This is a genomic window from Pseudoalteromonas sp. GB56 (assembly GCF_054923835.1).
On sequence record NZ_JBPCHK010000001.1, the window covers coordinates 1,563,966 to 1,679,308 of the forward strand.

The 115,343-nt window shown below is 44.7% G+C and carries 94 protein-coding genes, 7 tRNA genes, 1 other RNA gene and 3 pseudogenes (2 of these 105 cut by a window edge); 68 read left to right on the plus strand and 37 right to left on the minus strand.

Annotated features, from left to right (window positions below; genetic code table 11):
• Together ACH19P_RS07465 and ACH19P_RS07470 are read right to left on the minus strand one after the other, a co-directional pair.
• Positions 1-2,584, minus strand: the 5' portion of a protein-coding gene (locus ACH19P_RS07465) for an efflux RND transporter permease subunit (RefSeq protein WP_462157923.1). The gene continues 590 nt to the left of window position 1, outside the view; 2,584 of the gene's 3,174 nt are visible here — the first part of the coding sequence; its start codon is at positions 2,582-2,584; the stop codon falls past the left edge of the window.
• A gap of 2 nt (positions 2,585-2,586) precedes the next feature.
• On the minus strand, positions 2,587-3,759 hold the full coding sequence (locus ACH19P_RS07470) for an efflux RND transporter periplasmic adaptor subunit (protein ID WP_462157924.1): 1,173 nt from the start codon (positions 3,757-3,759) through the stop codon (positions 2,587-2,589).
• Positions 3,760-3,887: 128 nt separating this feature from the next.
• Here ACH19P_RS07470 and ACH19P_RS07475 point away from each other — a divergent pair, with 128 nt between their 5' ends.
• Positions 3,888-4,136 (plus strand): YkgJ family cysteine cluster protein, encoded by a 249-nt coding sequence (locus ACH19P_RS07475; protein ID WP_462157925.1) that lies wholly within the window; start codon positions 3,888-3,890, stop codon positions 4,134-4,136.
• A 35-nt stretch (positions 4,137-4,171) separates the two neighbouring features.
• Here ACH19P_RS07475 and ACH19P_RS07480 read toward each other — a convergent pair whose 3' ends face one another.
• A complete protein-coding gene (locus ACH19P_RS07480) occupies positions 4,172-4,720 on the minus strand; it encodes a DUF4136 domain-containing protein (RefSeq protein WP_462157927.1) in 549 nt (182 codons plus the stop codon).
• A 356-nt stretch (positions 4,721-5,076) separates the two neighbouring features.
• Here ACH19P_RS07480 and ACH19P_RS07485 point away from each other — a divergent pair, with 356 nt between their 5' ends.
• The 3 genes from ACH19P_RS07485 (at position 5,077) to ACH19P_RS07495 (ending at position 7,558) form a co-directional block, all read left to right on the plus strand.
• Entirely contained in the window at positions 5,077-5,286 is a 210-nt protein-coding gene (locus tag ACH19P_RS07485; RefSeq protein WP_462157929.1) for a cold-shock protein, read from the plus strand.
• Between the two features lie 185 nt (positions 5,287-5,471).
• Positions 5,472-5,777: an H-NS family histone-like protein gene (locus ACH19P_RS07490; protein ID WP_347392809.1), complete on the plus strand. Its 306-nt coding sequence runs from the start codon at positions 5,472-5,474 to the stop codon at positions 5,775-5,777.
• A gap of 44 nt (positions 5,778-5,821) precedes the next feature.
• Complete coding sequence (locus ACH19P_RS07495; protein ID WP_462157930.1) at positions 5,822-7,558, plus strand: DEAD/DEAH box helicase; 1,737 nt, start codon at positions 5,822-5,824, stop codon at positions 7,556-7,558.
• 78 nt (positions 7,559-7,636) lie between these two features.
• Here the strand turns inward: ACH19P_RS07495 and ACH19P_RS07500 are convergent, their stop codons facing one another.
• On the minus strand, positions 7,637-7,975 hold the full coding sequence (locus ACH19P_RS07500; protein ID WP_462157932.1) for a ribonuclease E inhibitor RraB: 339 nt from the start codon (positions 7,973-7,975) through the stop codon (positions 7,637-7,639).
• 208 nt (positions 7,976-8,183) lie between these two features.
• On the opposite strand from ACH19P_RS07500, the gene ACH19P_RS07505 reads away from it, so the two are divergent.
• From ACH19P_RS07505 to ACH19P_RS07520, 4 genes are all read left to right on the plus strand, one after another.
• Complete coding sequence (locus ACH19P_RS07505) at positions 8,184-9,941, plus strand: autotransporter assembly complex protein TamA (protein WP_462157934.1); 1,758 nt, start codon at positions 8,184-8,186, stop codon at positions 9,939-9,941.
• Positions 9,938-10,765, plus strand: a complete 828-nt coding sequence (locus tag ACH19P_RS07510; RefSeq protein WP_462157935.1) for a hypothetical protein — start codon at positions 9,938-9,940, stop codon at positions 10,763-10,765. Before ACH19P_RS07505 ends, ACH19P_RS07510 begins: the two co-directional genes overlap by 4 nt.
• A complete protein-coding gene (locus tag ACH19P_RS07515; RefSeq protein WP_462157937.1) occupies positions 10,755-13,631 on the plus strand; it encodes a translocation/assembly module TamB domain-containing protein in 2,877 nt (958 codons plus the stop codon). The genes ACH19P_RS07510 and ACH19P_RS07515 overlap by 11 nt, the downstream gene beginning before the upstream one ends.
• A gap of 66 nt (positions 13,632-13,697) precedes the next feature.
• Positions 13,698-14,561: a peptidylprolyl isomerase gene (locus ACH19P_RS07520; protein WP_462157939.1), complete on the plus strand. Its 864-nt coding sequence runs from the start codon at positions 13,698-13,700 to the stop codon at positions 14,559-14,561.
• On the opposite strand, the gene queF is transcribed toward ACH19P_RS07520, so the two are convergent.
• Positions 14,548-15,396 carry an NADPH-dependent 7-cyano-7-deazaguanine reductase QueF gene (gene queF / locus ACH19P_RS07525; protein ID WP_462157941.1) on the minus strand — a complete coding sequence of 283 codons (849 nt, stop codon included), beginning with the start codon at positions 15,394-15,396 and terminating at the stop codon, positions 14,548-14,550. The genes ACH19P_RS07520 and queF overlap by 14 nt on opposite strands.
• Before the next feature lie 56 nt (positions 15,397-15,452).
• On the opposite strand from queF, the gene syd reads away from it, so the two are divergent.
• Positions 15,453-15,995 carry a SecY-interacting protein gene (gene syd, locus ACH19P_RS07530; protein ID WP_462157943.1) on the plus strand — a complete coding sequence of 181 codons (543 nt, stop codon included), beginning with the start codon at positions 15,453-15,455 and terminating at the stop codon, positions 15,993-15,995.
• 81 nt (positions 15,996-16,076) lie between these two features.
• Here the strand turns inward: syd and ACH19P_RS07535 are convergent, their stop codons facing one another.
• The 3 genes from ACH19P_RS07535 to ACH19P_RS07545 form a co-directional block, all read right to left on the minus strand.
• Positions 16,077-16,850, minus strand: a complete 774-nt coding sequence (locus tag ACH19P_RS07535; RefSeq protein WP_462157945.1) for a Zn-ribbon-containing protein — start codon at positions 16,848-16,850, stop codon at positions 16,077-16,079.
• A 2-nt stretch (positions 16,851-16,852) separates the two neighbouring features.
• Positions 16,853-17,119 (minus strand): hypothetical protein, encoded by a 267-nt coding sequence (locus tag ACH19P_RS07540; protein ID WP_462157947.1) that lies wholly within the window; start codon positions 17,117-17,119, stop codon positions 16,853-16,855.
• Between the two features lie 243 nt (positions 17,120-17,362).
• Positions 17,363-17,593: a DUF2789 domain-containing protein gene (locus ACH19P_RS07545; protein ID WP_462157949.1), complete on the minus strand. Its 231-nt coding sequence runs from the start codon at positions 17,591-17,593 to the stop codon at positions 17,363-17,365.
• 69 nt (positions 17,594-17,662) lie between these two features.
• Here ACH19P_RS07545 and ACH19P_RS07550 point away from each other — a divergent pair, with 69 nt between their 5' ends.
• Complete coding sequence (locus tag ACH19P_RS07550; RefSeq protein ID WP_462157951.1) at positions 17,663-18,325, plus strand: GNAT family N-acetyltransferase; 663 nt, start codon at positions 17,663-17,665, stop codon at positions 18,323-18,325.
• Positions 18,326-18,851: 526 nt separating this feature from the next.
• Here the strand turns inward: ACH19P_RS07550 and ACH19P_RS07555 are convergent.
• Together ACH19P_RS07555 and ACH19P_RS07560 are read right to left on the minus strand one after the other, a co-directional pair.
• Positions 18,852-19,151, minus strand: a complete 300-nt coding sequence (locus tag ACH19P_RS07555; protein ID WP_462157953.1) for a DUF3301 domain-containing protein — start codon at positions 19,149-19,151, stop codon at positions 18,852-18,854.
• On the minus strand, positions 19,151-20,182 hold the full coding sequence (locus tag ACH19P_RS07560) for a DUF3549 family protein (RefSeq protein WP_462157955.1): 1,032 nt from the start codon (positions 20,180-20,182) through the stop codon (positions 19,151-19,153). The genes ACH19P_RS07555 and ACH19P_RS07560 overlap by 1 nt, the downstream gene beginning before the upstream one ends.
• A gap of 102 nt (positions 20,183-20,284) precedes the next feature.
• Here ACH19P_RS07560 and ACH19P_RS07565 point away from each other — a divergent pair, with 102 nt between their 5' ends.
• From ACH19P_RS07565 to ACH19P_RS07575, 3 genes are read left to right on the plus strand one after another with little or no spacing between them, the layout of a single operon-like run.
• Complete coding sequence (locus tag ACH19P_RS07565; RefSeq protein ID WP_462157957.1) at positions 20,285-20,596, plus strand: YqcC family protein; 312 nt, start codon at positions 20,285-20,287, stop codon at positions 20,594-20,596.
• A complete protein-coding gene (gene truC, locus ACH19P_RS07570) occupies positions 20,593-21,387 on the plus strand; it encodes a tRNA pseudouridine(65) synthase TruC (protein WP_462157959.1) in 795 nt (264 codons plus the stop codon). Before ACH19P_RS07565 ends, truC begins: the two co-directional genes overlap by 4 nt.
• Complete coding sequence (locus tag ACH19P_RS07575; RefSeq protein WP_462157961.1) at positions 21,387-21,830, plus strand: flavodoxin; 444 nt, start codon at positions 21,387-21,389, stop codon at positions 21,828-21,830. The genes truC and ACH19P_RS07575 overlap by 1 nt, the downstream gene beginning before the upstream one ends.
• A gap of 54 nt (positions 21,831-21,884) precedes the next feature.
• On the opposite strand, the gene ACH19P_RS07580 is transcribed toward ACH19P_RS07575, so the two are convergent.
• Positions 21,885-23,447, minus strand: a complete 1,563-nt coding sequence (locus ACH19P_RS07580) for a lytic transglycosylase (RefSeq protein ID WP_462157963.1) — start codon at positions 23,445-23,447, stop codon at positions 21,885-21,887.
• Positions 23,448-23,526: 79 nt separating this feature from the next.
• On the minus strand, positions 23,527-24,291 hold the full coding sequence (gloB, locus tag ACH19P_RS07585; RefSeq protein WP_462157965.1) for a hydroxyacylglutathione hydrolase: 765 nt from the start codon (positions 24,289-24,291) through the stop codon (positions 23,527-23,529).
• A 51-nt stretch (positions 24,292-24,342) separates the two neighbouring features.
• Between gloB and ACH19P_RS07590 the strand changes: the two genes are divergently transcribed.
• Complete coding sequence (locus tag ACH19P_RS07590) at positions 24,343-25,092, plus strand: class I SAM-dependent methyltransferase (protein ID WP_462157967.1); 750 nt, start codon at positions 24,343-24,345, stop codon at positions 25,090-25,092.
• Here ACH19P_RS07590 and ACH19P_RS07595 read toward each other — a convergent pair whose 3' ends face one another.
• Both ACH19P_RS07595 and rnhA read right to left on the minus strand, forming a co-directional pair.
• Entirely contained in the window at positions 25,093-25,890 is a 798-nt protein-coding gene (locus ACH19P_RS07595; protein WP_462157969.1) for an MBL fold metallo-hydrolase, read from the minus strand.
• Between the two features lie 100 nt (positions 25,891-25,990).
• Positions 25,991-26,455 carry a ribonuclease HI gene (rnhA, locus tag ACH19P_RS07600; RefSeq protein WP_462157971.1) on the minus strand — a complete coding sequence of 155 codons (465 nt, stop codon included), beginning with the start codon at positions 26,453-26,455 and terminating at the stop codon, positions 25,991-25,993.
• A 66-nt stretch (positions 26,456-26,521) separates the two neighbouring features.
• Between rnhA and dnaQ the strand changes: the two genes are divergently transcribed.
• The 9 genes from dnaQ to ACH19P_RS07645 all read left to right on the plus strand — a co-directional run bounded on the left by dnaQ (position 26,522) and on the right by ACH19P_RS07645 (position 29,442).
• On the plus strand, positions 26,522-27,238 hold the full coding sequence (gene dnaQ, locus ACH19P_RS07605; RefSeq protein WP_462157973.1) for a DNA polymerase III subunit epsilon: 717 nt from the start codon (positions 26,522-26,524) through the stop codon (positions 27,236-27,238).
• A 30-nt stretch (positions 27,239-27,268) separates the two neighbouring features.
• Entirely contained in the window at positions 27,269-28,621 is a 1,353-nt protein-coding gene (locus tag ACH19P_RS07610; protein ID WP_462157975.1) for a TIGR03503 family protein, read from the plus strand.
• Positions 28,622-28,721: 100 nt separating this feature from the next.
• Positions 28,722-28,798: transfer RNA gene (locus ACH19P_RS07615), tRNA-Asp, on the plus strand.
• Between the two features lie 24 nt (positions 28,799-28,822).
• Positions 28,823-28,899 (plus strand) — tRNA-Asp (locus ACH19P_RS07620).
• 26 nt (positions 28,900-28,925) lie between these two features.
• Positions 28,926-29,002 (plus strand) — tRNA-Asp (locus tag ACH19P_RS07625).
• A gap of 30 nt (positions 29,003-29,032) precedes the next feature.
• Positions 29,033-29,109 (plus strand) — tRNA-Asp (locus ACH19P_RS07630).
• Between the two features lie 39 nt (positions 29,110-29,148).
• Positions 29,149-29,225, plus strand: a tRNA-Asp gene (locus tag ACH19P_RS07635).
• Between the two features lie 35 nt (positions 29,226-29,260).
• Positions 29,261-29,337, plus strand: a tRNA-Asp gene (locus tag ACH19P_RS07640).
• Positions 29,338-29,365: 28 nt separating this feature from the next.
• Positions 29,366-29,442, plus strand: a tRNA-Asp gene (locus ACH19P_RS07645).
• A gap of 141 nt (positions 29,443-29,583) precedes the next feature.
• Here ACH19P_RS07645 and ACH19P_RS07650 read toward each other — a convergent pair.
• A complete protein-coding gene (locus ACH19P_RS07650; RefSeq protein WP_462157977.1) occupies positions 29,584-31,515 on the minus strand; it encodes a S9 family peptidase in 1,932 nt (643 codons plus the stop codon).
• A gap of 170 nt (positions 31,516-31,685) precedes the next feature.
• On the minus strand, positions 31,686-34,142 hold the full coding sequence (gene fadE, locus ACH19P_RS07655; protein WP_462157979.1) for an acyl-CoA dehydrogenase FadE: 2,457 nt from the start codon (positions 34,140-34,142) through the stop codon (positions 31,686-31,688).
• Between the two features lie 149 nt (positions 34,143-34,291).
• Here fadE and ACH19P_RS07660 point away from each other — a divergent pair, with 149 nt between their 5' ends.
• From ACH19P_RS07660 to ACH19P_RS07675, 4 genes are all read left to right on the plus strand, one after another.
• A complete protein-coding gene (locus tag ACH19P_RS07660) occupies positions 34,292-35,056 on the plus strand; it encodes a class II glutamine amidotransferase (protein ID WP_462157981.1) in 765 nt (254 codons plus the stop codon).
• 120 nt (positions 35,057-35,176) lie between these two features.
• Positions 35,177-37,417: a TonB-dependent receptor gene (locus ACH19P_RS07665; RefSeq protein ID WP_462157983.1), complete on the plus strand. Its 2,241-nt coding sequence runs from the start codon at positions 35,177-35,179 to the stop codon at positions 37,415-37,417.
• Between the two features lie 107 nt (positions 37,418-37,524).
• A complete protein-coding gene (locus tag ACH19P_RS07670) occupies positions 37,525-39,642 on the plus strand; it encodes a 7TM diverse intracellular signaling domain-containing protein (RefSeq protein ID WP_462157985.1) in 2,118 nt (705 codons plus the stop codon).
• Positions 39,623-40,126, plus strand: coding sequence for a response regulator (locus tag ACH19P_RS07675; protein ID WP_462157987.1), 504 nt, complete (start codon positions 39,623-39,625; stop codon positions 40,124-40,126). Before ACH19P_RS07670 ends, ACH19P_RS07675 begins: the two co-directional genes overlap by 20 nt.
• Here the strand turns inward: ACH19P_RS07675 and rsmS are convergent.
• The 6 genes and pseudogenes from rsmS to dinG all read right to left on the minus strand — a co-directional run bounded on the left by rsmS (position 40,123) and on the right by dinG (position 44,968).
• A complete protein-coding gene (gene rsmS, locus ACH19P_RS07680; protein WP_462157989.1) occupies positions 40,123-40,287 on the minus strand; it encodes a pleiotropic regulatory protein RsmS in 165 nt (54 codons plus the stop codon). The genes ACH19P_RS07675 and rsmS overlap by 4 nt on opposite strands.
• Positions 40,259-40,549 (minus strand): late competence development ComFB family protein, encoded by a 291-nt coding sequence (locus ACH19P_RS07685; protein ID WP_462157991.1) that lies wholly within the window; start codon positions 40,547-40,549, stop codon positions 40,259-40,261. Before ACH19P_RS07685 ends, rsmS begins: the two co-directional genes overlap by 29 nt.
• 53 nt (positions 40,550-40,602) lie before the next feature.
• The gene (locus ACH19P_RS07690) at positions 40,603-41,514 is read right to left on the minus strand and encodes a histone deacetylase family protein (RefSeq protein ID WP_462157993.1); all 912 of its coding nucleotides are present in this window, start codon (positions 41,512-41,514) and stop codon (positions 40,603-40,605) included.
• Positions 41,511-42,119, minus strand: coding sequence for a primosomal replication protein (locus tag ACH19P_RS07695; protein ID WP_462157995.1), 609 nt, complete (start codon positions 42,117-42,119; stop codon positions 41,511-41,513). The genes ACH19P_RS07690 and ACH19P_RS07695 overlap by 4 nt, the downstream gene beginning before the upstream one ends.
• Positions 42,119-42,895: a TSUP family transporter gene (locus tag ACH19P_RS07700; protein ID WP_462157997.1), complete on the minus strand. Its 777-nt coding sequence runs from the start codon at positions 42,893-42,895 to the stop codon at positions 42,119-42,121. The genes ACH19P_RS07695 and ACH19P_RS07700 overlap by 1 nt, the downstream gene beginning before the upstream one ends.
• Positions 42,895-44,968: pseudogene (dinG, locus tag ACH19P_RS07705) on the minus strand (ATP-dependent DNA helicase DinG). The gene ACH19P_RS07700 and the pseudogene dinG overlap by 1 nt, the downstream one beginning before the upstream one ends.
• A gap of 153 nt (positions 44,969-45,121) precedes the next feature.
• Between dinG and ACH19P_RS07710 the strand changes: the two are divergent.
• The 3 genes from ACH19P_RS07710 (at position 45,122) to ACH19P_RS07720 (ending at position 52,270) form a co-directional block, all read left to right on the plus strand.
• Entirely contained in the window at positions 45,122-47,425 is a 2,304-nt protein-coding gene (locus ACH19P_RS07710; RefSeq protein ID WP_462157999.1) for a DNA polymerase II, read from the plus strand.
• 269 nt (positions 47,426-47,694) lie between these two features.
• Positions 47,695-50,547, plus strand: a complete 2,853-nt coding sequence (locus ACH19P_RS07715) for a TonB-dependent receptor domain-containing protein (protein WP_462158001.1) — start codon at positions 47,695-47,697, stop codon at positions 50,545-50,547.
• A gap of 67 nt (positions 50,548-50,614) precedes the next feature.
• Positions 50,615-52,270 carry a tetratricopeptide repeat-containing sulfotransferase family protein gene (locus tag ACH19P_RS07720; protein WP_462158003.1) on the plus strand — a complete coding sequence of 552 codons (1,656 nt, stop codon included), beginning with the start codon at positions 50,615-50,617 and terminating at the stop codon, positions 52,268-52,270.
• Here ACH19P_RS07720 and ACH19P_RS07725 read toward each other — a convergent pair.
• Positions 52,254-54,044 (minus strand): putative 2OG-Fe(II) oxygenase, encoded by a 1,791-nt coding sequence (locus tag ACH19P_RS07725; protein WP_462158005.1) that lies wholly within the window; start codon positions 54,042-54,044, stop codon positions 52,254-52,256. The two genes, ACH19P_RS07720 and ACH19P_RS07725, sit on opposite strands and share 17 nt — an antisense overlap.
• Before the next feature lie 139 nt (positions 54,045-54,183).
• Positions 54,184-55,380 (minus strand): DUF547 domain-containing protein, encoded by a 1,197-nt coding sequence (locus ACH19P_RS07730; RefSeq protein ID WP_462158007.1) that lies wholly within the window; start codon positions 55,378-55,380, stop codon positions 54,184-54,186.
• 579 nt (positions 55,381-55,959) lie between these two features.
• Here ACH19P_RS07730 and ACH19P_RS07735 point away from each other — a divergent pair.
• The 7 genes from ACH19P_RS07735 (at position 55,960) to ACH19P_RS07765 (ending at position 61,991) form a co-directional block, all read left to right on the plus strand.
• Positions 55,960-56,730: a DUF3450 domain-containing protein gene (locus ACH19P_RS07735; RefSeq protein WP_462158009.1), complete on the plus strand. Its 771-nt coding sequence runs from the start codon at positions 55,960-55,962 to the stop codon at positions 56,728-56,730.
• A 6-nt stretch (positions 56,731-56,736) separates the two neighbouring features.
• A complete protein-coding gene (locus ACH19P_RS07740) occupies positions 56,737-58,101 on the plus strand; it encodes a MotA/TolQ/ExbB proton channel family protein (protein ID WP_462158011.1) in 1,365 nt (454 codons plus the stop codon).
• Positions 58,101-58,625 carry a MotA/TolQ/ExbB proton channel family protein gene (locus ACH19P_RS07745; RefSeq protein WP_347390844.1) on the plus strand — a complete coding sequence of 175 codons (525 nt, stop codon included), beginning with the start codon at positions 58,101-58,103 and terminating at the stop codon, positions 58,623-58,625. Before ACH19P_RS07740 ends, ACH19P_RS07745 begins: the two co-directional genes overlap by 1 nt.
• Positions 58,626-58,639: 14 nt before the next feature.
• Entirely contained in the window at positions 58,640-59,041 is a 402-nt protein-coding gene (locus ACH19P_RS07750; RefSeq protein WP_347390843.1) for an ExbD/TolR family protein, read from the plus strand.
• On the plus strand, positions 59,041-59,658 hold the full coding sequence (locus ACH19P_RS07755; RefSeq protein ID WP_462158014.1) for an energy transducer TonB: 618 nt from the start codon (positions 59,041-59,043) through the stop codon (positions 59,656-59,658). Before ACH19P_RS07750 ends, ACH19P_RS07755 begins: the two co-directional genes overlap by 1 nt.
• Positions 59,659-59,670: 12 nt before the next feature.
• A complete protein-coding gene (locus ACH19P_RS07760) occupies positions 59,671-60,936 on the plus strand; it encodes a tetratricopeptide repeat protein (RefSeq protein ID WP_462158016.1) in 1,266 nt (421 codons plus the stop codon).
• A gap of 71 nt (positions 60,937-61,007) precedes the next feature.
• Entirely contained in the window at positions 61,008-61,991 is a 984-nt protein-coding gene (locus ACH19P_RS07765; protein WP_462158018.1) for a hypothetical protein, read from the plus strand.
• Here the strand turns inward: ACH19P_RS07765 and ACH19P_RS07770 are convergent.
• Positions 61,972-62,334 (minus strand): TraR/DksA C4-type zinc finger protein, encoded by a 363-nt coding sequence (locus ACH19P_RS07770; protein WP_462158020.1) that lies wholly within the window; start codon positions 62,332-62,334, stop codon positions 61,972-61,974. The genes ACH19P_RS07765 and ACH19P_RS07770 overlap by 20 nt on opposite strands.
• 105 nt (positions 62,335-62,439) lie before the next feature.
• Positions 62,440-63,402 (minus strand): tRNA-dihydrouridine synthase, encoded by a 963-nt coding sequence (locus ACH19P_RS07775; RefSeq protein WP_462158022.1) that lies wholly within the window; start codon positions 63,400-63,402, stop codon positions 62,440-62,442.
• 187 nt (positions 63,403-63,589) lie between these two features.
• Between ACH19P_RS07775 and ACH19P_RS07780 the strand changes: the two genes are divergently transcribed.
• The 4 genes from ACH19P_RS07780 to ACH19P_RS07795 all read left to right on the plus strand — a co-directional run bounded on the left by ACH19P_RS07780 (position 63,590) and on the right by ACH19P_RS07795 (position 65,885).
• Entirely contained in the window at positions 63,590-64,045 is a 456-nt protein-coding gene (locus tag ACH19P_RS07780; RefSeq protein ID WP_462158024.1) for an HvfA family oxazolone/thioamide-modified RiPP metallophore, read from the plus strand.
• 66 nt (positions 64,046-64,111) lie between these two features.
• Positions 64,112-64,957, plus strand: coding sequence for an HvfB family MNIO-type RiPP peptide maturase (locus tag ACH19P_RS07785; RefSeq protein ID WP_462158026.1), 846 nt, complete (start codon positions 64,112-64,114; stop codon positions 64,955-64,957).
• Positions 64,958-64,959: 2 nt separating this feature from the next.
• The gene (locus ACH19P_RS07790; protein WP_462158028.1) at positions 64,960-65,703 is read left to right on the plus strand and encodes an HvfC family RiPP maturation protein; all 744 of its coding nucleotides are present in this window, start codon (positions 64,960-64,962) and stop codon (positions 65,701-65,703) included.
• 56 nt (positions 65,704-65,759) lie between these two features.
• Positions 65,760-65,885: a hypothetical protein gene (locus tag ACH19P_RS07795; protein WP_347390834.1), complete on the plus strand. Its 126-nt coding sequence runs from the start codon at positions 65,760-65,762 to the stop codon at positions 65,883-65,885.
• A gap of 54 nt (positions 65,886-65,939) precedes the next feature.
• Here the strand turns inward: ACH19P_RS07795 and ACH19P_RS07800 are convergent, their stop codons facing one another.
• From ACH19P_RS07800 to map, 4 genes are all read right to left on the minus strand, one after another.
• Positions 65,940-66,989 carry a S66 peptidase family protein gene (locus ACH19P_RS07800; protein ID WP_462158030.1) on the minus strand — a complete coding sequence of 350 codons (1,050 nt, stop codon included), beginning with the start codon at positions 66,987-66,989 and terminating at the stop codon, positions 65,940-65,942.
• A 138-nt stretch (positions 66,990-67,127) separates the two neighbouring features.
• The gene (gene dapD / locus ACH19P_RS07805) at positions 67,128-67,952 is read right to left on the minus strand and encodes a 2,3,4,5-tetrahydropyridine-2,6-dicarboxylate N-succinyltransferase (protein WP_462158032.1); all 825 of its coding nucleotides are present in this window, start codon (positions 67,950-67,952) and stop codon (positions 67,128-67,130) included.
• 22 nt (positions 67,953-67,974) lie between these two features.
• Positions 67,975-70,605, minus strand: a complete 2,631-nt coding sequence (glnD, locus tag ACH19P_RS07810) for a [protein-PII] uridylyltransferase (protein ID WP_462158034.1) — start codon at positions 70,603-70,605, stop codon at positions 67,975-67,977.
• A gap of 18 nt (positions 70,606-70,623) precedes the next feature.
• Positions 70,624-71,424: a type I methionyl aminopeptidase gene (gene map / locus ACH19P_RS07815; RefSeq protein WP_462159326.1), complete on the minus strand. Its 801-nt coding sequence runs from the start codon at positions 71,422-71,424 to the stop codon at positions 70,624-70,626.
• Positions 71,425-71,700: 276 nt separating this feature from the next.
• Here map and rpsB point away from each other — a divergent pair, with 276 nt between their 5' ends.
• The 13 genes and pseudogenes from rpsB to lpxA all read left to right on the plus strand — a co-directional run bounded on the left by rpsB (position 71,701) and on the right by lpxA (position 84,700).
• Positions 71,701-72,429 carry a 30S ribosomal protein S2 gene (gene rpsB, locus ACH19P_RS07820; RefSeq protein ID WP_462158036.1) on the plus strand — a complete coding sequence of 243 codons (729 nt, stop codon included), beginning with the start codon at positions 71,701-71,703 and terminating at the stop codon, positions 72,427-72,429.
• A 111-nt stretch (positions 72,430-72,540) separates the two neighbouring features.
• Complete coding sequence (tsf, locus tag ACH19P_RS07825) at positions 72,541-73,392, plus strand: translation elongation factor Ts (RefSeq protein WP_462158038.1); 852 nt, start codon at positions 72,541-72,543, stop codon at positions 73,390-73,392.
• A gap of 214 nt (positions 73,393-73,606) precedes the next feature.
• Complete coding sequence (gene pyrH / locus ACH19P_RS07830; RefSeq protein WP_462158040.1) at positions 73,607-74,353, plus strand: UMP kinase; 747 nt, start codon at positions 73,607-73,609, stop codon at positions 74,351-74,353.
• Positions 74,354-74,366: 13 nt separating this feature from the next.
• Positions 74,367-74,925 (plus strand): annotated as a pseudogene (gene frr, locus ACH19P_RS07835) (ribosome recycling factor).
• A 100-nt stretch (positions 74,926-75,025) separates the two neighbouring features.
• Positions 75,026-75,793: a polyprenyl diphosphate synthase gene (gene uppS / locus ACH19P_RS07840; RefSeq protein ID WP_462158042.1), complete on the plus strand. Its 768-nt coding sequence runs from the start codon at positions 75,026-75,028 to the stop codon at positions 75,791-75,793.
• A gap of 16 nt (positions 75,794-75,809) precedes the next feature.
• Positions 75,810-76,679: a phosphatidate cytidylyltransferase gene (locus ACH19P_RS07845; protein WP_462158044.1), complete on the plus strand. Its 870-nt coding sequence runs from the start codon at positions 75,810-75,812 to the stop codon at positions 76,677-76,679.
• Positions 76,676-77,875, plus strand: coding sequence for a 1-deoxy-D-xylulose-5-phosphate reductoisomerase (gene ispC, locus ACH19P_RS07850; RefSeq protein ID WP_462158046.1), 1,200 nt, complete (start codon positions 76,676-76,678; stop codon positions 77,873-77,875). Before ACH19P_RS07845 ends, ispC begins: the two co-directional genes overlap by 4 nt.
• On the plus strand, positions 77,875-79,227 hold the full coding sequence (gene rseP, locus ACH19P_RS07855) for a sigma E protease regulator RseP (RefSeq protein WP_462158048.1): 1,353 nt from the start codon (positions 77,875-77,877) through the stop codon (positions 79,225-79,227). Before ispC ends, rseP begins: the two co-directional genes overlap by 1 nt.
• Before the next feature lie 201 nt (positions 79,228-79,428).
• Entirely contained in the window at positions 79,429-81,900 is a 2,472-nt protein-coding gene (gene bamA / locus ACH19P_RS07860; RefSeq protein WP_462158050.1) for an outer membrane protein assembly factor BamA, read from the plus strand.
• Positions 81,901-81,910: 10 nt separating this feature from the next.
• The gene (locus tag ACH19P_RS07865; protein WP_462158052.1) at positions 81,911-82,429 is read left to right on the plus strand and encodes an OmpH/Skp family outer membrane protein; all 519 of its coding nucleotides are present in this window, start codon (positions 81,911-81,913) and stop codon (positions 82,427-82,429) included.
• Between the two features lie 2 nt (positions 82,430-82,431).
• Complete coding sequence (gene lpxD, locus ACH19P_RS07870; RefSeq protein WP_462158054.1) at positions 82,432-83,454, plus strand: UDP-3-O-(3-hydroxymyristoyl)glucosamine N-acyltransferase; 1,023 nt, start codon at positions 82,432-82,434, stop codon at positions 83,452-83,454.
• A gap of 20 nt (positions 83,455-83,474) precedes the next feature.
• Positions 83,475-83,927: a 3-hydroxyacyl-ACP dehydratase FabZ gene (fabZ, locus tag ACH19P_RS07875; protein WP_347390818.1), complete on the plus strand. Its 453-nt coding sequence runs from the start codon at positions 83,475-83,477 to the stop codon at positions 83,925-83,927.
• Positions 83,928-83,929: 2 nt separating this feature from the next.
• Positions 83,930-84,700, plus strand: a complete 771-nt coding sequence (lpxA, locus tag ACH19P_RS07880) for an acyl-ACP--UDP-N-acetylglucosamine O-acyltransferase (RefSeq protein WP_462158056.1) — start codon at positions 83,930-83,932, stop codon at positions 84,698-84,700.
• A 123-nt stretch (positions 84,701-84,823) separates the two neighbouring features.
• Here the strand turns inward: lpxA and cydC are convergent, their stop codons facing one another.
• The 5 genes and pseudogenes from cydC to ACH19P_RS07905 all read right to left on the minus strand — a co-directional run bounded on the left by cydC (position 84,824) and on the right by ACH19P_RS07905 (position 91,149).
• Positions 84,824-86,542 carry a thiol reductant ABC exporter subunit CydC gene (gene cydC, locus ACH19P_RS07885; protein WP_462158059.1) on the minus strand — a complete coding sequence of 573 codons (1,719 nt, stop codon included), beginning with the start codon at positions 86,540-86,542 and terminating at the stop codon, positions 84,824-84,826.
• Positions 86,535-88,301, minus strand: a complete 1,767-nt coding sequence (gene cydD, locus ACH19P_RS07890; RefSeq protein ID WP_462158061.1) for a thiol reductant ABC exporter subunit CydD — start codon at positions 88,299-88,301, stop codon at positions 86,535-86,537. The genes cydC and cydD overlap by 8 nt, the downstream gene beginning before the upstream one ends.
• Before the next feature lie 4 nt (positions 88,302-88,305).
• Complete coding sequence (cydX, locus tag ACH19P_RS07895) at positions 88,306-88,431, minus strand: cytochrome bd-I oxidase subunit CydX (protein ID WP_462158063.1); 126 nt, start codon at positions 88,429-88,431, stop codon at positions 88,306-88,308.
• Positions 88,432-88,440: 9 nt separating this feature from the next.
• The gene (gene cydB, locus ACH19P_RS07900) at positions 88,441-89,580 is read right to left on the minus strand and encodes a cytochrome d ubiquinol oxidase subunit II (protein WP_462158064.1); all 1,140 of its coding nucleotides are present in this window, start codon (positions 89,578-89,580) and stop codon (positions 88,441-88,443) included.
• Positions 89,577-91,149, minus strand: a pseudogene (locus ACH19P_RS07905) (cytochrome ubiquinol oxidase subunit I). Before ACH19P_RS07905 ends, cydB begins: the two are co-directional and overlap by 4 nt.
• A 274-nt stretch (positions 91,150-91,423) precedes the next feature.
• On the opposite strand from ACH19P_RS07905, the gene lpxB reads away from it, so the two are divergent.
• The 5 genes from lpxB to tilS are packed head-to-tail and all read left to right on the plus strand — an operon-like array spanning position 91,424 to position 99,002.
• Positions 91,424-92,581: a lipid-A-disaccharide synthase gene (gene lpxB / locus ACH19P_RS07910; RefSeq protein ID WP_462158065.1), complete on the plus strand. Its 1,158-nt coding sequence runs from the start codon at positions 91,424-91,426 to the stop codon at positions 92,579-92,581.
• The gene (gene rnhB, locus ACH19P_RS07915; protein WP_462158066.1) at positions 92,571-93,167 is read left to right on the plus strand and encodes a ribonuclease HII; all 597 of its coding nucleotides are present in this window, start codon (positions 92,571-92,573) and stop codon (positions 93,165-93,167) included. Before lpxB ends, rnhB begins: the two co-directional genes overlap by 11 nt.
• On the plus strand, positions 93,167-96,658 hold the full coding sequence (gene dnaE / locus ACH19P_RS07920; RefSeq protein WP_462158067.1) for a DNA polymerase III subunit alpha: 3,492 nt from the start codon (positions 93,167-93,169) through the stop codon (positions 96,656-96,658). The genes rnhB and dnaE overlap by 1 nt, the downstream gene beginning before the upstream one ends.
• 16 nt (positions 96,659-96,674) lie before the next feature.
• The gene (gene accA / locus ACH19P_RS07925; RefSeq protein ID WP_462158068.1) at positions 96,675-97,631 is read left to right on the plus strand and encodes an acetyl-CoA carboxylase carboxyl transferase subunit alpha; all 957 of its coding nucleotides are present in this window, start codon (positions 96,675-96,677) and stop codon (positions 97,629-97,631) included.
• Positions 97,632-97,676: 45 nt separating this feature from the next.
• Entirely contained in the window at positions 97,677-99,002 is a 1,326-nt protein-coding gene (gene tilS, locus ACH19P_RS07930) for a tRNA lysidine(34) synthetase TilS (protein WP_462158069.1), read from the plus strand.
• Between the two features lie 244 nt (positions 99,003-99,246).
• Here tilS and ACH19P_RS07935 read toward each other — a convergent pair whose 3' ends face one another.
• Complete coding sequence (locus tag ACH19P_RS07935) at positions 99,247-100,221, minus strand: GGDEF domain-containing protein (protein WP_462159327.1); 975 nt, start codon at positions 100,219-100,221, stop codon at positions 99,247-99,249.
• A 142-nt stretch (positions 100,222-100,363) separates the two neighbouring features.
• Here ACH19P_RS07935 and ACH19P_RS07940 point away from each other — a divergent pair, with 142 nt between their 5' ends.
• Both ACH19P_RS07940 and ACH19P_RS07945 read left to right on the plus strand, forming a co-directional pair.
• The gene (locus tag ACH19P_RS07940) at positions 100,364-102,337 is read left to right on the plus strand and encodes a monovalent cation:proton antiporter-2 (CPA2) family protein (protein ID WP_462158070.1); all 1,974 of its coding nucleotides are present in this window, start codon (positions 100,364-100,366) and stop codon (positions 102,335-102,337) included.
• Positions 102,338-102,685: 348 nt separating this feature from the next.
• Entirely contained in the window at positions 102,686-104,239 is a 1,554-nt protein-coding gene (locus tag ACH19P_RS07945) for an arylsulfatase (protein WP_462158071.1), read from the plus strand.
• 112 nt (positions 104,240-104,351) lie between these two features.
• Here ACH19P_RS07945 and ACH19P_RS07950 read toward each other — a convergent pair whose 3' ends face one another.
• Entirely contained in the window at positions 104,352-105,491 is a 1,140-nt protein-coding gene (locus ACH19P_RS07950; RefSeq protein ID WP_462158072.1) for a patatin-like phospholipase family protein, read from the minus strand.
• A gap of 145 nt (positions 105,492-105,636) precedes the next feature.
• Here ACH19P_RS07950 and ACH19P_RS07955 point away from each other — a divergent pair, with 145 nt between their 5' ends.
• The 7 genes from ACH19P_RS07955 to ACH19P_RS07985 form a co-directional block, all read left to right on the plus strand.
• Positions 105,637-106,494 carry a DUF3014 domain-containing protein gene (locus ACH19P_RS07955; RefSeq protein WP_462158073.1) on the plus strand — a complete coding sequence of 286 codons (858 nt, stop codon included), beginning with the start codon at positions 105,637-105,639 and terminating at the stop codon, positions 106,492-106,494.
• 172 nt (positions 106,495-106,666) lie between these two features.
• An RNA gene (gene ffs / locus ACH19P_RS07960) (signal recognition particle sRNA small type) lies at positions 106,667-106,763 on the plus strand.
• A 239-nt stretch (positions 106,764-107,002) separates the two neighbouring features.
• Positions 107,003-107,923 (plus strand): GGDEF domain-containing response regulator, encoded by a 921-nt coding sequence (locus ACH19P_RS07965; RefSeq protein WP_462158074.1) that lies wholly within the window; start codon positions 107,003-107,005, stop codon positions 107,921-107,923.
• Positions 107,924-108,058: 135 nt separating this feature from the next.
• Positions 108,059-109,327 (plus strand): ABC transporter substrate-binding protein, encoded by a 1,269-nt coding sequence (locus tag ACH19P_RS07970; RefSeq protein WP_462158075.1) that lies wholly within the window; start codon positions 108,059-108,061, stop codon positions 109,325-109,327.
• A gap of 3 nt (positions 109,328-109,330) precedes the next feature.
• Positions 109,331-111,607, plus strand: coding sequence for a hybrid sensor histidine kinase/response regulator (locus tag ACH19P_RS07975; protein ID WP_462158076.1), 2,277 nt, complete (start codon positions 109,331-109,333; stop codon positions 111,605-111,607).
• A 45-nt stretch (positions 111,608-111,652) separates the two neighbouring features.
• A complete protein-coding gene (locus ACH19P_RS07980) occupies positions 111,653-115,123 on the plus strand; it encodes an ATP-binding protein (protein WP_462158077.1) in 3,471 nt (1,156 codons plus the stop codon).
• Between the two features lie 127 nt (positions 115,124-115,250).
• Positions 115,251-115,343, plus strand: the 5' portion of a protein-coding gene (locus tag ACH19P_RS07985; RefSeq protein ID WP_462158078.1) for an energy transducer TonB. 543 nt of this gene lie beyond the right edge of the window; 93 of the gene's 636 nt are visible here — the first part of the coding sequence; its start codon is at positions 115,251-115,253; the stop codon falls past the right edge of the window.

A 115,343-nucleotide genomic window follows, 5' to 3' on the forward strand; every position in this document is an offset into this window, starting at 1 on the left:
CTTGCACGCGACCTGCAACATTACTTTGTACGCCAGGATAGTTTTTCAATAGCGATGGAAGATATTCATCGCGAATCTCTTTCGCTACTTCAAATGGTTGTGCTTGATTAGTATCCACCGCAGCCCATACATTGACTGTGCGCTTGGAGTTTTCGCGGCGAATGCGGTTAACGCCATCGACTAGGCTCACCGTGGCAATTTCTGCCAGTGGCACTTCAGCTCCGGCAGGCGTAATGATACGCACATCGTTGATTTCGCTTATAGAGTTACGCTCATTGATTGGGTAACGAATCATTACTTTTAGCTCTTCACCGTCACGAAGGATTCGCTGTGCTTCAAGACCGTAAAAGCTGAAGTTTACCTGTGAAGCGACATCAGCCAATGTTAAGCCCATGCTGTAAGCAATAGGTTTTAAATCCAGCTGTACTTCATCAGTCGCGCTTTGCATTGAATCGTTGACATCGCCAACACCTTTCATTGTAGCGAGTTTCTCTTTTAACTTGCCCGCTACTTCTTTGAGTTCTGAAGCATTGTTACCTTCTAAGCGGAAACTGATATCGCCGTCGTCACGACCACCACCATTCATGATGCTGTCGTTAATCGTCATAGATTTCAACCCAGGCAGTGGTGGCATATTATCGCGCCAAAGAGCACTTAATGCGAACGTATCGATAGGGCGTAGGTGCGGTTCAACTAACACCATCATTAAGCGAGCGTTAGTACGACCCTGCATGTTTAAGGAGATATCCTTCACCATTGGCATGCCATATTGCTGCTCAATGACCTTTTCAACATCCATGACCACTTGTTCGATTTTCTTCGCAGTTTCTAAGGTTGCTTGCTCTGAAGAGGCAAGGTTCATTTCTATGCGGATACTCGGAAAATCATGAGGGATTTTGGGGTTAGCAATAAACTTAATTAAACCACCTGCAAACAGGCCAGCACTAACGATTAAAATTCCCAAGAAGCCCACAATAACGGTGTAACGGTAATGAATACAACGGATCACCGCAGGGCGATAGATAGACTCAATAAAATACTTTAAGCCAGCGTCAAACTTGTTGCGCATTTTATGTAATGGGTTACGAGGGTTGGGCGGTGTATCTTTCATCGCTGCTAGGTGAGCCGGCAAAATCAGCTTAGACTCAACCAATGAGAACAGTAGACACAATATAATTACGCCGCCAATGGCTTTGGAAAACGCAGCACCAGGGCCCGTAGCCAGCATCTGTGGCAAAAATGCAGCAACAGTTGTAAGTACGCCAAAGGTGGCCGGTATTGCAACGCGTTTCACGCCGCGAACAACGTTATCAAGGCTGTGCCCATGCTTCTCAATTTCTGCGTGCGCTGATTCGCCGACGACGATGGCATCATCAACAACAATCCCTAGAACAAGAATGAATGCGAATAAGGAAGCAAGGTTTATGGTGATGTCTAAAAAGCCCAGTGGCATCATTAAAAATGCGCCAAGGAAAGAAACTGGCAGGCCCATCATGACCCAAAATGCCAAGCGGATTCTTAGGAACATCGCCAACATTAGCATCACCAAAATACCACCCCAAAGCATATTCTCGATCATCATATCGAGGCGGCCTTCAAGGTAGTATGTGATATCAATCATAGGTGCGAGTGTGACACCTTGAGGTAGCTCTGTTTTTTTGCGTTCTAAATAGCCATCAATAATGTCTGCAACATGCGTTACATCTTGGTCTTTTGATGCGCGAACTTCAAAAATGAGCGAGTTTTTACCATTGTACTTGGAATATTGCAGACCTTCTTCGAAACCATCATTGATGGTGGCGACATCGCCAAGAAAAACTTGTGCGCCATCTTCAAGGGTTAGTAGGGGAAGGCGTTCAAATTCATCACCGCGATAGGCTTGTTTTTCAACACGCATGGAGATGTAGCCGTTATCTGAACGGATTTGGCCCGCTGACATATTCGCTGAGAAGTTACGTACTGCGCTAGCTATGTCACGAAACGTTAGACCATATTCGCGCAGTTTATCAGGGCTGACTTCGATACTGATTTCATAGTCTAGGCCAGAGTTGAACTCGACAAGGTTAACATTAGGCAAAGCGCGCATTTCGTCATGTAGCTTATTACCTAATTCTTTGAGTTCGTAATTACTCATATCCCCGTAAAGGGCGAGGATCATCACTTCTTGGGTGAATTTTTCGCGACGGATATTAGGTCGTTCCATTTCCGCAGGGAAGCTCGATATCGAGTCGATTTGCATTTTGACTTCATCAAGCACTTCTTGTGCGTCATAGCTTTCTTCAACTTCAATCCAGCTTTGCGAAAAACTTCTGTTAGAGTAGGTAATCAGGCGTTTTAAGCCCTCTAGACCTTGAAGAGATTCCTCAATCTTAATTGTGATCCCTTCTTCTACCTCTTGTGGCGCAGCCCCTGGGTATACGGCTTGGACACTAATCCAATTACTTTCAAATTGGGGAAATGCCTGTTTGCGAATAGACATCGCACTGAGGATACCGCCAACGATGATAATGATCATCAGCAGGTTTGCCGCAACGGGGTTGCGAGCAAACCAGGCGATTAGGCCTTTTTCTCTTACTTGAGTCATGGTTAATCCTCCTTAAGCGCCAGTTGCGTCATAGGAGTTTGTGCTGGGTCGTCATCAAGACGCAGCTGCATACCTTGGGTAGGATAATCAAGTGCAGAAGTAATAATCTGTTGACCGTCATCAAGACCATGGGTCACGTAAGACATGCCATCTTGCTCACGAATAACTTCTAGGGAACTGAATGTCAGTTTGATTTCATCGTCAATTAGCGCAATGCGATCGTCGCGAATAAGATAGCTCGGCACGATGGCGGCATTAATAACATGTTTTCCTGTAATTGCTGCGTTGGTGTAAGCGCCAAAGCGTAAAGGTTCACTCTGCTCATATGGGGCATCAACATAGGCAACAAGGTAAGTCATACGCGAACGTTTATCGACCACACCTTCATTGCGTACAATTTTACCCTGCCATGTGCGCATCTTGCCCGCTACCTCACTGGTTAACGCCACATCTGCGCCGATACCGCCGTCGAGAAGATACTGGAGATCATGGTTAGCGACAGGTAATCGGACTTTTGCAATGCTGGTCGCATCAATTTGGCCAAGCATATTGCCCGGATTTACAACGCTTCCTAAACTCACTTTTTTGGCGGTTACGAGTGCATCATAAGGTGCTTTGATATAGGTGCGTTCTAAATTTCTATTCGCTCTTTTTACTTGTGCTTGTGCCGCTTTGAAGTTGGCTAGCTTTTCAGCAAGTTGTGGTTTACGCAAATAAAGTTCTGACGGAATAACTGCGTTGGCGTTGTCTTTGATACGCTGCCATTCTGTTTTTGCTACATGTGCTTGGGCTTGTTCAATCTCTAAGGCAGATTGTGCTTGGGCGAGACCCGCCTGAGCTTCAATGAGCGCCGCTTCATAATCATTCGGATCAATACGAATCAGTACATCACCTTCTTTAACAAAGCCACCTTTGACGAATTGTTCGGAAATCGAGACGACTTGTCCAGACACTTGAGCCACAAGTTCAGTTTGTTCTTGTGCCATGACTTCACCGTATGAATTTACTTTCATAGTGACATCAGTAAGTCTGACAGGTGTTACCTCAACAAGAGGAGCTACCGTTTCTTGTTCTTTTTGCTCTGGTGGTTTCTTCATTGCGCTAAAGGCTACAAAAAGCCCTCCAGCTATAACCAGTACACCTATTGGTAGAAATATTTGTTTTTTGCTAGCCACAACGTAGCTCCCTGTATATATCGATGACAGCCTAATAGTAGCGACTATGATGTTTACAGGTATGTGCAACATGTAACAAAGAATGTATTGTGTTAAAATGCCTCTCTTTTTTGATTTGGGGTGGAATTATGGATTGTCGTCTTGGTTGTGGTGCATGCTGCATTGCGCCTAGTATTTCCAGCGCTATTCCAGGTATGCCCAATGGCAAAAAAGCGGGAGAGCGTTGTATTCAGTTAGACACAAATAATTTGTGTAAATTATTTGGAAAGCCTTCTAGACCGGCTGTTTGTGCTCAATTTAGTGCCACAGAGGACGTGTGTGGATTTAATAATGCGCAAGCGATGTGGCGTATAACGCAACTAGAGGCTCTTACTTAAGTATTGTCTTAAGAGCCTCAACGTAACTAAATAATTTATTGTTTAGCTTGTGGTGGATAATGGCTCAGAATTTCAGCAACTGATTCACGAATGACCACTTCACGTTCTGTTGGCGATTGGTTTTTCTTTAAGCGGCCTTCTTTGGCTGCACGCCAAACAAGTTGATTCGACTCTTTATCAATAACGTCCAGTACGAGAGTGCCCACTTCGTATTCGCGTGTTGTTGTTTGTACGTTGTAACCAATGCCCCAGTAATCCCAACGAGCACTGTAGCCAGTAGAAAAGGTGTCTACGTCGACTTTCGTTTCAACTGACGCATGGTAGTTAATAAGTACATCCGCTTGTGCGGCATCAACCAATTGCATCCCTTTGGCTGCAAGCTCATCATTTACCGCCTGTTGTACACGGCGTTCCATTAGTTCACTTATCTGATAGTTTGCCGTTCCTTTTGTCAGACTGGCGTTAGGGAACCAAGCGAAGGTCTTATATTCTGAGAAGTTGACCGATTTATCGTAATCAAAATCTGGGGTTGAGCTGCAGGCGCTCAACAACATTAACATGCCTGCTGCAAGTAACTTTTTCATCGATTGCTCCTTAATGTGTAAGTGATAGCAAGTTTCTTGTGCTGTCAATAACATATCACAGTTCCTCTAATTAGACAGACTAGTTCCTTTATCCACGCTGAAAAAGTTATTTGGTCTGCTCAGTTGCTTAGAGAAAAATAATTTAAAGCTAATTCTCATTTTCTATGTTAGTCTAGGATTGCTTTGAGTTAATGCGTTTAATGTGACGGTTTTGTGCGGCTTACGCTGTATGTGTGACTATTTTGCCAGTGTGCCATTAGTCCTGTACCTGACCCTTGCGGCAGCGACACTGGCTCAGGGAGGATAGTGCCTAGTAATAGGCGAATGGTAAAATTGACTTACAGGAACAATTTAGTATGTCAGATCAAGTAAACGGTAAAGTAAAGTTTTTCAATGAATCAAAAGGCTTTGGCTTTATCGAGCAAGAAAATGGCCCAGACGTATTCGTACATTTCAGCGCGATCAATGGTTCAGGCTTCCGCACTCTAAGCGAAGGCCAACAGGTTTCTTTCGGCATCAAACAAGGCCAGAAAGGACCAGAAGCGGAAAACGTAACTCCGGTTTAATTCCTTATTCATTCTCTTTAAGAGTGAATACGAGTGGAGCTGTTCAGGCTTCACTCTTTCCTTCCCAAAATTTCTTCAATTTATTATTCTTTTTGTAAATGATTGTATAAAACAATTATTTTGATATATCCGCTAACATCATTTATTATTTTATCTCCACATTCGATATTATATAAGAGATCCCAGTGAGAGAAATCAGAGCATTTGCCAAATCGGCAACTATTAATGAGTTAGAAAAAGCAATTAATATTCTGAACACTGCGCTCGATAATCAGCAACAGCAAGAAAAAGCGAAACAGGAAGTTCTCGATCTGATGAAGGAAAAAGGGCTCAGTGTGGATGATATTGTTGATGTAAAACAAGATAAACGTACAAAGGTTGAGCCTAAGTACCGTAGAGAATTCCAAGGTAAAGTTGTGGAATGGTCTGGCCGTGGTAAACGCCCAAAAGCGTTTCAAGATGTGGACCTCACAAAATTCCTTGCTAAGTAATTAAATGGTCCAGAAATGGACCATTATTTTTTTGGGTGTCAGTAGTGTATACACTCAGAGACTATCAACAACAAGCCGTCGACAATACTCTCGCACACTTTCGCAATAGCCAGCGCTCCGCAGTGATTGTGTTACCGACAGGTGCGGGCAAAAGCTTGGTTATTGCAGAACTTGCACGCCTAGCACGATTCCCTATTTTAGTATTGACTCATGTAAAAGAGCTGGTTGAGCAAAATGCTGAAAAGTTCAAAAATATGGGACTTAGGCCAGGAATATATTCCGCAGGCTTAAATGAAAAAAACCTCTCAGAGCAAGTCACCTTTGCCAGTATTCAATCGCTTGCGCGCAATATAGATGGGCTAAATCGGGTATATTCTTTGATTATTATTGATGAATGTCACCGAGTGAGTAATGACAAAGACAGTCAATATGCTCAAGTAATAAGCCAACTGCAAAAAAATAATCCCGCTCTCAAAGTGTTGGGATTAACCGCGACGCCTTACAGACTCAACACTGGTTGGGTGTATCACAAACATTACCATGGGTACGTACGAGGCCAAGCAGAGTCACCGTTTAGCGACTGTATCTTCGAGCTACCTTTGCGTTACCTGATAAATAAGGGGTTTTTAACTCCCCCGAAGATGATTGACGCAGCAGTGGAGCATTACGACTTTTCTTCCTTACTAGGTGGGACTGGGCGACCAACTGAAGGGGATTTAAACACTCTACTTAGTAGCTCAACTCGTGCAACGAAAGCGATTATCGAAGATGTGATTCACCACTCTAAGACTCGCAAGGGAGTAATGATCTTCGCTGCTACGGTGGCGCATGCACACGAAATTTACTCATATCTACCACGCGAAGAAGCACGCGTTATAATCGGCGATACCGCTTCAACACAACGTGATAAAATCATTACAGATTTTAAACACAAAGCATTTAAATATCTGGTGAATGTTTCTGTTTTAACAACTGGATTTGATGCACCCCATGTCGATTTTATTGCCATATTACGCCCGACTGAATCAGTGAGTCTGTACCAACAAATTGTGGGTAGGGGTCTGCGCCTTGATGAAGGAAAAAAAGAATGTTTGGTCGTCGACTACGCAGGGAATGGCTTTGATTTACACCACCCAGAGGTGGGCACTAAACGCCCAGATCCTAACAGTGAGCCGGTACAAGTTGAATGTCCTGGATGTGGTTTTGCCAATTTATTTTGGGGTAAAAAAGACGCGCAAGGACAGGTCATTGAACACTATGGCAGACGATGCCAAGGGTTATTGGAAGATGATCAACAAAGCCAGCAGTGTGACTTTCGTTTTAAATTCAAAGAATGCCCAAGCTGTTTTGAAGAAAATGATATCGCTGCGCGACAGTGTCATCACTGTCACATTCAGCTAGTGGACCCAGATGATAAGCTACGTAAAGCCCTTAATTTAAAAGAAGCCCTGGTATTGAGGTGCAGCGGTCTTAGTTGTGATACAACTTCAACAGGGAAACTCAAAATTACCTACCATGATGAAGATGGTGCGAGTGTTGACGAGATCTTTGATTTAGGGAATCCGAAAGTCAATGCGGTGTTTAACAAAATCTATAGTAAGCGTCATACAGTGGCTGAAATAAAACACTGGCAGAGTGTCGAACAAGTCATTGCACATCAGCATCAACTTAATTGGCCTGACTTCGTGATAGCTAAAAAGTCAAAAAAGTATGGTTGGCAAGTGAGCGATAAGCTGTTCGATTATCAAGGTAGCTACAGAAAAGCCAATACAGAATATTGAATATCGTAATGGGTGCAAAGTAACACTGTGGGAAGGTGAGACACATTGGATTGTCTCACCGAGAAATCTGAAATACGTTCAGTCTTGGGCGTTGTCGTCTAAAATTCCCCAGCCGTCACCATAACCATTGTGTTTATCAGCAAGGCTTTCTAAATAGGCTTCCATGTTTCCTATTAATTCATATTCAGGCACCATGCTTAAGCTGGCCTTCACTTCGAATACGCCGGTGTCTGGACACACAGTTAATTCGGTGTGTGGAGACACTTCTGCGCCAGTGAGTGCAGTCATATATGATTGAGCATGCGCTTCTTGTTCAAAAAGTAAAAAGAAATCAACGGTATGAATAGCCGTTAAGTCCACCCCTTGGGCGTGCATTTCTTGCAGTATTTGACCGGTTTCGTCATCAGGGAATTGCATGGATTATCTCTTATATTCACGTATACGTGGATTGTCTAATATCTTGATACAAATAAAAAGTCACACAGTTGAAAAATTTCTTTCAGATTGATGTTTGGGTACGCTCTAGGGTGATAAACTTACTTAAAATAATGCGTGTTTTTGGAAATTATCAGGGAGAGTTATTGTCAGATATGGGCATTCATAAAGTGATAAGGAAATTTGTAAGTTGTCTTTAACTTCTTCGTTTAGCATTGCTCTTGCCTTGTTCATCTATTCAAGCTCGGTTGTTGCGGCGTGGACGAGCACGACTGCCAATAATCAACAACCTCGCACCATTTCTGGTTATACAATCCAAGGGGTTGATGGCGACCTCGAGAAAAATGTTGGCATATATTTAAATCAGCTAACGGGCGAGCAACCTTCCAGACAATTAAAGCGCTATGCAACAGACCAAGTGCTATTGAGTCTTAGAGCACTCGGTTATTATCATGCCCAAGCCGATTTACACCTTGAAGACAACACACAAACCCCGCGCGTGGTTGCGAAAATTAACGCTGGAAAGCCTATACGGATTAATTCCATTCGTTATTCGCTTATCGGCCCTGGAGAGAGTGATGCGCAGCTTGCAGGTGTGATTGAACAATTACCTTTGAAGCAAGGCGATGTGCTCAATCATGGGAAATATGAGAAAGCGAAAAGTAAGCTGGAATCGCAACTGCTTGAAATGGGCTATTTCGATAGTAAGTGGACGCAGTCACAGTTATCTGTAAATCGTTCTAGTTATAGCGCAGATATAGTGATGGCGCTGGAAACGGGATTACGCTACAAGTTTGGTCCCTTAAACATCGCCTCTGACACCTCAGCGTCAAATTACATACATTCTTTATCTCACTTCAAAACAGGTGAGTTGTATAGCGCTACAAAGGTGTCTGAATTTAACTTAGCCCTGTCACAAACACCGTATTTTGCAAGTGTCCGTGTTTATGCTGATATTGCTCATAGAGACAACCAAGAAGTTCCCATTCGTGTAGAAGTACTTCACAAACCGACCAATAGCTATGAAGTTGGTGGAGGCTTTTCAACTGATTTGGGCCCGAAAGTTCGATTTAAATGGTCGCGACCATGGATCGGTAAGGATGGCCATTACTTAGAAAGCAACTTTAATATTTCTGAGCCGCAACAAGATATTAGTATGTCTTACACCGTCCCTGTAGACGACCCCATCGATGATATTTGGCGTTTTAGTGTCGGTTACAAGCTCGAAGACAATATCGACACTGAAATCTACACTAAAACGCTAACCGGCCTTTTACAGCGCCAGTGGAAAGTGGGTGATGATTGGATTCGCACTGTGTTTTTGCGTCGAGAATTCGAAGAGTTTCGTATTGGCGACGCAGAACAAAAAACTAAAATGTTGCTACCAGGAATAAGCTTTGCGAGGCAATATTCAAAAGGGGGGACGACACCCTATTGGGGCAAGCAATGGCTAATTAGTGCGGAAGTCGGCTCAGAGGCTGTCGCCTCTTCTACCAATATTTTAAGGGTGCAAATGCAGTACGCTTGGCTTGATACCTTTTTTGACAAGCATATGCTCTATAGTCGAATAAACCTCGGTGCAATGTATGTTGATAATATTAATGAAGTACCTGTTACGTTGCGTTTTTATGCCGGTGGTGACCAAAGCGTGCGTGGTTACAAATATGAATCAATTTCACCCGAAGTAGAGGGGTTGAAGATTGGTGGCAAATATTTGGTTGCTGGAACACTCGAATATAACTATCAATTTGCGAGTAAGTGGCGGTCAGCTTTGTTCGTCGATGCGGGTACAGCTACGAACGATTTTTCTGAAGATATATCTGTGGGCGCAGGCTTCGGTGTGCGTTATCTGACCCCTGTTGGCCCGGTGCGCTTAGATCATGCATGGGCACTATCAACACCAGGAAACACCACTAGATTGAGTATTACAGTGGGGCCCGAAATATGAAAAAAGCCCTACTAACTGCTCTAAAAGTCCTTCTAGGCCTCACCTTAACCCTGTCAGTTGTGGTGAGTGTGCTGCTCTTTACGGCACCGGGAAATAAAGCGATAGCGGCGTTAGCCAACAAGTTTGTCGATGGCTTAGAAATTACACTCCCACAAGGGCGTTTTTTCAATAATGATCCATTTAATATTCGTTTTAACAGCCCTATGGTTGAATTCGAGGCTCAGGCCTTGCAGCTCGACTATACTTTTTTTGGCTGTCATGGCATTTGTTTTGACAATCTAGCGGCACAACAAATAGGCCTTGTAGTTCTTGCGCTCCCCCCCAAAGAACAGCATAAACAGCTCCCTGATTCCCCAGAAAAACAGCCATTATCGTTACCTAAAGTGCGCATACAGCAGATCTCAATTGCTGAGATTAACACTGAAGTAGTTGGCAATAAGGTACGTGCAGCGCAACTGCAAGGTTCGGTGAATACAGAAGCTCAGAATATTGATGTAGATAAACTATCTATTGCGTCTGTCTCTGCGCAGTTGGTACAAAAACCAAAAGAGAATAAGGCGTTTGAGTCGTTACCTGTGTTGCCTTCAATCGATTTAAATTTAGGATTAAATGTACGTGCTCCTGAGATTCTAATTTCTGAAATTGATGTGTTGCGAGGGCAACAAAAGCAGACTTTAGAAGGTCTTCAGTTAGCATTGTCTTTAGTTGATAACGTTGTAAACATCGAAAATCTTAATCTTGAATATCACCTTCCGAACAGTGAACAGACCGCTAAGCTTGATACGCGAGCACATGTTGCATTAACGGGTGACAATGATTCTTGAACTTGATGCAGTAATCCAGGTATTGGGAGAGCAAATCACGCTGCAACTTGACGGCAGTTTGAGTTCACTCCAATTCAATGTGCTCAATGTAGGGCAATTCACAGGGGAGCTCAGCGGTGCAGTGCAATTGCGCACCCCAAATTGGCCATTTACGTTGGAAGTTCAGCAAAAACAGTGGCAATGGCAGGTAAACAATCGCACCATGACGTTGTCGAATATGTTGTTTAACGCCTCAGGGGACACGCAAGCTTATGAGCTAAAACTCCGGGCACAATCGCAATTAGGCGCTTACCCACAGGTTGATAGCTCGCTTACCGCGACAGGGAATTTGCACCAAATCAACATCACACCAGCGGCTATTCAAGCGCGAGATAGCAGTGCGCAAATAACGGCAGAAATCAATTGGCAAGATGGCGTTAATGCGAATTTTGATGCGCAACTTGAACAATTACACAGTGAATATTTTACCGACAAACTGTCGAGTGACTTGTCTGGAAACATAACTGGCTCTTTTAACCTTGATTCCCAAAAGCAATGGGGGCTGCGAATTACCCCTTCACATGTCGAGGGCACACTTGATGGCGTGGAGTTAGCTTTTGCCGCCGATCTCAACATAGATAGCACGTTCACAACGCAAATTAATGAATTGCTGATAAAGCAAGGCCTCAACACCGTTAGTGTCGTAGGGCAGGTTGATGACAACTGGCAACTTGATGGTTCTGTTAACTTAAACAACGCGTCCCCGCTCATAGGGGGGATCACAGCACAAGGTGAAGCTCGTTTTACTGTGCGCGGCGACAAAAATGCGCCAAAACTTAACTTAGATGCGCAGTTAAATGATTTAACAACTCAATCAGCAACATTAGCGACAGCTATCTTTACGCTCCAAGGGCAGTATGGCGACAACCTCGAATATGATCTTGCTGCCCAACTTTCAGGCTTAGAGGCTAAGGGGCAATATTTTAAAGAGGTCGCTGTGCAGTCTTTTGGCTCACATGAAGTACAGCAAACTTCAGCGAAGTTAGTGTCTGAACTCGGCGCTCTGGAAACGGCGATGGTCAGTGAAGTGTCACCAGACAGAAAACATATCACATTACGTGTTGAACAACTTGATGTTGATATTCAAGAGCAAGAGATTGCGCTGGCTAATGCAACCACTTTTACACTTGATATTGCTAAACAGGTTCTGGGTTTTGAGCAAACGTGCCTGCTAGGCGAATCGATAGATTTTTGTGTCGCACCAAGTAAAGTGAGTAAAGACTCAGGGGAAATCAACGCTCAGTTGAATCATCTGTACCTTGATGCTTTTTCTCCGTTGATAAAGGCGCCCATGAAGGTGAGAGGCTCAGCAGAGGGTCACACCAAAGTGAGTTGGCAACAGGGTAATAAACTGAATATCGATATTGCTATCAATACCAATGAGCTTGAAGCAAGCTTAATTCAGGGTCAAAACCAATTACGCTACCCGATTGAAGAACTTTCTCTCAAGGTGCTGAGTGATGCAAATTTAGCAAATGCAAAAGTGGTCATGCGTTCATCAACATTGGGCAATATAGATGCCGATATTCAAGTTGATGATGTCCTAAGCGCTCAAGCCATTAAGGGCCAGATTACTATTTCGGATGTTGAGCTTGCAAAGTACGGAAATTTGGCGCCACAACTTAAAGTCCTGCAAGGTGATATTCAAGCGGATATTAAGGTTACTGGCAACGTACAGCAACCAAATATTTCAGGAACGCTATCAGCGAAGCAACTGTCCTTAGAAGGTGAAGCAATACCAGTTTCTCTGGCTAATAGTAGTATGTTAGCGACTCTGGATGGTGATCGGATTAGCCTTGATGGTAACTTGTTCACACCTGAAGGAGGCGAGCTGCTAATCGATGGCTCAGGCGTGTGGTTAGGCGCTAACCCTAACCTTGAAATAGCCATTAAAGGTGAGAAGTTTACGGTGGTGCCACAGCAATCTGTCTCTGTTGCATTTTCGCCGGATGTTCGTATTGCACTCGACACGAAAAAAGTGGTTATCGATGGTGAAGTAGAGGTGCCTTATGCACGTATTAAAATTAAAGAACTTCCAAAAGGTGCTGTAAAAGTCAGTGCAGATGAAGTTATTGTTGATGCTCCTGTGCGTGAAGCTAAAGTGCCTTTTGATTATGAAGCGAAAATAAACGTCAAAGTTACGGACGATGTTTATATTGACTCATTTGGTCTGCGCTCTCATGTTCAGGGTGACTTGATCATTTCAGCAAGTAATGAAAGTCATCCTCTTGCTGTGGGAGAATTAAAACTCGTCGATGGTAAATATCGCGCATTTGGCCAGGATTTACTTATTCGTACCGGGCAAGTGGGCTTTAGCGGTATTCTTACCAAGCCCCATTTAAATATTCGTGCGATCCGAAATCCAGATAACACAGCCAATGGCGTTATCGCGGGAATTGAGTTGACAGGAAGTGTTGAGCAGCCTGAATTGCATGTATTCTCAGAGCCCGCGATGGATAGATCTGAAGCGCTTTCGTATGTACTCAATGGCCAACCCTTGAGTGATGGCGACGGTAACAGTGATGCACTTCTTACGCAAATACTGCTCGCGCAAGGAATGAATCGCTCTGAAGGGATGGTTTCTAAGGTGGGTGAGGCGTTTGGATTGAGCGATGTTGCTCTGAATTCAAGTGGCAGTGGTGATGATACCAAAGTCGAGATTTCTGGCTACATTGCGCCCGGTATTCAAGTAAAATATAGTGTTGGAGTATTCGAATCGTTTAGTGAAATAGCTGTTCGCTATCAAGTCATGCAGAAGCTCTACATTGAAGCAACGAGCGGGCTGTATCAAACACTTGATGTGTTGTATCGCTTTGATGTCGATTAGCATTCTTAAGCAGAGAATTGTCGGCCTTTGGCAAGAAATAACTATAACAATAAGAGAAATAACAACATGGTAAGAAAATCTATTGCGTTTGCACTTGCTAGTTTTATGACGTTCGCTCATGCCACAGATAGCAAAGTTGTGGCTTTATCTCCAACACAAATTATTGACTCCGCACCAGCACAAGACTGGCGTATTGTAGAACCTGAAAATCTGTTAGTTTTGAGCTTACCAACGGGACACGTTTTATTAGAAATGAATACCCGCCTGACACCCAAGCATCATCAAAGATTGACCGAACTTACACAGAAGCATTTTTACAAAGACTTAAGTATGTATCGCTTTGTTGAAGGGTTTGTCGCACAAGGTGGTGCGGGAGAAGAAGAAACGCAGGTGCCGACTCTAAAGCAAGAGTTTGTTAAGCAAACAGATAAGCGTTTACCGCTGGATATCGTCGTTAATGAAAATGATGGATACGCTGCGCGTAGCGGCTTTTTAGACGGTTTTGCAGTTGCCCAAAATGAGCAAGGAACTCAAACATGGCAAACACATTGTATTGGTGCACTCGGGATGGCTCGGGGCAATGAAATAGACAGTGGCACAAGTGAGTTTTACGTTGTCATCGGCCATGCGCCCCGCTATCTCGATCGTAACATTACAGTATTTGGTCGTGTCCTTGAAGGGATGGAACATCTGCAGCGTCTCCAACGTCCGCATTCATCAGCCACACCGTTTAACAAAATCGACGACATGGTATTGGCAAGTCAGTTACCCGAAGAACAACAACCGAAGGTGAAGGTCATGCGCACAGACTCTGAGAGTTTTGCCGCACTCGTTGAAGCGCGAAAAAACCGTCCAGAGTCTTGGTTCGTAGCAACACCAAATTACATCGATACCTGCGCGATGCAAGTCCCTACAATTATTGGCGATTAATACGCACGTTGAAAGAAATGTGTTTTTTATGCGTTGAGCGGAAAGGATTGATATCTAAACCGCCTCTGCGCGTATAACGAGCGTAGACATCCAATTCTTGTGGCTTTGCCACTGCCATTATGTCGCTAAAAATGCGTTCAACGCATTGTTCATGAAATTCGTTGTGAGAGCGAAATGAAACTAAATAGCGCAACATCGACTCATGATCGATTTGAGGCCCTTTGTAGCGAATTACCACGCTCGCCCAATCTGGTTGGGATGTGATTAAACAGTTTGATTTGAGCAAGTGGCTGAATAGCGTCTCTTCAATAATATCTGGACTACCACTCATTTGCAGTAACTCGGGTTGTAAGTCGTAGTCTGTGACTTCTATGTCCTGCTCATCCAAGCAAATGCCTGGCAAAGGCGTGGCTGCAAATAGGGCAACATCATCGGCACCATAAATTCTGACTTCCACATCCGCTTGTACGGCGGCACTTAAATCGCGAGTAAGAATTTCACGTACAGACTCCATACTCTCAAAGCGTGTTTGGTTAAAGCTATTGAGATACAGCTTAAACGATTTTGACTCAATAATGCTGGGGCTTTGACATGGAAATAGAAACTCAGCCACTGCGACTTGAGGTTTTCCCTTGTTGTTAAGCCATGACAACTCATAGCCAGTCCACAAATCTTCACCTTTAAAAGGGAGGTGCTGTTCATCGATACCCAAATCATCACGGTTTAGTTTTCGCGCAATGGGATACAGCAAGCTGGCGTCGTAGTTGTCTTTGTATTCGGTTGTTTTACCGAGCAAGCTGGCCTTTAACTCGGGGGCGTTACGGTAGTCTGTCATGATGCATAAAATCTAGTTACAATAGCGGCATTATAACTAATTTCCTCAGGGCATGCATGAGTGTAAAGGCACAACTTCAAGACGCACTAGTCGCTTACATCGACCAGAATCAGGCGCAGTTTGGCACCAATCCAATGGCTTACATCGATCCAGAATCGCCGAGTCCAGCGGCCATTGCGGGTACTGAAATCGATGAACAAGTACAGTGGCAGCTATATGAGCGTAGCGACAACGCAACATTAACTGACTTGGCTAAAGCGCTAGAAGTTAACTTTCCTGAGCAGCTACAGGAATTATTTTGCTCCTTTTACAGCGGCAACCTAGCTGCCAACGTAGATGGTCACTCAATCGAATTGTTATTGCCATGGAATGAAGAGGATTTTGTTCGATTGCAGCAAAACATAACCGGTCATGTATTAATGAAACGTCGATTGAAGCAACAAGACACGGTATTTATTGGCCTCACAGATCAAGATGACTTACTGCTCAGTGTACGATTGAGCGATGGCGCAGTGTGTTTGGAATATGTTGGCAAAGAAACCCACCATGTGCTTGCAGCGAGCATCTCTGAACTGTTTGATATTTTGAAAGTGCATTAAAAATAGTGACCACGGTCAGTCACAGTTAAATACTAGGTCACTATCGAAAACATCAGGCTATGCCTGATGTTTTCTGAACCCTTATTGATGATCCCATGAGATATTTGACACCAACTCACACGCATCACATTTGAAATCGAATAGCCCAAACCAAGGCTCATCGAGTAACCAATCTCCGCCACAGCTCGGACAAGGGCGCAGTTTCTCCTGAGCCAAGCTCTCACCGCCGACGCGGTATAAATAATAATAAACAGGTTTTTTGGTAAGAAAGCGAATGCGTTTGCTTAAATCTAAACCCCTTCTAGTCAGTGAGCTGTCGAGCAGACACAATTCATCCAGCGCAGCAAACTCAGCTTTGGTAGCGCCATTAATTTGCAATTGATCGCAGGCTTGCCAATCTTCTTGCCACTTGATGAGCGTTTTATAATCACCATTAGCAATTGCAGGGATTTTATACAGTGGGACAGGGAGGAAGTCGTCACCGCAGTATAAAGGGCTGCAAGTGTGCAAATAGGTCGTATACAAGATATAGCTACTCGGTTCATGACAGTTATCGGCACTGTTAGCATGAATATCTTGCCCGATTATTTTGACTTTGGGCGCTAACAACCCAGCCTCATTCAGTTTATTAATCGCAAACTTTACAAAGGGGCTGTGGTTTAGTGGATGAAGTGAATCTTCTTCGGGGCACATAATGCGGGTAAGGAAGTACCCGTCTTTGAGCACCGTAGGAAACTCGTCGCCGATTATTTGACCGTTGGCTCGCAAAGCGACAACCATTTGGTTAATGGCTTGCTCAGCGGTGTCTAATTGGGTGTCTTGGTAACAATCAATGATTAAATCGGCTACAAACATTCTTAATTCTTGGCTTCGAGTAAAGCCAATAGTTTATCAAGTTTTTCTTCAATGCGATCGAGTTGTGAAGACTTTTGTTCAATGGCAACGTGTGCAGGCTCTGCAACCATGTGTTTGAAAGCTTCAGGATTGGTTTTGTATTGACTAACAGCAGCAATAATCATTGGCATTGGCACCGGTTCGCTGAGCATCGCTTTTGTTAATGCAACAGTGGGAGTTTTATTTTGAGCCAAAAGAGCTTTAATTGCTTCAAACACCACAGGGTTCATTTTGCTAGGTCCTCTTAGAGAAAAATCGACGCATTATAAAGATGAGCTCGCGATAGAGCGAGCGGAAAATCGAACTTGGAGGCTAAGTTCGAGTGCGCACATTTTATATGGATTTAGATGAACCTAAACTGTCCTTAGATTGAGTTTGATGCATATGCACGAGAACGTCTCAAGGCAAGGTTCGCCTTGATTGTTACGAAACGGAATTTAATTTGGACCTGAAGTTGATTAGAGAACAGCGAGTTAGTGCCTGAGCTGTGCATCTAAAATATCAATTAACTCAGACCAGTCAGCATCTTCTGAGAGTGACTCTTGAATAAAATGCTTCTGTGACTCAGTCCAAAAAGGAGCGTCAGCGAGTTGCACTGAAGCGCTGAGTTTGTGATTACTTACAAATTGCTCTATCTGATTGTCATTATTAGGTAAACCCAACTGTGCGAATAGGGTATTCAAGGTGTGCTTAGAGGTATCCATAACGCTTCTCAATTTTGCTGATAACAACTATGGTTAAATATAGAACAACAACGATAACAAGGAAATACTATGTCTTTAGCTGTTGATTACAGTGTGAAATACCTCACCCCAGAAGACCTCAATGTTGCAGCTAGCCTCATCTACCAAGCTTATCATGATGATCCCTTGATGCAGGAGTTACTAAAAGCAGACAAAGATTCACAACAACAATATGAAAAGAAACTCAGGGCTTTGATTCGTGAAGAACTACATACCTTTTGGCAAGCAAAGCAACCTTTGATAGGGCTATTTGAGGGGGATTCCTTGCAAGCGATTGCCTGTGTATTTTCCTCCGATGCGTCGATGCAGGCACAGCGGTATTGGCATTGGCGCTTGAAGTTGATGATGAGCGCAGGCTATCTAACAACTCAACAATTGATTGACAAAGAACAAACTATACGAAATGCGTTGCAAACTATGGGTCACTATTTATTTGTGGCGTTTATTGCCGTGTCGCCGCATCACCAACGTCGCGGATTAGGGCATTATTTATTAAACAGTTTAGATACGTTGGTTAATGAGGACAATGAAGCATCCGGAATAGCGGTTTTCGTTACACAAACGACTCATCAAGACTTCTTTGCGAGCCATGGATTTGAAGTACTGCAAAGCCTGCAATTCAGCAAAGTGAGTGGTGAACTCCTGTTCAAACACCGGCCTGTGGCTAATGTACAGAAAATAGGGAAGGGGTAATTGGGAAATTTACTTGTGAGATATATCGCACATTGATGTGAGGTAATGTAGTAATTTTCTCGCGAAAAAGTGACGTGAAACTCCTAAGTTGTTGTATTTAAATTATTTATTTTTATTACACCATTATTACACCAAAAAAGATTGAGATTTCATAGCTGCAAACACGTCTAGATTCCCTAATATATTAGGTGTCAGGAAGACAATGATGCAGGAAGCACATCGCTAGGGAACGGAAGAAGGCGACAACAGCAAGGCAATGCTGGAATAGGAATGGAATAGACGGTAATGGCATACCGTTAAAGGATTGGAGCATAGGAAGTGCAGGGAAGGCTCGGAGCCTAGGAATAGCCAAGGTGGCAAGAGGACACTTCAGGATGAAGCAGGACTAAATGCAAGGAACGCTGTCGGTTAACTAGGGTAATCGAACCAGGATGGTATAAGGGAAGACGTTAAGTCAGCGATTACGGATATCGCACAGGGATGGAATAGATTAGGGCGTGACTTGGTCACGCCTTAGTTTTATCCGCTACATTCTATGAGGTGGAATGTCTTTGCTATGCAATCGCTCATTATCCATGTGTAGTTGGCCTTTATATAGGCTTTCACCATCACTCGAAAACTCAAACTGGTAGGTGCTCCTTATACCCAGCTTACCATTTCGTAAGATACCTATTCGCCATGTTAGGCAAGCAACACTTACCAATTGCACACCCAATTGCTCGCACTGATATTGAGCATGAATCTGCGCCTTTTCTGCAAGTTTTCGACGATACCAAAATAAGCTGATCACACCTGCAACCAGCATTAACATCCACAAAGTAGCCACTACGAGAACAAACTCCCAATTGCACGCGAAAGATGCTCAGAACGCTCTTCGCTTCGTAACATAGCTAAAACATGTGGGCGAAGTGTATCGATTGCAACTAAATCGGCAAATATACTTGCAAAAATTGGCTGCTCACTCATTACACGAGCACTCTTTTCCATGAAGGTAGCTAGGCGTTCTGGTGCTTGTAAATGCTGCCAAAGGCGCCCAGCAATTACTTGGCAAATATCGGCATCAACAGCCAATGGTGAGGCGAGTACGTCATCGACAGCGTGAGCACCAATACCAACTGCAGAGGTAAAACTAATCGCTCTGAGATGATCAATCAGAGAGGTTTTATCTGTTTGCGCGATACTGTTTTTGACCGCTAACGCCAACTTTTCAGCGACTGCTGTGCTCACTTGAGTATTCTCTAGCTGAGCAGCCAGTGGTTGACGGACTTCATTGGGTAAATTGTCCCAAGCACACAGCAACAACGCTTCATTATCTGCGTGTTCAAGACGCGCAGCGAAGTCAGCTAAGCCCTGCACTGCAATACTTTGCCATTGATGCCAGCCTAATTTGCCGCTCATGTATAGTTGCGTATGCTCATAGTACTGAGACGCGCTTTGGTGCAATTCGACTTTTATCTGCGCATTAAATGCCGCCCTTTTGTTGGCATTGGGAGTGAATACATAGGGGTTATTATCAAGTTTGCTCTGTTCTTCTTCATTACCCAATAACTGGGTACCAATCGCTTCTAAAACCATATTGGCAAAATGATCGCGACTCGCTGCGACCAATTTACTTTGCTCATCAAGTGGCAATTTCAAGAACCATACATAGGGTTCGGCTGAAGCCTTGGAATCCCAGAACTGAATTGCTAAGAGCGCGTGTTGTGCCAAAGGATAGGGGTATGCGCGTGTGGTCGATTCGATATCAGCGAATGTGGCTTTGTCAATTTTCTGAACGCGACGACCAATGTCATAGACGCGCCAAGTGGTGCCAGCTGCATCAAGTAGCTCTGCTAATGTTGCAATATTTGCAGTCATGCACTGCTCCTTAAAATAAAATTCCGCAAATTATAGGCATATTGCGCTCTCAACCCAAGGGAAATGGTATTATGCGGGTAGGAAAATTACATCATCACCGATATGTACAAGAACATAATTACATTACTCAATGAGCTGGAATTACAGTTAAAAGCGAATCAACTATGGCAGCAAGAGCCTATTGACCCAGGGTTATTGCATTCACAACAGCCCTTTTGTATCGATACATTGCAATTTGAACAGTGGTTACAATTCGTTTTTATCGTGAAAATGAATGAACTGATAAAGTACAAGCAGTCATTACCGACTAAAATTGCTCTGGCACCCATGGCAGAAGTGACATGGAAAGGAAGTTATGATGACGTCCAAAGGGTTTTGCTTTCAATAGATAAGCTGCTTGGAGAGGACTCATGACACACATCGAAGTGGGCGCTCCTGCACCGGAGGCTCAGTACCCTGAGTTGGAGATTTTGTATCGTGATGAGTATTTTATTGCCATTAACAAGCCTTCAGGGTTATTAGTTCATCGTTCATTTTTGGATAAGCATGAAACCCAATTCGCTGTGCAAATGCTCAGAGATCAAATTGGTCAGCATGTCTTTCCATTACATCGGTTGGACAGACCGACATCGGGTGTGTTGTTATTTGCGCTGAGCAGCGATGCAGCTCGTGATGCTGGGTCTCTCTTTAGTGACAATAAAATCAGCAAACGCTATCTTGCATTAACTCGCGGTTTTGCTCCTGAGCAGCAATTAATCGACAAGCCATTAAAAGAAAAGCACGATAAAATAGCGGATAAGTTTGCCGATAACAATAAACCGCCGCAAGAAGCACAAACTGAGGTTCGCTGCCGATTCCAAGCCAGCTTACCTATCGCCGTTGGAAAGTTTCCGAGCGTTCGTTATTCGTTAGTGGAGTGTTGGCCAAAGACGGGAAGAAAGCATCAAATCAGGCGCCACCTCAATGGTATTAATCACCCCATTCTCAACGATGTTAACCATGGTGATAATACTCAGAACCATTTCTTTGCCGAACATTTCAATTGTAATCGGTTAATGCTGTTTGCATCGGATGTGTACTTTATGCATCCTTATAGCAACGAAACTATTCATATCCATGCTTCTTTGGGTCCGCAGGCGTTAAGTATTTTTGAAGCGCTTGGTTGGCCGAATAAGGAAAGCGATTATTTTGCTAAGGAAGATTAATGCCGACAATAAGTATTTTTTATGGCAGCGTTTATGGCGCAGCAGAACGCCTTGCTGAAACAGTATGCGAGAAGCTAACTGATTTGGGTCACAGTGCAAAGCTTATTGACAACCCTCAAGTTGAAGATGTTGCAACCGCGGAACAAATACTTGTGATCACCTCTACAACAGGCCAAGGCGATCTTCCCGACAACCTCTTGCCGTTCTTTCTCGGTTTACAAAACCAATTCCCTTTGTTAACTGGGAAGTCATGCGCAGTGATAGCGATGGGTGACAGTAGCTACGGCGATACGTTTTGTGGGGCGGGTAAGCAATTTGAAGAGCTGTTAATCGAGCTGCAGGGGCACATTGTCCAACCCCGACTGGACATTGACGCTATGGTTGATTTTGATCCCGAGCCAATAGCACTGCCTTGGATTGAAAAGCTTGCCCAGAAACTTTAAACAAGCATTAAAAAAGCGCTCTCTGGAGCGCTTTTTTGTGTTTGAGCTGGCTGATTATCCGCGCTTTACGTCAACAATCAGTTTTAATTTCTGCCCTGGTTGCAAATACTTTTTGCTGTCCAGTTTGTTCCATTTACGAATATCACTCACTTTTAGACCAAACTGTGATGCAATGCGCGACAAAGAATCCCCTTTTCTTACTTTGTAAGTAATAGTTCTGTTGACATTTTGCACCACATTATTGGTGGCTGCTTGGCGAATTTTAAGCTTCTGACCTAATCGTAACACATTGTTTTCTTTTAGGTTATTCCATGCTTTGAGTTGTGCTACGGTAACGTCATATTCTCTGCTCAAATCCCAAAGTGTATCGCCTGATTTTACAATGTGACTGCGTGTGACGCTGGTTTTGTCATTGATTGCCAAGCGAACTCTATCAGGTAGATGAGAGGCCGCTTTATCAGACAGTGGCACCATTAAGTTTTGGCCCACTCGAATAGTGTTAGACTCAAGCGTGTTTAACCGTTTAATTGCATCAATGCTGGTATTATATTTGTTTGCAATGACAGACAGACTGTCACCCGATTGCACCTGGTATTCTTGCCATCGCAGACGATCTTTTAGTTGTGCACTTGCAAGACGTTGTTCAAAGCGCTCTACACTGTCCAGTGGTAATAACAAATGATGCGGGCCATCTGGCGCACTCGCCCAGCGATTAAACGCTGGGTTGAGACGGTATAACTCAGCCAATGAAATGCCAGCCATCTCAGCTGCCAGTTCCAAGTCTATTTGAGAGCCGGCATCGACACGCTCAATTACTTGCGCATTCACGATTTTGTTCCACTTTACACCAAATTCGTCGTGGCGTTTTAGCAGGTCGGCCAGAGCCAAAAGCTTTGGAACATAGGCCGTGGTTTCTTTGGGTAAGTCCAACGACCAAAAATCTGTCGGTAAGTGTTTCGAGCGGTTTTTCTTGATTGCACGCATTACTCGGCCTTCACCGGAATTGTATGCGGCAATTGCATTTAGCCAATCACCATCGAGGGTTTTATGTAGGTAAGACAAGTAGTCTAACGCTGCTCGTGTTGACTCGCTGATATCTCGACGGCCGTCATACCACCAGTTTTGCTGCAAACCAAAGCGCTTTCCCGTTTGCGGCATAAATTGCCAAATACCACTGGCGCTACGATGTGAATAACCATAAGGGTCAAAGGCACTTTCAACGATAGGCAGAAGGGCTATCTCTATTGGGATTTGCCTTTTTTCTACTTCCTCAACAATGTAGTAAAGATATGGCTCCGCGCGTTGTGAAATACGATCTAAGTAAGCTTGGTGACGCGCATAATAATTGCGCTCAGTCACTACCGGACGATTTTGTGGAATTTTGATTGATAGTTGATAACGAATGCGATCCCAAACATCATCAAATACCGGAATCTCATCTGTTTCAATCAAGACCTGCTCATCAGCTAAAAGGTCTAATGTCAGCGCATCATTTATTTCTTGCGGGCTCGCACTGTTGAGCACTAGCTCATTTGTTTGCTCAGTGGTGTTAGTTGTTGTTTGACAACCACTTAGAAGCACACAAAAAAGCGCAGCTAGGCAACTAAACTTGTTCATGAACCGTTAATCTTTAAAAAAACTGCGCGCATACTAGCAAAAATTTATTAGCTTCTACAATTTTTGCTCAATTTTGTTGCTAAAAATCGTCTTTCCACTTCCTTAAAGCGGCAAATTTTGATTCTGGGTCTTCGCTGCTTGGTCGCTGATGCGCTGGGAAACTTTGGATTGAAATCTCTTCGGGGCGCAAAAAAGGATTAATACGATTTTCGAGTCCGATTGTACTGGGAAGTGTGATTAGGCCTTGGTCTCTCAAGTCATCGACTTTTTTAGAATAAGCTTGAACATCATCGTTATTTTGCTGGCAGGCACTGGCGAAGCGCATATTGGCCTGAGTGTACTCATGTGTGCAGTAAACTAAAGTGCTTTCATCCAATGCACTGAGCTTTTGCAGTGAGTGCCACATTTGAGCCGGTGTGCCTTCAAATAGTCTCCCGCAGCCACCGCTAAACAATGTATCGCCGCAAAAAATAAAACCTTCGCCAATGTAGCAAATATGGTCCAATGTATGTCCTGGTGTTTCTAGGACTGCAAAGTCGTAACCAATGACCTTGATTGAGTCGCCTTCATTGAGTGCTGAATCAATACCTTCAAATGGGCTGTTTTGGGGCCCATAGACCGTGATATCTGGGAATTGTTGTTTTAACTGAGCCACACCCGTCGTGTGGTCCCAATGATGATGCGTAATCAAAATACCATCGAGGGTTTTGTTGTTCTCTTTTAAATACGCTAGGACAGGTTCTGCCTGCCCAGGGTCAACAACCACAACGCGATTGTCATCTTTGCAGCACAGTGCCCATATGTAATTATCTGAATATGCTTTGATAGGCTCTACTTGCGCCATAGTTAATTGCTCTATATCGTAATCATATGACTAGTATAACGGGCTAATTGTGTGAAACCAGCACTGAGCTTACAAAGACATCCACCTCCGCACATGTGGTCACAATTCCCACACGGTGAGTATTTGCAAAGCGATATTGAGCGCAAGTTACAACCATGGTTGGAGCGCATGTTCGGTTATCACATGCTTAAGATAGGTGACTTAAGTGTGCAGCTGGATACGTCGGCAAGTCCCATTAAGCATCAAGTCGGAGTGGCTCCTGATACCCCTTTGGCAGGGGTGATAGCCGAGGTTGATGAGCTGCCGTTTTATGAAGGTAGTGTCGATGCGTGCATATTAAGCTTGTGTCTGGAATATAACAGCGATCCGCATCACATTTTACGAGAAGCACATCGTACTCTCATTGCCGGCGGTTATATCGTCATCACTGGATTTAATCCATTTAGTTTTTGCGGATTAGCTAGCCTCATACCTTTTAGTCGACAGAAATTACCTTGGAGTGGGCGCTTCTTTACACCCTCACGGGTAAAAGATTGGCTTGATTTGCTCGGATTCGAGCTTCTTGCAGACGAACGTTTTGTATATGCCTCTTTGGCGAGAGGGGCACGATTATCGCGGTTTGCTCGTTGGCGTAGCTTTTGTAAACATTACCTTAAGCCCATGGGCAGCGTGTATATGCTGGTGGCACGCAAACGAGTGACACCGCTTACGCCAATTAAACCCAAGTGGCACGCAAGACCCAGTTTCAAACCAGCTATAAAAGGCGTTGAAGTGAGTCGGCGCCAACAAAGGAGGCGTTAGTTATTCAACTAACGCACCTTGAAGATTAAATGGCACAGCGACATCCATTAATCTAGGTTTGCCAAGCGTTGCATCGCGTTGAAGGCGTAACTCAACGAAGTCGGACGGAGCTTGCTGAAGATGCACATTTTCTTCTTTTTGTTCAGCAATTGTGCTGTGGAAATCCAGTGCCCGACCATTCGGTTGATAATCGTGGCACACCCACACTTTCGTGTGCTCAGGAAGTGATAGAAGACGAGTAATGGACTCGTATAGCTCTTGCGCACTGCCGTTAGGGAAATCACAGCGGGCACTGCCTGAGTCAGGCATAAAAAGCGTGTCGCCGATAAATACATTACCTTCACAGTACAAGCTAATGCCGTCAGGTGTATGGCCAGGGGTTGCAATGACTTTGATTTGATACTCGCCTAGTGGCAAATATTCACCATCTTTCACAAGTACATCAAATTGTGAGCCATCGGTTGCGCAATCTAAATTGTAAATGGGTTTTAACGTTGTTTGCACGTTGACGACATGTTCACTGACTACTGATTTGGCCAATGTTTTACTGCGCAGGTAGGTGCAAGCACTTAAATGATCGGCATGGACATGTGTTTCAATAAGCCAGCGTAAATTTAATTGATGCTTTTCTAAGTAAGCGAGCAGAATATTGGCACTGGGGTAGGTAATTGCACTGCTTTGAGTGTCGTAGTCAGCTACGCTGTCGATGATTGCTGCTTCTTTGCTAAGTTCGCAAAATAAGATGTAACTGAGGGTGTTACTGGCATCGTGATAAAAAGGAATGACCTTGAGTGACATAGTTATTCCAAGTTTGTTATATTTTATAGCTAAACGTTATATATCAATAGCGGCGACGAGTAAAGCTACGTTGGCTGTCCATCCGTAGCCTTTTGTATCGCTAACCTTCATAGCCCACATCAGGGAGAAGGTTGTTTGACATAGCTGCTTCACGAGCCAAATCGTCAACGATTTCATTTTCATCATGGCCACTGTGGCCTTTCACCCAACGCCATTGCATCGTGTGTGGTTGACACGCAGTGTCGAGACGTTGCCAAAGGTCGACATTTTTAACCGGTTGTTTGTTAGCCGTGCGCCAATTTCGTTTCTTCCAGTTTGCAATCCAACTTTCAATGCCTTGCTTTACGTACTGGCTGTCGGTGGTAATGGTCACGTTGCAAGGGCGTTTGAGAGACTCAAGGGCAACTATTGCAGCAAGCAACTCCATACGATTATTGGTAGTTCTTTGGTATCCCTGACTCAATGTCTTTTGATGCTCACCATAGCGTAAGAGTATGCCATAGCCACCTGGCCCCGGATTACCTAAACATGAGCCATCGGTATAAATTTCTACGCTTTTTTGCACGCTTTACCTTGTTATTATGTACAATGAACCAAGCAGCAAAGATAGCAAATATGAGCGTAAACTGATATGGCGCAACGACAAATAGTACTGGATACAGAAACCACAGGTATTAACCCCAAAGAAGGGCACCGCATCATCGAAATTGGTTGTGTGGAGTTGGTAAATCGTCGTTTAACGGGCAATAACTTTCATGTTTACATCAATCCGCAGCGTGATATCGAAGACGAAGCCATTGACGTTCACGGTATTACCACTGAATTTCTAAAAGATAAGCCTCTGTACCATCAAGTAGCAGATGAATTTCTAGAGTACATTCGTGGCGCAGAGCTTATTATCCATAACGCACCGTTTGACGTGGGCTTTATGGATCACGAATTTGCCAAGCTCAATCGGGGTATGCCAAAGACTGAGGATGTTTGTCAGGTCCTTGACACACTCGCGATGGCCCGAAATATGCACCCCGGTCAAAAGAATAGCCTAGATGCATTGTGCCGCCGATACGATATAGATAATTCCAAGCGTACACTGCACGGCGCACTGCTGGATTCCGAGATCCTAGCAGATGTTTATTTGGCAATGACCGGAGGTCAGAAAAAGCTGAATTTAGCGCAAAACTCGGATCAGCAAGACAATGCTAATAAAGGTGGCATTATTCGTTTGTCGAATAACAGACCCCCATTAAATGTTATCAGTGCCAGTAATGAAGAACTGGCTGCTCATGAACAGCGCCTCGACTTGGTAGAAAAAGAGGGCGGGAGCTGCTTGTGGCGCGGCGAACAATAAAAACGAACTAATGAGAGCGGAATAGAACGTATGAGAAGCATCATCGGAATCTTTGCAGTTATCTTCTTATTTGTCTCGCCAGCGATGGCCAGCGAACAAGAAAAATTGACGATATTGGAAGATAACAACGAAATTCCATTGCTTGATAACCGCTTTCGTATTGACCACGATATCGACAAAATCACCTTGTTATTTTTCCGCAGACAAGGTTCCCCCGCGGTCGTGCTAGTGCGCCCCGATGGCAGTAAGGTGTACGCCACTCAAGCGCTTAAAGACGATAAGTTACAATGGCACGATGAACTTAGTTACGACCTGATTGTAATGGAAACGCCGATGCCCGGGCCTTGGCAAGTGGTAGGGCAAATATTGCCCGAAAGTAAAATTATGGTGATTGGGGATATCAGTCTCGAGGTCGACACATTACCAGCGATGTTATTTCGCGGTGAAATTATCAAACTAACAGGGCGTGTGCTGAATGACGGCCAAGAAGTGAAAATAGGGCATTTTCGCGAAGTAATTAACATGCAAGTCGACTTTGTGAGCACTAATAACAACGATTACACGAACTTCGGTGCAGGTACAGAGCACGTGGCTGATTTCAAAGATGATGGTCGAGGTTTCGATGAGCGCCCCGGAGATGCCATATTTACGGGCGAATTTCGTTTGGACTTTGCTTCAGGTGAATGGCGACCAGAGATTTCTCTCACGACGCCACTTATTCAACGCAAAGTTGTACAAGAGCCTGTTGTCGTAAAGGACCCTCCCTTGACATTTGAGGTGATTGAGGGGGCAAAAGATGAAAGCCATGAATTAGTAATCTCATTTGATCCAAGCTTAATTGACCCGAGTAGTGCACTCCTTCAAGGTCGTATCTTTTACCCTAATAATGATGAACAAGCGTTTTCTTTGCCTGCACAAGAGGGCGTACAACGTATATTAAAAGTTAGTAATTATGATTGGGGCCATTATTCTGTGGAAATGGACGTATTTGGGACCAATGCTAATGGCCGTGAGTTTATGGCGAGCATGCCCACATACGATTTTTCCATCGCTCGTCCGATAGAAAAAGTCGTTGAGTTGCCCGCAGGCCCTTCACCTGAAGAGCTGGTGCAAATGCAGGAGGAAGCCGAAAAGGCAAATGCGATGAGTGCGGGGCTATTTTACACATTGGTGGCAATCGGAAACGTGTTAATTTTGCTCATCGGCTGGGGACTGATCCGAGTTTTGGTTTTGAAGAAACCATTGCTTGGGAAGTTTAATTTACTGTTTTGGCGGAAAAAACAACAATCGGAAAATGACGCATCTGAAGTAAACTTGGATGGAAACGGGTCAAAAAATGGCAAATCAGGTGAAATTTTAAACCTTTCGATGTCAGATGACTAAAAAAGGCCTAAAATTTCAAAAAAACTGTTGACTCACCAAGGGGTGATTCGTATCATTCACGCCGCTGTCAGGGCACAGGCCTTGATAGTTTGGATAACGCGGAGTGGTAGTTCAGTTGGTTAGAATACCGGCCTGTCACGCCGGGGGTCGCGGGTTCGAGTCCCGTCCACTCCGCCAATTATCCCAGTTTGCTTACTCTGTGGAGTGGTAGTTCAGTTGGTTAGAATACCGGCCTGTCACGCCGGGGGTCGCGGGTTCGAGTCCCGTCCACTCCGCCAGTCAAGCAAACACAATATTCCGTCGCGGAGTGGTAGTTCAGTTGGTTAGAATACCGGCCTGTCACGCCGGGGGTCGCGGGTTCGAGTCCCGTCCACTCCGCCATTCGGAATAATTAGAGAATATAAATACTGCGGAGTGGTAGTTCAGTTGGTTAGAATACCGGCCTGTCACGCCGGGGGTCGCGGGTTCGAGTCCCGTCCACTCCGCCATTTTTATCTTCTTTAGTACATGTAATTCAGCGCTTTTGCGGAGTGGTAGTTCAGTTGGTTAGAATACCGGCCTGTCACGCCGGGGGTCGCGGGTTCGAGTCCCGTCCACTCCGCCAATTAGCCTGAAATCGTGTACACACATCATTACTGCGGAGTGGTAGTTCAGTTGGTTAGAATACCGGCCTGTCACGCCGGGGGTCGCGGGTTCGAGTCCCGTCCACTCCGCCATTTAATGATGTACAATGCATACCACTGCGGAGTGGTAGTTCAGTTGGTTAGAATACCGGCCTGTCACGCCGGGGGTCGCGGGTTCGAGTCCCGTCCACTCCGCCATTTCAAAGCCTTTCAGGCACACTTTATCCTCAAATGATTTACTCAAAGCCTTCATCAGAAGACCTTGTCGCATCTCTTTCTCAGTAATTGTCTGGGCGGGAAAGTAGGCAGCTGGCGCGTTACACCAGCCACCTAAGACGTTTACTCTGTGCCTTTGAGGTACTTATCTAGGAATGATACATAGGCATCAGATGCCGTAATGCGATTAGCGCGTTTCGAAAAGCCATGACCTTCGTCGTCAAATAATACATATTCGACAGGTACACCATTGGCTTTCACCGCCGCTACGAGTTCGTCACTTTCAACTTGTAACACGCGAGGATCATTTGCTCCTTGCACAACGAGCAATGGCTTAGTGATGTTTTTTGCATGGAACAGTGGTGATATACGACGGTGACGTTCTTCATCTGTTGCCGGGTCGCCCATTTCATCATATAGCGATTTTTTAAAGCTTTCCCACCACGGCGGAATCGACGTCAGAGTACGCACCCAGTTTGTAACACCAAAGATATTAATACCTACTTCAAACTCTTCAGGTTCAAACGCAAGCGCTGCTGCGGTCATATAACCGCCGTAGCTGCCCCCCATGATGCCAATTTTGTCTGCATCGACCCAATCAAGCGTTTGCAGATGTTTTTTGCCATAGACGATATCTTGCAAGTCATCTTCACCGTGTTTCTTATCATCTAGGTGGAAGAAGGTTTTACCGTAGCCAGAGCTCCCACGGTTATTAACAGCAAAAATAGCGTAGCCGTGATTCACTAGATGTTGTTGCATAGCACTGTAACCGGTGCGGCTTTGCCCACCTGGGCCACCGTGCACCCAAATAAGGGCAGGGACCTTGTTGGCTGCAGATGCTTGTTTTGGTTTGTACAAAACACCCGGGATGGTTAAACCGTCGAAACTCTTGAAGCGAACGATTTGGCTTTCAACTAAGTCGTTTTCATCGATTTCTTTGCTCAAGCTATTGGTCAGGCGTTTTGCCTTGTCAGAACCAATTTCCCAAACGTAGAGGTTGCGAGGGCTCGTGTCTGAGCTCAGATAAAAGGACATATTCTTTTCATCTTTACTAAATTCAACGCCACTTAATGTTCCGTTAGGCACATTACTTGGTAGTGATATTTGCTCGTTCGTTGTCGTATCGACAATGGACACTTTAGTGCTCGCGTCAGCATTGATGCCACTGACTTGATAGCGACCTGATTCTGAGAAGCGCAAGAAACTAATATCCCAGTCATCGGCTAATGCCAGTGAGTGTTCCCCACTTTCAAGGTCGTAGCGCCATAGTTGGCGGAATTCGCCTTTGGCATCTGTGGCATAGTAGAGCGATTTACCATCCACACTGAAATTCCAGGCATTGTACTGCGCGGGTTCTTCATGACGGCTCAAAATAGTCGGTTTGGCAATGCGCTTTAAGGTATCAAGTAAATAAAAGTCGCTGTCACGGTTACTGTGTGTTTTATTCAGTGCGACGAAGCGTCCATCAGGGCTGATTGCACCAACATTGAAGCCGAGTTCATTTTTGTAGACCAACTTTTTGGTAAACGTTTTGCTGTCATATTTGTACAAATCCATAAACTTAGGATCGCGCTCGTTGGTCAGCACGAAAAGGGTATTGCCATCTTTACTGAAGCCAGCAAAGCTTGCACGCGTTTTTTCTCCTGGCGTCAGATCCGTAATTGTCCCATCAGAATCACGAACAAATAGGTGATACAGCTCGTTACCACCATTATCGCGAGTGAATAAGATTCTATCGTCATTAGGGAAGTAGCCGACACTGTATGTGCTGTCTTGTGATTGCGTTAACTGTGCGCGCTCACCTGTTTTCGGGTTTACTTCGAAAAGATTATAAATACCCGTCTCATCACTGCTGATAAGGAGTTTGGAACCGTTTTTGTTGAAACTGCTGCCAGTTAAACTCACTGTGTCAAAGAAGGTCTCAGCACTGTAGGTTTGTAGGGTGTTTTGTACTTGAGCTACAGAGGTACTTTGCGAATCGCCACTTGATTGACAAGCGCTGAGTGACAGAGCAACTGCGATTGCAAGAGCGCTCGCAGTGAGTGACTTGTGCATAATTCTCATCCTTAAAGTTGTTATTATTTCGAATACAGTGTTTGCCGGAAGTTGTTTTAATGCAAGTATTTAGATTGTTATTGCAGTTCCTAAATTGTTAGCAAATTTATACAGGCAATAAAAAAGCCGGCATAGGCGCCGGCTTTGGTATATCTCAAAGTAACGATTAATTAAGCTGCGTTGGCTTTTTTGCTGGGACGTTTACGCGCCGCTTTGCCTGCCAACAAATCTGCCGGGTCGAAGTCATCTACATTGATTACGTCAAGACGCTGCTGCTCTACATCACGTAAGCGTTGCGCTTCATCTTCTGTTAGGACGCCGGCTTCTAAACCCTGGTCGGCAATTTTATCAAGCTGCATGAATGCCAGCTTCTTGCCCGTCGCGCGACACACTTTGTCAAACAAAGGCTCCACAGCCAAGATATCGCGCAAGGCTTTTTCTTGGTTGCCCAGAAGGCTATAAGGACCTTCAGTGAGATAGATGTTTTGCGATAAACGCTCACGTGTCTCGTTTGGTGTTTGCAATAACTGAGCAATAACATGTTCTTGTTTGTCAGTTGGTTTGCGCACAGGACGGCCCCACGGGAATAGGACAATCTTCAATAGCCCACGTAGGAACACTGATGGCATGTTGTTGATTAAGTCTGCTAGAGCACGCTGACAGCGATACAGGTATTCCTGGCACGCCCAACGAACCAATGGCAAGTCTTCTTTTTTACGACCGTCATCGTTATAGCGTTTTAACGTTGCGGAGACTAAGTATAAGTAGCTTAGCATGTCACCTAATCGTGCAGAGATGCGTTCTTTACGCTTAAGTGAACCACCGAAGACTGCCATACAAATATCCGACATCAGCGCGAGTGACGCACTGAAACGCGCAGCGTCTCGATAAAACTCTGCGGTCTCATCTTTGAATGGAACCGATGTAAAGCGTGCACCGGTTAGCGCTAACCATTTAGTTCGGACAAGATTCGAAATGGTGTAGCCAATGTGACCCATAAGCGCATTATCGAACACATCCAAGGCTTCAGCCTTATCTTCAATCGTACAGGCATTGAGTTCGGTCAGCACAAACGGGTGACAACGAATGGCACCTTGACCGTAGATGATCATGTTACGAGTAAGGATGTTTGCACCTTCTACCGTGATTGCGATAGGGGCGCCTTGATAGCCGCGACCCAAATAGTTGTTCGGGCCTAAGCAAATACCTTTACCACCATGAACATCCATCGCATGCATGGTTGATTCGCGCATTTGTTCGGTCAGGTGATACTTCAAAATGGCAGATACCACAGATGGCTTCTCACCCATATCTACCGCACCGGTAGACATTGAAACTGCAGCGTCACTGGCGTACGCGTAACCACCGAGTTTAGCCATCGCTTCTTCAACGCCTTCCATCTTACCAATAGGAAGACGGAATTGGCGACGAATTCGGCTGTATGAACCAGTTGCCAGCGCCAATGATTTGATGCCGCCCGTAGAGTTTGACGGTAGGGTGATAGCACGACCTACAGACAAACATTCAACAAGCATGCGCCAGCCTTGTCCGGCCATTTTCGGACCACCAATGATGTAATCAAGCGGTACGAAAACATCTTTACCTTTTGTAGGACCATTTTGGAAAGGCACATTTAATGGGAAGTGGCGACGGCCAATTTCCACGCCTTCCATGTCGGTTGGGATCAGCGCACAGGTAATGCCTAATTCTTTCTCATCACCCAGTAATCCATCCGGGTCTTGTAGCTTAAACGCAAGTCCAAGTACCGTAGCAACAGGTGCCAGCGTAATGTAACGCTTGTTCCATGTTAAGCGGATACCGGTGATTTCTTCGCCGTTGAATGTGCCTTTACACACCACACCATAATCTGGAATCGCACTGGCGTCAGAGCCCGCTTCTGGTGAAGTGAGGGCAAAGCATGGAATTTCTTCACCACGCGCTAAGCGAGGAAGGTAATGGTCTTTTTGCTCTTTGGTGCCATAGTGTTGCAATAACTCACCCGGCCCTAATGAGTTAGGTACACCGACGATAGATGAAAGCAAGGTCGATTTACTTGTCAGTTTTTGCAGCACACAAGATTGTGCATAGGCCGAAAACTCTAAACCACCGAATTCTTTTTTGATGATCATGGCAAAGAATTTATTGTCTTTTAGGTATTGCCATACATCTTGTGGTAAATCGGTAAGCTCGTGAGTGGCTTCCCAGTCGTTAAGCATGGCGCAGACTTCTTCAACGGGACCGTCAAGAAACGCTTGCTCTTCAGCACTGAGTTTAGGTGCCGGAAACTGGTGAAGCTTTTTCCAGTTAGGGTTACCGCAGAATAAATCGGCTTCCCACCATGTAGTGCCCGCATCTATGGCTGACTTTTCTGTGTCAGACATGGTCGGGGTCACTTTTTTGAATGCTTTAAACAGCGGTTGGGTGATATATTGTTGGCGCAGTGTCGAAACAGACAAAGGCACAGCAATAATTAAAAACAACACCCAGCTTATAAAGCCAAATGCGCCAGCAAAGGTGCCAATCACCATGGTTGCTACCGCAAGACCTAAACAGGTATTGTAACTAGCTCGGTTGTAACTGGCGTACGACAGTACAACGATGAGCGCGAGTAAAAACAGAAGTGTCATAATCTTATTCCTTGTTAGAGGTCTGACCACTAGTGTGTAGATTAGCGTTACTCTTTTGGGGTTGCAAGCCCTTAACCTTAATTATAGGGTGCGAAATAAAGGTCTGTTTACCTTTGGAATTTATTTTTTAATGTGGTTTAGGAGTCTCTGTGTGTGAACTGCTTGGCATGTCGGCCAATGTCCCCACTGATATTTGTTTTAGTTTTACTGGATTGTTAGAGCGTGGAGGCAATACAGGCCCTCATCGCGATGGTTGGGGAATTACCTTTTACGAAGGTAAAGGTTGCCGCTCATTTAAAGACCCTTTGCCCAGTTGTGAGTCGGAAATAGCCAAACTGGTTAAAGCGTATCCAATAAAGAGTAAGTCGGTTATTAGTCATATTCGTCAGGCTAATCGCGGTAAAACGTGTTTGGAAAACACCCATCCATTCACAAGAGAGTTATGGGGCCGTGAGATCACCTACGCTCACAATGGTCAGTTATCGAACTACAAAGATATAAAGCCCAATTACTATCAGCCCGTTGGTAGCACAGATAGTGAACTGGCATTTTGTTGGTTGTTAGATAAAATCCGTGAAAAATACCCAAGTAAGCCGAATAATATGGCCGTCGTTTTTCGCTACGCGGCAAAGTTAGCACATCAGTTGCGAGAAAAGGGCGTGTTTAACATGCTACTAACAGACGGTGTGTACGTGCTTGCATATTGCACCAACAATTTACACTGGATAACTCGCCGTGCGCCTTTTGGAAAAGCAACGCTGATTGATGCTGACATGGTGATTAACTTCCAAGAAGAAACGACACCCAACGATATAGTCACGGTAATAGCAACTCGTCCACTTACTAACGACGAACGATGGAATAAAATGCAGCCAGGTGAATTCGCCCTATTTAAACTTGGTGAAAAATTGTAAAAATACCTTAGAATGCATTCCCACTAGAGAAAATTGTTAAACCACAACGAGTTTCACTGTGCTTAGCGCTTAATGCTCTATACTTTATAACAACAATAATACAGGGGTGGGCTCATCGACATGAGTCAAAGATTGCCATTAAACGTTGCAGTTTTCGTTGCGCTGGGTGCTTATTCGGTGCAAGGTTTTGCAAAAACGCAAAAAGATGACTTAGAAATCATTGAGGTGTATGCGCAAAAAAGGCCGCAAGCGGCCCACGACGTAGGCATTGCAGTGAGCGTCGTATCCAATGAGCAAATTGAAAATAGCAATATTAAAGACACGACCGATCTGGCGCGCTTTTCTGCAAACGTAAAAATGTCTAAAAACGCCGCTGAGGGAACACCTCCGGCCATTAACATTCGTGGCGTTGGTTTATTAGACTATAACACTGCTAATACATCTCCTGTCGCAGTGTATATCGATGGTGTAGCAAGTGGGTCAGCTAATCATCAAGTAGCTAACCTCTATGATATTGAACAAGTTGAGATATTAAAAGGTCCACAAGGGACCTTGTTCGGGCGCAATAGTACCGGCGGCGCAATATTAATTCGCAGTAAAAGACCCCAATTCGAAGACTCTGGTTCTTTGAGTGCGACGCTGGGGTCAGACCAATGGCGTGGCCTAGAGTTTATTGGTAACAAGCAACTTACTGATTCCCAAGCACTGCGTATCGCAGTGAAACATCAAAAATATGATTACACCACATACAATCTGAACGATGACTACCCTGAGGCTGGCCTTGAGCAAAACGATTTTCGTGTCAGTTACCTCGGTGAATGGGACACCTTACAGTGGTATGTGAAGGGTCAGTACTCGCATTGGAACGGTTTGAGCCAACCTGTCGGGAATATTGGCGTCATCGATCCCAGCACCGGTGGTATGTGTACACCAGCCCAAGTTAATGCGGGTGATTGCACGGATGCGTTTGGCTTCAAAGCTCAATCAGATGATTTTTGGGCTGTGGAAGTCAATAACAATAATGAACACAACACTGAAAGTTACAATTTCAATAGTACGCTGGCATGGGACCTGAACGAGTCGAATACGCTTATTTGGGTGTTAGGAGGCGCAGACCTCAAACGCGATCACGGCTTTAATTGTGACGGCTCACCATCCCAGCTATGTGAAGGTAATCTAGGGCTAGATACTCAGTCTTGGAGTAATGAGATTCGTTGGCAACATGAAACTGAGCAAATGTTCACGACTGTTGGTGTGTATCAATTCTCAGAGCGTATTGAGCAACTGAATTATAATGATTTATTGCGCGACCTTCGCGGCATTTTGCCAGCGACAGTTACGGCACAATTTTTTTATGACAATGAAATAGATACGGATGCACTAGCAATATTCGCCCATAGCCAGTGGCAGTTAAGTGAAAGTTGGGCTGTGTTGGGGGGTCTTCGCTATGGTGATGAAGAATTTGATTACAAAACTCGCTCTACATTGAACGTCCCCATCCCACAAGCCCCTTCAGAGGGAATCAATGTTCCTTATTATGATTTAACAGGCGGTGAGTCAGATACTTCGTTATCCGCTAGCTTTGGTATCAATTATACGCCCTCAGATGACACTTTAATTTATTATCGATACGCTGATGGCAACAAGAGCGGTGGTTATAACGGTGGGTTCTTGACCAGCGAAGAACAAGCTCGAAACGCGAGTTATGGGCCTGAGCAATTAAAAGCGCATGAAATTGGCGCAAAAGTAATTGTGCCAAAGTTGAAATTAAACCTCGAAGCCGCGGTATTCCATTATCAGTATGACGATCAGCAAGTCTTTATGAACCAACCTGCTGAAGATCCCCAACAACCGCCATTGCAATTGCTGGAAAATGTGGCGAGTTCAGAGATCTCAGGTGTGGAATTCTCCTTGGACTTACGCCCTTCTGAGGCATGGCAAGCTCAGCTTGGTATTGGTTATATACCAAACGCTGAATTTGATGAATACACCGATCCTTTGGGCAACACATTAACCGACAATCGACTCCCATTTACGTCGAAATGGAACGTCAGCGGTTCATTGAGTTATTTAGTTAGCATGGAGCAATCACAGCTTCAGGCGGGTATCGCGTTCGATTACCAATCTGATTATTATTTCGACCAAAATCAAAATCCTATCGCGAAACAAAGTGACTATACTTTGTGGGATACGTATGTTGTGTACGGTAGCGGCCCATGGCAGACAAGAGCGTGGGCAAACAATGTGTTTGATACTCAATACAGCAATTTGAAATTCGATTTGACTCAATTTCTAGGGATGCTCGAAGATTTTAAAGGAGAGGGTCGACGTTTTGGTGTTGATGTAACTTATTCTTTTTAAACGACTGAGCGGTTTGCATTACAGTGATTTGGAATACCATAAAAACAAAAATACTGAGTCATCTGTTCCTTGTCTTCCTGTGCCTGAACAGTGTCCATACATATGCATTGACCACACTGACGGACGACACTGAATCTATTACTATCCAAGAGCATCAGGGCTTTTACCAAGCCCTGCAAAACACTCGTTTCCCAGACGATAGAGAAGACTTAGACCGTTGGTTGAAAAGTTTAGACAAAAAAGACAAACCCTCTTTATTCGGCGGTCGTTTTTTTACTTACTTCGAAGTTGAAAATAGTAGCGCGACCGAACAGTGGGTTTATTCACCCTACAATATTGTTGCTTCAAATATTGTTACACAGGTGTATTCCAGTGACGGTATTGCGCGCTTTGACGGAGGCGAGCAATCCCCCTCCAAATATCCGTTTCACTATGGTCACGCCATCAAGTTACCCGCAAATGAAAAAGTGCTTATCGTTAGCCTTTTTGTAAGCGATGCCTTTTATACGCCACCCAAACTCAAGCTTGTTGAGGCCTCCGTATTTGATCAGCAAGTTATCTGGGATAATCTCATTATCACTCTGTGTTTTGGTGTTGGCTTAGTACTTGGTCTTTATAATCTGTTGATATATTTAGGATCAAAGGACAGAACTCATTTGTACTATGCCGTGTTCACGGTATGTTGGCTGTTTGCCTGGAGTCACTTTTTCCACATCCCAAGTCAGTTGTTCCACGCTGATTTGTACACTTGGCATTGGATGGGCTTTATTCTGATTCCGCTGACCAACACCTTGTTCTATGTTCATCTTTTGCGTTTATACGAGACTCATCCTAGATTCGCTAATTTCGCGATAACATACTCTTGGTTAGCGTTGATTGGCATCCCGCTAAGTATGGTTTCTCCTGGCGCGGGATTTATTTGGGCAACCATTTCCACAGGGATCGCACTGTGCTTAGGTGTCTATATTGGTGTGACGCGTCTGATCCAAGGTTTTAAGCCAGCCCGTTATTTTGTTCTCGCTTATTTAGCGATGGCCTTGCCTAACATGGTGGGTAATTTAACTAATTTGGGATTGTTTCCAACGGTAGAAGTGAACCTATACAAATACGGTTTGATAGGGATGGCGCTTGATGCCATGTTGTTAGCGTTTGCCCTTGCAGATAAGTTTCGTTTGGTTAACAAAGCCAATGTTGAGCTCACAAAAAACCTTGAAAACAAAGTACAGGAGCGCACCAAAGAGCTAGAAGTTTTGGCCAATGAACTCAGAGACGCCAGCGAAGCTAAAAGCCGTTTCCTTGCTAACATGAGCCATGAAATTCGCACCCCAATGACATCAATCATCGGATACGCTGATGGGTTGATGTTAGGCGACATTAAACCCAATGAGTATCTTCAGGCTAACCGTATTATCGCGCAAAATGCTCGACATGTTTTAGGATTGATCAATGATATCTTAGATATGTCAAAAATTGAGGCGAATCGATTAGAAGTGGATAAGAGCCCAATTAAGTTGTTCTCAATTATTAGTCAGGTGGAGTCGCTCTTAGGTAAACAAATTCGTGACAAAGGTTTACAGTTTAACCTTAATTACCACTTCCCCTTGCCAGAAATCATTATCACCGATGCCAATCGCTTACGGCAAATATTACTGAACTTAACTGCTAATGCGCTTAAGTTTACAACTGTTGGGCGCATTACAATTGATGTTCGTGTTCACAACGAGCGTTTAAAAATAGATGTAAAAGATACGGGTATTGGAATGAGTGTGGACGAGCAAGAGCAGTTGTTTGAAGCCTTTTATCAAGCCGACTCAACTATTTCTCGCAAGTACGGTGGCACGGGGTTAGGTCTTAATATCTCGAAGACGCTAGCACAAAAGCTTGGTGGCACAATTACAGTTAAAAGCGCAATTGGCCATGGCACTATGTTCACGGTGGATTTAGCCCTTGATGTGCCGGAGGAAACAAAGTGGGTCGACAGTTATAAAAATGCATTTGAACCACAGCAAGAGCCTCCTGCACCTGTATTAGACAACTCATTGAATGGCAATGTGTTACTTGCCGAAGATCATCCAGATAATGCTGTATTGCTAACACGTATTCTTGAGCGCATGGGGCTCCATGTCACTGTGGTTGAAAATGGCCAAGAGGCTGTCTCTCAGGCTTTAAGTCAAGAATTTGATTCTGATTTTGATGGATATTCAAATGCCGATTATGGATGGTGAGCAGGCCTTGTCTTTTATTCAATCGATAGGCTGCGTGACTCCAGTGATTGCGCTCACAGCGAATACTATGAGTCATGAAGTTGAGCGCTATAAGAAGCTGGGATTTTGCGATCACTTAAGTAAACCAATAGATAGACAACAGTTTTGCGCAAAGATAGCGCACTACCTATCATTGCCACCACAATTTGACATAGACCTTCCAGCGGCTGACATGAATGCATTAAAAGAGCAGTATATTAAAGGGCTGGAGCCACAGCGTATAAAAATGCAGAACCAGTTACAGTATGGAGATGCTGAAGGAATAAGAAAATCAATTCATGCGATTAAAGGTAGTGCCTCTATGTTCGGTTGCGATACCTTGCAACAGCTTGCTAATAAGGCGGATCAGGCAGTCAAAGTGGGCGATGATGAACAAACGAAACGATTGGGAGAAGAGATGATTGAACACATGCTTTCACTTTCGCAACAATGTGATGTGCCCTAATTAACAGACTCAATTCGATTCAACAAATCTCGCTTCACAATTTCGATAGCGCTTAAGGCGATGCGAGGATCTATTTCATGCTGTTCTAACAGCATAATCAGATCCACAGCGAGCTGTACTTCCTGTGGCGCCTTATCTAGGGGTCTGTCTGTATTCTGCATCGGTACCTCGTTGTGCAATTAAACTTCTTGCTACCTCAATCGCTGCCGCCGCTTTGCTTTGCATTTGCTCAGCCTCGTTGATCGATAAGTAAAATGCCATATCTACATCTGAACGGATATATCTTGGCGGTAATTGATTCAGCGCTGTGCAACATAAATCAGCCAATAGATTGCTATCATACATCTGGTGTAACTGCTGGCGGATGACTTCTTCTGTTACAAGCTTTTCGTAATAGTTGTGAACATCATCAAAGAGTGACATAAGATTTGATTACCTACGCTTTTATCTACTTAATTATCATAGTTCACAGGGAGTTACTTTTCACCGTAGCATTGATAAGCTGCTCGCAGAAGTTGCCAATGAGCTTCAACTACGCCATTGACGTCGCGTTGGTAGCCACCACCTAGCACGCACGTTAATGGTATACCACAATTCAGGGCGGTGCTTATCACCATTTTATCACGGGCTAGCACGCCATCTAAGGTGAGGGACAGAACCCCCAATTCATCTTTATCCACGATGTCTGCACCTGCATTATAAATGATGATATCAGGACTGTGTAACCGCAGAACGAAGCTCAGCGCTTGCTCGAGTGTGTCCATATAATGTCTATCGTCACACGCTTTTTCTAGAGCAAAGTCGTAATCCGAGTGTTGTTTCAGACGCGGAAAGTTTTGCTCAGCGTGCAAAGACAAGGTGATAATCTCACTATCTTGAGCCAAAATTGCAGCGCTGCCATCCCCTTGATGTACATCTAAATCCACTATCAATACTGAGTCAACAAGCTGTTTATCTACTAACCAACGAGCGGCAACAGCAGCGTCATTAAATATGCAGTAGCCACTGCCATGGTCGGCAAACGCATGGTGATAGCCTCCACCGAGATTGATTGCAAAACCTGAGTTAAGAGCCTCTTTTGCAGCGCCTAGGGTATTGCCCACAGATTGCATAGTGCGCTCTACGAGAGCTTGACTGTGAGGAAAGCCAATTCGCTTTTGTGCTTTGCTCGATAAACCGCCATTGATGAATTGGTGTACATAGGTTTGTTCATGAGCCAAACACACTTGCTCTATCGTTGCAGGCGGTGCACAACAGATTTCCATTACCTTACTGATCTCGGTGTTGTTGCTAATCTTGTTATAGAGACGTTGGTATTTGCTAATAGGAAAGCGATGATGCGCGGGGAGCGCTAACTGGGAGTATATAGGGTGATAGAAAAGCTTCATCGGCCGTGATGTTTCTGTGCAAACTCTATGCGCTCTTCAACTGCGCCTATGGCTTTACGACAGCGTCCCAAACGTGCATGCAATGCTAAAATTTCTTTGTTCAGCATTGCAGCTTGCTCAGCATTGGCTTTATCTAGCAGTTGTTTACGCTCGTTAATCATTAATTCTAAGCGGCGCTCAAATTCATGATTTTGCGCCAGCTCTTGGTACAACTCGTTAGTCGGTTTGATGATTTGTTGCACGGCCCTTTGATACTTCTTCGCGCGTACGGTTGGCACGTTCTCTTTTTGCCATACAGGCGTCGCTTTTAGCACTTTAACAATGGCTTCGATTTGTTCACTCAGGTGAGTAACTGCGAACGCGAATTGATGCCTAGCACCCTGAAGCTTACTATTAGACAGGCGAGTCAATTGCTGCTGCGCTTCATCAACATAATCGACAAGCTGCATGCTTTTGGTCGTAAAAACAGAGCGTTCGAATAGCGAGTGTTGAGCTTGCATGTAGCGGTTTTTGGCAAACCATTTGGCTTTGTCGAATTGTTCGGCATCAGCGCGCAACCGCGTTAGCTGTTGCTGTAATTTCGCTAAAGCGCGCTCACCATTCATTATAAGTACGCCTCATATATGAGCTTTAAAGCAAGCACGATTACCACGGTATTAAATACTGGACGAATCACTTTTGAGCCAAAGCGAATGGCTGAATGTGCACCTAGCCAGGCGCCCAACATCAAAAATACGCCCATCGTGATACCCAATAGGAAATTTACATGTCCTAACGCGACGAAAGTAATCAGTGAAATAAAGTTACTGACGAAGTTCATCGATCGGGCCAAACCGCAATTCAACAGCAAGTTCATTTTGTATAACACGCTGTTCGATGCTGTCCAAAACGTTCCAGTGCCTGGTCCGGCAACGCCATCAAAAAAGCCTAATCCTAACCCCTGAAGCCATTGTTTTAGTCGCAGATTAGGAGTTAGTTTGGGTAATTTATCGCTTTGCTCGGGACTGAGTTTGCCAAATAAAGAGTAAATGGCGACGGCGATGATCACTACGGGTATAAGTTTGTTCAGAAATTCAATACTTAGCTTATCGACGATAAGCGTGCCGATCGCAGCGCCTATTGCCGTGGCGATAATAGACCCAGCCCAAAACTTAGGGTCAAACAGGCGTTTGCGATAGTACGTTACACTGGCCGTTAGCGAGCCAAAACTGGCAGCTAGTTTGTTAGTGCCAAGCGTCAGATGAGGGGGCAAGCCAGCGGTTAGTAGGGCTGGCACGGTCAACATGCCACCGCCACCGGCGATGGCGTCGATGAACCCGGCTGCAAGTGCAACAGCACATAAAATTGCCCACGTTGAAGGGTCGATGGCTAATTCAAACATTAGTAGTCAATTTGTCTTTTAAAAGGGGGCAAGGTATCAAGCATCGCTTTACCATAACGTTTCGTGACTAAACGTCTATCGTATATAGTAATACGACCACTGTCGCGTTCTTTGCGCAGCAGTCTACCACAGCTTTGCACTAATTTCTTCGCTGCATCTGGCACTGTAATCGACAAGAAAGGGTTTCCACCTTTGCTTTGCACAAACTCAGCCTGGGCTTCTTCAATAGGTGATGTTGGCACGGCGAACGGAATTTTAGCTGATCACGAGATTTGTTAAATAATCCCCTGGCAGATCGAGCCCTTCAGAAAGACTTTGGGTACCGAATAGAATGCTTCCTTGACCGTCATCAACGCGCCGTTTGTGTCTGCGTATCAGTGTCTCTCGGGAAATTTCACCTTGAATGAGCAAATCCCAACCACGAGCACGTAAGCGCTCAGCAACGTGCTGCATTTGCCAATACGAGGCAAACAGCACGAGGTTCGCTTTGGATTTGTCTAAACAGTCAGGGAGTGCTTTCACTAGGAAGTCACTAAAGGCTTTGTCTGTTGGTTCACATTCTGTTTTAGGGATATGTAACACAGCTTGATTTGGATAATCGAATGGAGAGGGGACTTTGATAAACTTCACGCCCTCTTCACCACGCAGTCCACTTTCATGAGCAAAATGCTCAAACGAGCCAAGAGCCGTCAATGTGGCTGAACATAAAACGGCGCCCGCACATTCACGCCATAATTTATCTTTTAAATAGAAGCCTACTTCAATGGGGCAATCACTCAGTAGATAGTCATGGTGGTTTTTGTAATCCATGCGTTTAATCCATCGAGCGTGAGGAACACTTTCTGTGTTGCGACTGTAACTTGACCAAAGCTTATGCAACGTTTCTAGACGTGCAATGTATTGCCCACTTTCCGCAAGGATGGGATCAGCAATAAAGGGTTTCACATCACCATCGTTCACATCACTGCTTAGCGCCTCGTGCATTTTATTCAAGGTTCTTAACGCTGTTTTGGCAGCCTCACTGATATCTTTCGCTTGTACTGTGAGTTGCTCGGGTAATAAGCCATGAGAAAATCGATACGTGTGGTCTTCACTGTATTGGTAATCCGCGCCATCGAGCATGGTTAATACCGCTTTGTGTCCACGAGTAATGTCGTCAAGTGAGTCATTGAGCTTAAATTGACTTCCGGAAGCACTGGCGCTGAAGATAGCTTGTGCCATTTTACCACTGAATTTTAACAACTTTTCCAACCAGTCTTGGGTGCCTTTAATGGTGGCTGCAGCGGATGAAAAGTCGCGGGTAATGTGAGCGAGATGGTGTGCTTCGTCAATCACATAAATGCAGTTGTCAGGCTCTGGCAAAATAACGCCACCGCCAAGTTCTAAATCAGCGAGGAGCAAACTGTGGTTGGCGACCAACACGTCCATTTGCGCAATTTTCTGGCGTGCCAAGTGAAAAGGACATGTTTGGTGAGCCTTCATCTGACGTTGACAGGAATGCTTATCACAGGCGATGAGATGCCACACTCGATCGGGAATGACATCCGCCCAAGAATCTCTATCGCCATGCCACTTTTTCTCGCTGTAAGCTAGATGCAATTGTTTTAGGCACTTTTGTTCCATGTCGCTAAGCGGAGAGGTCAGGGTAGGCATTAGCGCCATTTGTTGTTGGTCACCATTGACGGCATTTTCTAGTTTGTGGGCGCAAATATAGCGCCCCCTACCTTTTACCAAGTCATAACTGAATGTTAGTCCGCTGTGCTCGGCAAAAAAGGGCAACTCTTTGTGCAGTAGCTGCTCTTGCAAGGCGACTGTCGCAGTAGATATAACCAGTTTTTTATTGGCTTTGAGAGCGATTGGTAGCGCTCCTAAACAATAGGCGAGTGACTTCCCCGTGCCCGTGCCAGCTTCGATTACGCAAATTCGTTGCTTTTTGTGATATTCACCACTGAGCGTTTTTGCTATTTCTGCAACGAGGTAATTTTGACTCGAGCGGGGGGTGTAATCATCTAAGCTTTTAGCAATCCGCTGGTGGGCATTACGAATAGTCTTTTTTAACGGATCTGAAAGCATTTAATTACTTATGTATAAATTTACAGTGCCTTCATTTTAGGGGCTCATAGAGCAAGACTCAAGCGCTTATCATCACCTGAGTTCAAACTCAGCTGTAATTATCATTTAGCTTAGGTAAACTGGCAGCATTAACTCATTTTTAGTGATTGTTTCGTGTCAGTAACCGCCGGATTTATTTTGTCTATGCACACTCAGCAGCGTCGCGAAGGCATTTGCTTTGTAACTTGGCTGGCGACTGACAATGGGCCTTTAAAAGTGGTATCTGACACGCAAAAAGGCGTGTTCTTCGTACCCCAATCACAGATTGGCCATGCCAATTCTCTATTAGAGCGAAATACCCTCGATGCCGACTCCCGAGCGCTGTCTTTAAAAACATTCGCAGACGAAAGTGTCACCGCACTGTATTTTAGCAGGCTGCACGACTATTACAGTGCGCGCGAACTGCTCAAAGAAGAGGGGATCCGTTTGTATGAAGACGACATCAGAATGCAAGAACAGTACTTGATGGAGCGCTTTATCAGAGGAGGCGTGTGGACAAAGGGCATTAGCGTAGATGAGAACACGCTCATCAAAGGACAGTTCAAGGCGAATGATAGTTACACGCCTGACCTATCTGTGTTGTCGTTAGACATAGAATGCAGTGGTGAGGGGATTTTATTCAGTGTTGCGTTGGCAAGTGATGACCTAAACAAAGTAATCATGATTGGTAGTCCAACACACCCATCAGAGCCATGGCTAGAATATGTTGAAGATGAAGCCACACTGCTGCAAAGACTGTGTTTTTTAATCACCCAATACGATCCTGACCTAATCATCGGCTGGAATGTAGTCGATTTTGATTTTCAACTCCTTTGTTACCGTGCGCAGCAATTAAACGTGCCCCTTAATTTGGGTCGACAACATGAAGCCGTAACTTGGCGCGGTAGCAAAATAAATAAGCTGCTGGTGCCGGGAAGGGCGGTGCTCGATGGTATAGATATGCTTAAAAATGCCACCTATCATTTTTCGAGCTACAGTTTGGATAATGTCGCTCAGGAAGTGTTAGGGGAAAAGAAACTCATTGATAATGAGGACAAACTCGCCAAAATCGAACAGATGTTTGTGCAAGACAAAGAGCGTTTGGCACACTACAACCTCAAAGATACGCAATTAGTTTTGGCTATCTTTAAAAAACTAGAGTTGGTTGAGTTTGCAATTGCAAGAACGAAGCTAACGGGCTTACCGCTTGAAAGGCTAGGTGGTTCGGTCGCTGCCTTTACCAACTTGTACTTACCGCATCTGCATCGTAGTGGCTATGTTGCGCCGAATATGGCTGAGCATGGGTTAAGCTTTGATAGCCCAGGGGGGTACGTAATGGATTCAACTCCTGGTCTTTATGACAACGTCGCTGTGCTGGATTTTAAAAGCCTATATCCGAGTATCATTCGCACCTTTTGTATCGATCCCCTCGGGCTGATTTTAGGCCTCGCAGACACTGATAACAGCATCGAAGGATTTAATGGTGCGTATTTTTACCGAACAGGGCACCATTTGCCGCAGCTTGTAGGAGATTTAGCTTTGGCACGTCAACAAGCTAAAGATGTTGGCGATCACCATCTACAACAGGCTATAAAAATTATCATGAATAGCTTGTATGGCGTGCTGGGCTCAAAAGGATGTCGTTTCTATGACCCCCGACTGTCTAGCTCCATAACGCTACGCGGTCACCAAATTATGCAAACCACGAAAAAGTGGTTAGAGGAAATGGGGGCGACAGTGATTTACGGAGATACGGATTCAACGTTTGTGGCACTGCCCAATGAATTAGATGAACAACAAAGCCATGAATTGGCGTCGCAATTAGTCTCAGCAGTCAATAGAAAATGGCAACAATTGATACGCGACGAATATGGTGTGCAAAGTTACTTAGAACTGGAATATGAGAGTTTGTATCGGCCGTTCTTAATGCCTAAAGCACGGCACAAAGATATTGGCAGTAAAAAGCGCTACGCTGGCTTATTGGTTCAAGCTGGGCATAAATTGGTATTTAAAGGGATGGAATCAGTACGTTCTGATTGGACAGAAATAGCGCGAGATTTTCAAAATCAATTATTTATGGCGCTTTTTACACAGCAGAATCTTGATGATGTGGTGCATAAGTTTGTTAACGAATTACAAAATTTAACTTATGTTAACCGTGTTGTTTATCGAAAAAGACTTGGCAAAAATCCTGATCAATACATCAAAACGATCCCGCCCCATGTGAAAGCGGCTTTGAAATCGTCCAAAAAATTAACCCGGGGAGATTGGGTCGACTACGTCATTACCCTCAAAGGCCCAGAACTGGTGCCTACTGACACACCTCTTGACCTAGAACATTATCTTGAAAAGCAACTTACACCCATTGTCGATGACTTAAGAGGCGTAGGTATTTCTATCGAACTCAATGCCACTCACGGGCAGTTTTCACTGATTTAACAAAAATATTGCGTTATTGGCGACAATTGCTCATTTGTGTACCCAAGATCGGGTAAATCGTTGTTTTTAAACGCTTAAAAGCACTAGTAAATATAATTTTTATGTATTTTGTGTTTGTTTTTGTGCTTTCAATGTTAATTTGCTGTTGACCATTATTTCTCAAATTGTTTAGTATCTTCCGTAGAGACGTATTTTGTTACGTTTTGAATAAAGTTGTTCACAACAAAAAAATAATTAGTCACATTCCAAAGTGACCCAGGGAGAATCCAATGTTAAACAGCAAAATCGCAAAATCAGTGCGCTTAGCACTTGCTTTTGGCGCTGCTTCTACAGCCGGTATTTCAGCAAATGCTATGGCTGCTGAAGAAGGTGCAGATGAAGTAGAACGTATCGAAGTTACTGGTTCACGTATCAAGCGTACAGACCTTGAAACTGCAAGCCCAGTACAAATCACTACTCAAGCAGACATCGAAGTTGCGGGTTTCACTCGCGTAGAAGACATGATGAACAGCTTGCCACAGATTGAAGCATCAAACACTGCGTTCCAAGCAAACGGCGCAACTGGTACCGCTACCCTTGACCTTCGTGGTATGGGTCCACAGCGTACACTTGTTCTTGTTAACGGTCGTCGTGTACAAGCAGGTGGTATCTACACTCAATCTGCTGATATTAACCAAATCCCAGCGGCACTAGTTCAACGTGTTGAAGTACTAACAGGTGGTGGTTCATCTACTTACGGTGCTGACGCGGTAGCGGGTGTTGTTAACTTTGTAATGGACGACAAATTTGAAGGTTTCGAAGTAGATCTTGGCGTGACTGCATTCCAGCACGACAATGATAATGGTTACATGCAAGACCTTATGGACCAAAAAGGCTTTGACTACGCAGATGGTAGCTCAGGCTTCGACGGTTCATCTTTTGACTTCAGTGCTACACTAGGTGGCTCTTTCGACGGTGGTAAAGGTCACGCTGTAGGTTATGTAACTTACAACCGTCAGAACGAACTTCGTCAAGAATCTCGTGACTACTCAGGCTGTGCACTGAACGGTGCTGGTACGTCATGTGGTGGTTCTGCGAATGCTATCATCCCTAACTTCTTCATCGCGCCAATCGGTGCTGACGGTTACGATTACGACCAAGAAGTATTCTGGTCACTTCAGCCAGATGGTTCTTTCGTAGATTACGATGGTAGTAACATCTACAACTACGCGCCTATCAACCACTTCATGCGTCCTGATGAGCGTCACACATTCGGTTTCTTCGCTGATTATGAAATCAACGATCATTTCCGTCCTTATGCAGAAGCTATGTACATGCGTGACCGTACTACTGGTCAGATCGCTGAATCTGGTACGTTCTTCGACCAAATGTACATCCTTCCGCTAACAAGCGACCTATTCTCTGATACACAACGTCAACAGTTCATGGATGAGTTTGGTATCACTATGGACGACAGCATCGGTGCTTACGTTGGTAAACGTAACGTTGAAGGTGGTCCACGTGCTGCGAACCTTGAGCACAGCTCATTCCGTATGGTTCTTGGTACAGAAGGTGAGCTAACAGATACTTGGACTTACGATGCGTGGATGCAGTACGGTTCAACTTCTTCATCTGATGCATACATCAATGACTTCTTCGGTCCTCGTATCACAACAGCACTTTCTGCAAACGGCGAAAGCTGTGCTGACACAGCAGGCTGTATCCCTTACGAAGTATTTACTCCAGGTGGTGTAACTGCTGAAGCGGCTGCTGAACTTACTGGTACAGCAATCCTTACGGGTATTACTGAACAGTTCATCATCGGTGGTTTCGTAACTGGTGAGCTTGGCTTTGGTCTTCCTTCGTCAGACTTCCCACTAGCAGCTGTATTCGGTGCTGAATACCGTGAAGAAACATTCAGCCGTACTGCGGATGAAGTTTACGCTCAAGGTCTTCTACTTGGCCAAGGTGGTCCAACTAAGAGCCTTAACGGTGAGTACGACGTAACTGAACTATACACTGAAATCAGCGTTCCACTAGTTGAAGACGTAGCGTTTGCTGAGAGCATGACTCTTGACCTAGGTTACCGTTGGTCTGATTACAGCACTTCAGGTTCAGAGCCTACTTACAAAGCAGCGCTTGACTGGAATGTAACATCTGATTGGAAACTACGTACAAGCTACAACCGTGCAGTTCGTGCTGCGAACAACGGCGAGCTATTCGCTGCACAAAGCGAAGGCCTATGGGGTGGTATCGATCCATGTGCTACAGCATCTCCTGAACTTTCAGCGTCAGCATGTGCTAACACAGGTGTATCAAGCTCACAGTACGGTAACATCGGCGCGAGCCCAGCTGACCAATACAATGCACTTTACGGTGGTAACCCAGACCTAAGCCCAGAGATCGCAGATACAATGACTCTTGGTGTTGTTGCTAACCCGTTTGACGGTTTCAACTTCTCAGTGGATTACTGGGATATCGAACTTGAGCAAGCTATCGGTAACATCGACCCAGAAGTTATCGTTCGTCAGTGTGCTACTACTGGCCGTGCTGAGTTCTGTAACCTAGTTAACCGTACACCTGGTAACGGTAGTCTTTGGGTTGGTACTGGTCGCGTAACTGCAACTGACATCAACTTAGGTCAACTACACTGGGAAGGTGTGGACGTAAGTGCTAACTACAACGTTGATGTACTTGGCGGTTCACTATCTACTAACTTCATCGGTACTTACATGATGACTAAAGAAACAACTGATATCCCAGGTGTTTCTGACCCTTACGATTGTATCGATACACTAGAGAACGGCTGTTTCGCACAACCTGAGTGGCGTCATGTTATGACTATGAACTACGACACAGGTAGCTTCTGGCGTGCGACTCTTAAATGGCGTTACTACGGTTCAGTAGGTGAGAAGAATGAAGGCCCAGTTGCTACAACTGGTATCAGTTCTCAAAGCTACTTGGATCTTAAAGGTAAGTTCACAATCAACGATTACACATCAGTGCTAATCGGTGTGAACAACATCCTAGATAAAGAGCCACCACTAGTTGGCGGTGCTATCTCTACTAACGCTAACGCGGTAGCTGGTTTCTACGACACTCTTGGTCGTTACTTCCACGCTAACGTTACGTTCAAATTCTAAGATTATTTAGAGTAGAATAAAGCGAGCTCCGGCTCGCTTTTTTTATGGCTTGAATATAAGGGTGGATATGCCAAGTACAGAAAAAATTCAAAGGTTATTGAAAGAACATGACTGGCAAACAGCTCAACACTTAGCAGATGCACTTGTTGAACAGGGACATGTACACATCGTCGCCCCCACTTTCGTTAGGGCTGCTATGGCGAATAGAGATGAAGCAGCGCTTATCAAATATTTGGATATGTGGTTACAGCAGCAACCCGATGCAATGGATGCGGTCGAATTAAGAGTGAAAATTCACTTACATAAACGGGAAACTGAATTAGCTGCACTGTGCTATGAAAGGGCGGCTCGTCAGCATGAAGTACATGCGGACCTGTGGTTTAACGCTGCATATTATATGAAACAAGCTGGCAAGTACGAACAAGCGCTCAGCTTCTACCAAGCAGCGCTAGATGCCAATGTCAGTGACGCCCATCAAGTATATTTGAATATGGCCGTGATCGTGAGCGACTATTTTGCGAACGATAAATTGGCGCAACATTATCTTGAGCAAGCACTCACCCTCAAACCCAATTTTAGTGATGCATGGTACAACGTGGGTAATCTGGCTGAACAACACGCACATGCAGAGCGAGCCCGTGAAGCGTTCTTAAATGCATATAAGTACGACCCCCACTATTTTTCAGCACTGGCTAGGTTAGCTGATTTGAAAACTTTCACAGATGAGAGTGACCCTGATATCAGTGCAATTCGAGAGGGGATTAATCACCCACGAGCATCTGCTCAAGATAAATGTTTCTTGCTCTATGGATTGGGAAAAGTGCTTAATGATTGTAAGCATTACGAAGATGCTTGGCAGGCATATGTTGAGGCAAATAGAATTAATCGCAACAACCAGAAGCCCTATAGAAGGCAAGAGCATGAGGAATTCGTGCAACGGATCATTAATTCTTTCCCTGACGCAAAAAATCAACCACTCCGTGACACAGAAGGCCCTGAACTGATTTTTATTTGCGGCATGTTCCGTTCAGGCTCTACGCTCGTCGAACAAGTACTAGGATCACTCGCTGCGATTAAAAATGGAGGCGAAATTGAGCATTTACATCGCGTGTTGACCCTGCAGCCTCAATTCTTTCCACAACAGGTTCAGAACCTATCGGCCTCAGCATTAGAGAAAATAAGAGATGCTTACTTGAAGGAAGTTAATGATGCATTTCCAAATGCATTGAAACTGACTGATAAAAGACCGGAAAACTATCTTTATGTTGGTTTAATCAAACAGTTGTTCCCTAATGCCAAATTTATTTGGACACAGCGTAACCCATTCGACAATGCATTATCCGCCTATTTTCAATATCTCGGACAGGGTATGAGTTATGCGACTGACTTGGACGATACTTTGCATTACTACGAGCAAATGCAGAAATTGAAGTTACATTGGCAACGTCTATTCCCCGAGTCGATTTTCACATTAAATTACGATCAGTTTGTCAGTGAACCAAAGAGGGTAGCAGGGGATTTGTTGTCATTTTTGGAGCTTGATTGGAATGATGATGTTTTGAATTTTCATACTCGCCGTAATTCAGTGAAAACAGCGAGCGTTTGGCAGGTGAGAAAGCCATTATACCAAAGCTCTTCTGGACGCAGTCGTCACTATGTAGACGCTATTCGTGCAAGCTCGCTGTACCCTGATTTTTGTAATCAATTTAACTTAAAGGGCTGATATCACAGGGCAAGGTCATTCGTGTGCCCTCGGCAGAAAAAGGGTACGTTCCATGCCACATGTAACTTGGAAATAAGACGATTTGCCCCGCTTTGGGGCAGATGGCACGAGCGACCTCTTCTCTATCACCCAATTCAAGGCAGGTTTCACCAAATTTTACCCATCCTTGACGCTGTGGATCGTCTGTGCGGATTGTTGGCGGGACACTTAAATACGTTGGCCCAGATAACCAACCTTGTGAGTGGATATGATTGGTGTGGAATCCTTTGTTGGCAAGGTTCACAGACCAACTTCCCGCAATTTTAAAGCGATGAGTGTTGTGACGACATAATGGGTGTTTATCGTCCTTGGGTAAGCTGGCTAAATATTGTGTAATGACCTGTTCCAGAGACGTACGATAAGCTTGAATAACTGGATTTTGTAAAAACAACAAGTGCCCTTCGCTTTGGCTGCCGCCTTGGACACTTTGGTCCAGAGGTTGCTCTTGTCCGGGCTTGTGATAGTGACTAATGGTTTGTTTCAGCATGCCGACAAAATGTTCTCTATCATCGAAATGTTCAGGAACAGGTAATTCGAAGCTTTGTATGTATTTATCATAATCATTCAGCCATACATGTCGCTCATCGCCGCCAAGACGCCAGCAGATGCCTAGATAGGCCCATATTTCTTGATTGTCTGGAAAATACTTTAGCAAAGGCAGTAATCGGTTTTGAGCCGATTGGTATTCGTGATGCTGAATTTCATGATTGGCGATATCTATTTGAAATCGCGGATTATTAGGCTCTAGTGTCGCAGCTTGTTGTAAAAGAGAAATACTTTGCTCGAGGTTCCCTATTCGCTTGTTAATAACGCCTGAAAGGTGAATAAATTGAGCATCTTTTGGAAAATGGCGACGAGCCCAATGTACAGATTCCAATGCAAGTTCATATTGACTGGCCACAAGCAGCTGAGCAATGCGTGATCGCTCCAATACTGGGTGAGGAGGGTGAGCGTCTCTGGTTTGGTCAAAACTAGTGAGGAATTCGTTCTTGCGTCCTTGTAGCCAACGCAATTTACCTAAACATTCATGTGCTGGCACATAGTAAGGCGCCAGTCCTAGGCAGCGTTCAAGATACTCTTCTGTTTGCTCATAATTGCCCAAGTCGTAGTGTGTACAACCAATGACAAAATTTAATTCTGGAAGTTGCTTACCTTGGGGATAAAGCAATAAAAACTCGCTTAGTGCTTCTTCTTGTCTACCCAGTTCTCTCAATAAACAAGCATGTTGATACTGTAGGTGAAAATCTCCCTTTTTAAGCGACATTGACCGTTCTAGTTCACCCAGAGCCAAATCGGGACGCGCTTGTTGACGATAAATACTTGTCAATTGTGAATGGAAGGACAGAGCATCCAGACCTAAAATTTTTGCATCATTAAGACATTGCAGTGCATCCGTACAACGCTTCAAGCCTGTGAGTACTTTTGATTTCAACAAACTGACCTGTGGGTGACGAATGTCTAGTTGGTTTAGTGTGGTTAACGCTTCGTTGAACTGACTATTTTGCAAGTACAATTGACTTAATTGAACTGCTAACTCCGCGTGACGGGTGTATTGTTCGAGTGCTTGAGATAAGATTTCAATCGCTTTATCTCGTTGTTGTAACGCAGCGTGACAAAGACCTTGGATAAGCCAAGTCCCCACTGGCTTGGGTGTTTGCGCATTACGTGAGATATAGTCAAGACACTGTGCATACTTTCGATGCTGAAATAATGTTTGGAGAGTAGGCGCCGTCACAATAAGAATATTTATTAGAATATCAGGCTGTCATGATATCACTTTCACTAGCAATTATTAAATGCTTGCAACAGTCTATTTACTTTTGATTTAAAGGCTGGTGTCACTGCACCAGCCTGAGATTTAGAACTAGAGATAATTAATTATTAGATTCGTCAGACTTTGCTGGTAAATCACTAATTTCAACGGTTCCCGAACTTTCTTTTCTCGACATATTCAGCTTTTGAACGAGTTCTAGTTGTTCAGCTGTAAAGCGACCAAAATTCACGGTGCGACTCGCAATTTGATCTGACAGTGAGCTCAAATTTGTTGCGCCAATACCACTACCAGAGCCCTCGTCACCCACTGGTTTACTCGAGTTGCTCACCACGGAATCAAGCATAGCTGCGCTGTTAGTTGCTGAACCTGCGCCGTAAGTGCGTGCAGTACCGTAAATATCAGTGATACTCCAATTTTCAATGTCTGTGTTTATGCGTTTAGCCAGTTTGACGTCAGATTTAATGTCTGGCTTTGCATAGGCGATTAAATGTTTCTTAAGGTCATTATCAAAATCATTGAACAGTGCTTTAGACTGTTCATAGAAGCGAGACACTTCAAGCGTATTTTTCTTAGCAGGTACGACGCCTCGATTTGAATTAACGAACTCTTCTGCGCGATGTTCTAATTGGTGATAGACTCTATCACCAGTATAGGGCTCAGGGTTCAAACCTGGACTGCCTATATTTCCTTGATAGAATCCGTACATGACAATTGGCTTATCGCCAAATTTTTTGTATACGATGTTGTGTTGGATGTCATTTAGCGAGAGCGCATTGCCAGCAACATTAAGGAATTTTTCATCTAAAATAGAGTTCTTCCCAGTAAGCTCATCTTCCATGTCGTGAATGGGGTATTCAGCGATAAGCTTTTCCAACAATGCAACATTGTAGAGATTGAGCCAATAAGCAAGCTGTTCTTGAATTTTTAATTCACTCAGTAAAATTTCGGAGGGCACTTGTTCAAGGCTGATGCGAATATCATGAAACGCATCTTTAACAGTCGATTTCTTTAACTCTTCGAACATAAAGCGGTTTGCTTCAAATGCTGTGTCTTTGTTTTTGCTTGAGCGCATTCTAGTACCTATGGTACTGCTGCTTTTCACACTGCTTCTATCTGACATGCCTACATCTAATACTGTGGCATTTAATAATGCATCTAAATCATCATAAGAAATGGTGATTTGAGAATTCCAAGTGAAGCCTTGAAATGCTTCAGGCAATTCCTTTTCATCTGCTTGCGTAACGGCTGGGCTGAGTAATGACCCAATAACCAGTAGATATGCGAGTGATTTCTGCATAGGTGATCCCTTATTACTTATTTTTTATATACCTGTTGAAATTTTATACCAATCCATGGTGAACACCTACTCGAGGTAAGACTTTAGTGAGTGATACCAATGTCTTGGAATTATTTTGCTAACGCAATTTTACTACCTTGGATGATTTTTGTGCATATTGCAACATTAATAAAGGCTATAAGATGTTGTTAATAGAAAAGTAGGATAATTAAGTCTAAAGAATATGACTCACGACGTGGAGTTCAAAGCTAGCATTAAGTCATTTCTTGGCCTTAGATTACTGTGACAACAGAAAAAAAATAAACATTTTTTATGACAGTTAAATTAACTTTTCATTTCCAAAATTTCCTAAGAGCGAGCTATTTTGGTCTATAAGAAGTGGTTTGATGTTAATTTTTTGTTTATATAGAGGAAATAAGACGAATACTGGAAAAATTGCGATGAACATCAAGTTGACAGCACTTGAACCTTTTAGCATTATTGGCAAGTTGGTATCACTAGAAAGATACCTAGATTTAGCTCATCTCGGTGAGTTAATTTAAAATTCAAAAAGTAACATTACTTAATTGGTTGGGAACTATGTCTGTTAAAATCAGAAAGAGTCTTGTAGCTTCTGCGTTGGTTGGCGCAGCTGCACTTGCAAGCAACAATGTGATGGCAGATCCTTTGAACGACTTGCACAAAGCTGGTGCAACAATTCAAACGGCTGCTGTTAAGTCTCAAACTAAAATCGATAACATCTACGGTCAAACACAAGAGCTAGTCGCTGACTACCGCTCAACTGTAGATGAAACCGAAATCATGAAGGTCTATAACGACCACGTTCAGCGCCTTGTTGACGACCAGAACTCACAAATCGAGTCTCTAGAGCGTCAGATCGCTGGTATCGATAAAACTAAACAAAACGTTGTGCCTTTGATGTATCGCATGATCGATACGCTTGAGCAATTCATCAAAGCGGACGTTCCGTTTGATACAGACGAGCGCATTGAGCGCGTAGCTAAGCTACGTGAAATCATGACTAACGCTTCTGTAACGACTTCTGAAAAGTTCCGTCAGGTTCTTGAAGCTTACATGGTAGAGAAAGACTACAGCACGACTATGGTTGCTAACACTGGCACCCTAAACATTGATGGTCGTGATATTTCTGTAGATTTCGCGCGTCTTGGTCGTATTGCCTATGTTGCGCAATCTTTCGATCAGAAGAATGCTTGGGTGTGGAACAACACTACTAAGCAATGGGAAGCTTTAGGCGATGAGTTCTTGAAGCCTATTAAAGAGACAATCCGTATGGCGCGTAAGCAAGCGGCTCCGGATCTTGTTAAACTACCAATCTTCGGCGCGGAGTAATCGATAATGAAGAAACTATTTAAAGGTTTTGCTGTTGCAGCAGTACTATCTGTTTCTGCCGGTGCTGCGCTAAACGCTCACGCAAACACACAAGTTCTAGACCAGATCCTAGAGCAAGTGAAAAAAGAGCGTATTTCTGAAGGCCAGCTAAACAAAAAACGTGAGCAAGAGTTCCTAGCAGCTCGCGCTGACCAGCAAGCTCTTCTTAACACTGCAAAGCGTGAGCTTGCAGCTGAGAAAGCACGTGGCGACCGTCTTCAAAAAGAATACGCTCAAAACGAAATCACGTTAGCTGAGAAAGAAACTGCGCTTGAAAACGCAAAAGGTACCCTAGGTGAAATGTTCGGTGTTGTACGTCGTGCAGCGCAAGAAACGATTGGTTCAATCGAAGCTTCACTAGTAAGTGCTGAAAAACCAGGACGTGCTGAAATTCTTCGTTCACTAGCGGCAGCTAAAGAGCTTCCAACTACTCGTGAACTAGAAGAGCTTTGGATCGCTCTACAAACTGAAATGACTGAATCTGCGAAGATCTCTTCTTTCGACGCAGAAGTTTCAGAGCTAGACGGTTCAACTTCAACTAAGAAAGTAACTCGTGTTGGTAACTTCAACCTTATCACTGACGATGGTTACCTAATCTACTCAGGCGACACGCAGTCAATCCAGCCTCTAGGTCGTCAACCAGATGGTTACGTACTAGATACGGCTAACGCACTAATCAACACATCAGCTGATGCATACACAGGCTTCTACGTTGACCCAACTCGTGGTTCAATCCTTCGCCTAAACACGCAGAAAGCGACTGTTGAAGAGCGTTTCCACCAAGGTGGTGAAGTAGGTTACATCATCGCAATCCTACTAGTTGTTGGTTTCCTAATCGCGTTCGTTCGCCTAGTAGACCTAACAATCACTGCTGGTAAGATTAAGAGCCAACTTAAGAACACAAGTGCACCTTCTGAAAGTAACCCACTTGGTCGTATTCTTAAAGTTTACCATGACAACAAAAACCAAGACGTTGAGAACCTTGAGCTTAAGCTTGACGAAGCAATTCTTCGTGAAACGCCGCGCATTGAAATGGGTATCAACATCATCAAGATCTTGGCTGCTATTGCACCACTACTAGGTCTACTTGGTACAGTTGTTGGTATGATCAATACCTTCCAGCAAATCACGCTATTCGGTACAGGTGATCCGAAGATCATGGCTGGTTCAATCTCAATGGCTCTTGTAACTACTGCTCTAGGTCTAATCGCGGCACTTCCGCTAATCCTAGTTCACGCTGTTGTTGCGGGTAAAAGTAAATCAATCATCCACATTCTTGATGAGCAAAGCTCTGGTATCATTGCTGCTCACGCGGAGAAGGAGAAAGCCTAATGCTAGTCCTGATGGAGATTTGGGAATCTATCAGGGATTTTGTTGGCACAGGCGGCCAGGTTTTATACGTGGTCGCGATAGCACTCTTCCTCATGTGGGTTTTAATGATTGAGCGCTATTGGTTCCTACTTGCTGAATTTCCGAAAATGAAAAAGGGAATTGTAGCTAGGTGGGACGCCCGCCAAGACACTACGTCTTGGTACGCACACAGAATCCGCGATGCATGGATTTCTGAAGCGTCTGAAAAATTAGATGAGCGCATGTTGTTGATTAAGACATTGGTAGCGGTATGTCCATTGATTGGTCTACTAGGTACTGTAACGGGTATGATCGCGGTTTTCGAAACCATGGCTACTCAAGGTACTGGTAACCCTCGCTTAATGGCATCAGGTATTTCAATGGCAACAATCCCAACAATGGCTGGAATGGTTGCGGCACTATCGGGTGTATTCTTTAGTACGCGTCTTGAAGCACGTGCAAAAATGGCTAAAGAAAAGCTCATTGATAGCTTGCCTCATCACTAGAGAGAGATTTGAATATGGCACGTAAACAGCGTTTTCGTGAACAAGAAGAAGCAGCGGTCGATATGACGCCGATGCTAGACATCGTATTCATCATGCTTATCTTCTTTATCGTAACTACATCGTTCGTTAAAGAAGCAGGTATTGATGTAAATAAACCAGAAGCAGCTCAAGCGACTAAACAGAAGAATGCAAATATCTTCATCGCTATTCGCTCTAATGGTGAAATTTGGATGGATAAGCGTCAGGTAGATGCCGAGCGTGTAGCTGCAAACATCGAACGTCTATTAGCAGAGCAACCAACTGAAGTCGTTATTATCCAAGCGGATAAAGAAGCGAAGCACGGTGTAGTTGTGAAGGTAATGGACCAAATTAAAGCTGCAGGTATCGATAAGATATCTATCGCTGGAGAAAAGTAATGATTCGTTTTCTGTTTTCACTGATTGCAGGTGGGGCAGTTACTTTCGGCTTATTCTTTTTCATGGCGTATCTAATCTCCGGAGGAGATGGACGCGCCGCTGACGAGAAAGAGAAGATCGTTGTCGAAATTATGACGAATCCACCTGAATCCAAGGTGCAGGAGCGGAAGCGTGTACCGCCGCCGCCTCCACCACCGCCAAAGCAGCCGCCAAAGCCGCAGCCGCCACAGCCTGATACCAGCAATGCTGATCCAGGCGCATTAGGCTTTAACATGCCAAGTGTAAACGTAGGTGGTTCTGCAGGTGGGTTAAGTGGCCCAGGTGCATTTGGTCGAGACGGTGATGCTACACCTCTTGTTCGAATTGAACCTAAATACCCAGTGCAAGCAGCACGTGATGGTAAGGAAGGTTGGGTACAACTTTCATTCACTATCAATGAGCTGGGTGGTGTAGAAGACGTTGAGGTAATCGATGCAGAACCTAAACGTATCTTCGACCGCGAAGCTAAGCGCGCACTATTAAAGTGGAAGTACAAGCCTAAAGTTGTTGATGGCAAGCCAATGAAACAGCCTGGCATCACAGTTCAGCTTGACTTTAAACTGAACCAAGACCAGTAAGGAGAGTGTAGGATGAAAAATCTATCGAAAGTAACTGCACTCGCTTTGCTAATCTCTATCTCAGGAGCTGCTGTTAGCACGTCAGCTGTAGCTGCTCCGAACTATGAAGAGATTGAAAAGCGCAAAAACGCCAAAACGAAAGTAATGGGCGAGCGCGTCGGTAAAAAAGTGGTTAAAGCGTTTGAGCTTTATGAAACTGAAGATGTCGACGGCGCAATTGCAATCCTGAAAGAGCTTGAGCCTTCTGATAAGTTCGATAAAGCGACAGTAGACCGTTACCTTGGTCAGCTGTACGCACAAAAGGACAACTATCAGCTAGCTATCAAGTACATTCAAGATGCAATCAAACCTGATGTACTGAACTTTGGTGACCAAGAGCAAGCTATGAAGCTTATCGGCGACTTATTGGCTAACACCAAAAAGTACAAAGAAGCGAAGCAAGCATACATTGATTGGATGGACTTCACTGGTGAAGAAGATGCAACTGTGTATACACGTATTGCGCAAGCAAACTACGAGCTTGGTCAGTTTAAAGACGTTATTCAACCAGCGGAACGCGCGATTGAGATCAATGCTAAAGGCGAACCTAAAAAGGCTCCTTTCTCATTACTTATGGGTGCATACTACGAAACGAAAGATTTCAAAAACGTAGTAAAAGTTGGCGAACGTATGGTTAAAAGTTGGCCTGAAGACAAAAAGTCTTGGACTAACCTAGGTCGTTTCTATATGCAGGTAGAAGACTATCAAAAAGGTCTTACTATCATGGATATCGCATACGACAGTGGCTTCTTAGAGTCTGAAACAGACTTCAAAGTACTTGCCCAGCTATATTCATTCGTTGGCATTCCGTACAAAGCTGGTTTCCACATGGAAAAAGCGTTGAATGACGGTAAAGTTGAACGTACAAAGCAAAATGTAACCGCGGTGGCGAGCTACTATCATAATGCGAAAAACATTAAGACAGCGGCTAAGTACTACGAAGAAGCAGCAAGTTTTGATAACGATGCAGAGCTTTTCCGTAAGGCTGGTTCACTACGCTTACAAGAGCAACAATTCGATAAAGCAATTGCTCTATTGAATAAATCGTTGGACTTGGGTTCGGATAAAAAAGGTCAGATTTACTCTGATTTAGCCGAAGCATACCTTCAGCAAGAAAAGTATAAGCAAGCTTATGCAGCTATTACTAAAGCAGCTGAAGATCCAAGCACACGTAAGTTTGCTACTAGCTGGAAAACGTTTATCAAAGATAAAGCTCAGCGCAATGGCGTAAGTCTTTAATCTTTTGATCGAATATAAAAAGCCCCTATATGGGGCTTTTTTTATAGTTTATGAAATTTGTAGGACACGGCATGTCTTTGCGCATATTGAGTATTTTGTTATTTTTTCTACTAGTGTCTTGCTCAAATGAGCCCCAATTAAATGCCGAGCAAGCACTCATACAATTGAAGAGCCTGAATAGTAAATTAGGCGGCAATTTCACAGATGAAACAGCTCCATGGCCTTATACAGAAGACTACTTAAAGGCCCGACACACACTATATTCAGGCATTCAAGCCAAGACGTTGAGTGATGCACAAGTGAGTACTTATGACTATTTACGTACCGAAGAGCGCTTTGTCAGACGCTATCAACCTTGGCCTCTTTTTCTAGATATTGCTGAGCAGAATAACCAGTTGCAAGGTTCGGAAATTCAGGACGAACTAGCCTTATGGTTTCACTATGTACTGGCAAAAATGCAAGAAGGCGAGCAGAGTAAGATTTATGTGAACCAAGTTGAGTTACAGCACATGCAATCACAGCTTGATGCATTGAAGGGTATCAGCTCTACCGAGTCTTTATCCAAAGCCATTGAAAAATTGCAGTATTACTTAGAGCAATATACTCCTCGCAATCAACTGGGGTTGTCTCAGTTACCCAATGGGAAAGACTGGTTCCAAGTCAAACTTAACTACTATAGCAACCAAGTTCACTCGCCTATCCAGTGGATGACTGCAGTGCAAAAAAAGCTTGATGCCAGAGGTGAGTTAATATTAGAAACGCTACCAGAGCCGGATTGGTCCTCGTTGGAGAGTGATTTAGATTGGCGTCAAAACTTCCTAGATATTAAGTCTTGGGCAAAGTCAGTAACACTGTCACAAGCGCAAGTGCACATGGCCTTGGTATGGATGGAAGTTGATTTAGGTGTTCATTATCAGATGTGGGACCAAGAATTTGTGATAACCGCTTTGGCGCAACGAGGGGTTACGCCACAAGTGGCTGAGGAGTTATTAGCTCAGGTATTATGTTTTCCTGGCAAGAGTTTTGTCTACGCTTCTAATGTTCTCGAACTTTAAGTTGCGACTCACATTTCTTACAGCGTTGGGCGGTTACATCGCGTTCTAGGAGCTCTTCTTCTATGGGCTCCTCACAATCGCTACAATAGCCAAACAGTCCTAAATCAAATTGGCATTGGGCTGCTTCTAACCTTTCGAGCTTATCGACCAGCTCTTTGTATGAGGGACCTGCTTTCTCTCTCAAATAAGCCACCCAGTCATCTTCTGGGTGGTCATTAAGTTGGGTGTATAAATCGTTGTCATGACTGACAGACGAATAACGAAGACGATTTAATAGCTCTTCCCGCACCTGTGCCAATAAAACAACGACCTGTTCTTCCAAATCGAGCGTTTCTGTACTCATGCCACAATCCAATTCAAACTCAAGGGAATATAATTGTGGTCAGTTTAGGGTGATATTGATATGACTATGATCAACTAAACGCTAAAAATCTGGAAACTAGGGTGATCAGTTGGTGTGCTCTGCATGACGTTTAAGCACAGCAAGGACTTCGTCTTTGTCATGGAGTCTGCGAATGTCTTCAAAAAGGTCATGCGCTTGTTCATAATTACGTTTCAAATAACCTAACCATTGCTTGGTGCGATTTGCAAAATAGCGCTTAGACATGAGTTCGTCATCGTGCATGGAAGAGTGAACAATATGATATAGGATGTCGTACCATGTTAACTTAGTGTGGTGTTCATTCGCGTCGTTGGCCTTAATCCATGCAGCAAGATCAGGCATAGCGAGTGCTCCACGGCCGAGCATGATATCAGTACATTGGCTTTGCTTACGTGCGTTTTCAGCATCGTGTAAATCCCAAATTTCACCATTGGCGACGATCTGGATATCTTCATTTTTAACTACTAGAGGCGCAATTTTATGCCAATAGGCTGGCGGGCGATAGCCGTCGCGCTTAGTTCGAGCGTGAATCGCAATACCATTCGCTTTTGCTTGAACCACAGCGTCAAAGATCTCTTCGCTGTTTGAACAATCATCAAATCCTAATCTAATCTTTGCTGTGACAATATGCTCGTCAGCAACGGCTTCTCTAACAGTTTTAACGATTTGATAGATTTGCTCTGGCTCTTTAAGCAGAACAGCACCACCTTTGCTTTTATTTACGGTCTTGGCAGGGCATCCGAAGTTTAAATCGATGCCGTGAGAGCCCAACTCAACGGCTTTTATCGCGTTTTCCGCTAGATACTGTGGATGTTGTCCTAACAATTGGATTCTCACGGGAGTCCCAGCGCGTGTATAGCCATTGTTATGAAGTTCTGGGCAATAACGCATAAACACTCTTCTAGGGAGTTTTTGCTCCACAACACGCACAAATTCCGTGACGCACAGATCGAAGCCGCCAATGTCAGTGAGTAGTTGGCGCATCTTAAAGTCAACGACACCTTCCATGGGAGCTAATATTAATTTCATATTCGACCTATACAAATTTCAGGGCGGCGTATTCTACCGCGAACCAAGCTATTGATAAAATAACAATCTCGCGTCATATTTAACTAGGTGATCTTTTTACAGAAAAATTTTAAAAAACGTGAAAGGATTTAAATACAGACAGGGTCTACTTGTTTTGAAAGCTACTAACACAGAGAGAGCAAGAAACATGAATACATTGAAGAAGAATTCTATCGCACTTACGTTGGGTGCTGTTGTTGCAACTGGTGCGTCGTTGACTGTAACTGATGCGCAAGCAAACCCATTCGAAATGCAAGCCATGGCGGCAGGTTACCAACTAGACGCGGGTGAAGGCAAATGCGGTGAAGGTAAGTGTGGCGAAGCTAAAAAGGCTGAAAAAGAAGGTAAATGCGGCGAAGGTAAGTGCGGCGAAGCTAAAAAGGCTGAAAAAGAAGGCAAGTGCGGCGAAGGTAAGTGCGGTGAAGCCAAAGGCAAAAAAGAAGGTAAGTGCGGCGAAGGTAAATGCGGCGAAGCCAAAGGTAAAAAAGAAGGTAAGTGCGGCGAAGGTAAATGTGGTGAAGCCAAAGCCAAAAAAGGTGAAAAAGAAGGCAAGTGCGGCGAGTCTAAAGGTAAAGAAGGCAAGTGTGGTAGTCACGGCGCATAATCGCACGGCTATTACAACTGATCGCAAGCCGCTTTATGCGGCTTGTATTACTTTAGGAGCGGCAGTATGAATCTAGGTTTACCTAGCTCAGCACAAGTGGGTTTAGGCCTGCGTAGGGAAATGTTGAGTGATATGTTGGAGCATATTCCCGAGCAAGTCGGTTTTATGGAAGTGGCGCCAGAAAACTGGTTACCATTTGGCGGCAAACTAGAGAAGCAATTTAAAGCGCTTACTGAGCAGCACCCTTTCGTTTGCCACGGTTTGTCATTATCAATCGGTTCACCCGATCCACTTGATATCGATTTTATCAAGCAGTTAAAAGTATTTTTCGATGAGCATAACATCCGTATGTACAGTGAACACCTCAGCTATTGCAGTGCAGGTGGGCATATGTATGACTTGATGCCCATTCCTTTTACTGAAGAATCTGTTAAATACGTGTCTGAGCGTATTCGACAAGTACAGGATATTTTGGAGCGTCCTTTAATTGTGGAAAATGTCTCATATTATGGGGCGCCAGGACAGCAGATGACGGAGCTTGAATTTACGAAAAGTGTATTGCAAGAAGCCGATTGTCAGTTATTGCTCGATGTTAACAATATTTATGTAAACTCAGTTAATCACCACTATGATGCAGAGGCCTTCTTAAAAGCACTGCCGAGCGAGCGTATTGCCTATATGCATATTGCGGGTCACTATAATGAAGCGGAAGACCTGATTGTCGATACTCATGGCGCAGACGTTATTGACCCTGTTTGGGCATTGTTGACGAAGGCCTATGAATTCCATGGGGTGTACCCGACGTTATTAGAGCGAGACTTTAACATTCCCCCTATGAGTGAATTGGTGAAAGAGCTTGATATTATTCACCAAATTCAAAAGCCGTTCGTAGCGCAACAAAGACGAGCTTAGATATGCATTTTAAAGAAGTACAAGCTACATTCAGTGCACACATACGCGATCCAATGAATAATGCCTGCCCCAGCGACGTTGAAAATAGGCGAATGGGGATTTATCGAGACTTATTCTTCAACAATGTGAATAGCTTTTTGGAAAGCGGCTTTCCCGTATTGCGTAGTATTTATCAAGACGACAAGTGGTTGGCGCTAGTACGACAATTCTTTGCTCGGCATCAATCGCATTCGCCATACTTTGTTGATATCTCTAAAGAGTTTGTGACATTTTTAGCCAATGAATATGAATTACTCGATACGGATCCGCCATTCCTAATTGAATTAGCCCATTATGAGTGGATTGAATTAATGGTCGCGACCGGGAAGGTAACACGAGCATATAAACCGATATTTGATGTTGGCATCGAGCCATTGTATTTGAGCGAATGCGCACAAGTTGTATGCTATCACTACCCAGTTCAGACTATTTCTGTAGAGCATCAACCACAACAGCCGGACGAAGTCCCTAGCTACATCTGTGTATATCGTGATGGTGACGATGAAGTACAGTTCTTGGCGCTTAATGCCATGACGGCGCTGTTGCTTGATAGTATCGGACAGCAAGACGGTGTGGTCTTTGCTGATTTGTGCGTTGATGTACAGCAACAAGCTCCGCAATTCGCCTTAACGCAGATAGAGCAGGGGGCCAGACAAATTCTCGGCGAATTAGTGCAAAGGAGAATCGTGCTAACGCTGGATTGCTAGCCAATATTAGATTATTATGTGCGCCGTTTTTTGTCGTGTTTTAGAGGTAAGTAGTTATGGCACAAAAAGGTGATTTCAAAGACCCTTTCAACTTTAAATACTTCGTTGCTTTTGTAGCAGTATTTGCAGGTATTGGTTGTCTAAATGCAATCTTAGGTTGGGCAACTGCAATCGCAGCTTAACCTGAACCGAGATAGAGGCCCCTTAAAGGGGCTTTTTTTGTGCCCGAAGACTCATTAACTAAACACTGATTCTTGAAGTGTTAACGTTCCTGAATCGGCATCTAATGTCACTTGCGCACCCACGGGCAAAATAAATTGACGTTTAATATGACCTATCATGGCACCGCGATATGCAGGTATTCCTAACGGTTTGATGTAGTCATTGAATATTTCATCCAGAGACAGTGAACCATAACCGGCACCGGGTTTACAATCGTTACAATCGCCAAATACGAATCCTGAAATCTTGTCCAAAGCGCCCATGAGTTTTAATGTACTCATCATCCTGTCAATGCGGTAAGGTGCTTCATCTATATCCTCTAAAAACAAAATATTACCGGTAAAATCCGGTAAGTACTTAGAGCCAGCTAGTGCTGTTAATACAGTGAGGTTTCCTCCAATTAAACGACCCGATGCGCTGCCCGCAGTGATAGTTTGGGTGAAATAGTTGGTATTGACCAACTCATCTTCTTTTTTACCCAGGTTCTCGTAACGCATAGGTTGCTGCTGTTCAAACACGCGCTGAAACTGATCGACATGGAACGCATTCCAATCACTGGTCGCATTTGGGCCATGAAAGCTGATTAAACCTGTTTGTGAGAGTATGGCGTTGTGCAGTGCGGTGATATCAGAATATCCCAACAACGGCTTAGGATTTTGTTTAATGCTTTGATAATCAAGAAGAGGCAGTATACGGGCAGCGCCAGAACCGCCTCTTAAGCAAAATATGGCATCCACCTGCTGGTCTTTAAATAAGGCATTGATGTCATCCGCACGCTGTTGATCTGCTCCCGCTAAGTGGCCTCTGCGCGCCATGACATGAGGAGCCAGTTTAACTCGGTAGCCAAGTGCCTCAACCACCTTTTGCGCAATTAAAATGTCCTTGTGGTGAGCAGTTGCAGCGGAAGGGCTGACTATACCAATGATGCCACCTTTGGGTATAGCTCTTGGCTTGATGATATTGTTTTCTGTGCTTTTAGGTATACCGATAGCGTGTGCACCTTGGCTAGCGAGTATCCCTGCACCTAATATTGAACACGATTTTAGGAAGGAGCGTTTATTCATTTATTTATCTCACGAACGATTTGTACTATCAGTACCGCAGTGAAGTAAATATTTCAAATTTTATAGGTGAGATGGAATAAATTAATCAAAAGTGGTGTTGTGACTAGCCACTGGAGGGCCAGTCACAGCGTGTGGTCGTTATTCGATACCACGAAGTAGGGCGTTTACGCCGACTTTTTCACGAGTTTGTTGGTCAACTTTCTTAACGATGATAGCGGCATAAAGATTATGGCTACCATCTTTACTCGGTAGTGAACCTGGCACAACGACAGAGCCCGCAGGCACACGACCGTAATGCGTGATACCTGTCTCTCTGTCATAAATGCGTGTACTCTGAGAAATGTACACACCCATAGAGATCACAGCACCTTCTTCAACAATGACGCCTTCAACGATTTCAGAGCGGGCGCCGATGAAGCAGTTATCTTCGATAATCGTTGGGTTCGCTTGCAATGGCTCTAACACGCCACCAATGCCCACACCACCTGATAGATGAACATTCTTACCAATTTGTGCGCATGAACCAACAGTCGCCCAGGTATCTACCATAGTGCCGTCATCGACATATGCGCCGATGTTTGTGTATGACGGCATAAGTACGACATTTTTGCCGATGTAACTGCCTTTACGAGCCACAGCGTTAGGCACCACACGCATGCCTTCTTGTTGAAATTGCTCGGGTGTGTAATCTGCAAATTTCAGTGGCACTTTGTCATAGTATTGATTGGCACCGTCGGATATAACCTGATTGTCGCGAATACGAAAAGACAGCAACACTGCTTTTTTCAACCATTGGTGAACAACCCACTCGCCAGAGATTTTCTCGGCAACACGGGCGTCGCCTTTGTCTAAACGCTCGAGAACCTCGATGATTGCGCCTTTAACTTGGTCTGACACTGTGCTTGGACTAATTGAATTGCGCTCTTCCCACGCTTGTTCAATGATAGATTTTAAATCTGCCATGATTTCCTCATCTGTTCACTGATCACGCCATTGTTGTTTCGTTATCAGCATTTAGTTTTTTTCTAAGTGCTTGATGGATCTTCACTTGTTCTTCATCCGTCAAAGCCTTGTAATCGTTGTTAGAGACCACGAAAAAGTCTTCTGCACGTTCACCAACTGTGGTGATGCGCGCGGCGTGAATATGCAATTGATAACGCTGAAACACCTGCGCAATCTTGGTTAATAAACCAGGGATATCCACGGCTTGAATTTCTATTAAACTGCGGTCCGCACGGGCATGAGGTCGCAATACAACCTTAGGTTTGATATTGAAATCTTTGAATCGTTGCGAACGATTTTTCTTGATGCGAATCTTTTTCTTCGGATCTTTTAAAATTTGGTCCAATGCGCGACGTATGCCATTACTGCGTCCCTTGCTCAGTGGCTCACCATTTACTTCTAATATGACGAAGGTAAAGATGACATAGCCGTCTTTAGTGGTCATTACCTGAGCGTGTTGAATTTGTGCTTTCTTTGAACCAATTACCGTAACTAGACGCGCAAACAAGCCTGAGCTATAAGGGCTGTAGGCAAACACCTGTGTGCCGCCATGCATAGGTTCAGGAGAAACCCCCACACTGGCTTGCGATAAATCATCTTCTTGCAGTAAGTGTTCACAATGCCAAGAAATTTGTTGTTCACTGAATGCGGTGAAGTAATTGGCTTTTAATCGGCTCCACAATAAGTCGATTTGCGGCTCATCATACCCTAAGTTGATTAACCTTTGCTTAGCCTGCTGTTTTTTATCGCGAATTTGGTCGCGCATATCCATTGGGTTTTCCAGACCAAGACGTAAAGCGCGTTGGGTATGAAGGTATAACTCACGCAGCAGGGTATTTTTCCAATCATTCCAGAGGTTATCGTTGGTGGCGCGAATATCCGCTACTGTCAAGCAGTACAAGTAATCGAGCTGACGCTCATTTTTAACTTTCGTGGCAAATTCGCTAATTACATCTGGATCATTGATGTCTTTGCGCTGTGCCGTGACCGACATCAATAAATGGTTTTCAACCAACCAGGCGATGAGTTTGCCATCTGAGGTTGCTAATTGATGTAAGCGCGCAAATGCGAGGGCATCCACAGCGCCAAGCTCAGAGTGGTCACCACCGCGACCTTTAGCAATATCATGAAAGATGGCAGCGAGGTAAAGCAATTCAGGCTTGTCCATACGCGTGACGATTTCACTGCATATTGGGAATTCGCTCACGCGCGTTTTATCACCATATTGGTAAATGTTATTGATAAGCTTGTGGGTGTGTTCATCGACTGTGTAAGCATGGAACAAATCGAATTGCATTTGCCCGAAAATATTTCGCCATTGAGGTAAATACGCTGCGAGCATGCCGTGTTTGTGCATTAAGGTAAAAGCACGCCCCATGCCATTTGGATGCTTAATGAGGCGCATAAAGGCGTCACGGCAGGCAGCATAGTCTTGTAAGTCACCGAGCAAACGTCTGCGCACTTGGCGCATCGTACGTATGGTGCTTGGGTAAATATGGGTGATTTCTGGATTGTCGGCGATGTGTTCAAACAGCACTAACAGTTGGTCGCGGCGGAAAAATACTGACGGGTTTTTAACACGAATTTGATGGCCAATGCGTTCAAAGTTCCTATCGAGCTCAACCGCAGGTAAATCTTGATGGTCTGGCAATATTGAGTGCTCGAAGTTCGTCAGCAGCATCTGATTTAGTTCGCGCACTCGGCTCATGATGCGGAATAAGCGCTTCATCATTCGCTCAACAGACGCTTTACCTTCACTACCAAACCCCAGAATTTCTGCCGCATGAGGTTGGTAGTCGAACAACAATCGGTTTTCATTTCGACCTGCAGCCAGATGCAGCGCAAAACGAATATTCCAGAGGTTTTCCAAACACTCGAGCAGCTCTTGGTATTCTTCGTGTGTAAGGTAACCGTGGTTAATGAGCTCTTCTAGGGCTTCTGCTTGGAAATGTTTTTTGGCTACCCAAATAATGGTTTGCAAATCCCGTAAGCCACCCGGGTTTTCTTTGATATTGGGCTCTAGGTTATACGCCGTACCGTGACATTTGCGATGACGGACATCTTGTTCCTGACGTTTAGCAATAAAGAATTCTGCAGATCCCCAAACGGGGGTCTGAACAATATGCTCTTTGAGCTTTTCAAACTCAATGTGATTCCCAAAAATCAGTCGACTTTCAAGCAAGCTAGTCGCGAAACTTACATCTTCGCGTTTTTGTTCGATAACTTGCTCACGCGTACGTACACTGTGGCCGATTTCTAAATTTAAATCCCACAGCATGGTAACGAACTGGCCTATTTTTTCGCACACTTCTTCTTTGGGATCTTCATTGACCAGCAGCAAAAAATCGATATCGGAATAGGGGTGTAGTTCGCCGCGCCCATAACCGCCAACGGCGACCAGCGCTAACTCTGGCTCGTGAGCCAAGTCGCAGCTGTGAAAGAGTTTGATCAGTAATCTGTCGATGTACTCAGCGCGAGCGCGGATGAGTGAGCCTACCGGTTGTTTATCAAATTGGTTATTGAGCCATTTGTAGAAATATTGACTACACGCTTTGTATTCATCCAATATGTCCGCCTGCTCAAGCAGGTCTTTTAATTTATTCGGTAGGGCCACTTAGTTATCCTTTATTGATTAGTTATGCTCGATAATTCGCGGTAAATCTTCGTCGCTGCGTAGCGTTAATACTTCAACGCCATTATCGGTCACAAGCAAGGTGTGTTCCCACTGCGCAGATAAACTGCGGTCTTTTGTTATTACCGTCCAATCGTCTTTCAACAACTTGCACTGGCGCTTGCCGGCGTTGACCATTGGCTCGATGGTTAAACACATACCGGCTTGCAGAGTTTCACCTGTTCCAGGACGACCGTAGTGCATGACTTGAGGCTCTTCATGGAACTCTTTGCCGATACCATGGCCGCAATATTCACGAACAATCGAATAGCTAAAACCTTCAGCGTATTTCTGAATGGCTGCACCAATATCACCCAAACGTGCACCTGGTTTCACCATTTTGATCGCGAGATACAGGCTCTCTTGTGTTACTTCAACTAGGCGTTTTCCCTGGATGGTTGGTTGACCAACATGAAACATCTTAGACGTGTCGCCGTGATACCCATCTTTGATGACCGTAACATCGATATTGATGATGTCGCCATCTTTAAGAGGTTTGTCATTGGGAATACCATGACAAATAACATGATTTACCGAGGTACAAATAGATTTAGGAAAACCGTGATAGTTAAGCGGAGCTGGAATGGCTTGCTGCTCATTGACGATGTAGTCGTGACAAATAGTGTTGAGCTCGTCAGTGGTCACCCCAGGCTTAACATACGGACCGATCATTTCCAGTACTTCGGCTGCCAAACGGCCAGCTACGCGCATTTTTTCGATTTCTTCTGGGGTTTTGATCACTGCAGTCATTGATGCTCCAATTCGATTCTTTGATGTATTTCGCGAACAAATAGTGCGCAAAAGTTTGAGTATTAGTCGCTAATATGGTATAAAGCGCGCCGTCTTTTTACAAATAAAATCATTTCACTTTCTCACATGTAAGCGACTTGGTTTATCTGTAACGAAGACATAACCATTTAATATTAACACACACACATATCGACACATACACTTGGGTGCACGAAAGAAATTATTTCTAACGTGTTGGTGCTATGGGATATGTGGAGGCTTAACCCAAACTATTTAGAGGAAAATACAATGGCAAACGTTTCAATGCGCGATATGCTTCAGGCGGGTGTACACTTCGGTCACCAGGCTCGTTACTGGAACCCTAAGATGAAGCCTTTCATCTTCGGTGCTCGTAACCGTGTTCATATCATCAACCTTGAGCAAACTGTACCTATGTTCAACGATGCACTTGGCTTCATCAAGAACGCTGCATCAAACAAAGGTAAAGTACTTTTCGTTGGTACAAAGCGCGCTGCAAGCGAAGCAGTAAAAGAAGCGGCAGTTAAATGTGACCAGTACTACGTAAACCACCGTTGGTTAGGTGGTATGCTTACTAACTGGAAAACTGTTCGCCAGTCAATCAAGCGTCTTAAAGATCTTGAAACTCAAAGCCAAGACGGTACGTTTGAGAAACTAACTAAGAAAGAAGCGTTAATGCTTACTCGTGAAATGGCTAAGCTTGAAAAGAGCCTTGGCGGTATCAAAGATATGGGCGGTCTTCCAGACGTTCTATTCGTAATCGATGCTGATCACGAGCACATTGCAATCAAAGAAGCGAACAACCTGGGCATTCCAGTAGTATCAATCGTTGATACTAACTCTAACCCAGACGGCGTTGACTTCATCGTTCCAGGTAACGATGACGCGATCCGTGCTATCCAACTTTACACTAACACAGTTGCAACTGCTGTTACTGAAGGTCGTGAAAGCAACATCGCTGTTCAAGCTGAAAAAGACGATTTCGTTGCAGCTGAGTAATAGCTAATCGCTTGTCATCAAGTCTTCATCTAAGTTTGATGAAGACTTGATATTCTTATTTAAAAGTGACACATCGTCACTTGCTCTAAACATTGATTTGAGGAAATTCCCATGGCTGTAACTGCTGCCCTAGTTAAAGAATTACGCGAGCGCACTGGCGCTGGCATGATGGATTGTAAAAAAGCACTAACTGAAACTAACGGTGACATCGATCTAGCGATCGAGAACATGCGTAAGAGCGGTGCTGCTAAAGCTGCTAAAAAAGCAGGTAACATCGCTGCTGAAGGTACAATCCTTATCAAAGAAGGCAACGGCTTCGCTGCACTTCTTGAAGTTAACTGTCAAACTGACTTCGTTGCTAAAGATGCAAACTTCCTAGGTTTCGCTAACCAAGTTCTTGACGCTGCTGCTGAAACTAAAGCAGACATCGAAACGCTAAAAGCGCAATTCGAAGAAACGCGTGTTGCTCTAGTAGCTAAAATCGGTGAGAACATGAACATCCGTCGCGTTGAGTACATCGACGGTGACAAGCTTTCTTCATACCGTCACGGCGACCGCATCGGTGTTGTTGTAGTTGGTGAAGCTGACGAAGAAACACTTAAGCACGTTGCTATGCACGTTGCTGCGTCTAAGCCTGAGTTCGTAAACCCAGAAGACGTACCTGCTGACGTAGTTGAGAAAGAAAAAGCAGTTCAAGTAGAAATCGCTATGAACGAAGGCAAGCCAGCTGAAATCGCTGAAAAGATGGTTGTTGGCCGCATGAAGAAGTTCACTGGTGAAATCTCACTTACTGGTCAAGCTTTCATCATGGAGCCTAAGCAAACTGTTGGCGAAATGCTTAAAGAGCGTGGCGCGTCAGTATCTGGTTTCATTCGCCTAGAAGTAGGTGAAGGTATCGAGAAGAAAGAAGAAGACTTCGCTGCTGAAGTAGCTGCGCAAATCGCTGCTGCTAAAGGCGAGTAATTACTCGATCGGTTGACATACAACCATGCTGTGGCGAAAGTTGGAACGGAGTAGGATGTTAAGCTCAAAGGCTGAACAGCTCTTCGACCAAAGTGGTCAAAAGCCATGATTTGCTTTTGCGTCGTCCAGCAAAATTAATTAGAATAACCGCGCTCTTATGTTCCCACATAGGCGCGGTTATTTTTTATCTACATTCGTTATTGGCCAGGAAAATATGAATATTAGTCGCAAACCTATTTTTAGACGTGTTCTACTTAAATTAAGTGGTGAAGCTTTAATGGGAGACGAGGGCTTCGGCATCGATCCTAAAGTACTCGATCGCATGGCTCAGGAAATCAAAGAGCTGGTAGAACTCGACGTAGAAGTGGGTTTAGTTATCGGTGGCGGTAACTTCTTGCGTGGTGGTTCGCTTGCAGAGGCAGGTATGAACCGCGTAGTAGGCGACCATATGGGCATGCTTGCAACTGTGATGAATGGCCTAGCAATGCGTGATGCGTTGCACCGTGCGTTCGTAAATGCACGCTTGATGTCAGCAATTCCATTGAACGGTGTGTGTGATGCATACAATTGGGCTGAAGCTATCAGCTTGTTGAAATCAGGTCGCGTAGTTATTTTCGCTGCGGGTACAGGTAACCCGTTCTTCACGACTGACTCAGCTGCGTGTTTACGTGGTATCGAGATTGAAGCTGACACTGTTATCAAAGCAACAAAAGTAGACGGTGTATTCAGCGATGATCCTGTGAAGAACCCAGATGCGACGCTTTATCGCCATCTTGCCTATAATGAAGTAATTGAAAAAGAACTGAAAGTTATGGACTTAGCCGCCTTTACTTTGGCTCGCGACCATAAAATGCCAATCAGTGTCTTTAATATGAATAAACCTGGTGCGCTTAAGCGCGTCATCATGGGTGAGGAAGAAGGCACTCTAATTTCTTCTGAAGCCTCTAGTGATACAAAATAAGTAGGATACTAGCGTGATAAACGATATTCAAAAAAGTGCGCAAGAGCGCATGCAAAAAAGTGTAGCAGCACTTGGCAGCCAACTATCTAAAATCCGTACTGGCCGTGCTCACCCAGCACTTCTTGACGGTATTATGGTTTCTTACTACGGTGCAGATACACCACTTAACCAAGTAGCAAATGTGACGATTGAAGATTCTCGCACGCTTGCAATCAGCGTGTTCGATAAATCGTTAGCGCAAGCGGTTGAAAAAGCAATCATGACCTCTGATCTTTGGTTTAAACCCAGCATCAGCAGGCACAGTAATTCGCGTACCACTTCCTCCACTTACAGAAGAGCGTCGTAAAGACCTTATTAAAATCGTACGTGGTGAAGTAGAAAGTGGCCGTGTAGCAGTACGTAATATTCGTCGTGATGCTAACAGTGACATCAAAGGTCTTTTGAAAGACAAAGAGATCTCTGAAGACGAAGCGCGTCAAAGTGAAGATGCGATTCAAAAGCTTACAGATAAGTACATCAAAGAAATGGACGCTCAACTAAGCGCCAAAGAAGAAGAGTTGATGGAAATCTAACTGGTTAATTTGTGAGCGCATTGCTCATAAATTGGCATTAGGCTTGTAACGCCGTCTAGGGTATACTAGACGGCGTTTTTTTGTGGATAATTTAAGTTAAATGGCTTTAGACGCAGAACAAATTTCTCAACAGTTATTGCCAAAGCACGTGGCAATCATCATGGATGGTAATGGTCGATGGGCACAAGCGCAGGGTCACCCGCGCGTGTACGGCCATAAAAAAGGGGTTGATGCGGTTAAAGATGCAGTAAAATTTTGTTCAAAGTTAGGTATAGAGTCACTGACTCTTTTTGCTTTTAGTAGCGAAAACTGGCGACGCCCCGATGATGAAGTAACAACGCTGATGGATTTGTTCTTGATGGTCCTGGGACGAGAAGTAAAAAAACTGCATAAAAATAACGTCAAACTATCCATTATTGGCGATACAGATCGCTTTTCACAAAAGCTACAAGAGAAGATTGCTGCAGCTGAAGCGCTAACAAGTGAAAATACCGGTTTACAGCTGAACATTGCTGCGAACTACGGCGGTCGTTGGGATATAGCCCATGCCGCAAAACAGTTAGCCCTTGAGGTGTCGGCAGGCGAATTATCAGCGGATGACATTGACGAGCAAACGCTGGCAAAGCATATTAGTCTTAATGGTCAAAGTGAATTGGATTTACTTATTCGTACAGGTGGAGACCTAAGAATAAGTAACTTTTTACTCTGGCAGGCTGCATATGCTGAGCTGTACTTTACGCCTACGCTTTGGCCTGACTTTAATGAGTCGGTTTTTGCGGAGGCCATCGCCTGCTATGTATCGAGAGAACGCCGGTTCGGATGTACTGGTGAACAAATAAAACAATTACTCTCTCCAGCTCAGCCCTAAGTTGAAGGTATAACATTTGCTAAAACAACGAATTATTACGTCACTCATTTTGGCGCCTTTGGCGCTAGCGTTAGTATTTTTGGCTCCCCTTGATTGGTTTAGCTATTGTGCTGGCGGTATTGTTTTATTGGGTGCCTATGAATGGTCAGCACTTATGGGGATCAGCAACCGTATAAAGCGTGTTGGTTACGTTATTGCTCTGGCTGCCTTAGTTGCACTCATGCAATGGCATTGGCCTATCACTGAGCTTTGGCTAAGCAATGGTCTATTACGCGGTGATATTAATTATGTGTTTACGCTCTCCGTTGCTTGGTGGATTGTAGCCACGATTCTTGTGGTGCGTTATCCGAAATTCAGTGATGCCTGGTCGCAAGGTTTACTCATGCGCGGTATCTCAGGCGTCCTCACACTCGCTCCACTTTGGTTAGCGTTGTGTGTACTTCGTAGTGCTAGCTATGATGAATCAGCGCAATTCGGCTCTTACCTAATCTTGGCCGTGTTAGGGATTGTTTGGAGCGCTGATATCGGCGCGTATTTCAGTGGCAAAAATTTCGGTAAACACAAACTGATGCCTAAAGTCAGTCCGAACAAAACCATTGAAGGCTTTGTTGGCGGTCTAGTGTGCTCAGCTATATTCCTCGTGGCATTTTGCTATTTCAACGGTATCGACGCGTCAATGTGGGTATTTTATGCCTTAATGGCGATTGTTGTTGCTGCATTTTCAGCCGTGGGTGATTTGCTCGAAAGTATGTTCAAACGCCAAGCAGGTATGAAAGACAGTGGTAAATGTTTACCGGGTCATGGTGGTATTTTAGACCGTATCGACAGTCTTACAGCCGCTGCGCCAATTTTTGTCGTATTTTATGCGTGGACAATCACCCTATGAATAAAAAAAGAGTCACGATTTTAGGCTCTACGGGTTCAATAGGTCAGAGCACATTGGATGTGATAGCGCGTAATCATACTGATTATGAGGTGTTTGCTCTTGTTGCAGGACGCAACGTTGAGCAGATGGTACAAGATTGTAAAGCGTTCACTCCTCAATTTGCGAGCATGTCATGCTCACACGCAAACAGCCAACTTCAAACACAGCTCAAAGCGCTCAATAGCGAGACTCGCGTTGTTGATTACAGCTCGGAGCTGGCACTGTTATGTCAACACCAAGACATCGACGTAGTGATGTCGGCAATTGTCGGCGCTGCAGGGTTATTGCCCACTTTGCACGCTACCGAAGCCGGTAAAACGGTGTTGTTGGCAAATAAAGAATCCTTAGTGATGTCGGGCCAGTTGTTCATTGATAAAGTACGTGAACATAGCGCGACATTGTTGCCGATTGATAGCGAGCACAATGCCATATTCCAATGTATGCCTGAGGCGATAAAAGCGCCGGGTGAACAGCAATTGCATGCTCATGGTGTAACCAAAATTTTATTAACCGGCTCAGGCGGTCCTTTTCGCGAGCGTGCGTTAGATACCTTCGCCAATATTACCGTCGCTGAGGCAGTGGCCCATCCTAACTGGTCTATGGGGCAAAAAATATCCGTGGATTCGGCAACCATGATGAACAAAGGCTTAGAGTTTATTGAGGCCAAATGGCTATTCAATGCATCAGCCGATGACATCGAAGTGGTTATTCATCCACAAAGTATGATTCATTCTATGGTGCAATACAGCGATGGCTCGGTGTTGGCACAAATGGGGCAACCGGATATGCGTACGCCTATTGCTCATGCACTGGCTTACCCTAAACGTATCGCCGCAGGTGTGGCACCTCTTGATTTTTCGCAGATGAAAGACTTTAGTTTTCATGCGCCAGATTTCAATCGCTACCCTAATTTACGCCTAGCCATTGAGGCCTGTAAACAAGGTCAAGCAGCGACGACTGTGATTAACGCAGCGAATGAAGAATCTGTGGCTGCATTTTTAGCGGGTAAAATTCGTTTTACCGATATCTATGCAGTCAATGCGCAAACATTGGAGAACATGAATTTGGATTATCGTTCAGACTTGGAAGGGATCCTCCAGTGCGATGCTGATTCTCGCGTGCAGGCGACACAGCTAATACAAGCAAGGATTAAGTAATGTTTGAGTTTTTATGGCACCTTGGTTCGTTCATTCTTGCACTGGGTATTCTTGTTACCATTCATGAATACGGACATTTTTGGGTTGCGCGCAAAGCGGGCGTGAAAGTGCTGCGATTCTCTATTGGTTTTGGTAAGCCGTTGGTCCGTTGGTACGACAAGCATGGCACAGAGTATGTTCTGGCGATGATCCCATTGGGCGGCTACGTAAAGATGCTTGATGAGCGCGTTGATGACGTTGCTGAGCACGAACGCCATTTATCTTTCAATTCAAAGTCTGTCTACGCGCGTATCGCTATCGTCAGCGCAGGCCCCATAGCCAACTTCTTATTTGCGATTTTTGCACTTACCTTGATGTATGTCATCGGTGTGCAATCAGTAAAACCTATTATTGGCGAGGTCGTTTCTCAAAGTCGTGCTGAGCAAGCGGGTATCCGCAGCGGTGAACAGTTTATTTCATTTGGTTCGCAGCAAACACAAGATTGGCAAGAAGTGACCCTAGCGTTGATGCAACATCTTGGCGATGATGCGGTCAGTGTTAAAGTAGAAACACCAAGTGGGTCGCAAAGTATTAAGTCACTCAATTTAAATGGGTGGACCCTCGATAAGCGGGACGAGTCGCCTTTGACTTCTTTTGGAGTCGTGCCATTTAGACCCGATGCAACACTCGCGATTGCGATGGTGGCTCCTGACTCACCTGCACAACAAGCAGGACTAAAAGAGGGAGATGTGCTGGTTAGCGTCAATGGTGAATTGATTAAGTCGTGGCCTGCGCTTGTTCAAATGATAGAACGCTCTGCTGATAGTACTTTAAACCTCTATGTGATGCGTGGAGCAAGCGGTTTTGACGTCCAAGTCACGCCTGCCAATAAGCCGACCCAAGATGGATTTTCTCGCGGCTATTTAGGTGTTGTTCCAGTGGTTGAACCTTGGCCAGAAGACAGTATTATAACGCGCAGCTATAACCCCATTGACGCCATTGGTTTGGGGGTGACAAAAACATGGCAAATGGTCAGCTTGAGCTTTGAGATGATAGCGAACCTTATCACTGGGCAAGTGTCTATTAAAAACATTAGTGGCCCTGTCGGCATTGCTGTGGGGGCTGGAACTAGTGTAAGTTACGGTTTTGTTGCGTTTTTGAGTTTCTTAGCACTCATTAGCGTAAGTTTAGGTGTGTTCAATCTTTTGCCATTGCCTGTACTCGATGGCGGACATTTAATGTATTACATAATTGAACTTATCCGCAAAAAGCCAGTCTCTGAAAAGACGCAAGAAATTGGTTTTCGTATTGGTGCGACCTTGTTATTGGCATTGACAGCTTTTGCGCTATTAAATGACATTTCAAGGTTGTAACTAGCTCCAACTTAATGATTGGAAGTTAAACGAACATAAAATGCGCAGAATGCGCAAATTAACTGCTGTGTAAGCCAAACAGCAATGATAAGATGGCCATCACTCACGTAGTCGGTGGCCCAACTAGAACAGCCGTGCGCAAGTCAAACTCATATAAAGCGGTTGGGTAAAGACACTGTAGTAAAGGACAAAGATAATAAAATGGCTATAAAAAAACATTTGGCAGTAACTAGTTTATTAGGGGCGAGCTTCGCAGCCCTTGGCCAAGATTCCTTTATCGTAGAAGATTTAAAAGTAGAAGGTCTGCAACGTGTTGCTCTTGGTGCCGCGTTGACACATATCCCAATTAACGTTGGCGATTCAATTGATACTTACACCGTGTCAAAGACTATCAAGTCGCTGTATAAGTCTGGTCACTTCGATGATATCGAAGCGTATCGCGACGGCGATAAAATTGTTTTCAAGGTTACTGAACGTCCTACCATCAGCGCGATTGAGTTTGAAGGTAATAAGGACATCAAAGATGAGCAATTAACTGACAGCCTCAATCAACAAGATATCAGAACGGGTGAGCCACTCGACAGAACGGTACTCGAAAACGTTGAAAAAGGCCTTGTTGAATTCTTCCATAGTATTGGTAAATACAACGCTGATCTTGATATTGAAGTAACGCGCTTACCGCGTAACCGTGTTCGCCTTAAATTTGTTTTTGATGAGGGTGACGCAGCGTCTATTCGTCAAATAAACATCGTTGGTAACGAACTATTCTCAGATGAAGAACTTCTTAACCTCGTTGAGTCACAACAAGACTTACCTTGGTGGAAATTTATGTCCTCTGATCGTTATCAAAAACAAACGATCGAAGGCGATTTAGAGAAAATCACCAGTTATTACCTTGACCGCGGTTATTTGCGATTTAATATAGATTCAACCCAAGTATCTGTGAGCCCAGAGCGTGAGTCTGTTTATGTAACTGCAAACGTCACCGAAGGCGAGCAGTACATGGTAAAGGGTTTCGACTTCATCGGTGACTTACTCGGTCGCGAAGAGCTGATCAAGGCCGTTGTACCGCTTAAAGCGGGTGAGCTATACAACGGCTCTGTGGTTACATCAACAGAAGAGTTTATCAAAAGCTATTTAGCACGTTTCGGATACGCAAACGCTGAAGTACGCACCATTCCGGAAATCGATGACGAGACCAAAGAAGTTCAGTTGACCTTGTCTGTTGACCCAGGCAAACGTGTTTACGTGCGCCGCATCGATATCTCAGGTAACCAAAATACTGCAGACCAAGTAATTCGTCGCGAAATGACCCAGCTCGAAGGTGCATGGTTATCAAACCAGAACCTTGAACGTTCAAAATTGCAGATTCAGCGTCTTCCTTACATGGAGAATGTTGAGTTTGAAGTCAATCCTGTTGCGGGTGTTGATGACCAAGTTGATGTGGGCTTCAACGTAAAAGAACAATCTGCGGGTAGCTTCACTGCTGGTCTCGCGTATGGTTCATACTATGGCTTGCAATTTAACATTGGTGTGAGCGAGCAGAACTTCCTAGGAAGTGGTAACCAAGTCGCATTCAACATCAATACGTCACGTGGTTCGGAAAGTGTAAGCTTGTCATACACAGACCCATACTTTACGCCAGACGGTGTATCACAAGGTTCGAGTATCTTTTACCGTAACTACGATGCGAGCGAATTCAGTCTGATTGACTATAAGTCGAAAAGCTATGGTATTGGTACTAACATAGGTTTCCCAATAAACGCTGTAAACCGTCTTAACTTTGGTATTCGCTGGATTGAAGAAGAACTGTCAGACTTGGCTGAGTACGAGCAAACACGTGTACTACGTGAGACGTTCCTTGACCCAGAAAACCCAGATGCTGGTTTCGAATTTACCAAGTTTGAGCTGAGTGCGGGTTGGTCTCGTGTAACAGTAAACCGTGGTATGTTCCCAACAGCGGGTTCTCGCCAATCGCTTAACCTACAAGCGACTACACCTAATTCAGATTTGACTTACTTTAAGTTGAACTATAACTCACGCTTCTATTGGCCATTGAGTAACAACCACCGTTGGGTATTCTCTACGCGTGCAGCACTCGGTTATGGTAATGGCTATGGCGAAACAAACGGGTATGACCAAGTTCTACCTGTACAAGAATTCTTCCGAATTACTGAGCAAGAACTACGTGGTTTTGACAGAAACACCATCTTACCACGTGCTGTAGTACGTTCTCCGCAAAGTATTCCAGGCACAACCTTGCCAGATGGCACGCCAGCGGGCAATATTGGTGGTGCTGAAGAGTTTGATACGCTGCAATTAGCAGGTCGTATCGGTGGTAATGCGAAAGCCGTGGCTGGTATGGAGTTGATTGTTCCAACACCATTCCTTGATGAAGATAACACCAGCTCGGTTCGCACAAGTTTCTTTGTTGATGCGGCAAACGTTTGGGATACTGAATTCAACGTTGACCGTTATCAAAATTTACAGCCCGATGAGCGCGCGCGCTTGGATGATTACTCGGATCCAAGTCGTTTCAGGGTATCAACTGGTTTATCAATCCAGTGGATCTCGCCTATGGGGCCAATGCTAATTAGCTTCGCGTATCCGTTGAAAGAACAAGAAGATGACGATACGAAGACAATTAGCTTTAACATTAGTAACACTTTCTAAGGAGTTTTCTGTGAAAAAAGTATTTAAAAACACTGCGATGGTAATGCTAGCTGCATTAACTATGGGTACATCTGCGCAAGCTCTTGCTCACAAAGTGGGTATTGTTGATATGCAAACTATCTACTCACAAGTGCCGCAAACAGCTGCAATTGAAAAAACGCTTCAAGGTGAATTTGCAGACCGTCGTCAAGAAGTTGAAAAGCTACAAGGTGATATCCGTTTTGAAATGGAAAAATATCAGCGCGAAGCAACAACGATGAGTGAGGACCAGAAAAAAGCATTGGGTGAAAAAATCCAAGGCATGCAAAAGCAACTTGCAGAAAAAGGTCGTCCTCTAGAGCAAGAAATTAAAGTACGTCAAAACCAAGAATTAGCTAAATTGCAAGGCACAATCATTGAAGCGATTGAAGCTGTAGCTAAAGAAGGCGACTTTGACGAAGTGAAAATCAAAGATGCAACTATCTACTTTAACCCTAAAAAAGTAACAGACTTGTCTGGTAAAGTGGTAGAGCGCGTAAGTAAGAAGTAAATATGGCGATTAGCTTAGCTGAAATAGCCACACACCTAGGTGCCGAGCTCGTTGGAGACGGCACCTTAGTTGTTTCTGGCATTCAAACTTTAGAGACGGCCAAAGGCGAACATATTAGCTTTTTGGCTAACAAGAAATACCGCAGTCAGCTTGCCACAACGCAAGCGGGTGCTGTGATGCTGAGCGCTGCGGATGCAGAGCATTTCGATGGCAACAAGCTGGTTTGTAAAGACCCTTATGTTGCCTATGCGAAACTTGCTCAATTTATTGACAGCACACCAGCCTCTGCTCGTGGAATTCACCCAAGTGCGGTCATAAGCCCTGATGCGCAGGTCAGTGAATCAGCTAACATTGGCCCCATGGCTGTTATTGAAGCGGGTGCCGTAATTGGCGACCATGCACAAATTGGTTCACACTGTTTTATTGGTCAAAATGCCCAAATTGGTGCCCATACCAAGCTGTGGAACAATGTGACTGTTTACCATGAAGTAAAGCTGGGTGAACATTGTTTGGTCCAAGCGAGCACCGTGATCGGTGCTGATGGTTTTGGTTATGCGAACGAGCGTGGACAATGGGTGAAGATCCCACAGTTAGGCTCTGTTATAATAGGCGACCATGTGGAAATTGGTGCAAGTACCACCATCGACCGTGGTGCCATCGATGATACGATTATCCATAACAACGTGATCATTGATAACCAATGTCAAATTGCCCACAACGTTGAGATATGTGAAGGTACTGCGATAGCAGGTTGCAGCGTGATTGCTGGCAGCACTAAAATTGGCCGTTATTGCCAAATTGGTGGCCTCAGTGGCATTACTGGGCATGTCGAAATTTGTGATCAAGTGGTATTAACAGGTAGAAGTATGGTTACCAGCGGCATCAATGAGCCAGGGATCTACTCTTCAGGTCTACCACATGTGAGTAATAAGGAATGGCGCCGTACGATAGCGCATATACGCAATATTGGCGACATGAATAAGCGCATCAAGGCCTTAGAGGCTGAGCTTAAATCACAAGAATAACTTTGTTTAAGGAAAAGAAGTTGGCTAATCAGTTAAATAGCTTTGATATCCAAGAAATTTTGACGCTACTGCCGCATCGTTACCCGATGTTGTTAGTAGATAAAGTACTGGACTATACGCCTGGTGAAAGCTTACACGCTATCAAGAATGTGACGATGAATGAGCCTGTATTTACGGGTCATTTTCCTGAGCAGCCAATATTTCCTGGTGTGATGATTTTAGAAGCCATGGCGCAAGCGACAGGTTTACTTGGTTTTAAAACCACGGAAAATCGTGGTGAGAACGAACTATACTTGTTTGCAGCAATTGATAATGCGCGCTTTAAGCAGCCTGTAATGCCAGGCGATACAATGCATTTGCATGTGAAGTTCTTAAAAGAGCGCCGCAATATGTGGAAGTTTTATGGCGAAGCACGCGTTGATGACAAAGTCGTGTGTAGTGCTGAACTAATGTGTGCAAGAAGAGAGTTTTAAACGTGATCCATCCGACCGCAATTATCGAACCTGGTGCAAAGCTTGCTGATGATGTTCAAGTTGGGCCTTATAGTTATATCGGCAACGACGTAGAAATCGGTGCTGGTACCATTATTGAATCTCACGTCGTGGTGAAAGGCCCGTCTAAGATTGGCAAAAACAACCACATTTTTCAGTTCGCATCGGTTGGCGAGGCTTGCCAAGATAAGAAGTACAAGGATGAACCAACGCAACTGATCATTGGTGATAATAACGTCATTCGTGAATGTGCCACCATTCACCGTGGTACGATTCAAGACGAGGGCATCACTAAAATTGGTAGCAATAACTTGTTTATGGCGTACACCCACGTTGCACACGATGCTGTGATTGGTGATAACGTTATTTTTGCTAACAACGCCAGTGTAGCAGGCCATGTGCATATCGGTGACTGGGTGATCCTTGCGGGTAACTCAGGGGTTCACCAATTTTGTAAAGTTGGTTCACATGCCTTTATTGGCATGTACTCTGGTGTTAACCAAGACGTACCGCCATATGTCACGACTATTGGCACGCCAGCGCGCCCAGTTGCAATCAATACCGAAGGCCTTAAGCGCCGCGGCTTTGAAGCTGACGAAATAATGGCATTGCGCCGAGCGTATAAAACGCTGTTCCGTAAAGGCTTAAAAGCGGACGAAGCACTCGCGCAGCTGCGTGAAGAAGTAGCGCAATTCCCAGCGATTCAGCCGATGATTGATTCTGTTGTGAATTCAACTCGCGGTATCATTCGCTAAGCGATTCTCAGACAAAAAAAGCGCCTTTGACAGGCGCTTTTTTTATGTCTTGATGCTAGGGCGTGTTGACCTTTGATTGAACCCAATGGTACTGCAAAAACACACAGCAAAGGTCAATAGACCCTAGTTAACAATTAACGTCAGCGCACGATAGTCCTGATACAATGCCAGTAATTCTCGATGACTTGCGACGGCGATTATCTTACCTTGTTCTAACCAGATCACCTTGTCGACCTTGTCCAACAAAGCGGTATCGTGAGTACTAACAATTAACGTGCGCTCGTGGGCGATTGCGAGTAGTGAGTTAAACACCCGCTCTTGATTTTCGTTATCCAAACCTCGGGTCGGTTCATCGAGTATCAATACCTGCGGCTGTCGCAATAGCAGTTGTGCGAGATGTAGGCGTCTAGCCTCGCCATTGGATAGTTGGCGGCCACTGTAACCGATGAAGGTATTAAGTTGCTGTTCCATGGCCTCAACTTGCTCACCTAATTGCGCCATATTAAGTGCATTCCATAGCTGGTCATCACTGGCTTGTGGCTGTGCCAATAACAAGTTGTCTTTTATCGTCGCATCAAAAGTATGCACGTATTGATTAAGCACACCGACACGACTGTAGAGCCATGCTTTATCTAATTTTGATAACTCGCAACCAAAGGCGTATACGCTATTTGATTCATCTATGAGTTGTGACGTTAGCAGGTTCAAAAGCGTTGACTTGCCCGCGCCGCTACGCCCAACAATCGCCACTTTTTCTCCACGCGTTACAGATAGATTAACGTCTTGAAACAGAGGGGGATGTGCGGGGTAGGCAAAGGAAAAATTTTGCAATCTAAACACTTCCTGTGCTGTGTCATCACCCGATTGTGTGTACCTGTGCTCACCATTTGAATTTTCAACAAGGTCACGAATACGTCCCACACTGGCAAGAGAAATTTCCAGCTTCAGTAACGCGTCAGGTAATTGCGCAACGGTTTCAAAACTTGCCAGGACGAGCAGCACTAACATAGCCAAATTTACATTAATAACTTGTTCGTTGTGTACCTGTGGAACAAGAATTATAAGCGCACAGACGATAGCCAGTTGGCTTACGAAGAGGGTGAGGCCTTGATGCATTGCTAACCATTTGTGGGCGACATGTTGCTGCTGATCGAGCGCCCGCTGAGCGTTTTCGATTCGCTGCCAAAAAGTGTGTGTTGCCCCAGCCAGTTGCAGCTCTTTCAAGCCGCGAGTGCCTTCGACCAAACATTCATTCAATGTTTCTTGTGCGCTAAGCGTATTGGCACCTACATCTTTTAGATTTCGACTTAACCAAGCAGGCAATACGACTCCGACACTCAGTAACGCGGTGATGGTCAGCCACATCAATGAAGTGCTGTACAAACCGATAACCACCGCCAGCAAAGTTATGCCAACTATAGCCAGTAAAATAGGGATTAACACGCCCAAATAAAATTCATCCAGCAGCTCTACATCTTCTTGTAGCTGCGAAATCTGCTTTCCTACACTGGAGAATTTCTGTATTGGCAGTTGTGTTAATGCAGTAAAGATTTGTATCCGTAACGTTTTTAATACCAAGAAGGTGGTGTTGTGATTCACTAAACGTTGCGCGTACCCGCCTGCTGTTCGCACGATTGCTAAAAAGCGGATCACGCCTGCGGGGGTAAAGTAATTCATCGTTACACCGGCAATGCCAGCACTGGCCATCGCCGCGAGGAACCAACCGGAGACAGCTAGCAACGTTATATTGGCTGCCAACGCTACAAGGGCAAGAACAAAACCTAATATGGCCCATTTAAAGTGGGGTTTCAGTAGCGCTAAGAGGAATCGCCAATTAGCCATGCGCGACTCCTGTAGAATTTAATAGCTTATTGAAATAGGTATTTTTGTCTTTGCTCAGTTGCTGGTAGCTACCTTGCTCAATTAACTCACCGTGTTGTAACACGATTAACTGCGTCGCTTGAGCGAGTGTGTGCAGGCGATGGGCGATAACAACGACCAGTATTTCTTTGCTTAGCTTGGCTAAGCACTGTTGCACGATTGTTTCGCTGTGCTTATCTAATGCTGAGGTAGGTTCATCTAAAAACACTATTTGTGGCGACTTATACAGCGCTCTGGCAATAGCGATTCGTTGTATCTGTCCACCTGATAACCCAGCTCCGAGCTCCCCAATGGCTGTGTCGTAGCCGTTGGGTAAACTCATGATAAATTCATCCATATCAACCTCTGCGCATACCTTGCGAATTCGCTCTGATGTCACATCGGCTTGTCCAAGACTGATGTTGTCTGCAATGGTTCCACTGAACAGCGTCGGGGATTGCGCCACCCATGCGATATGCTTTTGATAGTGTTGTAGATTCAGCTTTGCCAATGGCTGTTCATTGATAAGGATGTTGTTGTTTGCCGAAGGATGTATGCCCATCATGCAATCCATTAGTGTCGACTTGCCAGCGCCACTGTGGCCAACAATCGCAAGTAAGCCTTTATCCGGGCAATGAAAGTCGATGTTTTTAAGGGAATCTGATTGGCTGTTTTTGAAACGAAAACACAAGTCTTTTACTCGCAACTCATTTATAGACTCGTCGACACTTTGGGTTGTGGGGTGTTCTTTATTGCTAAGTTGTGAGTTCAGTATCGCCATCATAGAGTCAGCACTTGCTAACCCCTTTAGCTTGGCATGGTAATGTTGTCCCAATTGGCGAAGTGGCATATAGAACTCTGGGGCCAATAACAGCACCACAAAGCCAGTCGCAAAATCTAATGTCCCGAAGTACAAGCGAAAACCAATAATCACGGCAACCAATGCGATGCTGATAGTGGCTAGGAATTCCAAAGCTAATGTAGATATAAAGGCAATGCGAAGTACGGACAAGGTCGACAGTCGAAACTGATCGGCCATGGTTTCAACGTGCTGAATTTGGCGGCTGGCAATGTTGAACAGTTGCAGTTGCGCAAGGCCACTTATTCGGTCAAAAAAGAATTGCCCCATACGCTGCAACTTTTGCCAGTTTTTCTCATTGAGTTCCTGCGCTTTGTAGCCGATGAGGATCATAAAAAACGGTATAAGCGGAGCGGTAAACACAAAAATGATGCCTGACTGCCAATCTATCGGAAATACGACAGCGATAATTGCAAATGGAATGAGTGCAGCGTAAGCAACAGCTGGGATATATTTAGCAAAGTAGTCATGCAGTGCTTCAACGCCTTGGTTGAGCGTTAACGTCAATTCAGCAGCAGAGCGTCTTTGCAGACCATTTTCCTGTTGCTTCACTAAGGCTTGCCACAATGCGCTGCGCATTTCATGTTTTATGCGCTGAGCACTTTGCTCTGCGAGGTAGCGGCTAACAAAAGCAAACAAAGCTCGCATCGTGAGTAGGATAATGAGGGCCCACAACGCATTGGCTTGTGAGTGTAAATCGGCTCCTGCAAATATGACTGCATGGCACGCCTTAGCGAGAAGGTAACAGCTAGCAATCATTAAAATCGAGTTGATAAAACCGCAGGTGATGCTGAGCATGAGTGTGCGATTTCTCGAGCGCGTAAAGTCCTGTAAAAATGCGCGCAACTCGAGTTGTTGCGCGCGATTTGGTTGGGGATTCATTCCTTTAAAAGTGCTCCTGCTCGTCATCAGCTACGCAATCACTGTGTTGCTGCATTTCGTACCACATCACATTGATGACACCAAAGGCGACAGCAAATAAAACACCGAGTATCCAAGCGAAATACCACATAATTCCTCCTTAGTAGCTGCCGTGGCTATTGTTTTCAATTTCTTCGTGACTCACGCGACGCCACATTTTTACGTAACACCACGTGGTGTAAGCGAGTACGATAGGAAGCATTAACACCACCACGATGAACATGATATTCAATGTCATATGGCTTGATACCGCGTCCCAGATTGTCAGACTCATATTGGCATCATGACTTGAAGGCATAATGAATGGGAATATCGCGCTGCCAAAGGTCATGATAATAGCTAGCAACATCACACTGGTTAGCACAAAGCCAAATCCCGCTTTATTGCGCCATGAGCAAATCAGGGCAAGAATTCCTGCAACGTAAGCAAGTACCGGGAAGGTGATTGACCACGGGCGTTGATTGTAGCTGTCCAGCCACAAGCCTTTGCCGACTGTCACCGTTTTTGCTAATGGGTCTGCATGGCTGTTAGCATCCGCCATGGTCATAATGTGCATGCCATCAATTTGCGTAAGCCAAACGCCAGCAAGCGCGAACGTAACTAAGGTAACAAGGGTTGCGACACGGCCAACTTTCGCAGCACGACTCGATACCGGGTCAACCGTGCGCAAGTGCAACCATTGACCCGCGTGGGCGATTAACATGGCTACACTCACAACGCCGCACAGCAATGCAAACGGATTGAGTAGAGCAAAGAACGAACCTAAGTAGCTAACCCGCATTAAATTGTCTATGTGCAGTGGTACACCTTGAATAAGGTTTCCAAACGCGACACCAAATATAAGCGCAGGGATAAAGCTTCCTGCGAACAAGGCCCAATCCCAACGGTTACGCCAAGTGGGGTTGTCTAGTTTAGAACGATAATCAAACGCTAGGGGTCTGAAGAACAGGGCAAACAGTACTAACATCATGGCGAAGTAGAAACCAGAAAAGGCAGCGGCATACACCATCGGCCATGCGGCAAATAAAGCGCCACCGGCAGTGATAAGCCATACTTGATTACCATCCCAATGTGCGCCCACAGTATTGATTACAACGCGGCGTTCCACATCTTCTTTGGCAACGAAAGGCAACAAAATGGCACTGCCCATGTCCATACCGTCTGTGATCGCAAAGCCAATCAACAAGGCTCCAATGAGCACCCACCAGATTAATTTTAATGTTTCATAATCGAAAATCATGATTGGCTCTCCTGCAGTGCCTTACGCTCAAAGAAGTACTTGCCTGTGTGCAATGAACTTGGCCCTTGTTTGATGAAATGCAACATTAACCAGACTTCGATAATGGCCAAGATGGTATAGAACACGATAAAGCCCGTGAGGGAGATTAAGACGTCTGTTGTGGTTAGGCTAGATGTTGCCATAAAAGTAGGGAGCACTTCAGAAATAGCCCACGGCTGACGCCCGTATTCTGCTACAAACCAGCCTGTTTCGATGGCAATCCAAGGCAAAGGAATTGAGAATAGAGCGGCTTTGAGTAGCCAGCGCTTTTGTTCAATGACGCGTTTAGCGTTGTAGTAAAACGAGGCAGCGAAGACAAACAACATAATCACACCACATGCCACCATGATGCGAAATGTCCAAAACATCGGGCCGACTTGCGGAATAGAGTCTTTAACTGCTTTGGCAATTTCATCTTCTGAGGCGTTATAGACATCTTCGCGATAGCGTTTGAGTAAGAGTCCATAACCCAAATCGTCCTTGTACTTTTCAAATTGGGCAATGGTTTGCTCGCTTTCATCACCATTGCGCAACTTTTCCAAATAACGATACGCATGCATACCACTGCGGATACGCTGTTCGTGGCGTACTTGCAGGTCTTTTATACCAATTACTTCTTCATCCAGTGAACGAGTCGCTATGATACCCATTACGTAAGGGATCTTGACTGCCGCGTGTGTTTCCTGTGCTTCTGAGTCAGGAATGCCAAAGAGTGTGAACGCAGCTGGTGGCGGTTCTGTTTCCCATTCGGCTTCGATAGCTGCGAGTTTAACTTGTTGTACCTCACCTACTTCGTAGCCTGATTCATCGCCTAGCAAAATGACGCAAAGTACCGACGCTAACCCGAAACTACAGGCCACAGAAAAGGAACGTTTTGCAAAGGCAACATCGCGACCTCGAAGAATATAGAAGGCGCTGATACCAAGAACAAACATTGAGGCGGCAACATATCCGGCCGATACTGTGTGAATAAACTTAACTTGGGCGACTGGATTGAACACCAGTTCAGCAAAGCTTTGCATTTCCATGCGCATGGTTTGGTAATTAAATTCTGAGCCGACGGGGTTTTGCATCCAACCGTTTGCGATAAGGATCCACAATGCAGATAAGTTAGTCCCGATTGCCATTAGGAAGGTTGCACCTAAGTGCTGGACTTTGGAGAGGCGGTCCCAGCCGAGAAAGAACATGCCAACAAAGGTGGATTCCAAAGAAGAAGGCCATGAGCCCTTCGATTGCCAGTGGCGCGCCAAAAATATCGCCAACGTAGTGAGAATAGTATGACCAGTTAGTTCCGAATTCGAATTCCATGGTCAAGCCAGTGGCCACACCCAGAGCAAAATTAATTCCGAATAACTTGCCCCAAAACTTCGTCATATCACGGTAGATTTCGCGCCCGGTCATGACGTATACAGATTCCATTATCACCAAGATCCATGTCATACCTAAGGTAAGCGGCACGAATAAGAAGTGATAGAAGGCGGTGATCGCAAATTGCAGACGGGATAAGTCCACAAAGGTTTCATCTATCATTGTTTGACCCCTAATATAGTTTGTCTGAACTTTCAGTAATTATTGAAAGTTTGATTAGTATCTAGCCTTTGTTCTCCTTCGTCAATAAAAAATATTAGCATTTACTAATTTAGAGGAGGGTGCAGAGTGTGTAAAATTTGTGCGTTAGGTCGCCTAAATAACATACGCGTTTTCAACTGCCTAGATTTCATTCTTTGAGTGGTTTTAAGCACATCGCAAACAGGGTAGACTAGTCTGTTAATAATAATTATGGTTTTCGGGATTACCCCATTTCATGTGCGCCACAGCAAAACCTCTACGAATCGGTATCGTTGCCGGAGAGATGTCAGGGGACATCCTCGGTGAAGGACTGATCAAAGCGATTCAAAAAACACACCCAGATGCTCAATTTGTTGGTATCGGCGGTCCTCGTATGCAAGCACTTGGCTGTGAAAGTTTATTCGACATGGAAGAGCTTTCGGTGATGGGCTTGGTTGAGGTGCTATCGCGTCTACCCCGATTACTTAAAATCCGCAAACAACTGGTCAATCATTTCATTGATAATCCGCCAGATGTGTTTATTGGTATTGACGCGCCGGATTTTAATTTACGTGTTGAATTGCCGCTAAAAGAAGCGGGCATTACCACGGTTCATTATGTGAGCCCTTCGGTGTGGGCATGGCGTCAAAAACGAATCCATAAAATTGCCAAGGCGACCAACTTAGTCTTGTCTTTATTGCCATTCGAAAAGGCATTCTATGATGAGCACGCTGTGCCGTGCACATTCGTCGGTCATACGCTAGCTGACGATATTGAAGTTGAACAAAATAATGAAGCCGCCAGAGCGCAGCTAGGTTTATCTTCTGAAGATAAAGTCCTAGCTTTGTTACCGGGTAGTCGTGGTTCTGAAGTGGGTTTGTTAACGCCTACTTACGCGCAAACGGCTGAGCGCTTGCAACAGCAAAACCCAGACTTAAAAGTCGTAGTGCCGTTAGTTAATGAATCTCGAAAGCAGCAGTTTTTGATGCTGCAAAAAGAACACGCACCGAAATTGGATGCGATTTTACTCGATGGTCAATCAAGTATCGCTATGCAAGCGAGTGACGCTATTCTACTCGCATCAGGCACTGCGTCTTTGGAAGGGATGTTGTACAAGAAGCCGATGGTAGTTGGCTATAAATTAAAGCCAATGACCTACTGGATGGTGCAAAATGTATTTACCTTTACCATCAAGTATTTCTCTTTACCGAATTTACTCGCGGATGAAGAGCTCGTGCCTGAGTTTTTACAGCATGAGTGTAACGTAGATTCATTATGTGCTGCTTTGGAGCCGCGTTTATATGGTGATACTAGCGCCTTGATACAACGTTTTACCGATATTCATAAAAATATTCGCTGTGACGCCAGTGCTCAAGCAGCTAAAGCAGTATTGGAGCTAATCAATGCAAGTTAATCGTCCTGATGTTCAATACATTGCTGGAGTTGATGAAGTAGGGCGCGGTCCTCTCGTCGGCGATGTCGTCACAGCTGCGGTGATCCTTGACCCGACCAACCCAATTGAAGGTCTTAATGATTCGAAAAAGCTCAGCGATAAAAAGCGCAAAGTGCTAAGCGAAGAGATTAAAGAAAAAGCTTTGAGCTACTGTATTGCAAGAGCCACGGTAGCTGAAATCGACGAACTTAATATTTTGCATGCCACCATGCTGGCGATGAGCCGAGCGGTAGCCGGGTTGGATATCACTCCAGACTTTGTTTTTGTTGATGGCAATCGCTTACCTGAACTTGATGTTGCAGCGCAACCTGTGGTTAAAGGAGATGCACTGGTTGCAGAAATTAGCGCGGCTTCTATTTTAGCTAAAGTGGCGCGCGATGAGGAAATGATTGCGCTTGATGCGCAATATCCGCAATACGGTTTTGCGGGACACAAAGGTTACCCGACGAAAGCACATTTTGAGGCGCTTGCCGAGCATGGTGCTACTGAGCATCACCGAAAAAGCTTTAAACCCGTACAACGAGTTTTAGCTGAGCGAGGACAATAATGGCGGCACCACAATTCGTTCACTTACGCGTTCATAGCGACTTTTCTATGGTGGATGGCTTGGTAAAAACCAAGCCAATCGTTGCAGCTGCCCAGGCCCAACAACTCAGCGCTTTGGCTATTACCGACCAGATGAACCTGTGTGGCTTAGTGCGTTTTTATGGCGCGGCTCACGGTGCGGGTATTAAGCCTATTGTCGGTGCTGATATGTGGCTTAACACCCCTGAATTTCCTGATGAAGCGTGTCGAATTGTATTATTAGCCAAAAACAACGAAGGCTATAAGAATCTTACATTATTAATTTCAAAGGCCTATTTGCGTGGTCATGTGATGCACCGCGCGATGATTGATCGCGACTGGTTGGCAGAGCACGGTGAGGGAATCATTATCCTCAGTGGTGCGAAAGACGGTGACCTTGGTAAGGCTTTACTCAAAGGTAATGCGGGTATTATTGATGAAATAAGCGCGTTTTATCGCACCCATTTCCCTAACGATTACTACCTAGAACTCATTCGCACTTCCCGTGATGAAGAAGAGACCTATCTTCATCTCGCTGTTGAACATGCCTATGAGCATAACTTACCGGTCGTTGCGACCAATGAAGTGGTGTTCTTAAAGCCAGAAGATTTTGAACCCCATGAAATCCGCGTGGCGATTCATGATGGTTACACCCTTGAAGACAAGCGCCGCCCTAAGCGTTTCTCGCAAGAGCAATACCTGAAAACCCCTGAGCAAATGGCAGAGCTATTTAGCGATATTCCAGAAGCGCTTCAAAACACCGTGGAAATCGCTAAGCGTTGTAACGTGACTGTGCAGTTAGGCACATACTTTTTGCCAGACTACCCGACAGGCTCACTGAAAATCGAGGACTTCCTTGTTAAAGTCTCCCGCGATGGCCTTGAAGAGCGTTTGCAATTCTTATTCCCAGACGAGCAAGTGCGTGCCGAGCGCCGTGGTGAATATGATGAGCGTTTGCAAATAGAGCTCGACGTTATCAACCAAATGGGATTCCCAGGTTACTTCTTAATCGTAATGGAGTTCATCCAGTGGTCCAAGGATAACAATATTCCCGTGGGCCCAGGTCGAGGCTCGGGTGCGGGTTCATTGGTTGCGTACGCACTCAAAATCACCGACCTAGATCCGCTGCAATTTGACCTGCTATTCGAGCGATTCTTGAACCCAGAACGTGTATCGATGCCCGATTTCGACGTCGACTTCTGTATGGATAGGCGAGATGAAGTAATTGACCACGTAGCGAAACTCTATGGCCGTGATGCGGTATCTCAGATCATCACCTTCGGTACCATGGCAGCTAAAGCGGTAATTCGAGACGTGGGGCGTGTGCTTGGCCACCCTTATGGTTTTGTGGACAGAATTTCTAAGCTTATCCCTGGCGACCCAGGGATGACGCTCGCCAAAGCCTTTGAAATTGAACCACGCTTACCTGAAGCCTACGATGGCGATGAAGAAGTGCGCGATCTCATTGATATGTGTCGCATTCTTGAAGGCTGTACGCGTAACGCCGGTAAACACGCTGGTGGCGTTGTAATCTCACCGACCACAATCACTGACTTTGCGGCTTTGTATTGTGATGAAGAGGGTAAATTCCCAGTTACGCAATTCGACAAAAACGATGTTGAAGAAGCGGGGCTGGTAAAATTCGACTTCCTGGGTCTGCGAACGCTCACCATTTTGCAGTGGGCATTGGATATGACCAACGAGCGTCTTGCTCGTGAGGGTAAACAGCCTGTTGATATCAACGCGATTCCACTGGATGACAGACCCAGTATCGAATTGCTATTACGTGCCGAAACCACGGCGGTGTTCCAGCTCGAATCGCGTGGTATGAAAGACCTTATTCGCCGCCTAAAACCCGACTGCTTCGAAGATATGATCGCACTGGTGGCCTTGTTCCGTCCCGGCCCATTGCAATCAGGCATGGTAGATAACTTTATCGACCGTAAGCACGGAAACGAAGAAATTTCTTACCCAGATGCCCAATACCAGCACGACAGTTTGCAGCCCATTTTGGAGCCAACCTACGGCGTAATCCTGTATCAGGAGCAGGTAATGCAGATTGCGCAGGTGCTTGCGGGTTACTCGCTCGGTGGCGCTGACTTACTGCGTCGAGCCATGGGTAAGAAAAAGCCAGAAGAAATGGCCAAACAACGCTCAACGTTCGAAGAAGGCGCAATTAAGAACGGCGTAGACGGCGAGCTGGCGATGAAAATCTTCGACTTGGTAGAAAAGTTCGCAGGTTACGGCTTTAACAAATCACACTCTGCAGCATACGCACTGGTTTCTTATCAAACCTTGTGGATGAAAACCCACTATCCGGCAGAATTCATGGCTGCGGTAATGTCCGCAGATATGGACAACACAGACAAAATTGTGACGCTGGTGGATGAATGCGAAAACATGAAGTTGGCACTGTTGCCACCGGATGTGAACGCAGGCTTATATAAGTTTACTGTTAATCGCCAAGGCCAGATTGTCTATGGTATCGGCGCGATTAAAGGGGTGGGTGAAGGCCCTGTAGAGGCGATTCTGCAAGCCCGCGAAGCAGACGGTCCGTTTAAAGATCTCTTTGACTTCTGTGCCCGCGTTGATCTTAAACGCCTGAATAAGCGTGTGATTGAAAAGTTGATCATGGCGGGTGCTATGGACAAGCTCGGCCCGGATCCAGTGCAAGGTGGTCGTGCGATTTTGATGGCTTCATTACCAGAAGCAATTAAATCTGCCGAGCAGCACAATAAAGCCGAGCAACTGGGTCAGGGTGATTTATTTGGCTTGCTTGCAACGGAGCCGGAAGAAGTTGAACAAGCATTTAAACGCGTCCCTTATTTCACTGATAATCAGTGGCTCGACGGTGAGCGCGAAACACTCGGTTTATTCTTAACAGGCCACCCAATTAATCAGTATCGTAGTGAATTAAAGCACTATACGAGTGGAAAACTCGTCGATCTGACGCCAACTGAGCGAGATGTCCAAACCACAGCCGCTGGGTTGGTGATTGGTGCCCGTACCTTGATAAATAAGAAGAATAAACGTTGGGGATTACTCACTTTAGATGACAAGAGTGCGCGTATTGATGTACGCTTATTCCCAGAACAGTTCGAAATGTTCCAAGAATTGCTGCAAATCAACAATATCTTGGTCATAACTGGACAGGTCAGCTTTGATAACTTCTCTGGCGGCATTACAATGACCGCCAGAGACGTCTGTACTCTTGCTGAGGCCCGTGAAAAACGCATTAAAGCGATGAAAATGACGGTCGATATGGCGCAAATTGATGACAACTTCTTCGAAAAGTTGGAAAAAGTGCTTGAACCGTACAAGTTTGGTACGTGTCCGGTAAAAATACTTTACCGCCGACCAGATGCCTTAGCCGAGTTGGAACTAGGAACACAATGGTGTGTGACGCCAGCGGATGACTTAATTCATAAGTTATCGCTCATGGCGGCACAAAATATAGAATTAGAATTTAATTAAATGGGTTAATGAGCGCATGAGTCTCAATTATTTGGATTTCGAACTACCAATTGCGGAATTGGAAGCGAAGATTGAAGAGTTACGCACCGTCAGTCGTGCTGGCGAATTGGATTTAGGTCTGGAAGAGGAAGTCTCTCGCCTAAAAGAGAAAAGTGTTGAACTAACAAATAAAATCTTTTCTGAATTAGGCGCTTGGCAGGTTTCTCAACTAGCTCGCCACCCTTTGCGTCCTTATACACGTGATTACATTGAGCGTATTTTTACTGAATTTGACGAGCTAGCAGGCGATAGAGCATTTGCGAACGATCCAGCAATCGTTGGTGGTGTAGCACGCTTAGACGGCGAACCAGTTATGGTTATCGGTCAACAAAAAGGTCGAGATACAGCTGAAAAAATTAAACGCAACTTCGGTATGCCAAAACCAGAAGGTTACCGTAAAGCGTTACGTTTAATGGAAATGGCAGAACGTTTTAAAATGCCAATTTTCACTTTCATTGACACCCCAGGTGCTTATCCAGGTGTAGGCGCTGAAGAGCGTGGTCAAAGTGAAGCAATTGCGCGTAACTTAAAAGTGATGGCTGCACTTAAAGTTCCCACGATCTGTACTGTTATTGGTGAAGGTGGTTCAGGCGGTGCACTGGCGATTGGTGTGGGAGATCGCGTAAACATGTTGCAGTACAGCACGTACTCTGTAATTTCACCAGAGGGTTGTGCGTCGATCCTGTGGAAGAGTGCTGAAAAGGCCCCTCTTGCAGCTGAAGCTATGGGTGTAACAGCACAACGTGTTAAAGAACTAGACCTGATCAACAATATCATTGACGAACCGCTAGGTGGCGCACATCGTAACTACGATGCAATGGCTAAGAGTCTAAAAGCACAATTAAAGCGTGATCTCGCCGAACTACGTCAAAACAGCGTTGAAGAAATGCTGGATTTACGCTACAAACGCTTAATGAGCTTCGGTTACTGTTAAGCAAGAAAAAGGCCGCTCAGTCGGCCTTTTTTAATACCTAATCACATGCAAACACGCTTTAATAATATCCTCAACGAATTGATAACTACTGTTCCTGATTGCACTGGCCTTGCCGTTGCCCTCAGTGGTGGTTTAGATTCGATGGCATTACTAGAATTGACTCATCATTATGCTCAGAAGCAGCGTCTGCCACTGTGCGCTGTGCACATTCATCACGGATTGAGCGCTAATGCGGATGCCTGGTTGGCCTTCGTAGAAAATCAATGTGAGCAACGTGACATCACGTTCTTTAGCCAAAAAGTAACCCTCTCAACTGAGACCCGAAAAGGGATTGAAGCAAAAGCGCGAGAAGCACGCTATGAGGCGATGAATAAGCTTGTGCCCATGGGGTACGCCATTTTGTTGGGGCAACATAAGGACGATCAAGTTGAGACGTTCTTTTTGCGTCTAAAGCGTGGAGCAGGGGTAAAAGGTTTGGGGGCAATGCAAGCTGCTAGCTGTTGGCAAGATAGAGTATTACTCAGGCCGCTGTTGGACTTTTCGCGCGCACAGCTAGCGCAATTCGCTCGCGTCAGTCGGTTGACGCACATTCATGACGAGTCAAACGACGATAGCACGTTCGATCGTAACTTTTTGCGCAACGATGTGTTGCCCTTGCTCAATGAACGTTTCCAGGGGTTCAATGACAAAGTGGCACAAACTGCCAGTTTATTGCAATCGCAACAAGCATTGCTCGATGAATTTGCGTTGGCAGATTTGCGAAATGCGCAGTGCAACCCCAAGCAATTGTGTGCGAGCACGCTTCTTTCTTTTGGGTCTTCGCGCTGTAACAATGTGCTGCGATATTGGTTAGGGTTGCACCATTTTTTAATGCCATCACAAGCCAAACTCGATGAGTTTTTGCAGCAACTCACAACCGCCCGTGATGATTCACAGCCAGAAATAGTCCTAAAATCTTTAAGTGGTCGCAGTGGCTTCTTACGTCGCTACAATGGTGATATTTATCTTGTTGATCATGAGCATACCTGTGTCGAGCAACCTGTAGATTTCAGGGAACAGCCAATTGAGCTCAGTGATGGTCGCGCTATTTTAATAACAAAAGGTGAAGGCGTTCGCCTGCCTCTCGCACAAGAGCATGTGAGTATTAAGTTTGCGAAGCTTAGCGCGAAAATCAGACCTCAAAACAAACCATACAGCAATAAGCTAAGCCACTGGCTAAAAGAGCTCAAAGTGCCGCCTTGGCAACGTGCGAAGATTCCATTGATTTTTTACGATGATACCTTGGTTGCCGTGGTTGGTTACTTTTATAATTACGACTTTTTAGTGTCCGAAGGATTACAATGGCAACTCAACACTCGCAGCCCCATGTAGGTTTATCATTAGTCGCTAAAGCGCCAATTGCGTTCACAATGCTTACTTTATTAATTGTGGCTGTGGCGACTTTGAGTACGCCGCTGTGGCACATCCTAGGTTATTCTGTGCTAGCAGGATTGGTGTGTGGGGGATTGCTACTTGCCTATTGGTCTGGCAAAGGAGGACTTTACTTTATTCTGGGCCTACTGGTGCCGCTTGCAAACGTTGTTGCTGTCGATTTATCTAGCTTTACGTCCTTGTATCAGCTGATATTGGCCTTCTTTTGTGGGTTCTGGCTGTCTTTGTGTGTTTTCAAACTCGCCACAGGCAAAGAGTCATCCGGCGCACCACGATAAGTATTACGACCACTGAACTTCGCTTGGTAAAGCGCTTTATCAGCACGCTCAAATAAGCCCACATTGGTGTCTAATGTGCGTGCTAATGTAAAGCCAATACTGCATGTTACACCGTAGCGCGTCATGATCGCACTTTGCTGCACGGCACTGATAATGCGTTTTGCAATCACATCATTGGTTTCATACAGGTTGTCATCAATGAGTACTGCGAACTCATCACCACCGAAACGAAAGACTGTGTCAGTTCCACGAATTGATTGACTCAGAATCGCCGCAAATTCTTGCAGTGTTTGATCGCCTGCTTGGTGGCCAAAGCGATCATTCACTTGTTTAAAGTTATCTAAATCCAATAGCATTAAGCTAAATGGACGATGCTGGCGACGGCACGCTTCAAGCTTTTTATCCACATTGACGTTGAAATCGCTGCGATTGTTTAGTCCCGTAAGTGGATCACGTGTTGCAAGACGTAGAACGCGGTTGTAGGTCAACGCATTGCGAAGCGGGTATGCTAAGATTTTATGCCACTGCTTGAGCTGGGCAGATAATTGATTAGAAAACGCCACAGTACTGAAATACACCAGTTGACCAAGGTGTTCGCCTTCAACATCAATATCAAAGCGATTGGCCACATTACCACTTCGACTTTTTGTCATTTCATTGACGCCTAAACTGGAGTGAAGTTGTAAGCCACAGAACGCTGCATAAGGGGCAACATATTGAGCAAAGGTATCGAGCAAAGTAATCAATTCTAAGCTGCGCTGCAATTGCTGCGTTAACCCAGTTGCGTTGAACGTGCTTTGGGTGCGGAAAAAATGTGCCGCTTTTGCTGCATCGTTGCTCGGTTGGCTGTGGTCATATGTCAAAATGTGGACGTTATCCATCATATTCACTCCAAGACTAAATTCGTATATAACCTATGCTATAAACGTGCCAAAAATTTAAACTGGCCATAAAACAAGCTCTTGCTATAGTTATTTGTAGGGTTTGGGGTCCGAGTCAAGCTATTGACGCTTAAGGAGTGCCATGCAGGAGCTGTTTATAGAAGTATTTGGGCTGCTACTCAGCGCAGTAGCCTTGGTGTGGTTATTTAAACGGCTTGGCTTACCCGTTATTTTGGCCTACCTAGTGACCGGTATTATGGCTGGGCCACATGGCTTTGACTGGCTCGCAAATGAGTCGCAGATACAAGCTGTTGCCGAGCTTGGTATTGTTTTTTTACTTTTCAGCTTAGGCTTGGAGTTCTCACTTCCTCGGTTAATTGCCATGCGCAACATCGTATTCGGTGTAGGGCTGTTGCAAGTAACCTTATCTTCCGGCGCATTTTTTATATGTCTGCTAATTTTCGGCTTCGACAAGCTCAGTGCGTTCGCGATCGCGACTCTGGTGGCATTGTCCTCTACGGCTGTAGTGGTGAAATGCCTCAAAGACAGTGGCCAATTACAAAAGCGACGAGGCCAGCTCGCCGTCGGTGTATTGTTGTTTCAAGATTTGGCTGTAGTGCCATTACTCATCGCCATTCCTTTGCTCGCAAGCAATACTGAACAATCTTTGTTCATGAGTTTGGGCATAGCCCTTTTAAAAGGTGCACTGGTCTGCGCGTTATTGTGGGCGGTTGGGAAATGGTTGTTGCCCCGTATCTTTAACGAAGTGGCACGGATGCGAAATGAAGAACTTTTCGTACTCACTACGTTGTTAGTAACCCTTTTTGCCGGTGGGCTGACTCATTGGTTCGGTTTGTCGATGGCTCTTGGGGCCTTTTTGGCGGGCATGATGCTTGGGGAAAGCCAATACCGTCATCAGTTAGAGAGCGATATACGCCCATTTAGAGATATCCTTATGGGCTTGTTCTTTGTCACTGTGGGGATGCAGTTAAGTATTATCTATGTGTTCTCGCACCTGCATCTAATTCTAGCCTTGTTGGTCATCATGATGCTGTGCAAATGCCTGATTTTAGCTGTCGTTGCACAAGCAATGGGTGAGCGTAAAAACGATGCCTTAAGTGCCGGGCTCATGCTGTGTCAGATGGGGGAGTTTGGTTTTGTCCTGGTCGCGCTTGCTAAGTCCTATGGCATCTTAGATGCTGAGCTTTCTTCTTTGCTCATTGCTCTTGGTGTACTGTCGATGGCCATTACTCCTTATTTGATCGATTGGGCGCCGGTGTGGGTGAGTCGATTGGTGTTCATGCCCGTCGAACAAGTCGATGATTTACAAAGCGCGAACGATGATTTATCGGACCACGTTATTGTGTGTGGTTATGGCCGAGTTGGCCAAAACATCAGTCGCTTTTTACAAGCTGAAGCGTTGCCCTTCGTCGCGATTGATCTTGATCCTTACCTCGTTCGCCAGGGCCGCCATGCAAATTATCCATTAATGTTTGGTGACGTAACGCAAAAAAGCATCTTAGCTGGCGCAGGTGCTGCGCAAGCACAATTAGTTGTCATCACTTTTACTGACCTCAACAAAGTTAAATTAGTGACTGAAGTTATTAAAGAAGTCGCGCCGAAAGTGAATATTTTGGCGCGTATGCCTGATGATGCCCATTTGGATGAACTCAAAGAAGTAGGTGTTTCTGAGGTTGTGCCAGAATCACTAGAAGCGAGTTTAATGTTGGCATCTCATGTGTTGTTCATGAGCGGCGTGCCTATGAAGCGCATCATACGCCGAGTGAGCCAAGAACGAGAAAATCGCTATTCGTTACTGCATAGTTTTTACATCAGTGACGAAGCGCCGCATCGAGAGGGCAATACAGACATGCTTGAATATCTGCATGTGATGGCCTTGGCTGATAACGCGTATGCCGTAGGAAAAAAAATATCCGAATTAAACCTCACTCAACGTCGAGTGAGCATTACAGCTATGCGTCGCAGTGGGCGAGAAATTGAAAACCCGAGCTTAGATACCATTTTGCTTGGCCAAGATGTGTTAGTACTGCGTGGAAAGCCCAGACGCGTCGAGCGATGCGAGCGTTTTCTACTTAATGGTGGCGAAACGCTTTAGACGCACAAATAAAAGATGAGCTGTTGCAGTTTAACTGTCAGTATGGGTATTACACATCCATCATACATTTTTAGCTGCAAACACATTTGATTAATGCGCGTTACTGACAGTTTTTGCTCATTAAACACCAGTCAGGCCTGTGCGTTAAATAGTAAATACATTAGCGCCTTTGTACTTTGTATGATCGGCAACAAAAAATATAAGAAATTTCAGTGAATATCTTGATTTAGCTGTTTCTAAAATCGAAAGATTAACTATGATCACAAGTGAGTACTAACATTATCGAGTAAATTCGATTTGACATTAAGAATGTGTTTTGGACGTTTCACGTTTATTAGGGAGATAACTATGTTCAAGATAAAACACTTTGCAAGTAGCCTCTTGTTTTCGTTTAGTCTGATATCCGCTCCATTAGCGGCCGCCGATAAGCCTAACATACTGATTTTATTTCCAGATGATGTAGGTTGGCAGAATGTTAGCGCTTATGGCAACGGCACGATGGGATATCGCACGCCCAATATTGACCGTATTGCCAAAGAAGGTGCGATGTTCACGGACCATTATGCTCAACCTTCTTGCACCGCAGGTCGAGCAGCACTCATTACAGGTCAATACCCGATCAGAAGCGGCATGACAACGGTTGGGCGCCCGGGTGCGACGCTTGGTCTGAAGCCACAATCACACACTTTGGCTGAAGTACTTAAAGAGCAGGGTTACGCAACAGGTCAGTTTGGTAAAAATCACCTCGGTGACCGAAATGAACATTTACCTACCGTTCACGGCTTTGACGAGTTTTTCGGGAACTTATATCACCTGAATACCCAAGAAGAGTTTGAGCAAGTTGACTACCCTAAAGATCCTGAGTTCTTCAAAAAGTATGGCACTCGAGGTGTATTACATACCAAAGCCACCAACAAGGATGACAAAACGATTGACCCTAGATTTGGCAAAGTAGGCAAACAAACCATCAAAGATACAGGGCAGCTTGGTCGCGAGCGCATGAAAACGATGGACCAAGAGTTTGTTGATGCCACGTTAGACTTTATCAAGCGTGCCAAAGAAGACGGTAAACCATTCTTCGTGTGGTTCAACCCAAGTCGTATGCATATGTATACCAGACTCAGTGATGAAAGCCGTTACCTTGCAGCGCAATACACAACAGAGCATGACCTGTATGGCAGTGGTTTGATTGAGCACGACCAACAAATAGGTGAATTACTTGACTCGTTAGAGGAAATGGGTGTGTTGGACAATACCATTGTGGTTTACTCGACAGATAACGGCCCTGAACACAGTGCGCGATTGCATGGTGGTACAACGCCTTTCCGTGGTGAAAAAATGACAACGTACGAAGGTGGAGTGAGAGTACCTATGATGGTTCGATGGCCTGGTAAGATTCCGGCAAATACGGTGTTGAACGGCATTCAAACCCATATGGATATCTATACCACACTAGCTGCAGCAGCGGGCGAGCCAAATATTGCTGAAAAAGTGTTAAAAGAACATAAGCAACCGATTGATGGGGTTAACAACCTTGACTACTGGATGGGCAAAACGCAAGAAAGTGCGCGAGATCATTACCTTTACTATTACGAATCGAGCATTAAAGCAATTCGTTATAAGCAATGGAAATTGCATTTTGAAACCAGTGAGAACTACTATGCCCCTTATGTAAAACAAAAGTTCCCGATCTTCTACAACATTCGATTGGACCCGTTTGAAAGTTTTGATGGTACCACAGATAGATCCGATATTGTTCAAGCTAAGCAGTGGCTTAATGAACCTGTGCAACATATCTTGGGCGAACATATTAAGTCGCTTAAGGAATACCCGCCAGTTCAAAAAGCAGCGAGTTTTGACTTTAGCGAGATCATGGAACAGTTAACTTCTGGTAAACAATAAGCTGATTAATCAAGAAGTTTAGTTAACAGTGAAGAGCGAATTTCGGCCATTTTTCTAATTGCGGTTATTCGCTCTTTTTTAGATAGTAATTCTTCCTAATAACCATTTTAAATTAATCCAAACATAAAAAATGGCGTAACTCTTTGAGATTAGCGAGGCCATCTTGGTACCCAAGTTCAATGAGATGTTGGGTATAGCGTTTTTCGAATAATAAGTAGCTCGGTAAACTTGATTCACTGTATCGCTTTACACCTATGCATCGTAGCAAGGTACGAATTGCTAGTGGCATATCATCAAAATACTCACTGCTAATAGCATTAAAATTGTGCGAGGGATTAATTACAAAGGTGTCGATGTGCTTTAATTCTTGGTGTCGGTCTTTCGCATTGATTAAGCCCACCGTACGGTTAATACGTTCAACCCTTTCTAAATCAGCTTGAATGGTGTCAGCAAACACACTGTCTAACAAGTGGCCAGCGATATGAGAAATGCCCGGGTAGTGGGGGGCATATTTGCGCGTTTCATCTTTGGGTTGCTCAACACCAATGACAAAAATGCGTTCAGCTCCTAAGTGAATGGCACTTGATAATGGTGACATTTGGTGGATTGAGCCATCACCGTAATATTGATGGCGGATTTTGACGCTCGGAAACACCACGGGAATGGCACTGGACGCCATCAAATGCTCCAGATGAATGCGTGTTTTTATGCCTTTGCGTTTTGCGCGCTTCCAGGGTTTAGCATCACCACTTTGAAAAAATGTGATGGAATCCCCGGTACTGTAGTTAGATGCTGTTACACCCAATGCATCTATAACACCACGGTGTATATTGCGATCGATGCGCTCCATAGGCAACACGTCGGCCAATAACTTTCTCAGTGGCGAGTTGTTAAACAGACTTCCGGGCGCATGGTTAGCATGGCCAGAGCGAAAGCTCGAAAGGACGTTACGAATAATATGGCCATAAACATGGGCAAAATCACTGCGATACACATGGGAAGTATGAAATTGGCCCCACACGGCGTCGAGTTTTCTTGCGGCAAGGTGGGCACATGACGACCAGCAGGCGAGTGCTACGGAATTTATTGCCCCAGCAGAGGTCCCAGTAATAATACGAAATGGCAGCGGCGCCGTTCGTGGTAGGCTATGAGCAAGGGCTTTAATCACTCCGGCTTGATATGCAGCTCGGGCGCCCCCACCACTTAATAACAAAGCCGTGCCTTTTCGGCCGCAATTCGTTTGCTTTCGCATAGTATTTGCACTTAAATGGACACTTAACTTAAATGTAAAATATTCTTTTGTAAAAAGAAACGTATAGAAGAAATCTGCAATAGCAGAATCGACAAACTAAGCACTATGTGGCACTTTTTATTTACTGTTTACAACGGAGCCTTTAATGAACCAGCAGCCCCATGACCAAGAGACTAAACGACCAAACCGCAACTCAGTACTTTTTGCTGCCATAGTGGTTGTCGTCCTTGTCGTAGTAGTGATCATTGCACTGAGTAAACAAACTGAAGACACCCCAGAGCCTGTTATTGAAAAACCCGAGCCAGTTGTAGTGATAGAGCCGGAAGATGTACAGCCAGAACCTGAGCCTGAAGTGACTCAGCCTATCGAGCAGCCACAAGAAATAACGCCTGAGCCTGAGCGCCAAGACCCCGTTGTTGAAGAGCCAGCATTGCCCACTTTAGACGAAAGTGACGCGGCAGTGACTGAGCGTGTAGAACAATCGCTTGCGCAAACCAGTGCTGAATTATTAGTGAATGATGATTTAATCCGTCGCACAGTGGTGTTCGTGAATAACCTCGCTGATGGCAAAGTGGCTGCCAATCACTCGCCAGTGACTAAGCTTGAGAAGCCATTTAGCGTCGCCGAAGGGGAAGTGTTAACGATGGACCCGGCAAGTTTCAAGCGTTACGACCCTTATGTGGCTATTCTCACGTCATTGCAAACTGAGCAATTAGTCACCTTGTATGAGCGTTATGAGCCGCTTATTGAACAAGCCTATGGCGAAATTGGTATGCCAGACAGCAGTTTTGAAGAGCGCTTAGTGCAAGCGATTGATTTATTGCTAGATACACCTGAAATGACAACGCAAATCCCGTTGTTGAAAGACTCAGTGACATACAAATATGCATATTCGGAATGGGAAAACTTGCCGCCGGCGCAAAAGCAATTGTTGCGTATGGGCCCAGAAAATGTAGCAAAAGTAAAAGCAGTCCTTAAAGAGCTGCGTAGCCAACTCAACTAATTGATGATGAGGCAAACTATCAAAACGCGTTAGTTTGCCTTTTTTCTTTCTAAATTACTTTAAACTGATTGTTTACTAAGCAAATAGCCCGCAATTTTAGAATTTTCCTTGAAACCAAAGAGTAAAGTCGGGATAATCCTCCCAGCGCCCAAGAGGCCCACTATGGTGGCCTTATTGGTCCTCTCGCAACACTAGCAGGTGAACCTGGTCAGGCCCGGAAGGGAGCAGCCACAGCGTGTGATGTGTGTGCCGAGATGTGGCTGGTAAGGCTACCACCCAATCCCCTCAAGATGTTTTCGGCTCTTCTACAATATTTCCCAAACTCACTATTTAGTCAGCATTCAGACAGGTGTTACGCTGTATATTGGTTATACAAGTCATATAAGTTCGCGCTATACTACAAAAGCCCAAGGTCTTGAAATCGCTATAGAATCGTTCAGATCCCTACGTGATGTGACAGGCGAGTGACTATGGCCATCAACAACTATTAAAATAAGCAAGGGAAATCATGCATTTAGACTTAAAGCCGCTCTCAGAATGTCGCGTACTTGTAGTCGATGATGAAGAAGTCAGCCGAATTACATTACTCACCTTATTAGGAGAGCATTACTCGGTCGAAGCTCTTGTAGATGGTAATCAAGTCATTCCTTATTGTGAAAGGCAAAAACCTGACCTTATTTTAATGGATGTTAACATGCCAGGAGTGTGTGGTTTAGATGTATGTCGAACATTGAAATCACGCGAAGACCTTGCGGACATTCCAATCGTGTTTGTGACCGCCAATTTTGATTTAGACGCGCAAAATGCGTGCTGGGAAGCGGGTGCATCTGATTTCATTGGCAAACCAGTCGCTGCCTCAACACTTATTCATCGCACTCGTAACCACTTGGAAAATAAATTGCGTGTGGATCAACTTGTTAAATTGACCTTTCGCGATCCACTCACAGAACTATATAACCGTCATTATCTAAATGTTGAAATCGAAAGTGTTGTGAGGCAAGCCGTTCGTAGTCAAGAACCTCTTGGTGTCTTGATGATGGACTTGGACTACTTCAAAGCGTATAACGATTATTATGGTCACCAACAAGGTGATCAGTGTTTACGGCAAATTGCGACCTGTATTAACAACACGATTCGTCGGCCACAAGATATCGCTATTCGCTATGGTGGTGAAGAATTCTTAGTGATTCTTCCTTTCACCAATGAAGAAGGTGTTGCCTGTGTCGCACAACAAATATTGGATGCGGTGTCCCAAGAGAACATTGACCATGAGAAATCGCCCCTCGGTCGTGTTTCCATCAGTATTGGCGGGGTATGTTGTACTAACGTGCATGAATACTCATTGTTTCAGCTTATCTCAATTGCTGACAAGGCTCTGTATAACGCCAAACATGAAGGCAAGAATCAAAGCCGTATAAGTTTGATATAGCTTGTAAGCTGGTGGAGACAAGCGAATTATGCTCCTTGTTTAGCGTCTTCGCTTTACTTTCTGTGTTTTATTCTAGGTGATTGAAATACCTTGACTATACTTAGTGTCATCGTGATCTAACGAGATGGCTTAAAGATGGATAAAGGTATCAATCGTCGACACTTTCTGCGTACTCTGGGCGCAGGCGCTGCTGTATCTGCAGTCGCTTTTAAAGCCCCTTATGTCTTTGCAAAAAAACCAGTCACTCTGCGTGTTATGGGCACGCATGTAACACTCCAAGAAGCGCTACGTCAAAGAGCGATGCAGGAGCTCGGCATTAATCTCGAATTTACGCCTATGGGCAGTGCAGCAGTATTGGAAAAGGCCGCATCGGATCCAAGTAGTTTCGACCTTTATGAGCAGTGGTCAGATTCAATCAATATTCTGTGGCAAGCTGGTGCAATTCAGCCTATTGAGGTCGAACGTTTAACGTATTGGGACGAGATAAACCCTCTGACCAAAACGGGTAAGTTAACACCAGAGGCTAAGGTAGGTGCGGGTGATGCACCCAATAAAATTCTGTTTATTCAAGAAGATGGATCTTTGGGTAGCAAGCCCAGTGAAAAAATAAGTTTTATGCCCTACGTGCACAATGTTGATTCTTTCGGTTATAACACCCAACACATTAAAAAAGGCACAGCTTACGAGACTGAATCATGGGGTTGGTTATTGGATGACAGCAATCGCGGTAAAGTCGCACTCGTGAATGCTCCAACGATTGGTATATTCGATGCTTCCTTGGCCGCACAAGCGCACGGTTTAATGACGTTTAATGACATCGGTAATATGACCATCAAAGAGTTGGATACGCTGTTTGCTATTTTGATGCAGAAAAAGCAGCAGGGGCACTTTGCTGGTTTTTGGACCTCAGTGCCACAATCCGTTGAATTTATGAAAGCTAACCGCGTCAATATTCAAAGCATGTTTTCACCAGGGGTGACTGCGTGTCGGGGACAGGGCATTCCCGTCGTTTATGCCTCACCTAAAGAGGGCTATCGTGCTTGGCATGGGGTGATGTGTTTATCAACCAATGTGCAAGGAGCTGTAAAAGATGCTGCCTATGAGTACATGAATTGGTGGCTTTCAGGTTATCCCGGCGCTTTTATCGCCCGTCAAGGCTATTATATCTCTAACCCTCAGCGCAGCCGACCATTAATGAGCGATGCGGAGTGGCAGTATTGGTATGAAGGCCAAAAGGCGAGCGTCGCCTTGAAGGGCACAGATGGTAATGTGTCTGTTCAACCAGGCGAGCGCAGAGACGGAGGGAGTTATGTGCAACGATTCTCCAACATTGCTGTGTGGAATACGGTGATGGAGAACTATGACTACAGTTTAGACAAATGGTATGAATTACTTAATGCCTAGGGAATGATGGTGTTTCACGTAATAAGACGTTCCATCGCTGCAAAAGTGTTGATCATGCTGTCATTGCTGATGGTTACGCTTTTTAGCGTGTATCTGATGCTCGAGTATCGGATTAAAACGATAGAGCAATCGGTGCAAAGTACACTCGATATTTCTAGTCAAACTGTCAATATATTGCGCATCAACAACGATATTGTGCAATTGCAAAGAGATGTCTCAGTGTATGGTGCTTCCGGTAGTGAAGCGATTTTTTCTAAGATTGAAAACAGCCATGCCAGCATCAAATTACGATTAGAGCAAATAACAGGGCTTGCCCAACAAAAAGACGATATTGCGTTATTTACCGCGATGGCTGACTTGGTAGGGCGATACGGTGAAAATCTCAACGTATTGGCCCAGCGTTACCGTGTAAAAACAACTTATATTGATATCGAGCTACCTCAGTATTACCAAGACATGTTGTTGCAACTTGAAAGCTTGGTAAATAAAGCATCCATTGACGAAGACAAGCTGGTGTTGGCGCAAGCAATCAATACTTGGCACACCATGCACAACAACGCGGGCTTGTTTCTAACGAAAAAAGACTACGCTAAAAGGCGTCTGGTTCAACAAGCCTTGAACCAGTTAGCTTTGCTGGAGCAACAGGTGAGCCCAGCTCTTGTCAATGCCAATACTGCAACTTTCAGCCAATTAATAGAATTAATCACTCAATATAGAGCTGCATTTTCGCAAAGTGTCCAAGCTAATCGAAATTACCTCACTTTGGTTAACGTGGTAATGGCTGGTGATGCAATCGAGTTTACAAATTTGGTTGATACGCTGCGAGAGCGTTCATTGGCGCGGTTAGAGGATATCCAGCAACAGGGGGCTGCGAACATAATTCGTACTGAGCAAGTGCTCAATATTTTAGCCTTCTCGGCAATAATTCTTATTATTGCCCTTGGTTATTTTTTCCATGCGCATATTACACGTGCAATCCGCAGGTTAACAAAGAGCTTCCAAAGCTTTTTAAAAGGAGACTTGTCTGCGCCGATTTATGATACTGACCGAGCAGATGAAATAGGGGTGTTGGCTGGTGCTGCTCACCAGTTTCGAGAGCTCAGTGAAGACCTCATTATGGCCAAACAAGAAGCGGATAAAACGTCGCAAGTTAAATCTGAATTTTTGGCTAATATGAGTCATGAAATACGTACACCCATGAACGGTATCCTAGGGATGGTTCATACGCTGGGTACGACATCATTGGACAAAGAACAGCAGCGCATGCTGGGAGTGATAGCGTCTTCAGGAAAAAGCTTGCTTGTCATTCTTAATGACATTCTCGATTTAAGCAAAATCGAAGCAGGAAAGATAGAACTTGAAAAGCGGCCTGTAGATTTAGAAGAGATGCTGTACGAGTTGCGCCAACTATTTAAAGAACAGGCGCAGCTCAAAAATATCGACCTTATTCTTGAGGAGCAACTGCCCAACGCGGTGACGACTATTCACACCGATGAAACCCGTTTAAAGCAAATCCTTATTAACCTGCTCAGCAATGCAATCAAGTTTACTGAACAAGGCCGCGTGACTCTAGATATACAAGCGCTTGCTCGCCAAGGTGAAGAAGTGACGTTGGAGTTCAGTGTTCAAGATACGGGGATAGGCATCCGAGATGAGCAACTTCACAGTTTATTCGAAGCCTTTTCGCAAGCTGACTCATCTATTACTCGACGTTTTGGCGGCACGGGACTTGGACTGACCATTTCTAGCAAAATGTTGTCTCTTATGGGCTCAGAGTTACATGTAGAAAGCGAGTTTGGCAAGGGTTCACGGTTTTATTTCGCTTTAACCTTACGAGCTAGTGAGCAACCAACTGAAAAACAAGAGTTTTTAGAGGATTTCGACAGTGTGGCAGACTTTTCTAATCTGACCATTCTTGCAGTGGAAGACAATGCAGTGAACCAAATGGTATTGCAGTCGCTATTGGAAGAAGCGGGAGTGAGCAACATTGTGCTTGCTGATGATGGTCAACAAGCGGTGGAAAAATGCGAGCATCAGACTTTTGATTTAATCTTTATGGATATGCAAATGCCAGTGATGGATGGGCCACAAGCAACCAAACTTATCAAAGCGATGCCGACATTTCGAACAGTGCCCGTAATCGCATTGACTGCCAATGTGTTGGACAGTGATAAACAGGCTTGCTTAGACGCTGGCATGGATGATTTTTTAACTAAGCCTGTGGAATACAGTGAGTTGCTTAGAGTCTTGGACCAATGGTGTACATGCACGCAATGTTAATCAAAAGAAAGCCCTGCTTAAACCTAATCACAAGAGAGCTTAAACGTGAAATATAACTCCAGTTCAGCCATAACCCGAACAAACTTCACGCTGTTGGGCGCCATCATTATTATCACGGCAATATTTGCGTTAGCGGTAGTGACGTTCGAGTCACGAGTGAAAAGTAGCGTGCTAGAAGATAATCAAACGCATTTAAGTGCAACAACCTCGCAGATGCGCGAATTGGTTTACAACTCAATTGCAAACTCTCATGCTGATTTGCGTTTTTTACATGCCACTCCGCCCATATCTGGGTTACCGCGTGCACATTACAATGATGGGATAGACCCTTATGATGGCACCCAATATAATCAGTGGAAACATAGACTCGAGACTATCTTTACCGCCTTTATGCAAAACAAGGCTAGCGTCGACCAACTGCGAATTATTTCGTCAGTTGGTGAGGGCAAGGAGCTTATCCGTGTCGAACGCCGTGGAGGTCTTATTGAAGCAATCCCTGACTATGGTTTACAGGTAAAGCGCAATGCAAGTTACTTCTTGCCAAGCTCGCAATTGATGGCCAATCAAGTCTATATGTCGCGGCTTAACCTCAATCGCGAAAATGGAAAAATTGAGTTTCCGTATAGACCTGTCATACGTTATTCCATACCAATATTTGCTGCTGATGGTCGGCGATTTGGCTTCTTAATTATGAACACCAATGCGAGTAACCTTCTTGCTGAGTTAGCACAAAGTGTTCCGGATTACAGTGAGCTAGTCATCTCATCGGCCGAAGGCGACATTATTTATCACCCTGAGGAATCCTACCGATTTACACGCGACGTAGCACCAGAAATCAATTGGGATTCACTGTATCAACCTCAGTTGCAAAATGACGTAATTTTTCCTGTAGAAAGTAAATCGAATGCACATAAAAAGTGGTATGTGTTCTCAAGCAAAGTGAATACTCGCAATACCGAAGACTCGGGATATATTAATCTCAGCACACTCGTGCCCGAATCTTATGTCATTGATATCATCAATGATAAACGTATTACCGTTTATTCATTTTTAATTGCAGCACTGAGTGTAACTGCCTTCGTTATGTTTAATTTTCACCGCAGTGCCGTGCGCAGCCAAATGTTGGCGGAAGCACGTAGAGAGTCATCGGCGATAGTTGCAGGTTCAATTGACGCGATAGTGGGCCTTGATATGGCGGGAAAACTTACGACGATGAACCACGCAGCCGAAGTATTACTCGGGAGTACCTTTGATGCTGCAAAAGGCGTTCACTTTGACCAAATCGGCTTCTTAAAACATCTGCCAATTGGCACCTACATTCAAGCGCTATCGCAATCAGCCCAAAGAGTGACAGACGATTGGCACACTTCCCATGATGGCGTTGATTTATATTATGCGATTTCAGTAAGCCCGATGCGTGCAGAGCAAAATCACTTAGACGGTATCGCCTTAATTATCCGAGATATCACTAAAGAAAGGCTTGCGGATAACAGCGTGCGAAAGCTCAATGCAGAACTCGATCAAAAAGTAAGAACGCGTACTGAACAGTTAGCGCAAGCGAAAGATGAAGCACAAAAGGCCAGCGAGGTTAAAAGTGCGTTTATTTCAAATATCAGTCATGAAATGAGAACCCCACTGAACGGTATTATTGGCACGCTTGGGTTGCTGAAAAGAGAAGGTCACTCTGAAAAATCGACACGTTACTTGGAAATGATGGAACTCAGCGCAACGAATTTAAATGTGCTCATTAATGATATTCTCGACTTGTCGAAAATTGAGGCCGGTAAGCTAGAGATTAACCCCAAGCCGTTTAATCCTATTGCCCTGATAGAGAGCGTGGTGGTGTCATCTGCAGTCAAAGCATTTGATAAGAACTTAGAAGTGTTTATCGACACAAAAGAGTTGCACTGCCAGGAGGTGATCACCGATCCGCATCGATTTACCCAAATTATTAATAATCTAATCAGTAATGCAATTAAATTTACCGAGTACGGTTATGTGAAAGTCACCGCTAAAGGTGAGGTTGTTAATAACAGCCAATATGAGCTTTCTGTGAGCGTTGCCGATACCGGAGTGGGCATTGCACCTGAGTCCCAAAGTAAATTATTCAGTGCTTTTACGCAGGCGGATTCGGGAGTGGCGGCAAAATATGGCGGTACGGGGCTTGGACTCTCAATCTGTCGGCAATTAAGTCAATTGTTAAACGGGGATATTCATTTCACATCTGAACCAAACCAAGGCAGTGTGTTCACTTGCCAGATCACAGTATCTTTGGGTAGCGTGAAATTACGCGGTCACTCGAAGCAATTGAGTACGTTTAAACCGCTCATCTTAATGGATAATGTTGCTCTGGCTGAACATCTTCGCGAAGTCATGGCGTTTGACGGAGCGCAGGTAAAAAGTACTGAATTAGTGCGAATTGACGCTTCCAGCTTACACACATACGATATGATTTTTATCGACAGCAAAGAGCATGGTATCGAGCGTTTAGAGGCAATACTCACAAAAAACTCTGATCTTAAATTACCACCAGTTGTGGCATTGCAGTCCTCAAGTTGCCCCGTGGTCAGCAGTAGTATTGTTCGCGTTATTAAGTTGAACAAACCGATTATTCGTTCCGAGTTATTGCGCCTTATCGCTGATCCAGAACGTGCAAAAGCGAGTATTGGTAAGGCAAACGTTGACGAGAATAACTTTATTACGCCACCAGAAAAAATGGCGAAACTGGTCGGCAAAACCGTGTTAGTTGTTGATGATAACGATATTAACATTGAAGTGGCAGTGGGCATGTTATCTTCATTACCTGTGGATTTTATTCGAGCTTGCAATGGCCAACACGCAATCGACACGCTTAAGGAGCTAAATGACCAGGGAGTCGTGGTTAGTTGTGTGTTGATGGACTGTCAGATGCCCATACTCAATGGCTATGATGCAACAATGAAAATTCGATCGGGCGCAGCGGGTATGCATAATTCCCATGTGCCGATTATTGCGATGACAGCCAATGCGTTGTTAGGCGAAAAAGAAAAGTGTTTGGCAGCAGGCATGAATGATTATGTCAGCAAGCCTTTAGTCGTCGAAGAAGCAGAAGTAAAAGTAGTGAGGTGGATTTTGTCTTATTCAGATTCGGATGCACATACAGATCAAAGCCAGTCAGTGGAACAGAGCGCCGAAGTAGCACTTTGGGATAGGGATGCGGCACTGAAGCGCCTGTTAAACAAAGAGGATTTGTTAAACAAAATTTGTGCAATGTTTATCAAGGCTGCGCCAAACAAGCTGACAATCCTTGAAGACGCGGTCGCGTCAGGAGAGTGTGAAAGTGTTCGTCAGGCGGCACACGCCTTCAAGGGGTTGTGCGGTGAAATCAGTGCTACACCTTTGCACAGTTTACTTGCAGAGATTGAAAACGCAGCAACGAACAACAGCCTTGACGTCGCTTCGCAAATGAAGTTGTTGAAGGAATATGTGCCGCTGCTAGTCGAAGAAGTGGAGGCTGAACTCGCACAAAGTGATTAACCTAATTGTTCCAAAGTGCGGTTAATGTCAAAAAGTGAAAATAATTTCACCCCTTTTCTGATCCCCAGACGTTGTATGAGCAACACATAATCACATGTGTTGCTCATTCAGTTTTAAGGGGAATCCTATGCAAATGACCATGAATCATCAATCGCAGTGGTTGAAGCCAAGTCTAAAAATCACCTTGAGCTTGGTTGCGGCATCTGTAATCACGCTTGCT

What these genes read in the sequence shown, in the direction of transcription:
- ACH19P_RS07475 (WP_462157925.1), top strand. Translation starts at nt 3,888, where the DNA reads ATGGATTGTCGTCTTGGTTGTGGTGCATGCTGCATTGCGCCTAGTATT.
- ACH19P_RS07480 (WP_462157927.1), bottom strand. Translation starts at nt 4,720, where the DNA reads ATGAAAAAGTTACTTGCAGCAGGCATGTTAATGTTGTTGAGCGCCTGC.
- ACH19P_RS07485 (WP_462157929.1), top strand. Translation starts at nt 5,077, where the DNA reads ATGTCAGATCAAGTAAACGGTAAAGTAAAGTTTTTCAATGAATCAAAA.
- ACH19P_RS07500 (WP_462157932.1), bottom strand. Translation starts at nt 7,975, where the DNA reads ATGCAATTCCCTGATGACGAAACCGGTCAAATACTGCAAGAAATGCAC.
- ACH19P_RS07510 (WP_462157935.1), top strand. Translation starts at nt 9,938, where the DNA reads ATGAAAAAAGCCCTACTAACTGCTCTAAAAGTCCTTCTAGGCCTCACC.
- ACH19P_RS07515 (WP_462157937.1), top strand. Translation starts at nt 10,755, where the DNA reads ATGATTCTTGAACTTGATGCAGTAATCCAGGTATTGGGAGAGCAAATC.
- ACH19P_RS07520 (WP_462157939.1), top strand. Translation starts at nt 13,698, where the DNA reads ATGGTAAGAAAATCTATTGCGTTTGCACTTGCTAGTTTTATGACGTTC.
- queF (WP_462157941.1), bottom strand. Translation starts at nt 15,396, where the DNA reads ATGACAGACTACCGTAACGCCCCCGAGTTAAAGGCCAGCTTGCTCGGT.
- syd (WP_462157943.1), top strand. Translation starts at nt 15,453, where the DNA reads ATGAGTGTAAAGGCACAACTTCAAGACGCACTAGTCGCTTACATCGAC.
- ACH19P_RS07535 (WP_462157945.1), bottom strand. Translation starts at nt 16,850, where the DNA reads ATGTTTGTAGCCGATTTAATCATTGATTGTTACCAAGACACCCAATTA.
- ACH19P_RS07540 (WP_462157947.1), bottom strand. Translation starts at nt 17,119, where the DNA reads ATGAACCCTGTGGTGTTTGAAGCAATTAAAGCTCTTTTGGCTCAAAAT.
- ACH19P_RS07545 (WP_462157949.1), bottom strand. Translation starts at nt 17,593, where the DNA reads ATGGATACCTCTAAGCACACCTTGAATACCCTATTCGCACAGTTGGGT.
- ACH19P_RS07550 (WP_462157951.1), top strand. Translation starts at nt 17,663, where the DNA reads ATGTCTTTAGCTGTTGATTACAGTGTGAAATACCTCACCCCAGAAGAC.
- ACH19P_RS07560 (WP_462157955.1), bottom strand. Translation starts at nt 20,182, where the DNA reads ATGACTGCAAATATTGCAACATTAGCAGAGCTACTTGATGCAGCTGGC.
- ACH19P_RS07565 (WP_462157957.1), top strand. Translation starts at nt 20,285, where the DNA reads ATGTACAAGAACATAATTACATTACTCAATGAGCTGGAATTACAGTTA.
- truC (WP_462157959.1), top strand. Translation starts at nt 20,593, where the DNA reads ATGACACACATCGAAGTGGGCGCTCCTGCACCGGAGGCTCAGTACCCT.
- ACH19P_RS07575 (WP_462157961.1), top strand. Translation starts at nt 21,387, where the DNA reads ATGCCGACAATAAGTATTTTTTATGGCAGCGTTTATGGCGCAGCAGAA.
- ACH19P_RS07580 (WP_462157963.1), bottom strand. Translation starts at nt 23,447, where the DNA reads ATGAACAAGTTTAGTTGCCTAGCTGCGCTTTTTTGTGTGCTTCTAAGT.
- gloB (WP_462157965.1), bottom strand. Translation starts at nt 24,291, where the DNA reads ATGGCGCAAGTAGAGCCTATCAAAGCATATTCAGATAATTACATATGG.
- ACH19P_RS07595 (WP_462157969.1), bottom strand. Translation starts at nt 25,890, where the DNA reads ATGTCACTCAAGGTCATTCCTTTTTATCACGATGCCAGTAACACCCTC.
- dnaQ (WP_462157973.1), top strand. Translation starts at nt 26,522, where the DNA reads ATGGCGCAACGACAAATAGTACTGGATACAGAAACCACAGGTATTAAC.
- ACH19P_RS07610 (WP_462157975.1), top strand. Translation starts at nt 27,269, where the DNA reads ATGAGAAGCATCATCGGAATCTTTGCAGTTATCTTCTTATTTGTCTCG.
- ACH19P_RS07650 (WP_462157977.1), bottom strand. Translation starts at nt 31,515, where the DNA reads ATGCACAAGTCACTCACTGCGAGCGCTCTTGCAATCGCAGTTGCTCTG.
- fadE (WP_462157979.1), bottom strand. Translation starts at nt 34,142, where the DNA reads ATGACACTTCTGTTTTTACTCGCGCTCATCGTTGTACTGTCGTACGCC.
- ACH19P_RS07665 (WP_462157983.1), top strand. Translation starts at nt 35,177, where the DNA reads ATGAGTCAAAGATTGCCATTAAACGTTGCAGTTTTCGTTGCGCTGGGT.
- ACH19P_RS07675 (WP_462157987.1), top strand. Translation starts at nt 39,623, where the DNA reads ATGCCGATTATGGATGGTGAGCAGGCCTTGTCTTTTATTCAATCGATA.
- rsmS (WP_462157989.1), bottom strand. Translation starts at nt 40,287, where the DNA reads ATGCAGAATACAGACAGACCCCTAGATAAGGCGCCACAGGAAGTACAG.
- ACH19P_RS07685 (WP_462157991.1), bottom strand. Translation starts at nt 40,549, where the DNA reads ATGTCACTCTTTGATGATGTTCACAACTATTACGAAAAGCTTGTAACA.
- ACH19P_RS07690 (WP_462157993.1), bottom strand. Translation starts at nt 41,514, where the DNA reads ATGAAGCTTTTCTATCACCCTATATACTCCCAGTTAGCGCTCCCCGCG.
- ACH19P_RS07695 (WP_462157995.1), bottom strand. Translation starts at nt 42,119, where the DNA reads ATGAATGGTGAGCGCGCTTTAGCGAAATTACAGCAACAGCTAACGCGG.
- ACH19P_RS07700 (WP_462157997.1), bottom strand. Translation starts at nt 42,895, where the DNA reads ATGTTTGAATTAGCCATCGACCCTTCAACGTGGGCAATTTTATGTGCT.
- ACH19P_RS07715 (WP_462158001.1), top strand. Translation starts at nt 47,695, where the DNA reads ATGTTAAACAGCAAAATCGCAAAATCAGTGCGCTTAGCACTTGCTTTT.
- ACH19P_RS07720 (WP_462158003.1), top strand. Translation starts at nt 50,615, where the DNA reads ATGCCAAGTACAGAAAAAATTCAAAGGTTATTGAAAGAACATGACTGG.
- ACH19P_RS07730 (WP_462158007.1), bottom strand. Translation starts at nt 55,380, where the DNA reads ATGCAGAAATCACTCGCATATCTACTGGTTATTGGGTCATTACTCAGC.
- ACH19P_RS07735 (WP_462158009.1), top strand. Translation starts at nt 55,960, where the DNA reads ATGTCTGTTAAAATCAGAAAGAGTCTTGTAGCTTCTGCGTTGGTTGGC.
- ACH19P_RS07740 (WP_462158011.1), top strand. Translation starts at nt 56,737, where the DNA reads ATGAAGAAACTATTTAAAGGTTTTGCTGTTGCAGCAGTACTATCTGTT.
- ACH19P_RS07745 (WP_347390844.1), top strand. Translation starts at nt 58,101, where the DNA reads ATGCTAGTCCTGATGGAGATTTGGGAATCTATCAGGGATTTTGTTGGC.
- ACH19P_RS07750 (WP_347390843.1), top strand. Translation starts at nt 58,640, where the DNA reads ATGGCACGTAAACAGCGTTTTCGTGAACAAGAAGAAGCAGCGGTCGAT.
- ACH19P_RS07755 (WP_462158014.1), top strand. Translation starts at nt 59,041, where the DNA reads ATGATTCGTTTTCTGTTTTCACTGATTGCAGGTGGGGCAGTTACTTTC.
- ACH19P_RS07760 (WP_462158016.1), top strand. Translation starts at nt 59,671, where the DNA reads ATGAAAAATCTATCGAAAGTAACTGCACTCGCTTTGCTAATCTCTATC.
- ACH19P_RS07765 (WP_462158018.1), top strand. Translation starts at nt 61,008, where the DNA reads ATGTCTTTGCGCATATTGAGTATTTTGTTATTTTTTCTACTAGTGTCT.
- ACH19P_RS07770 (WP_462158020.1), bottom strand. Translation starts at nt 62,334, where the DNA reads ATGAGTACAGAAACGCTCGATTTGGAAGAACAGGTCGTTGTTTTATTG.
- ACH19P_RS07775 (WP_462158022.1), bottom strand. Translation starts at nt 63,402, where the DNA reads ATGAAATTAATATTAGCTCCCATGGAAGGTGTCGTTGACTTTAAGATG.
- ACH19P_RS07780 (WP_462158024.1), top strand. Translation starts at nt 63,590, where the DNA reads ATGAATACATTGAAGAAGAATTCTATCGCACTTACGTTGGGTGCTGTT.
- ACH19P_RS07785 (WP_462158026.1), top strand. Translation starts at nt 64,112, where the DNA reads ATGAATCTAGGTTTACCTAGCTCAGCACAAGTGGGTTTAGGCCTGCGT.
- ACH19P_RS07790 (WP_462158028.1), top strand. Translation starts at nt 64,960, where the DNA reads ATGCATTTTAAAGAAGTACAAGCTACATTCAGTGCACACATACGCGAT.
- ACH19P_RS07795 (WP_347390834.1), top strand. Translation starts at nt 65,760, where the DNA reads ATGGCACAAAAAGGTGATTTCAAAGACCCTTTCAACTTTAAATACTTC.
- ACH19P_RS07800 (WP_462158030.1), bottom strand. Translation starts at nt 66,989, where the DNA reads ATGAATAAACGCTCCTTCCTAAAATCGTGTTCAATATTAGGTGCAGGG.
- dapD (WP_462158032.1), bottom strand. Translation starts at nt 67,952, where the DNA reads ATGGCAGATTTAAAATCTATCATTGAACAAGCGTGGGAAGAGCGCAAT.
- rpsB (WP_462158036.1), top strand. Translation starts at nt 71,701, where the DNA reads ATGGCAAACGTTTCAATGCGCGATATGCTTCAGGCGGGTGTACACTTC.
- tsf (WP_462158038.1), top strand. Translation starts at nt 72,541, where the DNA reads ATGGCTGTAACTGCTGCCCTAGTTAAAGAATTACGCGAGCGCACTGGC.
- pyrH (WP_462158040.1), top strand. Translation starts at nt 73,607, where the DNA reads ATGAATATTAGTCGCAAACCTATTTTTAGACGTGTTCTACTTAAATTA.
- uppS (WP_462158042.1), top strand. Translation starts at nt 75,026, where the DNA reads ATGGCTTTAGACGCAGAACAAATTTCTCAACAGTTATTGCCAAAGCAC.
- ispC (WP_462158046.1), top strand. Translation starts at nt 76,676, where the DNA reads ATGAATAAAAAAAGAGTCACGATTTTAGGCTCTACGGGTTCAATAGGT.
- rseP (WP_462158048.1), top strand. Translation starts at nt 77,875, where the DNA reads ATGTTTGAGTTTTTATGGCACCTTGGTTCGTTCATTCTTGCACTGGGT.
- bamA (WP_462158050.1), top strand. Translation starts at nt 79,429, where the DNA reads ATGGCTATAAAAAAACATTTGGCAGTAACTAGTTTATTAGGGGCGAGC.
- lpxD (WP_462158054.1), top strand. Translation starts at nt 82,432, where the DNA reads ATGGCGATTAGCTTAGCTGAAATAGCCACACACCTAGGTGCCGAGCTC.
- cydC (WP_462158059.1), bottom strand. Translation starts at nt 86,542, where the DNA reads ATGGCTAATTGGCGATTCCTCTTAGCGCTACTGAAACCCCACTTTAAA.
- cydD (WP_462158061.1), bottom strand. Translation starts at nt 88,301, where the DNA reads ATGAATCCCCAACCAAATCGCGCGCAACAACTCGAGTTGCGCGCATTT.
- cydX (WP_462158063.1), bottom strand. Translation starts at nt 88,431, where the DNA reads ATGTGGTATTTCGCTTGGATACTCGGTGTTTTATTTGCTGTCGCCTTT.
- cydB (WP_462158064.1), bottom strand. Translation starts at nt 89,580, where the DNA reads ATGATTTTCGATTATGAAACATTAAAATTAATCTGGTGGGTGCTCATT.
- lpxB (WP_462158065.1), top strand. Translation starts at nt 91,424, where the DNA reads ATGTGCGCCACAGCAAAACCTCTACGAATCGGTATCGTTGCCGGAGAG.
- rnhB (WP_462158066.1), top strand. Translation starts at nt 92,571, where the DNA reads ATGCAAGTTAATCGTCCTGATGTTCAATACATTGCTGGAGTTGATGAA.
- dnaE (WP_462158067.1), top strand. Translation starts at nt 93,167, where the DNA reads ATGGCGGCACCACAATTCGTTCACTTACGCGTTCATAGCGACTTTTCT.
- accA (WP_462158068.1), top strand. Translation starts at nt 96,675, where the DNA reads ATGAGTCTCAATTATTTGGATTTCGAACTACCAATTGCGGAATTGGAA.
- tilS (WP_462158069.1), top strand. Translation starts at nt 97,677, where the DNA reads ATGCAAACACGCTTTAATAATATCCTCAACGAATTGATAACTACTGTT.
- ACH19P_RS07935 (WP_462159327.1), bottom strand. Translation starts at nt 100,221, where the DNA reads ATGGATAACGTCCACATTTTGACATATGACCACAGCCAACCGAGCAAC.
- ACH19P_RS07940 (WP_462158070.1), top strand. Translation starts at nt 100,364, where the DNA reads ATGCAGGAGCTGTTTATAGAAGTATTTGGGCTGCTACTCAGCGCAGTA.
- ACH19P_RS07945 (WP_462158071.1), top strand. Translation starts at nt 102,686, where the DNA reads ATGTTCAAGATAAAACACTTTGCAAGTAGCCTCTTGTTTTCGTTTAGT.
- ACH19P_RS07950 (WP_462158072.1), bottom strand. Translation starts at nt 105,491, where the DNA reads ATGCGAAAGCAAACGAATTGCGGCCGAAAAGGCACGGCTTTGTTATTA.
- ACH19P_RS07955 (WP_462158073.1), top strand. Translation starts at nt 105,637, where the DNA reads ATGAACCAGCAGCCCCATGACCAAGAGACTAAACGACCAAACCGCAAC.
- ACH19P_RS07965 (WP_462158074.1), top strand. Translation starts at nt 107,003, where the DNA reads ATGCATTTAGACTTAAAGCCGCTCTCAGAATGTCGCGTACTTGTAGTC.
- ACH19P_RS07970 (WP_462158075.1), top strand. Translation starts at nt 108,059, where the DNA reads ATGGATAAAGGTATCAATCGTCGACACTTTCTGCGTACTCTGGGCGCA.
- ACH19P_RS07975 (WP_462158076.1), top strand. Translation starts at nt 109,331, where the DNA reads ATGATGGTGTTTCACGTAATAAGACGTTCCATCGCTGCAAAAGTGTTG.